This is a genomic window from Anaerobacillus sp. ABR4_321, assembly GCF_056158505.1.
In genome coordinates this window covers 1,263,913-1,379,255 of record NZ_JBSWTK010000001.1, presented here as the reverse complement: position 1 = coordinate 1,379,255, position 115,343 = coordinate 1,263,913, and the positions used below count along the sequence as shown (strand labels likewise).

Annotated in this window: 121 protein-coding genes, 1 tRNA gene, 1 other RNA gene, 1 pseudogene and 1 riboswitch (1 of these 125 running past the window's edge); of the genes and pseudogenes, 17 read left to right on the top strand and 107 right to left on the bottom strand. The window is 41.8% G+C overall.

What is annotated here, in order from left to right:
• Positions 1-65, bottom strand: the 5' portion of a protein-coding gene (locus tag ACXADT_RS07185; protein WP_474835827.1) for a mechanosensitive ion channel family protein. It extends 1,036 nt beyond the left edge of the window; the window shows 65 of its 1,101 coding nt (coding positions 1-65); it begins with the start codon at positions 63-65; its stop codon lies off the left edge, out of view.
• Between the two features lie 77 nt (positions 66-142).
• On the opposite strand from ACXADT_RS07185, the gene ACXADT_RS07180 reads away from it, so the two are divergent.
• Both ACXADT_RS07180 and ACXADT_RS07175 read left to right on the top strand, forming a co-directional pair.
• Positions 143-1,033, top strand: a complete 891-nt coding sequence (locus tag ACXADT_RS07180; protein WP_474833945.1) for a DUF4349 domain-containing protein — start codon at positions 143-145, stop codon at positions 1,031-1,033.
• A gap of 46 nt (positions 1,034-1,079) precedes the next feature.
• Positions 1,080-1,727 carry a class F sortase gene (locus ACXADT_RS07175; protein WP_474833943.1) on the top strand — a complete coding sequence of 216 codons (648 nt, stop codon included), beginning with the start codon at positions 1,080-1,082 and terminating at the stop codon, positions 1,725-1,727.
• A 349-nt stretch (positions 1,728-2,076) separates the two neighbouring features.
• On the opposite strand, the gene ACXADT_RS07170 is transcribed toward ACXADT_RS07175, so the two are convergent.
• Both ACXADT_RS07170 and ACXADT_RS07165 read right to left on the bottom strand, forming a co-directional pair.
• Positions 2,077-3,486: an alanine/glycine:cation symporter family protein gene (locus ACXADT_RS07170; RefSeq protein ID WP_474833941.1), complete on the bottom strand. Its 1,410-nt coding sequence runs from the start codon at positions 3,484-3,486 to the stop codon at positions 2,077-2,079.
• A gap of 164 nt (positions 3,487-3,650) precedes the next feature.
• Positions 3,651-4,289, bottom strand: coding sequence for an SDR family oxidoreductase (locus ACXADT_RS07165; RefSeq protein WP_474833939.1), 639 nt, complete (start codon positions 4,287-4,289; stop codon positions 3,651-3,653).
• Between the two features lie 179 nt (positions 4,290-4,468).
• Between ACXADT_RS07165 and ACXADT_RS07160 the strand changes: the two genes are divergently transcribed.
• Positions 4,469-5,833 (top strand): alanine/glycine:cation symporter family protein, encoded by a 1,365-nt coding sequence (locus ACXADT_RS07160; protein WP_474833937.1) that lies wholly within the window; start codon positions 4,469-4,471, stop codon positions 5,831-5,833.
• 53 nt (positions 5,834-5,886) lie between these two features.
• Here ACXADT_RS07160 and ACXADT_RS07155 read toward each other — a convergent pair whose 3' ends face one another.
• From ACXADT_RS07155 to ACXADT_RS07110, 10 genes are all read right to left on the bottom strand, one after another.
• On the bottom strand, positions 5,887-6,522 hold the full coding sequence (locus ACXADT_RS07155) for a nitroreductase family protein (RefSeq protein WP_270179991.1): 636 nt from the start codon (positions 6,520-6,522) through the stop codon (positions 5,887-5,889).
• Between the two features lie 89 nt (positions 6,523-6,611).
• A complete protein-coding gene (locus tag ACXADT_RS07150; RefSeq protein ID WP_474833935.1) occupies positions 6,612-7,106 on the bottom strand; it encodes a Crp/Fnr family transcriptional regulator in 495 nt (164 codons plus the stop codon).
• 65 nt (positions 7,107-7,171) lie between these two features.
• On the bottom strand, positions 7,172-7,588 hold the full coding sequence (locus tag ACXADT_RS07145; protein WP_270179993.1) for an RrF2 family transcriptional regulator: 417 nt from the start codon (positions 7,586-7,588) through the stop codon (positions 7,172-7,174).
• Positions 7,589-7,657: 69 nt separating this feature from the next.
• Entirely contained in the window at positions 7,658-8,008 is a 351-nt protein-coding gene (locus ACXADT_RS07140; protein WP_270179994.1) for an IDEAL domain-containing protein, read from the bottom strand.
• Positions 8,009-8,102: 94 nt separating this feature from the next.
• Positions 8,103-9,089 carry an LLM class flavin-dependent oxidoreductase gene (locus tag ACXADT_RS07135; protein ID WP_474833933.1) on the bottom strand — a complete coding sequence of 329 codons (987 nt, stop codon included), beginning with the start codon at positions 9,087-9,089 and terminating at the stop codon, positions 8,103-8,105.
• 147 nt (positions 9,090-9,236) lie between these two features.
• Positions 9,237-10,004, bottom strand: coding sequence for a DeoR/GlpR family DNA-binding transcription regulator (locus ACXADT_RS07130; RefSeq protein WP_474833931.1), 768 nt, complete (start codon positions 10,002-10,004; stop codon positions 9,237-9,239).
• A 146-nt stretch (positions 10,005-10,150) separates the two neighbouring features.
• Positions 10,151-10,237 carry a YjcZ family sporulation protein gene (locus tag ACXADT_RS07125; protein WP_224880103.1) on the bottom strand — a complete coding sequence of 29 codons (87 nt, stop codon included), beginning with the start codon at positions 10,235-10,237 and terminating at the stop codon, positions 10,151-10,153.
• A gap of 37 nt (positions 10,238-10,274) precedes the next feature.
• Positions 10,275-10,451, bottom strand: a complete 177-nt coding sequence (locus ACXADT_RS07120; RefSeq protein WP_318246488.1) for a YjcZ family sporulation protein — start codon at positions 10,449-10,451, stop codon at positions 10,275-10,277.
• A gap of 296 nt (positions 10,452-10,747) precedes the next feature.
• Positions 10,748-11,371 (bottom strand): flavodoxin family protein, encoded by a 624-nt coding sequence (locus tag ACXADT_RS07115; RefSeq protein WP_474834668.1) that lies wholly within the window; start codon positions 11,369-11,371, stop codon positions 10,748-10,750.
• A 107-nt stretch (positions 11,372-11,478) separates the two neighbouring features.
• A complete protein-coding gene (locus tag ACXADT_RS07110) occupies positions 11,479-11,781 on the bottom strand; it encodes an EthD family reductase (RefSeq protein ID WP_270179997.1) in 303 nt (100 codons plus the stop codon).
• Between the two features lie 210 nt (positions 11,782-11,991).
• Between ACXADT_RS07110 and ACXADT_RS07105 the strand changes: the two genes are divergently transcribed.
• Entirely contained in the window at positions 11,992-13,281 is a 1,290-nt protein-coding gene (locus tag ACXADT_RS07105; protein ID WP_270179998.1) for a hemolysin family protein, read from the top strand.
• Positions 13,282-13,312: 31 nt separating this feature from the next.
• Here the strand turns inward: ACXADT_RS07105 and ACXADT_RS07100 are convergent, their stop codons facing one another.
• The 11 genes from ACXADT_RS07100 to ACXADT_RS07050 all read right to left on the bottom strand — a co-directional run bounded on the left by ACXADT_RS07100 (position 13,313) and on the right by ACXADT_RS07050 (position 20,471).
• The gene (locus ACXADT_RS07100) at positions 13,313-14,092 is read right to left on the bottom strand and encodes a sulfite exporter TauE/SafE family protein (RefSeq protein WP_474833929.1); all 780 of its coding nucleotides are present in this window, start codon (positions 14,090-14,092) and stop codon (positions 13,313-13,315) included.
• Positions 14,093-14,146: 54 nt separating this feature from the next.
• Positions 14,147-14,374, bottom strand: a complete 228-nt coding sequence (locus ACXADT_RS07095; RefSeq protein ID WP_270180000.1) for a sulfurtransferase TusA family protein — start codon at positions 14,372-14,374, stop codon at positions 14,147-14,149.
• Positions 14,375-14,390: 16 nt separating this feature from the next.
• The gene (locus ACXADT_RS07090) at positions 14,391-15,512 is read right to left on the bottom strand and encodes an MBL fold metallo-hydrolase (protein ID WP_474833927.1); all 1,122 of its coding nucleotides are present in this window, start codon (positions 15,510-15,512) and stop codon (positions 14,391-14,393) included.
• Positions 15,513-15,551: 39 nt separating this feature from the next.
• A complete protein-coding gene (locus ACXADT_RS07085; protein ID WP_474833924.1) occupies positions 15,552-16,115 on the bottom strand; it encodes a sulfurtransferase TusA family protein in 564 nt (187 codons plus the stop codon).
• A 23-nt stretch (positions 16,116-16,138) separates the two neighbouring features.
• A complete protein-coding gene (locus ACXADT_RS07080) occupies positions 16,139-16,447 on the bottom strand; it encodes a rhodanese-like domain-containing protein (RefSeq protein WP_474833922.1) in 309 nt (102 codons plus the stop codon).
• Positions 16,448-16,461: 14 nt separating this feature from the next.
• The gene (locus tag ACXADT_RS07075) at positions 16,462-16,815 is read right to left on the bottom strand and encodes a rhodanese-like domain-containing protein (RefSeq protein ID WP_270180003.1); all 354 of its coding nucleotides are present in this window, start codon (positions 16,813-16,815) and stop codon (positions 16,462-16,464) included.
• Between the two features lie 13 nt (positions 16,816-16,828).
• The gene (locus ACXADT_RS07070; protein WP_474833920.1) at positions 16,829-17,308 is read right to left on the bottom strand and encodes a DsrE/DsrF/DrsH-like family protein; all 480 of its coding nucleotides are present in this window, start codon (positions 17,306-17,308) and stop codon (positions 16,829-16,831) included.
• Positions 17,309-17,358: 50 nt separating this feature from the next.
• Positions 17,359-17,598, bottom strand: a complete 240-nt coding sequence (locus ACXADT_RS07065; RefSeq protein WP_474834666.1) for a metal-sensitive transcriptional regulator — start codon at positions 17,596-17,598, stop codon at positions 17,359-17,361.
• 165 nt (positions 17,599-17,763) lie between these two features.
• Positions 17,764-18,132 carry a YidH family protein gene (locus ACXADT_RS07060; RefSeq protein WP_270180006.1) on the bottom strand — a complete coding sequence of 123 codons (369 nt, stop codon included), beginning with the start codon at positions 18,130-18,132 and terminating at the stop codon, positions 17,764-17,766.
• A gap of 132 nt (positions 18,133-18,264) precedes the next feature.
• The gene (gene msrB / locus ACXADT_RS07055) at positions 18,265-19,371 is read right to left on the bottom strand and encodes a peptide-methionine (R)-S-oxide reductase MsrB (protein WP_474833917.1); all 1,107 of its coding nucleotides are present in this window, start codon (positions 19,369-19,371) and stop codon (positions 18,265-18,267) included.
• A 122-nt stretch (positions 19,372-19,493) separates the two neighbouring features.
• Positions 19,494-20,471 carry an acyltransferase family protein gene (locus ACXADT_RS07050; protein WP_270180008.1) on the bottom strand — a complete coding sequence of 326 codons (978 nt, stop codon included), beginning with the start codon at positions 20,469-20,471 and terminating at the stop codon, positions 19,494-19,496.
• A gap of 355 nt (positions 20,472-20,826) precedes the next feature.
• Here ACXADT_RS07050 and ACXADT_RS07045 point away from each other — a divergent pair, with 355 nt between their 5' ends.
• A complete protein-coding gene (locus ACXADT_RS07045) occupies positions 20,827-22,272 on the top strand; it encodes a carbon starvation CstA family protein (RefSeq protein WP_270180009.1) in 1,446 nt (481 codons plus the stop codon).
• Between the two features lie 48 nt (positions 22,273-22,320).
• Here ACXADT_RS07045 and ACXADT_RS07040 read toward each other — a convergent pair whose 3' ends face one another.
• Together ACXADT_RS07040 and hpaB are read right to left on the bottom strand one after the other, a co-directional pair.
• Positions 22,321-23,643 carry a short-chain fatty acid transporter gene (locus tag ACXADT_RS07040; protein WP_270180010.1) on the bottom strand — a complete coding sequence of 441 codons (1,323 nt, stop codon included), beginning with the start codon at positions 23,641-23,643 and terminating at the stop codon, positions 22,321-22,323.
• A gap of 157 nt (positions 23,644-23,800) precedes the next feature.
• Positions 23,801-25,234, bottom strand: a complete 1,434-nt coding sequence (gene hpaB / locus ACXADT_RS07035) for a 4-hydroxyphenylacetate 3-monooxygenase, oxygenase component (RefSeq protein ID WP_474833915.1) — start codon at positions 25,232-25,234, stop codon at positions 23,801-23,803.
• A gap of 180 nt (positions 25,235-25,414) precedes the next feature.
• Here hpaB and ACXADT_RS07030 point away from each other — a divergent pair, with 180 nt between their 5' ends.
• The gene (locus ACXADT_RS07030; RefSeq protein ID WP_474833913.1) at positions 25,415-26,152 is read left to right on the top strand and encodes a SurA N-terminal domain-containing protein; all 738 of its coding nucleotides are present in this window, start codon (positions 25,415-25,417) and stop codon (positions 26,150-26,152) included.
• Positions 26,153-26,445: 293 nt separating this feature from the next.
• Here ACXADT_RS07030 and ACXADT_RS07025 read toward each other — a convergent pair whose 3' ends face one another.
• Together ACXADT_RS07025 and ACXADT_RS07020 are read right to left on the bottom strand one after the other, a co-directional pair.
• Positions 26,446-28,188, bottom strand: coding sequence for an IS1182 family transposase (locus ACXADT_RS07025; RefSeq protein WP_474833911.1), 1,743 nt, complete (start codon positions 28,186-28,188; stop codon positions 26,446-26,448).
• A gap of 186 nt (positions 28,189-28,374) precedes the next feature.
• Positions 28,375-30,408 carry a catalase gene (locus ACXADT_RS07020; RefSeq protein WP_474810598.1) on the bottom strand — a complete coding sequence of 678 codons (2,034 nt, stop codon included), beginning with the start codon at positions 30,406-30,408 and terminating at the stop codon, positions 28,375-28,377.
• A gap of 213 nt (positions 30,409-30,621) precedes the next feature.
• Here ACXADT_RS07020 and ACXADT_RS07015 point away from each other — a divergent pair, with 213 nt between their 5' ends.
• Positions 30,622-31,041, top strand: coding sequence for a VOC family protein (locus ACXADT_RS07015; RefSeq protein ID WP_270180014.1), 420 nt, complete (start codon positions 30,622-30,624; stop codon positions 31,039-31,041).
• 212 nt (positions 31,042-31,253) lie between these two features.
• Here the strand turns inward: ACXADT_RS07015 and ACXADT_RS07010 are convergent, their stop codons facing one another.
• A complete protein-coding gene (locus ACXADT_RS07010; RefSeq protein WP_474833909.1) occupies positions 31,254-32,249 on the bottom strand; it encodes a nuclease-related domain-containing protein in 996 nt (331 codons plus the stop codon).
• Between the two features lie 106 nt (positions 32,250-32,355).
• Positions 32,356-34,050, bottom strand: coding sequence for a dihydroxy-acid dehydratase (gene ilvD / locus ACXADT_RS07005; RefSeq protein WP_474833907.1), 1,695 nt, complete (start codon positions 34,048-34,050; stop codon positions 32,356-32,358).
• A 251-nt stretch (positions 34,051-34,301) separates the two neighbouring features.
• On the opposite strand from ilvD, the gene ACXADT_RS07000 reads away from it, so the two are divergent.
• Entirely contained in the window at positions 34,302-35,111 is an 810-nt protein-coding gene (locus tag ACXADT_RS07000; protein WP_474833905.1) for a helix-turn-helix domain-containing protein, read from the top strand.
• Positions 35,108-35,551 carry an SRPBCC family protein gene (locus ACXADT_RS06995; RefSeq protein WP_270180018.1) on the top strand — a complete coding sequence of 148 codons (444 nt, stop codon included), beginning with the start codon at positions 35,108-35,110 and terminating at the stop codon, positions 35,549-35,551. Before ACXADT_RS07000 ends, ACXADT_RS06995 begins: the two co-directional genes overlap by 4 nt.
• Before the next feature lie 21 nt (positions 35,552-35,572).
• Here ACXADT_RS06995 and ACXADT_RS06990 read toward each other — a convergent pair whose 3' ends face one another.
• Positions 35,573-35,731 carry a DUF1540 domain-containing protein gene (locus ACXADT_RS06990; RefSeq protein ID WP_270180019.1) on the bottom strand — a complete coding sequence of 53 codons (159 nt, stop codon included), beginning with the start codon at positions 35,729-35,731 and terminating at the stop codon, positions 35,573-35,575.
• Between the two features lie 160 nt (positions 35,732-35,891).
• Here ACXADT_RS06990 and ACXADT_RS06985 point away from each other — a divergent pair, with 160 nt between their 5' ends.
• A complete protein-coding gene (locus ACXADT_RS06985; RefSeq protein ID WP_474833903.1) occupies positions 35,892-37,091 on the top strand; it encodes an MFS transporter in 1,200 nt (399 codons plus the stop codon).
• Positions 37,092-37,166: 75 nt separating this feature from the next.
• Positions 37,167-37,703: a DUF6944 family repetitive protein gene (locus tag ACXADT_RS06980; RefSeq protein WP_442865110.1), complete on the top strand. Its 537-nt coding sequence runs from the start codon at positions 37,167-37,169 to the stop codon at positions 37,701-37,703.
• A 39-nt stretch (positions 37,704-37,742) separates the two neighbouring features.
• Here the strand turns inward: ACXADT_RS06980 and ACXADT_RS06975 are convergent, their stop codons facing one another.
• The 17 genes from ACXADT_RS06975 to rpoN all read right to left on the bottom strand — a co-directional run bounded on the left by ACXADT_RS06975 (position 37,743) and on the right by rpoN (position 54,527).
• Positions 37,743-38,294, bottom strand: a complete 552-nt coding sequence (locus ACXADT_RS06975) for a DJ-1/PfpI family protein (protein ID WP_270180022.1) — start codon at positions 38,292-38,294, stop codon at positions 37,743-37,745.
• Between the two features lie 296 nt (positions 38,295-38,590).
• Complete coding sequence (locus ACXADT_RS06970) at positions 38,591-39,289, bottom strand: SDR family oxidoreductase (RefSeq protein WP_474833901.1); 699 nt, start codon at positions 39,287-39,289, stop codon at positions 38,591-38,593.
• A gap of 156 nt (positions 39,290-39,445) precedes the next feature.
• Positions 39,446-39,841, bottom strand: coding sequence for a DUF1761 domain-containing protein (locus ACXADT_RS06965; protein ID WP_474833899.1), 396 nt, complete (start codon positions 39,839-39,841; stop codon positions 39,446-39,448).
• A gap of 15 nt (positions 39,842-39,856) precedes the next feature.
• Entirely contained in the window at positions 39,857-40,801 is a 945-nt protein-coding gene (locus tag ACXADT_RS06960) for a helix-turn-helix domain-containing protein (protein ID WP_474833897.1), read from the bottom strand.
• A gap of 213 nt (positions 40,802-41,014) precedes the next feature.
• Positions 41,015-41,373, bottom strand: a transfer-messenger RNA (tmRNA) gene (gene ssrA / locus ACXADT_RS06955).
• 97 nt (positions 41,374-41,470) lie between these two features.
• Positions 41,471-41,938, bottom strand: a complete 468-nt coding sequence (gene smpB, locus ACXADT_RS06950; RefSeq protein ID WP_270180042.1) for an SsrA-binding protein SmpB — start codon at positions 41,936-41,938, stop codon at positions 41,471-41,473.
• Positions 41,939-42,022: 84 nt separating this feature from the next.
• On the bottom strand, positions 42,023-44,338 hold the full coding sequence (gene rnr / locus ACXADT_RS06945; RefSeq protein ID WP_474833895.1) for a ribonuclease R: 2,316 nt from the start codon (positions 44,336-44,338) through the stop codon (positions 42,023-42,025).
• A 33-nt stretch (positions 44,339-44,371) separates the two neighbouring features.
• Positions 44,372-45,121: an alpha/beta hydrolase gene (locus tag ACXADT_RS06940; RefSeq protein ID WP_474814728.1), complete on the bottom strand. Its 750-nt coding sequence runs from the start codon at positions 45,119-45,121 to the stop codon at positions 44,372-44,374.
• A 212-nt stretch (positions 45,122-45,333) separates the two neighbouring features.
• Positions 45,334-45,564 carry a preprotein translocase subunit SecG gene (secG, locus tag ACXADT_RS06935; protein ID WP_270180044.1) on the bottom strand — a complete coding sequence of 77 codons (231 nt, stop codon included), beginning with the start codon at positions 45,562-45,564 and terminating at the stop codon, positions 45,334-45,336.
• 145 nt (positions 45,565-45,709) lie between these two features.
• Positions 45,710-46,999, bottom strand: coding sequence for a phosphopyruvate hydratase (gene eno, locus ACXADT_RS06930; protein ID WP_270180045.1), 1,290 nt, complete (start codon positions 46,997-46,999; stop codon positions 45,710-45,712).
• A 24-nt stretch (positions 47,000-47,023) separates the two neighbouring features.
• Positions 47,024-48,556 (bottom strand): 2,3-bisphosphoglycerate-independent phosphoglycerate mutase, encoded by a 1,533-nt coding sequence (gene gpmI, locus ACXADT_RS06925; protein ID WP_474833893.1) that lies wholly within the window; start codon positions 48,554-48,556, stop codon positions 47,024-47,026.
• On the bottom strand, positions 48,549-49,310 hold the full coding sequence (gene tpiA / locus ACXADT_RS06920) for a triose-phosphate isomerase (RefSeq protein ID WP_270180047.1): 762 nt from the start codon (positions 49,308-49,310) through the stop codon (positions 48,549-48,551). Before tpiA ends, gpmI begins: the two co-directional genes overlap by 8 nt.
• A gap of 33 nt (positions 49,311-49,343) precedes the next feature.
• Positions 49,344-50,528, bottom strand: coding sequence for a phosphoglycerate kinase (locus ACXADT_RS06915; protein WP_270180048.1), 1,185 nt, complete (start codon positions 50,526-50,528; stop codon positions 49,344-49,346).
• Positions 50,529-50,677: 149 nt separating this feature from the next.
• Positions 50,678-51,685, bottom strand: a complete 1,008-nt coding sequence (gap, locus tag ACXADT_RS06910) for a type I glyceraldehyde-3-phosphate dehydrogenase (protein ID WP_474810558.1) — start codon at positions 51,683-51,685, stop codon at positions 50,678-50,680.
• A 56-nt stretch (positions 51,686-51,741) separates the two neighbouring features.
• A complete protein-coding gene (locus tag ACXADT_RS06905; protein WP_270180050.1) occupies positions 51,742-52,770 on the bottom strand; it encodes a sugar-binding transcriptional regulator in 1,029 nt (342 codons plus the stop codon).
• A gap of 154 nt (positions 52,771-52,924) precedes the next feature.
• Positions 52,925-53,161 carry a glutaredoxin family protein gene (locus tag ACXADT_RS06900; protein WP_270180051.1) on the bottom strand — a complete coding sequence of 79 codons (237 nt, stop codon included), beginning with the start codon at positions 53,159-53,161 and terminating at the stop codon, positions 52,925-52,927.
• A gap of 76 nt (positions 53,162-53,237) precedes the next feature.
• Positions 53,238-54,527 (bottom strand): RNA polymerase factor sigma-54, encoded by a 1,290-nt coding sequence (gene rpoN / locus ACXADT_RS06895; protein WP_474833890.1) that lies wholly within the window; start codon positions 54,525-54,527, stop codon positions 53,238-53,240.
• A gap of 181 nt (positions 54,528-54,708) precedes the next feature.
• Between rpoN and ACXADT_RS06890 the strand changes: the two genes are divergently transcribed.
• Complete coding sequence (locus ACXADT_RS06890; protein ID WP_270180053.1) at positions 54,709-54,996, top strand: hypothetical protein; 288 nt, start codon at positions 54,709-54,711, stop codon at positions 54,994-54,996.
• Positions 54,997-55,022: 26 nt separating this feature from the next.
• Here the strand turns inward: ACXADT_RS06890 and ACXADT_RS06885 are convergent, their stop codons facing one another.
• Positions 55,023-55,334 (bottom strand): atypical membrane-integrating protein (Mistic protein), encoded by a 312-nt coding sequence (locus tag ACXADT_RS06885; RefSeq protein WP_270180627.1) that lies wholly within the window; start codon positions 55,332-55,334, stop codon positions 55,023-55,025.
• Between the two features lie 68 nt (positions 55,335-55,402).
• Between ACXADT_RS06885 and ACXADT_RS06880 the strand changes: the two genes are divergently transcribed.
• The 3 genes from ACXADT_RS06880 (at position 55,403) to clpP (ending at position 56,756) form a co-directional block, all read left to right on the top strand.
• Positions 55,403-55,481: transfer RNA gene (locus ACXADT_RS06880), tRNA-Arg, on the top strand.
• Between the two features lie 137 nt (positions 55,482-55,618).
• Positions 55,619-56,005, top strand: coding sequence for a YhjD family protein (locus tag ACXADT_RS06875; RefSeq protein ID WP_270180054.1), 387 nt, complete (start codon positions 55,619-55,621; stop codon positions 56,003-56,005).
• A gap of 166 nt (positions 56,006-56,171) precedes the next feature.
• Positions 56,172-56,756 (top strand): ATP-dependent Clp endopeptidase proteolytic subunit ClpP, encoded by a 585-nt coding sequence (gene clpP / locus ACXADT_RS06870; protein ID WP_270180055.1) that lies wholly within the window; start codon positions 56,172-56,174, stop codon positions 56,754-56,756.
• Positions 56,757-56,792: 36 nt separating this feature from the next.
• On the opposite strand, the gene ACXADT_RS06865 is transcribed toward clpP, so the two are convergent.
• The 16 genes from ACXADT_RS06865 to ACXADT_RS06790 form a co-directional block, all read right to left on the bottom strand.
• Entirely contained in the window at positions 56,793-57,050 is a 258-nt protein-coding gene (locus ACXADT_RS06865) for an HPr family phosphocarrier protein (protein WP_270180056.1), read from the bottom strand.
• 204 nt (positions 57,051-57,254) lie between these two features.
• Positions 57,255-58,196 carry a DNA-binding protein WhiA gene (gene whiA, locus ACXADT_RS06860; RefSeq protein ID WP_270180057.1) on the bottom strand — a complete coding sequence of 314 codons (942 nt, stop codon included), beginning with the start codon at positions 58,194-58,196 and terminating at the stop codon, positions 57,255-57,257.
• Between the two features lie 45 nt (positions 58,197-58,241).
• Positions 58,242-59,207: a gluconeogenesis factor YvcK family protein gene (locus ACXADT_RS06855; protein WP_270180058.1), complete on the bottom strand. Its 966-nt coding sequence runs from the start codon at positions 59,205-59,207 to the stop codon at positions 58,242-58,244.
• 1 nt (position 59,208) lies between these two features.
• The gene (gene rapZ, locus ACXADT_RS06850) at positions 59,209-60,099 is read right to left on the bottom strand and encodes an RNase adapter RapZ (RefSeq protein WP_270180059.1); all 891 of its coding nucleotides are present in this window, start codon (positions 60,097-60,099) and stop codon (positions 59,209-59,211) included.
• Positions 60,100-60,150: 51 nt separating this feature from the next.
• Positions 60,151-60,624 (bottom strand): 8-oxo-dGTP diphosphatase, encoded by a 474-nt coding sequence (locus tag ACXADT_RS06845; protein WP_270180060.1) that lies wholly within the window; start codon positions 60,622-60,624, stop codon positions 60,151-60,153.
• 265 nt (positions 60,625-60,889) lie between these two features.
• Entirely contained in the window at positions 60,890-61,840 is a 951-nt protein-coding gene (gene trxB, locus ACXADT_RS06840) for a thioredoxin-disulfide reductase (protein WP_474833888.1), read from the bottom strand.
• Positions 61,841-61,946: 106 nt separating this feature from the next.
• Entirely contained in the window at positions 61,947-63,536 is a 1,590-nt protein-coding gene (locus ACXADT_RS06835) for a tetratricopeptide repeat protein (protein WP_474833886.1), read from the bottom strand.
• A gap of 184 nt (positions 63,537-63,720) precedes the next feature.
• Positions 63,721-63,858 (bottom strand): hypothetical protein, encoded by a 138-nt coding sequence (locus tag ACXADT_RS06830; RefSeq protein ID WP_270180063.1) that lies wholly within the window; start codon positions 63,856-63,858, stop codon positions 63,721-63,723.
• A gap of 61 nt (positions 63,859-63,919) precedes the next feature.
• Entirely contained in the window at positions 63,920-64,546 is a 627-nt protein-coding gene (gene hisIE, locus ACXADT_RS06825; protein ID WP_474810547.1) for a bifunctional phosphoribosyl-AMP cyclohydrolase/phosphoribosyl-ATP diphosphatase HisIE, read from the bottom strand.
• A complete protein-coding gene (gene hisF, locus ACXADT_RS06820; RefSeq protein WP_270180065.1) occupies positions 64,543-65,301 on the bottom strand; it encodes an imidazole glycerol phosphate synthase subunit HisF in 759 nt (252 codons plus the stop codon). Before hisF ends, hisIE begins: the two co-directional genes overlap by 4 nt.
• Before the next feature lie 2 nt (positions 65,302-65,303).
• Positions 65,304-66,023: a 1-(5-phosphoribosyl)-5-[(5-phosphoribosylamino)methylideneamino]imidazole-4-carboxamide isomerase gene (gene hisA / locus ACXADT_RS06815; RefSeq protein WP_474834664.1), complete on the bottom strand. Its 720-nt coding sequence runs from the start codon at positions 66,021-66,023 to the stop codon at positions 65,304-65,306.
• Position 66,024: 1 nt separating this feature from the next.
• Positions 66,025-66,660, bottom strand: a complete 636-nt coding sequence (gene hisH, locus ACXADT_RS06810) for an imidazole glycerol phosphate synthase subunit HisH (RefSeq protein ID WP_474833884.1) — start codon at positions 66,658-66,660, stop codon at positions 66,025-66,027.
• Positions 66,660-67,253 (bottom strand): imidazoleglycerol-phosphate dehydratase HisB, encoded by a 594-nt coding sequence (hisB, locus tag ACXADT_RS06805; RefSeq protein WP_474833882.1) that lies wholly within the window; start codon positions 67,251-67,253, stop codon positions 66,660-66,662. Before hisB ends, hisH begins: the two co-directional genes overlap by 1 nt.
• The gene (gene hisD, locus ACXADT_RS06800; protein ID WP_474833880.1) at positions 67,253-68,524 is read right to left on the bottom strand and encodes a histidinol dehydrogenase; all 1,272 of its coding nucleotides are present in this window, start codon (positions 68,522-68,524) and stop codon (positions 67,253-67,255) included. Before hisD ends, hisB begins: the two co-directional genes overlap by 1 nt.
• On the bottom strand, positions 68,511-69,152 hold the full coding sequence (gene hisG, locus ACXADT_RS06795; protein WP_270180069.1) for an ATP phosphoribosyltransferase: 642 nt from the start codon (positions 69,150-69,152) through the stop codon (positions 68,511-68,513). The genes hisD and hisG overlap by 14 nt, the downstream gene beginning before the upstream one ends.
• On the bottom strand, positions 69,152-70,333 hold the full coding sequence (locus tag ACXADT_RS06790; RefSeq protein WP_474810541.1) for an ATP phosphoribosyltransferase regulatory subunit: 1,182 nt from the start codon (positions 70,331-70,333) through the stop codon (positions 69,152-69,154). The genes hisG and ACXADT_RS06790 overlap by 1 nt, the downstream gene beginning before the upstream one ends.
• A gap of 325 nt (positions 70,334-70,658) precedes the next feature.
• Here ACXADT_RS06790 and map point away from each other — a divergent pair, with 325 nt between their 5' ends.
• Positions 70,659-71,414, top strand: coding sequence for a type I methionyl aminopeptidase (gene map / locus ACXADT_RS06785; protein WP_270180071.1), 756 nt, complete (start codon positions 70,659-70,661; stop codon positions 71,412-71,414).
• 50 nt (positions 71,415-71,464) lie between these two features.
• On the opposite strand, the gene ACXADT_RS06780 is transcribed toward map, so the two are convergent.
• The 27 genes from ACXADT_RS06780 to uvrB form a co-directional block, all read right to left on the bottom strand.
• On the bottom strand, positions 71,465-72,166 hold the full coding sequence (locus tag ACXADT_RS06780; protein ID WP_474833878.1) for an ATP-binding protein: 702 nt from the start codon (positions 72,164-72,166) through the stop codon (positions 71,465-71,467).
• A complete protein-coding gene (locus ACXADT_RS06775) occupies positions 72,163-72,648 on the bottom strand; it encodes an ECF transporter S component (protein WP_474833876.1) in 486 nt (161 codons plus the stop codon). Before ACXADT_RS06775 ends, ACXADT_RS06780 begins: the two co-directional genes overlap by 4 nt.
• Positions 72,645-73,232 carry a cob(I)yrinic acid a,c-diamide adenosyltransferase gene (locus ACXADT_RS06770; RefSeq protein ID WP_474810535.1) on the bottom strand — a complete coding sequence of 196 codons (588 nt, stop codon included), beginning with the start codon at positions 73,230-73,232 and terminating at the stop codon, positions 72,645-72,647. Before ACXADT_RS06770 ends, ACXADT_RS06775 begins: the two co-directional genes overlap by 4 nt.
• Positions 73,233-73,244: 12 nt before the next feature.
• Entirely contained in the window at positions 73,245-73,670 is a 426-nt protein-coding gene (locus tag ACXADT_RS06765; RefSeq protein WP_474833873.1) for a bifunctional adenosylcobinamide kinase/adenosylcobinamide-phosphate guanylyltransferase, read from the bottom strand.
• A complete protein-coding gene (locus tag ACXADT_RS06760) occupies positions 73,622-74,227 on the bottom strand; it encodes a histidine phosphatase family protein (protein ID WP_474833871.1) in 606 nt (201 codons plus the stop codon). Before ACXADT_RS06760 ends, ACXADT_RS06765 begins: the two co-directional genes overlap by 49 nt.
• Entirely contained in the window at positions 74,185-74,976 is a 792-nt protein-coding gene (gene cobS, locus ACXADT_RS06755) for an adenosylcobinamide-GDP ribazoletransferase (RefSeq protein ID WP_474810531.1), read from the bottom strand. Before cobS ends, ACXADT_RS06760 begins: the two co-directional genes overlap by 43 nt.
• The gene (locus ACXADT_RS06750) at positions 74,973-76,460 is read right to left on the bottom strand and encodes a cobyric acid synthase (RefSeq protein WP_474833870.1); all 1,488 of its coding nucleotides are present in this window, start codon (positions 76,458-76,460) and stop codon (positions 74,973-74,975) included. The genes cobS and ACXADT_RS06750 overlap by 4 nt, the downstream gene beginning before the upstream one ends.
• Positions 76,457-77,005: a bifunctional adenosylcobinamide kinase/adenosylcobinamide-phosphate guanylyltransferase gene (locus ACXADT_RS06745; protein WP_474833868.1), complete on the bottom strand. Its 549-nt coding sequence runs from the start codon at positions 77,003-77,005 to the stop codon at positions 76,457-76,459. Before ACXADT_RS06745 ends, ACXADT_RS06750 begins: the two co-directional genes overlap by 4 nt.
• The gene (gene cobD / locus ACXADT_RS06740; protein ID WP_474833866.1) at positions 76,993-78,063 is read right to left on the bottom strand and encodes a threonine-phosphate decarboxylase CobD; all 1,071 of its coding nucleotides are present in this window, start codon (positions 78,061-78,063) and stop codon (positions 76,993-76,995) included. The genes ACXADT_RS06745 and cobD overlap by 13 nt, the downstream gene beginning before the upstream one ends.
• Positions 78,038-79,003 (bottom strand): adenosylcobinamide-phosphate synthase CbiB, encoded by a 966-nt coding sequence (cbiB, locus tag ACXADT_RS06735; RefSeq protein ID WP_474833863.1) that lies wholly within the window; start codon positions 79,001-79,003, stop codon positions 78,038-78,040. The genes cobD and cbiB overlap by 26 nt, the downstream gene beginning before the upstream one ends.
• Positions 79,000-80,469 carry an adenosylcobinamide amidohydrolase gene (locus ACXADT_RS06730; protein WP_474833861.1) on the bottom strand — a complete coding sequence of 490 codons (1,470 nt, stop codon included), beginning with the start codon at positions 80,467-80,469 and terminating at the stop codon, positions 79,000-79,002. The genes cbiB and ACXADT_RS06730 overlap by 4 nt, the downstream gene beginning before the upstream one ends.
• Positions 80,470-80,471: 2 nt before the next feature.
• Positions 80,472-81,509, bottom strand: a complete 1,038-nt coding sequence (locus tag ACXADT_RS06725) for a FecCD family ABC transporter permease (protein ID WP_474834662.1) — start codon at positions 81,507-81,509, stop codon at positions 80,472-80,474.
• The gene (locus ACXADT_RS06720) at positions 81,493-82,464 is read right to left on the bottom strand and encodes an ABC transporter substrate-binding protein (protein WP_474833859.1); all 972 of its coding nucleotides are present in this window, start codon (positions 82,462-82,464) and stop codon (positions 81,493-81,495) included. The genes ACXADT_RS06725 and ACXADT_RS06720 overlap by 17 nt, the downstream gene beginning before the upstream one ends.
• Before the next feature lie 137 nt (positions 82,465-82,601).
• Positions 82,602-82,783: riboswitch (cobalamin riboswitch) on the bottom strand.
• Between the two features lie 89 nt (positions 82,784-82,872).
• Positions 82,873-83,379 carry an acyltransferase gene (locus ACXADT_RS06715; RefSeq protein WP_270180085.1) on the bottom strand — a complete coding sequence of 169 codons (507 nt, stop codon included), beginning with the start codon at positions 83,377-83,379 and terminating at the stop codon, positions 82,873-82,875.
• The gene (gene ppaX / locus ACXADT_RS06710; protein ID WP_474810525.1) at positions 83,376-84,020 is read right to left on the bottom strand and encodes a pyrophosphatase PpaX; all 645 of its coding nucleotides are present in this window, start codon (positions 84,018-84,020) and stop codon (positions 83,376-83,378) included. The genes ACXADT_RS06715 and ppaX overlap by 4 nt, the downstream gene beginning before the upstream one ends.
• Positions 84,010-84,957: a nucleoside recognition domain-containing protein gene (locus ACXADT_RS06705; protein ID WP_474810524.1), complete on the bottom strand. Its 948-nt coding sequence runs from the start codon at positions 84,955-84,957 to the stop codon at positions 84,010-84,012. The genes ppaX and ACXADT_RS06705 overlap by 11 nt, the downstream gene beginning before the upstream one ends.
• 13 nt (positions 84,958-84,970) lie before the next feature.
• Positions 84,971-85,783 carry a prolipoprotein diacylglyceryl transferase gene (gene lgt / locus ACXADT_RS06700; RefSeq protein ID WP_270180088.1) on the bottom strand — a complete coding sequence of 271 codons (813 nt, stop codon included), beginning with the start codon at positions 85,781-85,783 and terminating at the stop codon, positions 84,971-84,973.
• A gap of 29 nt (positions 85,784-85,812) precedes the next feature.
• The gene (gene hprK, locus ACXADT_RS06695; RefSeq protein ID WP_270180089.1) at positions 85,813-86,751 is read right to left on the bottom strand and encodes an HPr(Ser) kinase/phosphatase; all 939 of its coding nucleotides are present in this window, start codon (positions 86,749-86,751) and stop codon (positions 85,813-85,815) included.
• A gap of 275 nt (positions 86,752-87,026) precedes the next feature.
• Positions 87,027-88,667, bottom strand: coding sequence for a glycerol-3-phosphate dehydrogenase/oxidase (locus tag ACXADT_RS06690; protein WP_474814722.1), 1,641 nt, complete (start codon positions 88,665-88,667; stop codon positions 87,027-87,029).
• Between the two features lie 332 nt (positions 88,668-88,999).
• Positions 89,000-90,502 (bottom strand): glycerol kinase GlpK, encoded by a 1,503-nt coding sequence (gene glpK / locus ACXADT_RS06685; RefSeq protein ID WP_474833857.1) that lies wholly within the window; start codon positions 90,500-90,502, stop codon positions 89,000-89,002.
• A gap of 40 nt (positions 90,503-90,542) precedes the next feature.
• Positions 90,543-91,370, bottom strand: coding sequence for an MIP/aquaporin family protein (locus ACXADT_RS06680; protein WP_270180091.1), 828 nt, complete (start codon positions 91,368-91,370; stop codon positions 90,543-90,545).
• Between the two features lie 210 nt (positions 91,371-91,580).
• The gene (locus tag ACXADT_RS06675; protein WP_474810519.1) at positions 91,581-92,150 is read right to left on the bottom strand and encodes a glycerol-3-phosphate responsive antiterminator; all 570 of its coding nucleotides are present in this window, start codon (positions 92,148-92,150) and stop codon (positions 91,581-91,583) included.
• A 73-nt stretch (positions 92,151-92,223) separates the two neighbouring features.
• Positions 92,224-92,580 carry a phage holin family protein gene (locus ACXADT_RS06670; RefSeq protein WP_474810518.1) on the bottom strand — a complete coding sequence of 119 codons (357 nt, stop codon included), beginning with the start codon at positions 92,578-92,580 and terminating at the stop codon, positions 92,224-92,226.
• A 37-nt stretch (positions 92,581-92,617) separates the two neighbouring features.
• Entirely contained in the window at positions 92,618-93,670 is a 1,053-nt protein-coding gene (locus tag ACXADT_RS06665) for a DUF4097 family beta strand repeat-containing protein (protein WP_474833854.1), read from the bottom strand.
• A 50-nt stretch (positions 93,671-93,720) separates the two neighbouring features.
• Positions 93,721-94,014 (bottom strand): magnetosome magnetite crystal formation protein family, encoded by a 294-nt coding sequence (locus ACXADT_RS06660; RefSeq protein ID WP_270180095.1) that lies wholly within the window; start codon positions 94,012-94,014, stop codon positions 93,721-93,723.
• Between the two features lie 110 nt (positions 94,015-94,124).
• Positions 94,125-96,992, bottom strand: a complete 2,868-nt coding sequence (uvrA, locus tag ACXADT_RS06655; RefSeq protein ID WP_270180096.1) for an excinuclease ABC subunit UvrA — start codon at positions 96,990-96,992, stop codon at positions 94,125-94,127.
• A gap of 7 nt (positions 96,993-96,999) precedes the next feature.
• Entirely contained in the window at positions 97,000-98,976 is a 1,977-nt protein-coding gene (uvrB, locus tag ACXADT_RS06650) for an excinuclease ABC subunit UvrB (protein WP_474833852.1), read from the bottom strand.
• Positions 98,977-99,145: 169 nt separating this feature from the next.
• On the opposite strand from uvrB, the gene ACXADT_RS06645 reads away from it, so the two are divergent.
• Positions 99,146-100,009, top strand: a complete 864-nt coding sequence (locus ACXADT_RS06645; protein WP_474833850.1) for a sulfite exporter TauE/SafE family protein — start codon at positions 99,146-99,148, stop codon at positions 100,007-100,009.
• A 3-nt stretch (positions 100,010-100,012) separates the two neighbouring features.
• Here ACXADT_RS06645 and ACXADT_RS06640 read toward each other — a convergent pair whose 3' ends face one another.
• The 15 genes and pseudogenes from ACXADT_RS06640 to ACXADT_RS06570 all read right to left on the bottom strand — a co-directional run bounded on the left by ACXADT_RS06640 (position 100,013) and on the right by ACXADT_RS06570 (position 115,242).
• A complete protein-coding gene (locus tag ACXADT_RS06640; RefSeq protein ID WP_270180099.1) occupies positions 100,013-100,243 on the bottom strand; it encodes a DUF2198 family protein in 231 nt (76 codons plus the stop codon).
• Positions 100,244-100,391: 148 nt separating this feature from the next.
• Positions 100,392-101,594 (bottom strand): PDZ domain-containing protein, encoded by a 1,203-nt coding sequence (locus ACXADT_RS06635; protein ID WP_474833848.1) that lies wholly within the window; start codon positions 101,592-101,594, stop codon positions 100,392-100,394.
• A gap of 98 nt (positions 101,595-101,692) precedes the next feature.
• On the bottom strand, positions 101,693-103,135 hold the full coding sequence (locus ACXADT_RS06630; protein ID WP_474814720.1) for a S41 family peptidase: 1,443 nt from the start codon (positions 103,133-103,135) through the stop codon (positions 101,693-101,695).
• A gap of 153 nt (positions 103,136-103,288) precedes the next feature.
• The gene (locus ACXADT_RS06625; protein WP_270180101.1) at positions 103,289-104,608 is read right to left on the bottom strand and encodes a murein hydrolase activator EnvC family protein; all 1,320 of its coding nucleotides are present in this window, start codon (positions 104,606-104,608) and stop codon (positions 103,289-103,291) included.
• A 51-nt stretch (positions 104,609-104,659) separates the two neighbouring features.
• On the bottom strand, positions 104,660-105,553 hold the full coding sequence (gene ftsX / locus ACXADT_RS06620; RefSeq protein WP_474833845.1) for a permease-like cell division protein FtsX: 894 nt from the start codon (positions 105,551-105,553) through the stop codon (positions 104,660-104,662).
• Complete coding sequence (gene ftsE, locus ACXADT_RS06615; protein ID WP_474833843.1) at positions 105,543-106,229, bottom strand: cell division ATP-binding protein FtsE; 687 nt, start codon at positions 106,227-106,229, stop codon at positions 105,543-105,545. Before ftsE ends, ftsX begins: the two co-directional genes overlap by 11 nt.
• 711 nt (positions 106,230-106,940) lie before the next feature.
• The gene (locus tag ACXADT_RS06610; RefSeq protein ID WP_474810508.1) at positions 106,941-107,312 is read right to left on the bottom strand and encodes a c-type cytochrome; all 372 of its coding nucleotides are present in this window, start codon (positions 107,310-107,312) and stop codon (positions 106,941-106,943) included.
• Between the two features lie 52 nt (positions 107,313-107,364).
• A complete protein-coding gene (locus ACXADT_RS06605; protein WP_270180105.1) occupies positions 107,365-108,234 on the bottom strand; it encodes a YitT family protein in 870 nt (289 codons plus the stop codon).
• Positions 108,235-108,446: 212 nt separating this feature from the next.
• Positions 108,447-109,551, bottom strand: a protein-coding gene (gene prfB / locus ACXADT_RS06600; RefSeq protein ID WP_474833841.1) for a peptide chain release factor 2 whose coding sequence is annotated in 2 segments (ribosomal slippage) — positions 108,447-109,478 and positions 109,480-109,551 — 1,104 coding nt in all. Because the reading frame shifts where the segments join, the coding sequence is not laid out codon by codon here.
• Between the two features lie 73 nt (positions 109,552-109,624).
• Complete coding sequence (secA, locus tag ACXADT_RS06595; protein WP_474833839.1) at positions 109,625-112,138, bottom strand: preprotein translocase subunit SecA; 2,514 nt, start codon at positions 112,136-112,138, stop codon at positions 109,625-109,627.
• Positions 112,139-112,303: 165 nt separating this feature from the next.
• Positions 112,304-112,864, bottom strand: coding sequence for a ribosome hibernation-promoting factor, HPF/YfiA family (gene hpf, locus ACXADT_RS06590; protein ID WP_270180631.1), 561 nt, complete (start codon positions 112,862-112,864; stop codon positions 112,304-112,306).
• 212 nt (positions 112,865-113,076) lie between these two features.
• Positions 113,077-113,277, bottom strand: a complete 201-nt coding sequence (gene cspD / locus ACXADT_RS06585; protein ID WP_136947176.1) for a cold-shock protein CspD — start codon at positions 113,275-113,277, stop codon at positions 113,077-113,079.
• A 142-nt stretch (positions 113,278-113,419) separates the two neighbouring features.
• Entirely contained in the window at positions 113,420-113,938 is a 519-nt protein-coding gene (locus ACXADT_RS06580) for a ComF family protein (protein WP_474834688.1), read from the bottom strand.
• 48 nt (positions 113,939-113,986) lie between these two features.
• A pseudogene (locus ACXADT_RS06575) lies at positions 113,987-114,079 on the bottom strand (amidophosphoribosyltransferase); the annotation flags it as partial.
• Positions 114,080-114,099: 20 nt separating this feature from the next.
• Complete coding sequence (locus ACXADT_RS06570) at positions 114,100-115,242, bottom strand: ATP-dependent helicase ComFA (protein WP_474833837.1); 1,143 nt, start codon at positions 115,240-115,242, stop codon at positions 114,100-114,102.
• Positions 115,243-115,343: the final 101 nt, after the last annotated feature.

Here is a 115,343-nt window from a genome sequence, read left to right as displayed (position 1 = left end):
AACGTGTCTTTAGCAATTGAACTTTCAAAGAATGGAGATAAAAAAGTAAAAACCTCCTTTAGCAAGAATTGTGAATGGTCACATGTAACCTAATCCGTTATCAACACGTTATGTTGTATATAGTGATCTAGGGGGTTTAGGAATGAAAAAGTACTTACTATTTAGCTTTGTTATAGCAATCCTTATACTTACTGCCTGCAGCTCTAATCAACAGTCAGAAAGTGGTGACAGTGGAGAGCCACTCTCAGAAGAGATGGATAGAAGTGCAGGCGAAACAAAAGAAAGCGCTTCTGAATCCAGCTCTTCGAACGAAACGATGAAGATGCCAGAACTTCAAACAGATCGAAAAGTTATCTTTAACGCTAATTTATCTTTAACTGTAGAGGATCTTTCTGATGCCACAGGCCAATTGAAAGAGCTACTCGAAGCAAACGGTGGGTATATTGTAGAATCAAGAACGTTCTCTGAAGAAGAGATCAACTACGGTTCGATGACAGTCAGGGTCCCTCAAGATAACTTTTACCCTTTTCTTGATGAAGCTGAAACAATTGGTAAAGGTACACCAGAAAAATCGGTTACTGGAACTGATGTTACAGAAGAGTTTGTAGACTTAGAAGCAAGGCTGAAAGCAAAAGAAGATGTGAGAGATAGGCTCCAATCATTTTTAGAAAAAGCTGAAAAAACGGAGGATCTGTTAGCTATATCAAACGATTTGTCTCGAGTTCAAGAAGAAATCGAGCAGTTAAAAGGGCGTATGAACTATTTAAACAATCAAAGTGACTATTCGACCGTTACTATTTCATTAGAAGAAAAGAAAATTAAAGTCCCTACTTTTGGAGAAGGTGATAAGAGTACGATCGCCGAAGCAAAACAGTTGTTTATGAAAACAGCAAATGGTATTCTATCCTTCTTCTCGAAGACGGTTGTTGTGCTCATTGGATTATCTCCTGTGCTCGTGCCACTTGCAGCTTTAACCCTACTTTTCTTCATAAGCAATCGTAGAAGAAAAAAAAGTGATCCAAATATCCATTAATATCGTTAGCTTATTAAATCTACAATTGAGCAAACGAGGTGATACGATGAAAATAGTCATGTCTCTAGTTACTGCAGCCATCATCTTTCTTCTGATTGCTGGATATACCAATAACTATTCATCAACAGCTGAAACGGGTTCTGAACCAGTTAAGAAAGTAGAAATTGAAAATGGTGACGTAGCGTATGACAACGTAAAACAATCGATCGATGAAAATGCAAATAGAATTCCAGAGTCGAGTGAAGAAGGTATAATCCCTGTATCTGTCGAGATCCCTTCTATTGAAGTTAAATCAAAAGTTGAGAATGTAGGTGTTTTGGAAAACGGACAGATGGGTGTTCCATCCAACCACGTAAATGTCGGATGGTTTGAACCTGGCTTCAAGCCTGGCACGACCGGAAATTCCGTCATAGCAGGACATGTAGATAGCAAATCTGGACCATCTGTTTTCTATCACCTTGAAGATCTATCAGAAGGTGATGAAGTATACGTTACCGATAAGGATGGAGAAACACTTACGTTCGTTGTAACAGGGAAAGAAAGGTACCCATTTCAGAATGCACCTATTGAAAAAATCTTTGGACCAAGTAATGATGCAAATCTGAACCTCATCACGTGCACTGGTAACTTCAGTCAGTCTCATGGAACACACGAAGAACGCCTCGTCGTGTTCACTAAGCTCAAAGCAGAATAGTAATAAAACAGAAAAAAGACGCTTCTCCTATTCTATAGGACGAAGCGTCTTCAGAGTGTAGAGAAAGTCTCGAAAGTAGCCGATCATTTCCATTCTAATTAATGTTGATGGATAGTGAACTATCTGCCTGTTAAACCATTGGACGGAAAGGTCGTTTTGGATAAATTCTCATCAAGTAGGAGAGACAATCGCGGACTCCTGCGGTCGTACGGGCTTGGACGTTCGTCCGCGGAAAGCATGCGATTGTCATCGACTACGGCATCGGGAGCACCGAATAATGAAATAGGTTGATCGACAAACTGAAGACGCTTCTCCTATTCTATAGGTCGAAGCGTCTTTCATTATGCGATCAACTAGCTTTCTTGATTTCTACCTCATTTAAATACCGATTGAAATAATCATCTGTTTCAGATTTAATCACTTTAAACAATAGTAGTAAGGCGATTAAGTTTGGAATCATCATAAGTGCATTCGCCATATCAGCAAATGCCCAAACAGTAGTCAGATTAGCCACTGTTCCTATAAAACATGCGGAGATATAGACAAATCCATAGTACGTAGTAAATTTTGTACCTGCAAGGTATTCGAAACATTTATATCCATACACATACCAACCAATAATCGTTGAGAACCCGAAAAAGATGACTGAGAAGGTTACAATGTACTCTCCTATAATACCTAGACTCGATCCGAAGGCAGCTGTAGTCAATGCACCTGCTTCTAGATCCGCATTATGGACGACACCTGAGAGTTCTCCACCTGTTGGATCCCAAAATCCAGTAATGAGTAATACTAACGCCGTCATCGTACAAACGATGATCGTTACGATAAAAGTACCTGTCATAGCCACAAGCGCCTGTCGCACGGGGTGCTCAGCCTTTGCATTACCAGCGATAAGAGCCGCTGTACCTAAACCAGCCTCATTTGAGAAAATTCCTTTTGAAACTCCGGATTTAACAGCTTCCATTACGATTACGCCTGAAAAACCTCCCACTGCTGAAATTGGGGAGAATGCGTAGGTGAAGATTAACTTCATCGCAGGTAGGATAGCTTCAACATTCAAAACGATAATGATTAATGCTCCAACTATGTAGAGAACAGCCATTATCGGAACAAAGAATCCTGCTACGGAGCTGATACGTTTTACACCTCCGAAAATAATCAGAGAGGTAAGTCCTGCAACGATTACTCCAGTTACCCATCCATCGATATTAAAGCTTTCATCAACTACACTCGCAATCGTATTCGATTGAACACTGTTTCCAATTCCTAAAGAAGCGATCGCACCGAATAATGCAAATGATATCGCAAGCCACTTCCATTTTGCTCCAAGACCTTGTTCAACATAGTACATCGGTCCACCGGCATACTCACCTTTATCATTTTTCACACGATATTTCATCGCAAGAAGGGCTTCACCGTATTTGGTCGCCATGCCAACCAGTCCTACAACCCACATCCAAAAAACAGCACCAGGACCTCCGATTGTAATCGCAGTAGCTACACCGGCTATATTTCCATTACCGATGGTAGCAGCCAAAGATGTCATAAGTGCTTTGTAGTTACTAACATCTCCCTCAGCAGAGCTGTCTTCCGATTTTTCTTTCGTGAAAGCAAGCTTAAATGCATAACCTAGCTTTCTAAACTGAAGTCCTCTAAGGATAAGTGTCAGGAAAACACCAGTTCCGAACAATAGGATTAAGCTTGGTGCTCCCCATAAAAATCCATTTACTATTTTAAGCAGTTCTAAGATGTCCATTTCCTCTACTCCTCCAACGTGTTAACGCTTTCAACTGACGACCTTTATACATTACCATCAGAATTTATTTTTCGTCAATTATTAAAACAAACTAGTCCGATTAAATCATTCGTTTATCCCATAAAAAAAGAGACCCTCAACAGGTCTCTCACTAGAAATTCCTTTTACAATTGTCCTAGAGCGTCGCTTATCGTAAGATCACCATCTAAGATTTCAAACGTTCTATTAAATGTATTTTCATTCTCTACGATTTCAGCTAATACGGAAGCCACATCTTCTCGTGGAATCTGTCCTGATTTATCTTCGAGCGTTTCTGCTGCGCGAATTTGCCCAGTAGCAGGATCATTCGAAAGTCTTCCTGGTCGAAGGATCGTGTAGGTTAAGTTTGTGGCTTTTAAATACTCATCTGCACGCTTTTTTGCATACAAGTAAGGCTTCATATTATCTGGCCCTTGCTCTGGATAATCAGCACCTACTGAGCTTAAGAGCACGAAGCGTTTTATCCCTTGACGACTTGCTTCATCGATCGATTTGATCGCCCCTTCTTGATCGATAAGAATCGTTTTATCTGCGCCAGTGTGTGGACCTGAACCAGCTACAAAGATGACTGCTTCACATCCGTACATCGCATGGGAAAAATCTTTTTCTAGATCACCTAGTACAGTTTTTCCACCCGCATCTTCAATGGCTTTCACTTGGTCAGTATCTCGAACCATCCCTACTGGATCGTATCCTTTTTCTGCAAGGCTTTTTATTACATGTGTGCCTACCTGTCCGTTTGCACCGATTACGAGTACTTTCACAACTATCTTCCTCCTTTATATCCATTCACCTCTGTTATTTTCCTCATAAGTAATACAAATAAACACATGAAAGCGCTACAACTAATTGCGAATGTTTTTTTTGAACTAAAATGAGTCGATTTATGTAATTAAAAAGGTTTTTATGGTAAATTGTTAGAATATTTAGTATTGAACTACATATGAAAGGGGATATTATTTTGGAAGCAGTATTAAATAACATTAGCGGATTCGTGTGGGGATGGCCTCTCTTGATCCTCTTAGTAGGAACAGGAATATATCTCACCATTCGTCTAGGATTCTTGCAGTTTACGATGCTACCTTATGCATTGAAGCAAGCCTTTACTAAGAAACAAGATAAATCCTCTGAAGGGGACATCTCTCACTTTCAGGCCCTGATGACAGCACTTGCTGCTACGATCGGTACGGGAAATATCGCTGGGGTAGCAACAGCGGTTTTCGTAGGGGGACCAGGAGCTGTTCTTTGGATGTGGATCAGTGCTTTATTCGGAATGGCTACGAAATATGCTGAGGCTATTCTGGCAGTAAAGTACCGATCCGTAGATTCGAACGGAGAGATGTCAGGGGGTCCGATGTACTATTTAGATAAAGGACTCAACATGAGATGGCTTGGAATGATCTTTGCATTTTTCGGAGCATTTGCAGCGTTCGGAATAGGAAACATGGTTCAATCGAACTCTGTTGCTGACGCCGTAGAAACGTTTGGAATCGCTCCATGGATTACAGGTCTTATTTTAATGGTTCTAACTGGTCTCGTTATTCTTGGTGGGATTAAGAGCATTGGACGGGTTACAGCGTTTTTCGTTCCGGTTATGGCACTTTTCTATGTGATCGGCGGCTTAATCGTTCTCCTTATGAACATCGATCTCATTCCAGCTGCCGTATCGTTAATTTTCTCTGACGCTTTCACTGGTGAAGCTGTAGCAGGGGGAGCTATTGGTGCTGTAATACGTTATGGTGTAGCTCGTGGAGTCTTCTCGAATGAAGCTGGTCTAGGCTCCGCTCCAATCGCTGCAGCTGCTGCTAAAACAGACTACCCTGGTCGCCAGGCACTCGTATCCATGACCCAAGTATTCATCGATACGATCGTTGTTTGTTCCATTACAGGGATCGCTCTCGTAATGGGTGACCTCTATATGGGCGATCTTAACGGTGCTGCACTTACAACGGCTACTTTCGAGAAGTTCCTAGGAGTACCTGGTGCGTTGATTGTAACGGTCGGTTTGATTCTTTTTGCATACTCAACAGTATTGGGATGGTCTTATTACGGGGAAAAGTGCTTCTCTTATCTGTTTGGGGAACGTTCGATCAAATATTACCGTTTCGTTTTTGTTCTAGCTGTATTTGTTGGAACAACACTTAAGCTTAATGTCGTATGGCTGCTCGCTGATATCTTTAACGGCTTGATGGCTTTACCAAACTTGATCGGACTATTAGGTCTTTCTGGAGTCGTCGTTGCTGAAACAAAACGCTTCCTTGAAAAAGTAAAAGAAGAAAAACGGGAAGCTCAATCTCAAAGCATGTGATTATTCACAAAAAAGCGGCACCCAGTTGGGTGCCGCTTTTTTAATCGGTTCTATTAAAAGCTATCTTTAATCACTACGCGCTCTACTGGGAAACGAGCAGATGCATGTGCTTCAGCCGCTGCTTTACCGATTGAGATCAGCATAACAGGGACATATCTGGATGGGATATTGAATTCGTCGATAAGAGCTTGTGGATTAAAGCCGCCCATCGGAATCGTATCGTATCCCTTTGCTTTCGCTGCAAGCATAAGCTGCATAGCAGCTAGGGAACTATTTTTTACTGCCTCACTGTATGCAAAGCCTTCTCTTTCATATGCTCCATTGATTTGAGAAACCAGTGTTTCCTTGACTGCATTATCCATAAAACCATTCTCTACAGCTTGACCGTAGATTTCTTCTGCATGAAGATTTGCTTCTGTATCTCCAAGAATTACGATGGTTGCAGAGCTATCTACAACTTGTTGCTGATTAAAAGCGATCGGAAGAAGTTTTTCTTTTTTCTCATTATCTTCAATCACGAGAAACTTCCAGTGTTGAAGGTTCCAAGATGATGGCGCTTCAATCGTCGCATTTAGAATTTCATTCATATCTTCATCAGGGATCTTAACCCCTTTTTCATACTTTCTTACGGAATGACGCTCTTTCATAACTTCAAGAGCATCTAGCTTTTGTTCAACTTGTGTTGTCATCTGTTCTCTCCCTTTCCTATCCATTTATCTCTAAGTTTCTTATCTATTATAATGTAACATATTTTATTACAGTTATAAAACATCATTGTTTAGCAGTTGTGGCAGTATCTACCTTTTTTAGTCGGAGCTTTGTTCAGCAAGGATTTTGTATTCTTTTTCAACACTGCAAAAATCGACTTTGGTAGTTGATCTGGAAAATCAAGCTTTAACTTTAATTTTGAAAGCTCTGTCGTAAGCTTAATTGCAAGCTCTGGATATGCTAGGTACAAAGAGCGATAAGATGCTTGATCGAGTTGAATGAGCTCAACATCAGTTATAGCTTTGGCATAAAGGTTTTGATGCACAAAGATCGATCTGTTCCCAAGTACATCATTCGGACCAAGAACTGCAAGTGGCGTTTTTTCGTCTTGCTGATAAATCGCTACGTTTCCTTGGCGAATGATATAGACATCACGATTCGTATGTTTAGGTCGAATTAAGAACCTTCCTTCATTCCGCTTCAACTTTCTCCCGGATCGCTCTAACTTATTCCAATCCTTTGTTTCAAACTTCGATTCACTTTTGTTCAATGCCAAACTTACCATGTTCGCTCACCCCCGAATAATTAGAATTTATTTTGTTACAGTTATCCCAAAAACAAAAACAATCATTATAATTGTTTTTGCTTCAGGCTTTGTATAATATCACGAATGGTGTATTTCTTCAAAAATGATGTTAAGTGGTCCTCAGCATCGGTGAAGATGTCACCAAGGACTTCTGATAAATTCGCTCCCACAAGACAATACTGATTTGCGTCGGTACACTTAGGTTTCAATGAACCGATCGACGTTAACGCGTAGATCTTATCAAGCGTAACATCTTCGACTTTGCATGCTAATGTAAAGCCGCCACCAGCACCTTCTTTAGAGACGATGTATCCGTTTTTCTTTAATAAACTAAGAATTTTTCTCATACGTACAGGATGGACGGATGCACTGCCAGCAAGGTAGTCACTTGTTGACATTTGTCCAGGCTTAATCGCTAATAAAGCCAGACTATGCACTGCAAGAGTAAAATCACTATTCAATTTTAGCGCCCCCTAACACTTTCTTCAATTCCATCCTATCGTACTCCTTTTGTACCTTGCAAGAAAATTTTAACAGGCAACCGCTTCTTTTGACTTATTTCGTACAGCGTTGAGCTGCGCCGAAAGTTCTAAAAACCATTTCTTATCTTTTGTAATAAGAGCTAGATCGATAAGGTTTAAAAGATACGTTTCGTCATGCTCAAAATCCTGCTTTTCCAACAATGAAACCCTATTTTGAAATGTCTCGATAACCTTTCCGACTGTCTCTGGGTTATCACATTCATGCACATATATTTTGATCGTTCCTAGATAATCATTTACTGAATCTACAAATCCTTTCACTAACTCATCATGAACTGATTTGCCTTTCACCCATTCACCTTTAGTAAATTGAGATTGTTGATGAAGTTGGTTCATCATTATTCTCCCTCCTTATGGAAGATTATCGTGTTCCAACTGCGTCATCGCATAATGTAATAATAAATATTACAGTTAGATTTGTCAAGAGCTTCGATCAAAGACCGAACTCTTCTGCAAGTAAACGATACGATTTCAGTCTCGCGTTAAAATCATACGTTATCGTATTTACGATGACCTCATTGGTTTGATACATGTTACCTAACTCTTCGATTTGCTGTCTTACTTGCTTAGGGTCGCCAACGATTATACGATTTCTGTTTTCCCTGATTCTTGCTTTATCAAACACAGAGTATGGATATTGCAGCGCTTCGTCCGGTGATGGGAAGCCAGTACCTGATTTTCCTTGTTCGATTAATAATATAGCAAGATCAAGACTAGAAGCTAAATACTCTGCTTCTTCCTCTGTTTCGCCGCATACAACAAAAACGGCTACGTTTGTCTTTGGTGTGTCGTTATACTCTGATGGTGAAAAACGCTCCATGTATTTATCGACTACGATACTTCCACCATTCCCGTTAATAAAATGAGCAAACGAAAATGCTAATCCTTTATTCGCAGCGATTCTTGCGCTACCACCGCTTGATCCTAGTAACCAAATATCAGGTTTCGTATCTCCTAGTGGTGTCGCATGAACATGATAAGAAGAAGCACGCCCATTTAAGTAATTCGTAAGCTCATCGATTTGTTCAGGATACCGGTCGATATCTCTACGGTTGCCGTCTGCTAATGCTCTTGTAACGTTCGGCATACCGCCTGGTGCACGACCTAAACCTAGGTCGATACGACCGGGGTTTAAAGATTCAAGCATCCTAAAATTCTCCGCCACTTTATACGAACTATAATGGGGCAACAACACCCCTCCAGATCCAATCTTCATATGACTCGTGTTCGCTGCGAGGTGAGCGATCAACACTTCGGGACTAGAGCCCGCAAGACTTTTTGTACTATGGTGCTCAGATACCCAAAATCGATGGTAACCAAGCTTCTCAGTTTCTTTCGCAAGTTCCGTAGTTTCTTTTAAAGCTTCGACCGCTGTTTTATTTTTTGAGACTGGGGATTGATCCAAAACGCTTAATTTCATATATAACGATCTCCTCGATTTGTAAAATAAATTATTACAGTTAAATCATAACAGGTGTTTGTATTCTCTCCAATAAATCTGCTTGAAAAACAAACGGACCGTCACGCCCGTTAGGTTACGCCGGTCCAGTTTATTTATAAAGCCTAGCTAGGATGTGCTTTCAGCAATTACTATTTCAACACCATGATTCTCGAGCATTTGCTGATACATACGTTCTGGCATCTTATCAGTAATGATCACATCGATATCTTCAAGCTTCGCAAATGTAAAAAACTCTGATTGTCCAAACTTCGTCGAATCAGCAAGAACGACGACATGTTTCGCTTGATCAATCATCTTCCGCTTCACCATGCCATCCTCTTCATGAGCAATGGTCAGGCCTTGCTCTGTGATCCCAACCACACCTATAAATGCTACATCTGCATTATATGACGCTAGCTTTTCAACAACACTCGATCCATAAAGAAAGAAGTGCTCCTTTTCAAGCTTCCCACCTAGAAGGTGAATGTCGAGGTTTTCTCCTCTAGAGAGGATGTCAGCTTGATGAATCGAATTTGTAAGGATAACAGCTCGCTTTTCAATCAAGTATTCAGCACAAGCTTGTACAGTAGTTGAAGCATCTAGAATAACGATATCGCCAGGTTTTATGGTTACTGCTGCCTTTTTCCCTATAAGATGTTTTTCATTGGTCACTAGAGAAAGTCGATCTTGATAGGATTTTATTTCGTGACGTAATTGGGGCAATACTGCTCCACCCCTCGTACGCGTTACGGCACCCTCTTCTTCCAATCGAACAAGATCTCTCCTTGCAGTATCTCTAGAAATTTGAAATAGCTCACAGATCTGTTCGACTGAAATCCTTTCGTTCTTCTTAAGATATTCAAGAATCGATAGCATGCGCTCTTCTTGAAACATCGGCAACCCCCACTTCCATTCACTACCATTATAAGTCTATGTAATGATTAAATCAATATTTTTAAGTAATACAGGAAAATAATTAAGTAATTATAAGTAAATTCAGTAGTAGAAAAAGCACCCCATTATAGGGTGCCTTCATTATATTAGTAAGCCCAAACTGCTCCTACGATAATCAATAGAATGAACAAAACAACGATTAGCGCGAAACCTTGACCACATCCATAGCTCATAAAAAAACCTCCCTTCTAATCGAGATATAAGAAAGGTTTAGTAGCCGTAACCGCCGTAACCGCCATAACCACCTTTTCCATAGCAGCATGGTCCTGTATTAGCTCCTCCTACTGCCGCTGCACCAACAATAATTAGAAGGATAAACAATACTACGATCAATGCGAACCCTTTACCGTATCCAGCAGGGCGCACGTTTTCTTTTCCACCGCTCATTTGAAAACCCCCTTTCCTCGAAGGTTACTAATACTATATGTGCAAATTGAATGTAAGGGATGGGCATCTAACCATATTTAGCAAGATTTATATACCTTCACGTGCTCAGAACACATCCGCTACAAAAAGCAAAATGATAACTAGGAGAATAAATAGGATTAGAAAGATAATCAGTTCATCCATAAAAGTTCCCCCCATACATTTTGTATAAATAGAATATGAAGATTTGAATTGAAGAGTGAGACCTTTCTTTCACCATGAAAAAAAGCCCTCAGCGTATGAGGACTTTTTAATACTTATTCCATTGTGTTTCCTTCGGCAGGAATTGGATGTTTTTGAAACATGTTTGCAAAGTGAATGAGGTTATGAGCCATCGTTTTGGCATGACCGACAGAGAAATCGTTCTTATGCCCATTCGCTTCAATATATGAAGCACCTGGTCCTGCTTCACCGACCCAGTACGTATCAACATTAGGAGGAACGGTAAATCCTATATGTGAAAATGCATATAAGATGGATCTTGCCGCGTTTTTTGCCCCATCTTCATTACCAGTGATGACGACACCCCCAACTTTGTTGTAATAGACCGATTGCCCCTTCTCATTCGTTATTCCACTTCCGCCATACAATCGTTCGATAACAAGAGTAGCTACACTGCTTTTCTCACCTAGCCAGAGTGGCGTTCCGATTATTACGATGTCTGCCGCTTTCACTTTTTCAAAAATGATGGGCCACTCGTCGCCTTCTCCTTCATCTTCTGAAATTCCGTACGAAATGTTATAATCAGCAGCCCTTATTGTCTCTGACTCCACCCCTTCTTCATGAAAGATCGACTCTGCTTCTTTATAGAGCGCATCCGTGTTTGAAGGTTCATTACTATTCTTTAGTGAGCAATTAAGAAAAAGTGCCTTCAATTCGATAACTCCTCTCTTAAATCAATTGAATTTTATAGTCCACCATTCCCTTCTAATAAGAGAACATAAACAAAAAACACACCCTGAGGAAACCAGGATGTGCCTTTAGGCTCTTATTCTGTGATGAGCACTAATGGTGGCTCAGACAAAAACTCCATCATATTTTCAGCGTCTTCCGTAACTTTTGCCCATTCAGGAGATTGCAACGCTTCACTTATTCGTTGCTTCGATTCAAACTCAATCGTAGCAGCAAGGTAATAAGACTCTTCTGTATTCAATGCTGCCGTCACATAATTTAAATCGGCCTTCTGGATGTAAGGAACTTGCTGAACAAGCTTAATATGCTCTTGTTCATAGTATTGTCTGAATTTCGCTTCATCAGTAGGTTTCTTATAGATCACGATTACTTTAGCCATTTCGCTTTCTCTCCTTTACTTTGGTTATGCTTCATCATACATCACTATGAAGAATGAAGGCTAACAAAAGCCATCACTGATAAATAACATATTTCTGAAGAAACTATAGAGTAACTTGGTGTTTAAACATCACATTAATAAGGAAAATTATAATAAATGATGTAACCCATTGTATAGGAGGTGAACCCTTACACGTTAGTAAGGGCTCTATTGGAAATCATAAAAATTATTGTCGTTATTATTTTGATCTTGTTGACAGCTTTCTTTGTTGCATCTGAGTTCGCTATTGTAAAAGTACGCAAAACCAAAATCGACTCTTTAGCACTAGAAGGAAATAAAAAAGCGAAATCCGTTCAAAAAGTATTAGGAAATCTTGATGGTTACCTTTCTGCATGTCAGCTAGGAATCACGATTACAGCCCTTGCATTAGGTTGGCTAGGGGAATCAACTGTTGAGCATCTCCTGCACCCTGTTTTTGAACTGATCGAACTTCCTCCAGCAATGGTTGGTACCATTTCGGTCGTGATCGCATTCATTATCATCACATTCCTCCACGTCGTCCTTGGAGAATTAGCACCAAAAACGTTCGCCATTCAAAAAGCTGAGAAGGTTAGTTTACTAACGGCTAGACCTCTCATTTGGTTTTACTGGATCATGTATCCATTCATCTGGACATTGAACGGATCTGCTCGATGGATCGTTCGAGCTCTTGGGTTACCCCCTGCCAATGAACATGAACAAGCCCATTCGGAAGAAGAACTTCGCATCATCTTGTCAGAGAGCTACAAGAGTGGCGAAATTAATCAATCAGAGATGGAGTTTGTCAATAACATCTTTGAATTTGATGAACGATTAGCAAAAGAAATCATGATACCGAGAACCGAAATGACTTGCTTATTCCTTGATAACACAACAGAAGAGAACCTTTCGATCATGAAAAGTGGAAAGTATACCCGCTACCCTATTGCGGATGGCGATAAAGATAAGATTGTAGGGGTCGTCAATATAAAAGAAGTACTTACTCAATACAAGTGGGGAGAGGACCTTTCATTAGAAGATTACATTCATCCGATTCATCATGTGATCGAGTCAACTCCTATTAAAAAGCTACTTGCAAAGATGCAAAAAACACATAGTCACATCGCGATTGTGGTGGATGAGTACGGAGGTACAGCTGGTCTCGTTACAGTAGAAGATATCCTTGAAGAAATCGTTGGGGAAATCCAAGATGAATTTGATTCTGATGAAAAACCACCGATTCGTAAAGAAGAAAACGGTCGTATTATCGTTGATGGTAAAGCCCTTATCAGTGATATAAATGAGTATCTCGGCTTAACGATTGAAGATGACGAAGTGGACACGATCGGAGGATGGGTGCTTACACATGACATGGAACCCGTTCAAGGAACAACGTTAACCTTCGAGGATTATGAGTTTAAAGTATTGGAAATCGATGGCCATCAAGTAAAAGAAGTTGAGATTAGAGCAAAACAATCCTAGAAAAAACAGCTGACACGAGTCAGCTGTTTTTTTACATTAGAAGATCCACCCATATTTTGATCGACGTTCCGAGAATTAGAGCTGCAAGCAGCCATTGAAGGATCTTAGTGTTCACTTTTTTTCCAGCGTTTGCACCAAGAGGCGCTGCAATTAGACTAGCGATGATCATGATCGCCGCTGGCAACAACAGAACCTGTCCTGTCGCTAGCTTTCCTACAGTTGATCCGATTGAAGAAATAAACGTGATTGCAAGTGAAGATGCAATCGTCATCCTTGTTGGGATTTTAAGAACAACAAGCATGATCGGAACTAATAGAAATGCACCGGCTGCTCCTACGATACCTGCACCGATCCCAACGATAAACGCCAGGCCTGCAGATAACCATCTGTTAAACTTCACTTGATCTAGTGGAATATCATCGATGCCTTTTTTAGGAATAAACATCATGACCGCTGCAATCGCTGCTAATAAGCCATAGACAACGTTGATGCCTTGTTCTGACATTAAGTTAGATCCATAACCACCGATAAAGCTTCCGATCAGTATACTTACTCCCATATATAGAATGAGCTGTTTATTGAGGTATCCACCTTTACGGTATGCAATCACACCTCCGATGGTAGCGAAGAACACCTGAACAGCACTGATTCCTGAAACTTCATGAGCACTAAATGCTGTAAAACCGAGAAGTGCTGGAATGTACAGGAGCATCGGATATTTGATGATCGATCCACCGATCCCAACCATACCTGATATATATGAGCCTACAAATCCAATTAAAAATATTGTAATAATAAAACCAAAATCCATATGCACTCACCTCACAATAAAGAAGGGGCACTGAACAGTACCCCATATCTTAACTTACGCCTTTTTAATCCAGAAAGAGAATACGCCGTCTTCTTCTTCTGACTTAAGAAGTTCATGTCCTCCAGATTTTGCCCATGCAGTCAAGTCACTTTTTGCACCTTTATCTGTTGCTTGAATCTCAAGAATCTCTCCTGATTCGATTTCCTTCATTGCTTTCTTTGTTTTAACGATTGGCATTGGACAAGCTAGTCCTTTTGCGTCTAATGTTTTTTGTGCATTCATGTTAATAACCTCCTAATTATTTTACCGCACAGCGGTTTGGTCCAATTTCCATTTCTCTTTGCGCTTCTTCATCAGGGCTGATTTTACCCATATTTGTTTCGCGAATTTCTTGATAAGCATTTGGCTGAGGAGGAAGGTTTTCAGTTACCATCGTGCGGAAATCTTCCTCTTTTTCTACGTTTAACCCGTCATTCACACGATAAAGTTCATCGAGTTGCGCTGACACTTCACCATTTTCACCAAGTTCTTCAATCTTTGAAAAGTGTGCTGGCAACACCGTTAATTCGCCTGCCATGTCTTTATATCGGTTATACAGCGTCTCTCTTAAATCGCCAACCCAATCCTCTGCTTTACCAGCAAGGTCAGGACGTCCGATCGAATGAACAAACAAGATATCTCCTGTTAGTAGAAACTGATCTTGAACGATGAAGGACGTGCTTCCAATCGTATGACCTGGCGAATAGAGTGGCTCGAGCTTTACTTCTCCAATTGTAAATACATCTCCCTCTTTTAGAGGCGTGTATTCAAACGTCACTTCTCCTGCATCTTCTTCAGGAAGATAGTAGGACGCGTTCATTTGATCAGCTAATTCTCTACCTCCAGAAATATGATCCGCGTGAAGATGAGTATCAAACGTAGCTTTAATCTTCAGGCCTTTCTTTTCTGCAAAAGATGTGTAGTTCTCGATCATACGGTTCGCATCAACCACTGCAGCTTCCCCATTTGATTCGATCATATAAGAAAGGCAACCTTTACCGAGTCTCACAAATTGATAGAGTGCTCCTCCTGGAAGATCCCCTACTTTTACAGGTTCAAGGTATTCACTCCAAGCCTTCATTCCACCAGGTAGGTAAGAAACGTTTTGAACACCTGCTTCTACTAATTCTTCTCCTACAAAGATAGAAGACCCCTCTTTTGCACAAACAACCAAGATGTCTTTATCTTTAGGAAGACCTTCAAGAATCTCCTCTACTCCATCGATCAAGTCAAAGTAAGGGACGTTCATACTTTTTACAGACTCACCTTCAATTTTCCAGTCTGCGTATGCATCCTCATTTCGTACATCAAGAATAAAGAGATCGTTTTTATTAATAATTCTAGATGCTACTTCACTTGCATGCATCTTTTTTAAACTCATCTTTTATACCCCCAACCGTATTTTTGTTAGTAAAAAAAATTATACTTTTGACGTTGTTTCGCCATTCCAACCTGACATACCAGGCATCACATTAATCGCCTCAAAACCACTGTTAGCTAGTTTTTGAGCAGCTAGATCGCTTCTTGACCCGGTACGGCAGATAACGAGTACTTTCTTATCACGATTAAGTTCATTCATCTTATCTTCTATTTCTCCAAGTGGCATAGAAATCGCATTAGGAATATGACTAAACGCATATTCAGCTGGTTCACGAACATCTAAGAGGGTGTAACCATCCTCAGAAAGTAATTCAGTCAACTCCTCATTTGAGATAACGTGAGGATGCTTTTGTTCTGGAACCGTTTCATGATCAGAAGCTTTGCGTAAATAGTGGATCAACACATCATCTTCTTCTACAGTTCCCAGATAATGATGCCCTACTTTCTCAGCCCATGCTTTGATATCAGCTTTTGAGCCTTTGTCTGTTGCCTGGATTTCGAGAACAACTCCAGGGTCTAGATCTTTCATCATTTTTTTCGTTTTGACAATCGGCATAGGACAAGCAAGCCCTTTAGCATCTAATACGTGATCTGTTTGAATCATAACGATACCTCCTGAATGTTTGGTTATTCTGTTGCACCGGTCCACTCCGACATTCCGCCTGTCATGTTCAAGACGTTATAGCCGTTGGACTTTAATACCATCGATGCCATACTACTTCTTCCACCAGATTGACAAACGATGATATGCTCTGTTTCTTTGTCGAGTTCGCTCATTCTAGACTGAATGTCATTCACAGGAATGTTGTAAGCCCCAGGAATTTTACCTGTTGCAACCTCTCCCGGACCACGAACATCAACGATGCTCAACTTTTTGCCTTTCGCTAACATCTCGTTCAATTCGTCTGGCGTAATATCTTTCACATATCCTGACATATGACCTTCCTCCTTTATCTCCACGCGTTTAACCCACCGCGAACATTATAAAGATCGGTAAACCCTTGCTTCTTTAACACCTTACATGCACGGGCACTTCTCATTCCACTCTGACAAAGCACGACAGTTTCCTTTTTTGGATCAAGCTCTTTGCCTCGCTTACTAAGCTGATCGAGCGGCATATTCTTAAATTCCTTCACTTTGTTCCCTTTGTATTCCATCGGCGTTCTTACATCGATGAACTGTACATCACGATTTCCAAACTTCGATTTTGCTTGTTCGGAACTAATGGTATGAACGCCTTTTCCACTTCTTTTCAAAAGGATTGAACCTATTAACACAATCGCTATAACAATTAGGAATTCCATCTTACCCCTCCAATTAAATAAACAGGTTTACGTTACCGTCTTCTGCATCACCAAGGTAAGCTGCTACGCCAGCATACTCGATCTTATCTAAGAGCTCTTCTTTTTGTAGACCAAGTAGATCCATCGTCATCGTACAAGCAACAAGCTCAACGTCTTGTTCTTGAGCCATCTCAATCAATTGTGGCAATTCCATCGCATTGTGCTTCTTGATGACATTCTTAATCATCTTCTGCCCCATACCTGCGTAATTCATCTTTGAAATACCCATCTTATCTGCACCACGAGGCATCATTTTACCGAACATTTTTTCAAGAAAACCTTTATCCGTTTTAACATGCTCATCTTTTCGAAGGGCGTTCAGACCCCAGAACGTATGGAAGATCGTTACTTTATGATCATAAGCAGCTGCACCATTTGCAATAATATAAGCTGCCATCGCTTTATCGTAATCACCACTAAAAAGGACAATATTTGTTGATTTTGTTTCACTCATCTTTATTTCCTCCTCTATACCAACAGGGGTATATTTGTTTTTAAAATTTTTTATCTACTTTTAACTAACAGTTGAACTGCTTCTTTCACTGTATCTTCTGTTGAATTTCCTTGTTCAAGCTGCTCTAGAAGGCACTGCTCTAAGTTCGATCCAACGATGAGACCTATGGAACGATCGATTCCTGACCTCGTTGCAGAAAGTTGTGTAACAATCTCTTCACAGCTCTTTCCCTCTTCCATCATTCGAACGACGCCTCTTAACTGGCCTTCAACTCGTTTGATTCGGTTCATCACTTTTTTATCGTAATTCACTTGCTCACCTCCACATTATATACCCTTATGGGTATTTATGCAACCAAAAAAATTTATATCAATAAGTGCGATGTTTCAACAATTAATACCTATAGGGGTATTATAACGTACTGAATTTAAATGTCAATAGGCTATGATCTATAGCTACGACAACCAGTTTATTTGAATAACAAAATATACGATAATAAGCGCGATAATCATCAGTACGATAACGATCAAAAAGAGTACGATCCATGTTGAAGAAGGAACCTCAAAGCTCATAATCTTCTTTCGCGTTCTAAAAAACTGTACTGCCCCGCCCGCCATGGTTAATAACCCAAACAGCAATGAGGTGAAACTGATGAATACAATAATTTTGTCATCCGCACGCTCACCTACAGATCTTGTAAAGTGAAGGCTCGCTGCTAGAAAGCCGATTCCTATGATTGCAATCGACGTTCTGATCCAAGCCAAAAACGTACGTTCATTCGCAAGCAGCTGCTGAACTCTACCATCTGCTTTTTTCTCTCCCAATCGTCTCACCCTCCTACCCTTCGATCTTATACCCCCTCCCGTAAAATTTCAAGGGGGGTATTGCCTCAACCTACAGTTTACACAAGGTAATCAATAAATATAAAAAAGGCAGCATCACATGCTACCTTCGCTTTATTGAAAAAGAGTTAAGAATTCCCCGTAGCCTTTCTCTTTCAATTCTTCTTTAGGTATAAAATCGAGCGCTGCAGAGTTCATACAATACCTTAAACCAGTTGGCTCTGGACCGTCTTCAAAAACATGACCTAAATGTGAGTCGGCGTTCTTACTCCTAATTTCTGTTCGGACCATAAAGAGGCTTTTATCTTCTTTTTCTACAATATTTTCTTCAACTAGTGGTTTAGTAAAACTAGGCCACCCCGTTCCTGACTTATACTTGTCAGTAGAACTGAACAATGGCTCTCCAGACACAATATCCACATAAATACCTTCTTCTGTATTATCCCAGTATTCATTATCAAAAGCTTTCTCAGTACCATCCTCTTGAGTCACTTCATATTGAAGTGGTGTAAGCATTTCCTTCAATTCTTCATCCGTATAAGAAACACCTTGATTTGGCAGCTCTATTTCTCGATCTTCCCCCCAGGCTTCATCCAAAAACTGATCGCGCCCGGAATTCTTCCTATATATATTGTATCGAAACTCATTTTCTTTGTAGTAGTCTTGATGGTATTTCTCAGCTACATAAAAGGTAGGAGCTTCCTTTACAAAGGTTACGATCGGTTCATCAAATCGGCCAGAATTTGCAATCTCTTCTTTGGACTTCTCCGCTAATTTTCGCTGTTGTTCATTATGATAAAAAATGCCTGATACATACTGATCTCCTCTGTCTACAAATTGACCTCCTTCATCAGTTGGATCAATTTGTCGCCAGAAAACATCTAATAACGTTTCATATGATACGATATCAGGATTATAATGCACCTGAACGGCTTCAACATGACTTGTGTTTCCTGAAGAAACATCTTCGTATGATGGGTTCTTTGTATCGCCCCCAATATAACCTGATATCGCTTCATCAACACCATCCAGCTTTTCAAAAGGTGGTTCCATACACCAGAAGCATCCTCCAGCAAAGGTCGCTACTTCTAAGTTTTCATCTACAGCTTTAACGGGCTCACTTCCATAAGACCGATTGAATAAAACATCATACAGTTTTGGGCCTGCAAATATCAGAACGGTTAACAAACCAAGCAACACGATGATTTTAGATTTCTTCATTCACAGTTCCTCCCTCTGCTAAGGTCCAACAGCTCTCCACTTATTATAAGTGTAACTCATCTTAGTTAGAAAAGAGAGATTTTTGCTTTGAACATTAAAGAAGGAACGCCTTTATAGCGTTCCTATCGTTTACTAAAGTTCAATTTTTCAGGGGATGGCAGCCAACGATCAAAGGCAAGAAGCTTTGAGAAGAATGGGAGACTTAGTATCATCGCGATGGTAAGTGTAAAGATTGCGATGAATGGAATACCCCATAAGGTAGAGATAACCTCTGCAGACTGCTGCTCAAGAAACCATTTTATGATGAATCCGTGGAAAAGATAAATCGCAAATGTTCGTGATCCTATCGGTGTGATGACGATTGGCGTCTTTGGAATGATGGAGAAGAACATAAACATCACGAATGCCGTTCCTACGTAATACCCTAAACGCACAAGCAGCCCTAAGTTCGATTCATAGACATATGTTCCATATAAGAGGTCTGTTAATCCTTCAATTCTATAAAGATAGAAAAGGAGAAACAATCCACCAAGGACTACAGGAGCTATCCACTTCATATACGGTAAACGGATCGGCTTTTCACTCCGCCCCATGACGACACCTAAAACAAAAAATGGCAAGAAGACAAACAGACGATCTAGAGAAAGAAACCTTTCTATATCGAAATAACCGACGATAAGTCCTGCAGTAATACTAAAAGTAAGCAATAAGCTTGTTTTGCTTTTTAAAATAATAGGTGCAAGAAGTTTGTACGCTGCAATACATAACAAGAACCACATCGCCCACCTCGGAGTAAGAAACTCAATCTGGAAAGGCTTCTCATAAAGATTCGTGTAATAAATTGCATAGACGACTTGAAACAAAATATATGGGAGAAGAAAGGTAGTGAAGATCTTCCAATAATATTTTGTTCCAGATGCTTTTCGTGTAAAGTAACCAGTTAAAAAGATAAAGGCTGGCATATGGAAAATAAAGATAACGTGGTAAAAACTATATAGTAATCGCGAGTCAGCGATAAATGGTGTGACCAAATGGCCTCCCACAACTAGTAATATCAAAATTGCTTTGCTGTTATCAAAATATGCAATACGCTGTGACACGATTGATGACCCTCCTCAGACGATAAAAACGATGTTGTATTAGTAAATTCCAATAATGTTCACCATCATAATACCCGTTTCTCGTTCATTTTTACCCCATTTCACTATTAGTTATTCGAATTGTAATATTCGTATTTTAGCGGTCATTTTTGAAAAGGATTTGTTTACATATTCAGGGAGGTTTAGAAGGTGTCTAAGGTCCCGTTTTCCCCATATTTCGGGGGCATCTGAGCGCTTCTGCAGTTCTATAGTTATAACTATTTTATTTTTTCTGAATAATCTATTGTATTTTGTCAATTTGATAAGTACAATGAGTGTTATATTTTCAAACATGCAAGAAGAGGAGGCGAGTAACATGATCACTTTTGTCGGTGCAGTTGCATTATTGGTTCTTGGTTATATTGTTTATTCTAAGGTGGTTGAGCGAATTTTCGGCATTGATGATCATCGCGAAACTCCTGCTTATACACAGAAAGATGGCATGGACTATATGCCGATGAGTTGGTGGAAAGGTAGTTTGATCCAACTATTGAACATAGCTGGTCTTGGTCCTATTTTTGGAGCGGTGCTCGGAGCACTTTATGGTCCAGTTGCTTTCATTTGGATTGTAATCGGCTGTATCTTTGCTGGAGCTGTTCATGATTATTTTTCTGGGATGATGTCACTAAGACACAATGGAGAGCAATACCCTTCTTTAGTAGGAAGGTATTTAGGAAGAGGCGCACAAGGCGCGATCAACATCATTTCGATCGTTCTTATGGTGTTAGTAGCTGCTGCATTTACAGCTGGTCCCGCTCAGTTGATGGCACAGGTTACACCGTTAAGCTTTTTAGCCAGTCTTCTGATCATCTTTGCATATTTTGTTATTGCTGCAGTACTTCCAGTAAACAAAATCATTGGAAAGATCTATCCAATCTTTGGTGTTATTTTAATCGTAATGGCTGTCTCGATCGGAATCGGACTGTTTTTCATGGATCATGCCGTTCCAAATTTAACACTATCGAATTTACACCCTGATAATTTACCATTATGGCCACTTCTTATGATCACTGTATCCTGCGGAGCAATTTCAGGATTTCATTCTACGCAAAGTCCGATCATCGCGAGGACAATGAAAAAAGAAAGTGAAGGAAGAAAAGTATTTTACGGAGCTATGATCGCAGAAGGTATCATCGCATTGATTTGGGCTGCTGCCGGGATGACTTTCTTTGGCGGCACTGGTGGCTTACAAGAAACACTTGCTGCAGGAGGTCCATCAGGAGTCGTAAACGAAATCAGCTCTTCTCTTCTAGGAACGGTTGGGGGCATCTTGGCCATCCTTGGAGTCATCGTACTACCGATTACTACTGGTGATACGTCACTACGTTCCTCTAGAATGATGCTTGCAGATCTTTTTACGAAGAAGGAGAACAAAGGTAAACCTTCTGGAAGTGCAAAAACGCTATTGCTCACAGGTATCGTTGCGTTGCCTACCTTCATGCTTACGCAAATGGACTACACGTTTTTATGGAGGTACGTTGGATTTACAAACCAGCTTGTTGCGACAGTGATGCTTTGGGCTGGTGCCATGTATCTCGTTAAAAACAAGAAGTTCCACTGGATCTGTAGTCTACCTGCACTCTTCATGACGATGACGGTGGCGACTTATTTATTCTTAGCCCCAGAAGGATTTGAGCTTCCTTACACTGTTTCTATGATTCTTGGTGGCGTCATCACTTTGATCGTGGGACTATGGTTCGGATATCAAGTCTGGAAAGAGCGTAAAAAGCCAAACTTCAGTGTTGAACAAGTCGCATCATAACATAAAAAAGCTGCTCCCCTTTCTAATGAAGGGAAGCAGCTTTTTGTTTTATAAGAATACAAGTCCAGCTGAAATCACTACGCCACTTACAACTAAGACGATGACACAAAAGCCCATGATGTCTTTTGCTTTTAAACCAGCGATTGCAAGTGCTGGTAGCGCCCAGAAAGGTTGGATAAGGTTTGTCCAGGCATCTCCCCAAGCGACAGCCATGGCTGCCTTTGGAATAGAGACACCAAGCTCTTTCGCTGCATCTAGTACGATCGGTGCCTGCACTGCCCATTGCCCTCCACCAGAGGGAACGAAAAAGTTTACAATTCCTGCACTTAGAAATGTAAAGAAAGGGAACGTCCACTCATTCGATATGGAAACAAACCCTTGCGACATTTGAGCAGCTAGGCCAGAAGCTACCATCATTCCCATGATCCCCGCATAAAAAGGGAACTGAATGATGATGCCACTTGCGCCTTTAACGGCATCTGTAACTGCTTCTAGAAAACGCTTAGGAGTGCCGTGGAATAAGATTCCTAAAAAAAGAAATCCAAAGTTTACAATGTTTAAATTAAGCTGGAAACCATTCGTTATAAAATAATAGAAGAGATAAGATAATCCGACTAACCCCATGATCATGGATAGTACTTTACTGTTCTCGATACGGTCTGCTGGAGTTAGCTCTCCTTCTGCCGTAGCAGCTTGTAGATCCTCTGTCTCAAGTAAGGAACGATCAACGAATACACGCTCTTCTTCTCTAGGTGACATGAAATAATTAATAACCGGAAGACAAAGAAACAATGCCCCCACAATAAGAAGATTAAATAGGGAAAAGATCGTTTCTCCAGTTGAAATCAACCCGATCTGATCTACTGAAAAATGATCAGGTGTCGCAATGGTGAGTGGAATCGATCCTGCTAGTCCACCATGCCAGACGATAAAACCACTATAAGCACTCGCGATTAGTAAACGATAATCTACTTTATCAACTTTCTTAGCAAGTTCCTTTGCATAAAGCGCACCGATCACGAGACCAAATCCCCAGTTAATCCAGCTTGCCATCAGTGAAATTATAGTGACATATACGATTGCTTGTCCGGGTGATTTAGCTAATCCCGCTAGCCACCCTAACCCTCTTTTGAAAATCGGGCTACTTGCAAGAACATAACCAGTCACGAGGACAAGGACCATCTGCATGGAAAATGAAAGTAAATTCCAAAACCCTTCTCCCCAGAATTGAACCATTTGGACTGGTGAACTTCCTGTAAAAATCAAACCAAGACCGAACACAACTAATGTTAACAAAATAACGAATAAGAACGGGTCGGGTAAGTACCTTTGCATCACCCGATTTGATACGGATATTGCTGCTTTTAACATGACTTCAACTCCTCCTACAATCCTTCTCACCCTAACCTCATTCGACATTTTTCTAGGTGACTCCTTCCAATTCATGAAAACGATTACAAACAAAACCTAAATAAGAGGGGAGCTTCTTTTAACCATAAGAAAAACTGTCGAGAAATCTCGACAGCCATTATTTTTTACTATTTAAAAAGTCTTGCACCATATCATGGTACGCCTGCTTAGGATAACTGTTGTAAAAAGAAGTAGAGAGTCTGATCGGATCTCCAAAGAAAAAACGTTCAAACTGCGTTTGCCTTGATCCAAACGCACTCATCCCGATATCCCATGCTATTCTAAACAGCTTCACGCGTTCCTTCGCATCGATATTAGCTCCTTGAAGATATTGACCTAAATCACCTTTGATCTTAGACTCAAAGTCATCTTCAGTTGGTAACGAAATCATGCTGCTCGCACCAAGCAATTGTGTAATTTCGATCAACCTTGGATATGTTTTTGCAAAGTAGTTGTTCGCTGTACGAAGTGGCTTACTGTCTGGCACGCGCGTTCCATAGCGGTTTATTTCACTATTTACTTCTGAAGATAGAAGTAACGCCCTCATGATCTCTAGAGAGACGATGATCTCCGTCATTTTGAGCTTCACGTGTTCAAATTCACTAATCTGAATGGCATCGCACATCGCCTCACACAAACCGAGCAGAAACTCTAATTTCACAACCTGTCTACAAACAGCCTGATATTGAAGAAAAGCATACATACCGGTTTCGGCATCCAAATCACTTAAAACCTGAAAATCTTTATAGAGTATCACACGATTCCAAGGGACCAACACATTGTCAAACACTACAAGTGAATCTCCCTCTTCAAATCTTGCTGCTAGCGGATGGTCAAACGACGATTCACGATATCGGTAGGACTCCCTGCATAAGAACCGAAGTCCTTTCGTATTGGAAGGAATCATGAACCCAAAGATGAATGACTCATCTAAGGTCTGTCCGCTTGGCAGAACGAGAAGCTCATCGGTCAATCCTCCTTGCGTTGCTAGAAGTTTAGCACCATGTATAACAATCCCATCTTTATTTTCTTCAATTACTTTAGCCGCAGTAATCGTAGCATCATCTAAATAGTGTGAGATAGAACGGTTCACCTGAGGATTGATGAAGGTATGTGTGATCGATAGATCCTTCGATTTCGCTAGCTCATAGAGCGCCTTCATGTTTTCTCCCAATGGTCGTTCACCTTTTGATAGATGAGGAGATGCTGCTGCCAATGCCATAACTAATGTATTCATATAATCCGGCGGACGACCAACCAGACCACCATTTAATCTAGCCCAGCTCTGAGTAGCTTTTCTTCTATTTATTAAATCCTCTACAGTTTGAGGTTGATGATACGAGAAGCCATACTTTTCCCCATCATGTGTTGTGTAACTAAACAATTCCTGTTGTTCCGAACAACACTGATAATCATAAAGTTCGGCTTTACTGGCAATGATACCTTTGAAAGGTGCTGATTCAGATAATTTATCCTCACATCTTTTCCCTTCGATCCATACCTCATTCTGGAGGGCATCGATTCTATCGACGAACTGTTTCCCATTAATCAAAAATGCTCCCCCTTTCTAGTACTAGTTTATGCAAATTATGGTGGACATGTGGCAAGGTAGTTACCCATGTTTCTATATAGTAATAGAATTGTGGAATTTGTCCCATAGTTTACTCATGGGGTTTTCAAAGTGGAAAATTTGTGGAACAATGGGAACAGCCTTTTGAAAGGAGCATGTGACTTGAAAAAACTAACTTATTTAATGATAACTGGACTTTTACTTGTTGCGCTTGCAGCTTGTGGAGGAAATGAAGAGAGCAAGGGTAATAGCGAAAACAATACAGAACAAAAATCAGCTGAAGGAAAAGAGGGCTCTGAACAATCACAACCCGAAGTTGATAAAGTAGAAGAAGATAAAGTGATTGCAACTGTAAATGGTGAAGAAATTAAAGGTGAAGACTTCAACGCACTCTACACCCAAAACCAAATGCAGTATCACCAAATGGGCCAAGAGGTTTCTGAAGAACAGCTAACGAAGCTTAAAAAGCAAGTAGCTGAAAGTATGGTAGGCCAAGAATTAATCCTTCAAGCCGCAAACGACAAAGGCTATGAAGCATCAGAAAAGCAAGTAGAAGAAGAACTTGCAAGCTTGAAAGAACAGTATGGCGATGAAAAGAAATTTGAAGCAGCCCTTAAAGAGAGCGGCATGACATTAGATGAACTTAAGAAAGAAATCGCGAAAAATGTTCAATACTCTGCATACGTAGATAAAGAAATTAAAGTCGAAGAAGTAACAGAAGAAGAAATGAAGCAATATTATGAGCAAGCAAAAGAACAAGGTAACTCAGAAGAAATGCCGAAGTACGAAGAAGTAAAAGATCAGATTAAAGAAGGTCTTGAAGGCGAGAAAAAGCAAAAGAAACAGCAAGAGCATATCGAGAAGCTTAAAGAAGACGCTGATATTAAAATCAACGTGTAAAACCTGAAGCCGCCGAGGAATGATCCTCGGCGGTTTTTTCATTGAAGGGAACTAAAGTTCTGCAATTAGGTTATCTATTCAAGGGTCGGTGATAATACAATATGTGGAAACCTATGATACACTTAGATTAGCAAAGTTTAATCTCTAACATTTCTTTTTTTCCACGAACGGAAGGATTAGGGGAGTATGACTGGGAAATTCTTAAATAAGGGAAGAATTTTATGCTTTGGCTTATGTTAATAGTAATATTTCTCCCTTTTATAGCAAGACGAATAGAAAAGCATTTTCAACGATTAATAAAAGAAAAAAATGAAATGAAAGATATCTTCAATGATTGATCGAAAATGAATTAAAAAAGAGGCTGGGACATAACTAGCCTGAAATAACGAAAAAAAGGTTCCGTTCATCGTTTTGTGATGAACGGAACCTTTTTTGGTTGATTCTTTCCAAAAATATTGGGTTACTCTGCACTCATGGCGGTGTACCTTTCTTAAGTTTACCGCCATGAGCGCAAATCCTATTTCATTTTTGACATTCTCTTTCCCTCTTAGGGACATCCTATTGAAACCCAAAATAGCCTTCAGATAGCCAAAAACTGGTTCCACATCAACTTTTCGTTGACCGTAGAGTTCCCCTGTTTTTTCGTCCGAAAGCAGCTCTTTTACCTTATTCTTTTGTTGTTCCCACTTAGTATTGTAATAGATTCTCCGATTCGTGCCTTCTTTGGTCTTTGTACATTGTTGACGCAAGGGACAACCGGTACAATCTTCGCATACATAAACGTTAAATTCTCGTTTGAAGCCACTCCGGTCAGTGCGATGAGAGACGTAACGGAACGGCAACGCTTTTCCATTTGGGCATATGAATAAATCTTCTTCTTCATTGTAGTCCCAGTTGGATACGCGAAACGTATCTTTCCTAACGCTCTTCTTTTTCTCTTTGCGATAGGTATTGTACGTGATGAGAGGGATTCGCTTCCGATTTTCAAGGACATCGATGTAGTTTTCTTCGCTTCCATAACCGGCATCCGCAACGATATACGTTGGAAGTTCAAAGAAATCATTCTCCACGCGATCTAGAAAGGGACGAAATGTGCGCGTGTCCGTTGGGTTCGGGAAGATATCGTAAGCGAGCGTATATTGCCCCTCCGTCGCAACCTGGAGATTGTAACCGGCTTTGAGTTGCCCATTTCTCATGTAATCATCTTTCATGCGCATGAACGTGGCATCGTGATCGGTCTTTGAATAACTGTTCCGTTCTTTGAAGATGGTCATATCGTTTTCATATTTTGTTTTGCGCAATACGAAATCCTTCATTTGTTTAAGGAATTGCTTTGGTCCTTTTCGCTCTGAACGAAGCTTTTTTCGTTCGGTTATATCGGCACTGGATTCAATCTTTTCGTTATATTCTTCGACTTTTTCTTCTAGCTTTTCTTCTATTTTAGAAAGTTCTTTGATGGAAAGTTGTTCTGGATTTTCTCGTTCGATTTCGGGAATGACTTCGTTTTCGATCAACTCATCGTACATCGCATTCGACTTTTTGATCAGACTCTCGCTGTACCTTTCAACAGCCTTGCGCCACACAAATGTAAACTTATTGGCATTCGCTTCGATTTTTGTACCATCAATAAAGATCGCTTCATGATCAATAAGGTCTTTTTGAACGAGCTGACAACGAAACTGCACGAAACACTGACGAAGAAGTTCTTTGACTTCGGGGTGGACACGAAACCGATTGATTGTGCGGTAACTGGGTTCATACCCTTGCGCCAACCACATCATCCGAACACTATCTTTGAGGAGGCCTTCGATCTTTCTTCCTGAAAAAGCCGATTGCGTGTACGCACACAAAATGACTTTCATCATCATGCGAGGATGATAAGCTGGACATCCTGTATCACGCAAGAATCCAGTAAAAGCTTCATCTGGAATCTGTTCGACCAACTCATGGACGGAATAGGCGATATCATTTTCTTGTAATTTCATTTCTAAATCCAGGGGCAAAATCACTTGATTCATGTTATAATCTTTAAACATAAGGGCACCTCCGATGGTTATTGTGTGGTAACTCTAATTTTATCAGAGGCTGTCCTTATATTAATGTTAAATTAAGATGAAAAAATAGAAAGAGTGGCCCCTCGGACAATTTTATTGTCCGAGGGGCCACTCTTATTTTAATTTACTGGGTTTTGTCCCAGCCTCTTTTTAAGTTGGAATAAAACCTTAAACAAGTTCTCGGTCCCAGTGACGGTGTTTTGCAACAGCATTCGCAAATTCCTTTGCAAAGTCTTCTGGATTATCACCCACGACGACTCCCGCACTGCCTCTCATGTTATTATTTTCTAACCATTTCGCACCTTCATGTGTTCCACCGATCGGTTTGAAATGAGAAAATGCTTCATTAATAAAGTAGTTTGCTTTTTGATAAAAGGCTTTGTTTTCGTTATCCCCGCCTACTGCATAAATCGCATCGAAGAGCACGGATTCACTCGTTAAGAATGTATGATCGATTTCAGCCTCAGCACCATCGTTCCCTTTCTTCACGCCGAGTTTATCACTGATGAGCTCTGGCATAATGCCTTGTTCCTTCAACTCATCAAGAACAGCGATCAGTTCTTTACCATTAAAGCCATCGTCGACGATCACACCGACTTTGCGAGTATCAGGCTCAAACTTTGTATTGATCTGACTGAGAGCAGGAGAAGCTTTCGTTACATCTGATCCACCTTCTCTAGGTGCTTCAGCTCCAATGTTTTGTGCAACTGATGTAGCAAGATCAAGATTCACATTCCCTAGCATGTTCACCACTTGCTGCTGAACGGACTTACTTTCAACTTTACCTAGCTCAAAGCTAAATGCATTCATAATGTGCTCTTTCTCAACATCACTCATACTGTTCCAGAACAACGTAGCTTGAGAGAAGTGATCTTTAAAGCTCTCACTTCGAGCTCGAATCTTATGACCCTCTACTTTTTCTTGGTAATGTACATACCCGCCTTCTTCTTCTGTTGCCGGCTCCGGTTGATTACCAGCAAGAGAGTTCTTGTGGTAGCTAACCTGACCTTTATTTATCGTTTGACGCATGAACCCATCTCTCTGATTATTATGGAATGGGCAAACCGGCTTATTAATCGGCAGTTCATGATGGTTTGCACTTCCAAATCTGTTGATCTGTGTATCAGTGTAAGAGAACAAACGTCCTTGTAATAGCGGGTCGTTTGAGAAGTCGATTCCCTTCACGACGTTCCCCGGATGGTAGGCAACCTGTTCATTTTCTGCAAAAACATTCTCTACGTTACGGTTTAGCACCATCTTTCCAACAATTTTGACAGGGACATCTTCTTCAGGCCAAAGCTTCGTTGGATCGAGCACATCAAAATCAAACTTGAACTCATCTTCTTCTTTGATGATCTGTAGGCCTAGCTCCCATTCAGGATAGTCTCCATTATTGATAGCTTCTAGTAAGTCAGCACGATGGAAATCAGCATTTTTACCAGAAAGCTTTTGTGCTTCATCCCAAACAAGAGAGTGAACGCCTAGCTTTGGCTTCCAATGGAACTTAACGAAGTTTGCTTCTCCTTTTGCATTCACAAGACGGAATGTATGAACGCCGAATCCTTCCATCATACGAAAGCTTCTTGGAATCGCACGATCAGACATCGCCCACATCGCCATGTGTGCTGATTCCTGATTATTTGCGATGAAATCCCAGAATGTATCATGCGCTGATGCTGCTTGTGGGATTCCAGTATGAGGTTCTGGTTTTACAGCATGCACCAAGTCTGGAAACTTAATCGCATCTTGAATGAAGAAAACCGGAATGTTGTTTCCTACTAAATCGAAATTCCCTTCATCTGTATAAAAACGTGTCGCAAATCCCCTCACGTCACGTACCGTTTCAGAAGAACCTTTAGAGCCAGCAACGGTAGAAAAACGAACAAATACAGGTGTTTTCCTAGATGGATCTTTTAAAAATTCAGCATCTGTTAACTCTTCTAACGATTCGTATACTTGAAATTCACCGTGAGCTGAAAACCCTCGCGCATGAACAGCTCGTTCAGGAATACGCTCATGGTCGAAGTGTGTCATTTTTTCTCTAAAATGAAAATCCTCCATCAATGTTGGTCCACGCTCACCAGCTTTAAGTGAGAATTCATCTTCAGATACCTTTTGCCCTTGATTCGTGGTCATCTTACCTTCGTCTGTCGTGCTATATTTTTCTAATTGTTCTTTTTTCTTGTTATGCTCGTCACTCATTCTTAGTTCTCCTCCTCTAACGAAATATGTAAAAAATCGTCTACATGGTGAATCCCCTCTCTCTCCCAAAATAAAACATTTTTTTAGAAAAATGATCTCCACCTTAAAATTGATAAAAGATTAGGAACATACGTTCTAGACTAGGGTATTGAAATGAGCTATACTATAATGGTGATGACAGCATTCTACTAACTAAAAAGGAGCGTGTATTTAATGAAGCAACAAGCAGTTCCATACTTTACATTTGAAGGCACAGCGAAAGAAGCATTGAACTATTATAAGGAAGTTTTCGGTGGTGAAATTACAGATCTCCAAACTTTCGGAGATGCAGACTTCGAAACCCCTCCAGGCATGGACGACCGTGTTATGCATGCCCGCTTTAGAAGCGATGGCCTTTACTTCATGGTCTCTGATACGTTCGACAACCAGAATGTAGCTGTAGGAAATAACATTTCTTTAGCACTAGAGCTCGATTCTGAAGAAGAAATCAACGAGATCTATGGACGATTGAAAGAAAGAGGAACTGTCAAAATGGAGCTTCAAGACACGTTTTGGGGAGCAATCTTCGGAAAAGTTAAGGATGCATACGGAATTACGTGGGATTTGAACTTTGAAAAGGCGAAAGCAAAGTAATAATTGAGTGAATGAAAGCCTGTCACGGAGAGTGACGGGTTTTTTTACGGGGTTTTTGTGTGGGATGTGGCTGGAGCGGGGGTGCAAGCGGGTTTTGAAAAGCTAAAAAGAGCCGTTATCCGCGATATTCCGAATATATCCGCGAAAATTTGATTATATCCGCGATTTTGAGGATATATCCGCGAAATCACCTTAGATATCCGCGAAAAAAGTTATTTATCCGCGAAACTCTGAACCTTCACTTTTTCTAGCTGGTATCTACGGCCTTTATTAGTACCAGAATAATTTAGATTAAGCCCTCTTAACAACCTCGTAGCTGCATCACTAGACTCCATCTTCAAAAACCTTCTTACCTCTTGATTCGTAACCCATTCATCCACCAACAAAGCATAATCCCTCAGCGCTTCCAGATGAGCATCCCTCGAAACCTCTCCACAATTCATACAACACCACCTCCCATGGAGTCTCTTCATCGGTAAATAGCCACATCGAGGACAGTGAACGCCATCTAAAAGATCAGACCGGGTAAGAGAGAACCTCTTTAAAACATTGATTTCAAGTGGGGTGTGGTGCTTTACGAGCAGGCGTCCTAATCTTTTCAACTCCTTTATCGATAGCATTTCATTCTGATACTTCCTATCAAACTCTTTTATTTTTGTAGGAAGGTAATCACTTTTAATCACTTGAGTAGCTATTCTTTTTACTTCGTTCGTTGCTTTAACAACTGTGCTTTTATTACTTATAACGACGAGGGTTTCAATAGGTAGACCGGAAATTCGATGCTGCCTCATAAACGTTAGTAATTGTATCTGCTGTCGCCTAACCTGGGTTAAGGGATCCGGGAATGCTTCTTCCACCTCACCATTCCTTGACGTTCTAATAAGTTGGTTAAAAACTGGATCAAATAACAAAGTGCCAGAAATATTTTTAACTTCTATCACTAGTAAGTAATACTGAGTTACCACCAATGAGTCGATTTGGAAATAAAATGAGCCGTTAGCGATGCGAATATCATGATAAACGGTATGGTCTTTGCTATTCAGAAAACTAAGCGGAAAATCTAGCGAACGTTCTCCTTGAAAACCAGCTTTATGAATCGCTACTTGTTCTCTGACTTCTTCTATTATTGGCAGGTGTGCAGGGAGACGTTTCATAAGAGCAGTTAGTTTGAGGAGATAATGCGGGGTGTTTCGATTTTTGGCTATCACGTTTTCTTCAGTCCTTTCATCTATTCACCTAACTAACATTCTCCTCAACTCCCTCCACTCCTCCTCAATAAAAAAGACCCCCCTCCAAAAGAGGGAAGCCTTCGTGCTATTCAATATCCAAATCCGTTACTGCGCCTTTGGCAGAGGAAGATACTAATCTTGCATATTTTCCTAGAATACCAGTTTTGTAACGTAATTCTGGTCTGACCCATTCCGCTTTACGTCTTTCAAGTTCGAGATCTGTTACGTTGAAATTGATTTCTTGCGTATCGCTGTCGATCGTAATTGTGTCGCCTTCTTTTAGCAATCCGATCGGGCCGCCAACGAACGCTTCAGGAGAAACGTGGCCGATCACGAATCCGTGAGAACCACCAGAGAATCGACCGTCAGTTAGCAGCGCGACTTTTCCGCCGAGACCTCTACCGACGATCATCGCTGTGATCGAAAGCATCTCAGGCATTCCAGGTCCGCCCTTTGGTCCAACGTTTCGAATAACGAGAACATCGCCTTCTTTGATCTCGTTGTTTTCAATCGCGGTTGTTGCTTCTGCCTCACTGTCGTAAACACGTGCTGGGCCTTCGAAACGACTGATTTTCTGGCCAGACATTTTGGCAACGGCACCTTCAGGGGCTAGGTTACCTCGAAGTACGACAAGTGGACCGTTCGGCTTAATCGGATCGTTGAGGGGCTTGATGACGACTTGTCCTTCCGTTAGAGACTCCACTTCAGCTAAATTTTCAGCGACCGTTTTACCCGTAACAGTGAGACAATCTCCGTGGAGAAGACCATGTTCATGAAGCAACTTCATGACTGCTGGGACCCCGCCGATTTCATATAGATCTTGCATGACATATTTACCGCTCGGTTTCATATCAGCAATGTGGGGAACGCGCTCACGTACAGTTTCAAAATCATCGAGAGTAAGGTCAACACCAGCTGAATGCGCCATTGCAGTTAGATGAAGAAACGCATTTGTCGATCCTCCAAGTGCCATGACAACGGTAATCGCATTTTCAAAAGCTTTCTTTGTCATGATGTCGCGTGGGTAAATATCCTTTTCTAACAGATTCACGACTAATTCCCCTGCTTGGCGACATTCTGATTCTTTGTAGTCGTTAACGGCAGGTGTTGAAGAAGAACCTGGGATACTCATGCCGAGCGCTTCAACAGCAGATGCCATCGTATTCGCCGTGTACATTCCTCCACATGCCCCTGCTCCTGGGCAGGCATTGCATTCTACTTTGTGTAGTTCTTCTTCATTAATATTTCCTTCTTGATATTGGCCGACTGCTTCGAACGAAGAAACGATGTCGATGTCGTTTCCGTTCAGCTTTCCGGGCTGAATCGTACCGCCATATACATAAACGGAAGGGATGTTCATTCTTCCGATCGCCATCATACATCCCGGGGTCGTTTTATCACATCCGCCAATCGCTACGATACCATCTAAGCGTTCAGCATTTGTAACCGTCTCGATTGAATCAGCGATAATTTCACGGCTAGGAAGAGAATAAAACATGCCTTCATGTCCCATCGCAATCCCATCTGATACCGTGATCGTATTGAAGATCATAGGGGCTCCACCATTATCTCTAGCCCCGCCTTTCGCTTCCCTAGCAAGCTTATCGATATGTACGTTACACGGCGTTACTTCGCTCCATGTACTTGCTACGCCGATCATAGGCTTTTTAAAATCCTCATCTGTAAATCCAACCGCTCGAAGCATAGAGCGATTTGGAACCCTGTTGACACCCTCACTGATCACTTTACTTCGGATGCGTAAATCTTTTTTTTCTGTCATTCATCTCACCCTTTCTCCTTGCGTGAAAATTAATAATTTTGTTTATTCAAAATTTATATTCTTTGATAATACTAGTTTTCAGCTCCTTCTGCAAACCATTATCAGAATTTTTACGAAACATTTCATAGTAAGCGTTTTCTAACCAATTATTACCTGAAGAAATGTCTTTTGATTAAACGCATAACATGTTACTATTAAGTCACATAATAAATGTTACCTTTAAGTCACATGATAAGTTGGGGTGATAAAATTTGACCAATGATGAGGAGTTAACCGCGACCTTTAAAGCACTAACTCATCCTACAAGGAGAGAAATTCTCGACCTATTGAAAGACGGCCCAAAAACGACCGGGTATTTAGATGAGCAGTTTGAAGACATTAGTCGTTATGCGGTCATGAAACACCTATCTCAACTAGAAGAAGCGAATTTGGTCCTTGTACGGCGAGAAGGGCGTTCGAGGATGAATTACTTGAACGCAGTTCCGATTCAACAAATGTATAACCGCTGGATGGACAAGTATCAGGCAATGAACGCTTCTTCCCTATTATCATTAAAATCTACTCTTGAAAGGGGTACAAACAAAATGGAAACTCAAGGATATAAGCACGACACATTTCAAATCGAGCAAGAAATTCGTATTCAAGCACCGATCGACCAAGTGTTTAAATCGCTAACAGAAGATATCAATTCTTGGTGGGCATATCGACTTTGCGGGGAAGGATCGACCCTCTCTTTTGAGCCAGAGGTTGGCGGTCGTTTTATAGAAGTCGGCGCATCGGGTGAGGCAGGCGCGTTATGGGGAACGATTACGTTCATCAACGCACCGTATGAGATTCGATTAAATGGCTTATTGGGCATGCAAGGAGCAGTTAATAGTGCATATAGCTATAAGCTTCGTGAAGAAGATGGAGAAACCGTCATTGCGTTATCTCATCATGCTTCAGGCTTACTTGATCCTGAATGGCACTCTGCCCATGATGGAGGCTGGAAGGAACTACTCGGTACGTTCTTAAAACAGTATGTAGAAGAAGGTATGACATATCGTGAGCTTCAAAAATGATGGTGATTAAAACTGAACGAGTCATCAACCGTGATCCGTCTGTCGTATTCGACTATATCTCGAACTTCGAAAATAACCCTGTCTGGCAAGGCGGAATGATTGAAGCAGCTTTCACTTCTGAAGGCCCACTTCAGGAAGGGTCAACTTACGACCAAACCGCAACGTTTCTAGGCAAACGAATCATCACCTCATTCGTTGTCACTCGTTTTGAACCGAATACGTGTATTCAAATAGAAAGTGTAACGAGCACGTTTCCGATCAAAGTAACGAGGTCTGTTGAAGCGGCTGAAGAGGGGTGTCTAGTAAGGGCAGTTGTTGAAGGTAATCCTGGCGGGCTTTTCAAGCTCGCAACTCCTCTGTTAAAAAAGATGGTGCACCGTTCAGTTGATCAAGATTATCAAAACTTAAAAAACATTCTAGAAAAGCCGGTTCTCGAGTAGAACCGGCTTTGTTTTGGTGTCTTATAGAACACCAGGTTCAAACGTTTTACAATCGGTTTCCTCACTGTTGCTCGCTTTCTTCCCCTTGTGACTCACAACATAGATTTCGTCCGCCTCGCATTTTCTACCATCACGGTTATGAACACAGTTTGCAACCTCACATAGTACATCTAATGCCATGTTTCTCACCTCCTTATGGTTAAGATGAGCATAAAGTATTTTTTTCATGCAGGTGGCACCGTTTATCCTCGCTATCTTCACAATAGACAAATATAACCTGATTTTTTTACGGCGTTACATGATATGATGGTAGAAATATTATGAGATTGAGGGAACAGCTATGTGGAGAAATAAAAATGTATGGATTCTCTTAATGGGGGAATTTGTTGCCGGGCTTGGACTATGGCTTGGTATCATCGGTAACCTTGAATTTATGCAAGAAAAAGTACCATCAGATTTTATGAAAGCCGTCATTCTAGCAGCGGGACTGTTAGCTGGTGTTGCGATCGGTCCACTTGCCGGACGAATAACGGACCAAGTTAAAAAGAAAACCGTCATGCTTATGGCTGGATTTGTACGTTCATTGAGCGTTGTTTTTATGTTGATCGCGATCCAGACCGGATCTGTTCTCTGGATGGTTGTTTTCTTAGTAATGGTTCAACTGGCAGCAGCTTTTTATTTTCCTGCACTTCAGGCAGCCATTCCTCTTATCGTGAAAGAAAAAGATTTACTTCAGATGAACGGAGTCCATATGAACGTCTCTACATTATCACGGATTCTAGGAACAGCAGTTGCAGGGATCTTTCTTGCGATCATGTCTCTCAGTATGATGTACGCAATGTCGTTAGTCGCTTATTTACTGTTGTTCGTTTTAACCTTTTTCATAAAAATTGATGAAAACAAAGAAACGGGAGCTGCTATTTCTAAAGGTCAGAGCGGGTTTAAAGACTTGTTCCCTATCGTGAAAGAGCTACCGATCGTCATGATGACGCTTATCATGACGATGGTTCCATTGTTATTCATCGGGGGATTTAACCTGTTGGTCATCAACATAAGTGAACTACAAGACAATACATTGATTAAAAGCTGGATCTACACAGCTGAAGGCATCGCATTTATGATTGGAGCATTCACTGTAAAACGCTTCGCTCATAACTTATCTCCGTACACCATTTTGTTTGTATTTTCATTTATTATCGGATTGTCACAGCTCTTGTTATTCTTTGCATGGGTTCCTGTACTTTCTGTAGTTGCATTTGCAATCTTTGGATTTTCAGTCGGATGCTTTTTTCCAACTGCTGCGACGATCTTCCAAACAAGAGTACCAAAAGAATACCACGGAAGGTTCTTTTCGTTCCGAAACATGCTCGACCGAATCATCTTCCAAGTTGTGCTCTTGTTAACAGGTCTTATGTTAGATTTGATCGGCTTGCAGTTGATGTGCGTTATGTTCGGTATCCTATCAATCACAATTACCGTTACCTTTTTCACAAAATATAAAGCTGGTCAAAAAGCCAATTTAACAATCAAAGTAAGCTAACTACTCAACTTTCGAACCAAACAGAGGGAAATTGTATACACTATGTTAGGACTACTATAGAGTAGGCGATTTTCAATGGACAATCAAACAAAGGCTGTATTAGGTTCCTGGATTCAAGCGATAGGAACCATTTTGGCTGCAACTGGAAGTACACCATTTAAATCATTGAGTGACGAGCTAAAGAATGCCCTTAACCTGATTGGAAACGTCATGCAAGGTACAGGCAATGCTTTGATTGCAGATACCGTTGAAACCTTTAATCTGAATAAAGTAGGAAACCAGATTCAAGCGGTTGGTAATTCAACAGTTGTCGCTGGCATCCTCATAGACAGTAATTCACGCATCAGTCAGATCCTCAATATTGATGGAAACTGGCTCCAGGCGCTTGGAGGAAGTGCATCGCTTGGGGATGCTTTCGAACAAACGCCTTCAGAGGAACAACTTTATAATATCTATGGGAACTTACTTCAGGTCATCGGTAACTCACTCCAAGCTGTATCAGGAGCCCAAGAACTTAAAGGCAAAGAAGCACAGAATCTCAATGTAGTGGGTAGTTGGATCCAAGCAGTTGGATCTGTCATTTCAGCCATCGGCCAAACTAAATATCCGTAAATAAAAAAATCCCTGGTGGAAGCACCAGGGGTTTTAGCATTATCGCAGTAGCGTTAAGAATTCCTTCATAAATTGTGGCAAGTCAGGCCATGCTTGTCCTGACACAAGATTACGATGCGTGTGGACCTGTTCTTCGCTATATGTAGCGCCACAAGCTGTAACGTCTGGTTTACATGCTGGGTAAGCTGTATACTCTCTTCCTTCCATCACATCAGACACGACACTCAGCACTTGTGCTGCGTGGCATATCGCTCCTACAGGCTTATTTTCTTCAAAAAAGTGACGTAGAATATTCGGCACATGCTCATCAAGTCGGATATACTCTGGTGCACGTCCACCTGGAATGATCAATCCATCAAAATCAGAAGGATCGATTTCTTTAAATGAAGTATGCGCTTCGATTCCATATGCAGGCTTTTCTACATACGTCTCCATCTCTCCAGTGAAATCGTGACAAACCGTCTGCAATTTCTTCGCTGATGGGGCAGCAATCGTCACTTCTAACCCTTCCTCTAGACAACGATAATACGGATAGAAAACTTCAAGCGCTTCGACAGCATCGCCAGTGATCATCAACACTTTTTTGCTCATTGAAAAGCACCTCCACCTTAGTTATTACGTCAATTCCATACCCTTATTTTGAAATGAACTAACTCAAATAACGTTTTATTTAAAACCGTTTTTACATTATATAAGGAAATAGTGAGTGCATATATCGAAACATCCCGAAATTGGGATTAGCAAAAGCGTTCACGGCGAGGAAAAATTCAGCAAGAAAGCGGCTCCGTTCAATCAGACAATCAAAAAATGAAGCATCTACTTAAAATAGTAAGATCCCCTCCTGCATCAGAGGGGATCTGTTTTAATTCATACCTTTATATCTCAACCTACCAATCAATCTCTTTACGATCTCTATAGAACTTCCCTGTCGTTTTCACATCTCCAAGAGAAAGCCATACCGCAGTATCCGCCCCATCGGTCACAGATCTCATTGCACCTTCTCCGCCCATAGCTGTTTTAACCCAGCCTGGACACATAGCATTGACTTTGATCCCTTTATCTCGAAGCGCATCGGCTAATTGAATCGTAACGATGTTCAATGCGGCTTTAGATAATGAGTAAGCAGGATGTGACTCTCCAATGCTGTTACCAGAACCAAGACCGCTCGATACATTGATAACTCGGCCGTCTTCACTATTCTTAAGTAAAGAAATCAATGCCTGCGTTAAATATAATGGACCGTACGTATTCGTCTCCATCGTTTTTGAAAGAGTTTCACGGTCAAGTTCCAATACAGTAAAATCTTGATCGATGAAGATTCCTGCATTGTTAATGAGAATATCGAGTTTATGAAAATCTTTGTAAACTTCGCTATACAGATGCTTTATACTACTATCACTCGTTATGTCTAGTTCATAAAAATGAACGTCGAGGCCCTCGTCTTTTAAATCCTTCATCGCTTTTACGCCTTTATCTTTATCTCTTGCAGTCATGAGAACTGTGACGCCTTGCTTCCCTAACTGCCGTGCGATTTCAAAACCTATCCCTCTATTTGAACCAGTTACAAGTGCAGTTTTCGTACCCAATTGCCTCAACTCCTCATGTCCTAAGTAGGTATCTCATATCCTTTCCACAAATCGCTTCGAAAAAAACGTGTTGGACGACGGAAATATATTTTTTACAATTCTATCAATAAGTATAGCCCGAGAATCTAAACGAAAAAACCACCTTTAGTGGTGGTTTTAGTTCGTAAACATTCCATGTAACGCGCCAAGTAAAGTAAAGACAACAAGGTGATCGCCTATCGCAATATAGAAAGCTCTTCTACTCATCAATCCAAACCTGTGGTTCTTCAAATATACAAATGTGATGATCGTACCAATTAAGAGCCCTATCCCTAACCCCGATAATATTCCAGTCGTTCCGCTTATCGAAACAAATAACGCTACGATGAATGAAGAGACGAATGCCGTTATCACCGCAATGACATATTTCAATGGACCTGCTGAAGCTTGTTGTAAAAATTGTTCATTTCCACTTTTCTTTTTATCGGATAATAACACTGAATAATAAATGCCTCCATAAATCATATAAAGTAGTCCACCTGCAATAATACCGATAATACTGATCGACAACACTCTAATTCCCCCTATTCATTTAGGCTCAATCGCTAAACCGATTGCCTTTATTTTACAGTTAACACGTAAAGACCCTTTCTCCTGTTCTAATTGAACAAGCTCAATCGGGTTACTAAGATACCGATATCCACTCTTAGGTAACCAGATGCTATATAATTCTGAATAACACTCGATGATTTTACTTCTCTCTTGATAATCGAGGAGTTCATCGAATTCATACAACACATGATTTCCACCATTAAACTCTCCAACCACTTCATCACTCGTAGTCATATGCTCTGATTCCTCTAGCCCTATACAGCACTCATAGAGGCTTTTTTCTGGAGGTGTAATGTATGGGTTGTTCTTAGGTACTCCAAACATTAACAGTTCAACAGCGGAATAACCTCTAGCATTAGTCCAGTGATAGAGTTCCGCCCACACATCTTGAACTCCCTCCGTATAAGGACCTTTGCTATAGCGTTTAACAGTTACATAGCTGGATAAGGAAACAGTCTTTACATTGGATAGATCTAAATAACTAAATTCATTATAAGTGCTTGGTTCAAAGTTCTCTTTCATATTATTGTTATAAAGTTTAGATTTCTTGCTATCTTGGTACTCTCTAGCAAAACGATCCAAGTATGCTCCTTCTCGCCACTTTTTTGGATTGGTATGAAAATAATCGTTAAATGAATAGGTGAAATAGGACAATGAGGAAAAACCACATTGATGAGCAATCGTTGTAATCGACATCGTAGGCTCGTAAATTAGAAAATGAGCAGCTTTTTCTAATCGGAGTCTTTTAATATAACTTGCTGGTGATTCCCCAATTATCTTCGTAAACAATCGCTGAAAGTAATATGGAGAATAGGTAGAGATCTCAGCAAGGGTATGTAATGGTAATGATTCTGTTAAATTTGCTTCAATGTATTCTAGTACTTTACTTACATGCTTCGTTTGTTCTGCATCTGTATTCACGATAAAACTCCTTTACGTTCAGCCTATAGATAGTATCGGCTAATCAGACATGTTGTCATAAGTTTATCACGATAAAAAAACGGACTCGAGGTTGTTGAGTCCGTTTTGGTGCTAAAAGAAGCGAATATAATTAGAGCTGTGGTCGTTTGATTGAATGTAATGTGAATAGTTTTGTACTAAAAAAAGACATAAAAAAACCACCAACATATGTATTGGTGGAGACGGTGGGAGTCGAACCCACGTCCAGAAATATCGGCACTTAAGCTTCTACGAGTGTAGTCGTTATATTAGCGTTTCACTACAATTCTGCCTAACGACAGGCTTCCTTGCAGCTAGTCTGATTGATCTCTTCCAACTTTCCTCAGACGGTGGATCGTTGGCGTATCCCACTTAAGTTGAGTCCCTTACCCTACCACATGGGCGATGGAGGGAGGAACCGCAAAGCAGTTTATGCTGCTAGTGCGAAGTTGTTGTTTTCTTTGCCAATTATAGGCGTGGCGTTTTTAACGTAGCTCGCCAACTCGACTCGCGACTTAAGCTCGACCTATCCCTGTCGAATCCGTAACGTCCCCATGTGAATGAGAACCGAAAACGGGAAGCGCTTATCGCTTATTAACTTGTTTCGGTACTTTTTAGTATAACATATGAGCGTTTGTAATCAACTGGAAATTATATCTTCTGACGCTCTTTCAGAGCTTTGTCGATCTCACGCTTCATTGTTTTTTGTTTTAAATCTTGACGCTTATCATACTTTTTCTTACCTTTTGCAAGACCTATTAGAACTTTGGCATATCCGTTCTTTATATAGAGCTTTAAAGGAATAAGCGTATAGCCTTGCTCTTTCGTAAGTCCGATCAGTTTGTCGATTTCTTTACGCTTCATCAGTAGCTTACGAGTACGTGTAGGATCATGGTTATATCTGTTCCCTTGCTCATACTCATTGATGTGCATATTGATCAAGTAAACTTCGCCCTTACGAATGATCGCATGAGAATCCTTTAGGTTCACGCGTCGTGCTCGGATGGATTTAATTTCAGTTCCTTGTAAAACAAGCCCTGCTTCGTACGTTTCTTCAACTGAATAATCATGTCTTGCTTTCTTATTTTGAGCAATAAGATTTCCATCACCTTTTGGCATGACCGTTCCCCCTCTCAAGCGTCAAAAACCAGTATAACAAGATGGTCAGAATAAGTCAAGATGACTCATTCCGACCAGCTGTAGTTATCGTTTACCTGGCTTACGTTTTTTCTTTTTGGATTTCTTGGTGCCTTGACTGTTTTTCGGCGGTGTGAACTTCCGCTTCTTAGCACCAGCATCCGTCGTTTTGTTGGACTTACCACGTTTCTTACGCTTACCACCCTGGATCACCTTCGGACTTTCTTTACGGCGACGCTGCTTCGGTGGCTTCATGCCGACGATTTCAAAATCAATCGCGCGTTCATCAACATTAACGTTTTGGACACGAATCGAAATCTCGTCACCGATTCGATAAACATTCCCTGTCCGTTCACCGATCATGGCGTACGCGCCTTCGTCATAGTGGTAATAGTCGTCGGTTAAGTAACTCACATGGACGAGGCCTTCGATCGTGTTAGGAAGTTCAACAAACAGGCCGAAGTTCGTAACGCCACTGATCACACCTTCAAACTCTTCCCCAACTTTATCTTCCATAAACTGCGCTTTCTTCAGATCATCCGTTTCACGCTCGGCATCGACAGCTCTTCTTTCCATTGCTGAAGCATGCTGGGCAATTTCTCCAAGGGCAGCTTGCCACTTCTCACGTGTTTGGTTGTCTACCTTCTTCTCAAATAGATACGTACGGATCAAACGGTGTACGATCAAGTCAGGATAACGACGGATTGGAGAGGTAAAGTGAGTATAGAAATCAGTCGAAAGACCAAAGTGCCCCAGGCTTTCAGGGAAGTACTTGGCCTGTTGCATCGAACGAAGCATGATCTTACTAATGACTGCTTCTTCTGGCTCACCTCTTACTTCCTCTAATAATTCTTGAAGTGCACGAGGGTGTACGGTATTCGCATTACCTCGAATCGCATACCCGAAGTTTGTAATGAACTCAAAGAACGTATCTAGCTTTTCAGAGTCGGGATCTTCGTGAATACGATACATAAACGGAACATCCATCCAGTGGAAATGCTGCGCGACCGTTTCGTTAGCTACGAGCATGAATTCTTCGATAAGACGCTCAGCTACAGATCGTTCTCTCAAAACGATGTCTTGTGGGCTGCCTTCATCATCCACAAGAACCTTTGCTTCAGCGAAGTCAAAGTCGATCGCGCCTCGCTCGAAGCGGTTTTTGCGCAGGATTTCAGCAAGTTCACCCATACCATCAAAGAACGGTACGAGCGATTTATATCGTTCGATTACCTCATCATCTTCACGATTTAATATTTTCCGCACATCCGTGTATGTCATGCGTTCAGTCGTTTTGATCACACTTGGGAAGATTTCATGATGAACGACTTCACCACCAGGGGTGATTTCCATCTCACAAGAAATCGTTAAGCGGTCGACCTGTGGATTCAAACTACAGATTCCATTTGATAAACGGTGCGGAATCATGGGAATGACGCGATCCACGAGGTAAACGCTCGTCCCTCTTTCTAACGCTTCTTGATCGATCGGTGAGTTTTCTTTTACGTAATAGGTGACATCTGCGATGTGAACGCCAAGCTTGTAATTACCATTCGATAATTTTTCAACGTTAACAGCATCGTCAAGGTCCTTTGCATCTGCACCATCGATCGTTACAATCGTTTCGTTTCGAAGATCTCGTCGACCTTCAATTTCTTTCTCATCGATCTGATCGGGCGTGTTTGTCGCTTGTTCCATAGCAGCATCAGGAAATTCTCCCGGAAGCTCATGTTTGTGGATGATAGAAAGAATATCAACACCAGGATCATTTTTATGACCGAGGATTTCCGTTATCTTTCCTTCCGCACTCATTCTTCCTTCAGGATATTTTGTAATCTCTACTACTACCTTGTGACCATCAACGGCTCCAGCAGTCGAGCCTTTTGGAATAAAAATATCATGCGGGATTCGTTTGTCATCCGCTATCACAAAACCAAAGTGCTTACTATCAGAATATGTTCCGACGGTTCGCTTCACACCACGCTCGATGATTCTAATTACGGTTCCTTCAGGACGAGAGCCTGAGGATTTAGAATGCAAACGCACGATAACACGGTCACCGTTCATCGCTCCGTTCAAATCGCCTTGATTAATGTAAACATCCTTCTCATCCGTTTCGCCTTCAGCGAGTAGAAACGCAAATCCTTTCGCATGAACCTGAAGTTTACCACGAACGAGGTTCATCTTCTCTGGTAAACCATATCGATTCGTGCGGGTCCTCACAATCAAACCATCGTCTTCCATCATATTTAACGTTTGAACGAAATCTTTGAATTCACTCGAATCTTGAATACCGAACACTTCTTCAAGTTCTTTAACCGTTAATGGTTTATATGCCTCGTCTTTCATGTAGCTCAATATTTTTTGTACATGTTCTTCTGCCATATCGTTTCACCTTCCTTCAAACAAATTAACGTATTATTCTTTCCAGTCGAGTCCGTTAAGAAATTCAAGGACATCCTTATGAAGGACTTCTTTTTCTTTTCCTAACGTGATGACATGTGTTGAATTCTCATACCATTTTAAGCTTTTCTCATCAGATTCGATATTGTCATGGATGACATTCGCACTATCCGTATTGATCATTTCATCGTGTCTCGCTTGGACGACAAAAGCGGGTGCATAGATCATATCGATGTTATCTCTTACATCGTAGATCAAATCTCGTAATTCACCTAGTGTATTCATCGGTGTTTCTTTGAACGCTTCCATTTCCTCTTCAATCTGTTCAGGAGATTTACGCTCGTATTTCTTATATTCTCTCGCATATGCGAGTACGCCCTCATACATCGTTTCTTCGTCTTTCATATCCATCGGGGCACACATGGGTACGATTCCCTTTACAGGAACAGTATAGCCGAGCTTTAGGGAAAATACGCCTCCGAGAGATAATCCCACTACTGCAATTTCGTCATGGCCCATTTCCTTGAGCTTGTTATATCCTTCTTGAACATCTTTCCACCAATCAGACGGACCTGTATGTACTAGTTCTTCAGGCGGCACGCCGTGTCCTTTGTATTGCGGGGCATGACAAGTGTAGCCCTGCTCCTGTAAATACCTGCCCATCATTCGGACGTCGGCTGAATTTCCTGTAAAACCATGAAGCATCAATACCGCCCTATTACCTCCTTCGAATGTAAAAGGTTTTGGTGCAACAACTTTCATGATGTGTTTCCTCCTTCGAAAGCTCTACCTCTCTCATGTAGCTTTTCCTTTGATTAGTTTGATTATAAATTCTATCTGTATTTTACCTTTTCCATCAGGGAGGCTAAAGGAAAGTGCTCCTTTTAATTTTCCTACCCTGAATGCTTATGTAAAAAACCATTGAGTTTTTAAAAATAAAAAAGCAGCAAGTGGTTCATCACTTGCTGCCTCCTGCGTTACACGAGGTACGCAACTAAAATAGAAAGAACAAAGAATAATACGGCGAGTACGACCGTCACTTTATTTAATACGGCTTCAAAACCGCGAGCTTTTTGCTTTCCGAATAACTGTTCAGCGCCACCAGTAATTGCTCCTGATAAACCTGCGCTTTTACTTGATTGAAGCAATACGACAGTGATTAGTAAGATCGATACGATGATTAACGCAATAGATGCTGCTAGATGCATGATTCCACCTCCCGGACATTAACCTTCCAATACTATAAATTTACCACAAAAATTTCAATAAAAGCAATAAATTTCGGAAACCCTCGTTACTTTCAGCCTAACACAAAAACCCCCTCATGATTAACATGAGGGGGAGTGAATGACCTTACTTGTTAGCAAGATTATAGAAGCTTGTCTTACCACCGTAAACTGCAAGGTGCTCAAGCTCATCTTCGATACGAAGAAGTTGGTTGTACTTCGCAACGCGATCCGTACGAGACGGTGCGCCTGTTTTAATTTGTCCAGCGTTTGTTGCAACTGCGATATCAGCGATTGTTGTATCTTCTGTTTCACCAGAACGGTGAGAGATAACAGCTGTATAACCAGCACGCTTCGCCATTTCGATTGCTTCGAACGTTTCAGTAAGTGTACCGATTTGGTTCACTTTGATTAGAATTGAGTTACCAACGCTACGCTCGATACCTTCAGAAAGTTTGTTTGTGTTTGTAACGAATAGATCGTCACCAACAAGCTGTACTTTCTCACCAAGTGCTTGAGTCAGCTTCTCCCAGCCTTCCCAATCGTTTTCGTCTAGACCGTCTTCGATCGAGATGATTGGGTATTTTTCACAAAGCTGGCTGTAGAATTCAATCATTTCGTCAGATGTTTTTACAACACCTTCTCCAGCAAGATTGTATTTACCGTCTTTGTAGATTTCAGAAGATGCTACATCAAGAGCTAGCATAACTTCTTCGCCAGGCTTGTAGCCTGCTTTTTCAATTGCTTCGATGATCGTTTGGATCGCTTCTTCGTTTGAACCAAGGTTAGGAGCGAATCCACCTTCGTCACCTACAGAAGTGTTAAGACCTTTTTCTTTAAGAACACCTTTTAAGCTGTGGAAGATCTCTGCACCAGTACGTAGTGCTTCTTTGAAAGAAGGTGCGCCAACAGGCATAACCATGAATTCTTGGATGTCTACGTTGTTATCAGCATGTTCACCACCGTTTAGGATGTTCATCATCGGTGTTGGAAGAGTTTTCGCGTTGAATCCACCAAGGTAAACATATAGTGGAAGCTCAAGCTCTTCAGCAGCTGCACGAGCTACAGCCATAGAAACGCCTAGGATCGCATTAGCGCCTAGTTTCGCTTTGTTGTCAGTACCGTCCATATCGATCATCATGTTGTCGATACCAAGCTGGTCGTAAACGCTCATGCCTACTAGCTCAGGAGCGATTGTTTCGTTAATGTTTGCTACTGCTTTTTCTACACCTTTACCAAGGTAACGGCCTTTGTCGCCATCACGAAGCTCAACTGCTTCGTATTCGCCAGTGGATGCACCTGAAGGTACCATTGCGCGTGCTTTTACGCCCGCATCTGTAAATACTTCTACTTCAACTGTTGGATTGCCACGAGAGTCTAGGACTTCGCGTGCATAAACGTCAGTAATGATTGGCATAATGTCATCTCCTTTTAATGTGAATTACTTAATTAACGATTTTCCTGTCATTTCTTTAGGTTGGTTTCCACCTAGTAATTCAAGAAGGGTTGGTGATAAGTCCGCAAGAATACCATCTGTACGAAGCTCTACTCCTTCTTTCGTAACGATTACAGGTACGGGACTCGTTGTATGTGCTGTCATCGCATCACCATCGAGTGTAGTCACTTCATCCGAGTTCCCGTGGTCAGCGGTAATGATTGCATTTCCGCCTTTTTCTTTAATCTTGTCAACGATCTTACCAAGACATTCGTCAACAGCTTCAATGGCTTTGACTGTAGGTTCGAGCATTCCGGAATGCCCTACCATGTCAGGGTTAGCAAAATTCAAGATGATCGCATCATGTTTATCCGCATCGAGTTCTTTTAGTAACGCGTCCGTCACTTCATAAGCACTCATTTCCGGCTTCAAATCATAGGTTGCAACCTTAGGAGAATCAATTAAAATACGCTCTTCCCCTGGGAATTCCTCTTCACGTCCACCGCTAAAGAAGAACGTTACGTGAGGATATTTTTCAGTTTCTGCGATACGAAGCTGAGTATAGTCCTGCTGAGATAGCGCCTCACCAAGCGTATTATCTAAGTTAACTGGTTTGAAAGCTACGTCTCCACCCACAGTTTCACTGAAGTGTGTCAAAGATACAAAGTAAATGTCTTTAGGACGGTTTTCTCCACGGTCAAAGCCACGGAAATCTTCGTTCGTAAAGACTTGTGAAATCTGAATTGCTCGGTCGGGACGGAAGTTAAAGAAGATGACTGCATCCTCGCTATCTACCGTCGCAATTGGAGAGCCGTCTTCTTCAGTTAGCACTGAAGGAAGAACGAACTCATCGTAGATTTCATTCTTGTAGTTATCATCGATCACTTCAAATGGATCTTTGTAAGATGGACCTTCACCATAAGCAATCGCCTGGTAAGATTTCTCTACTCGGTCCCATCGCTTATCACGATCCATCGAATAGTAACGGCCCGAAATCGTTGCAAGGCGCCCTACTCCGAGGTCGTCCATCTTATCTTGAAGCTGTTTGATGTAGGTCTTCGCTGATTTCTGACCAACATCTCTACCATCTAGAAAGCCATGAACATAAACATTCTTTACACCTTTCTTCGCTGCAAGCTCAAGTAGAGCGAAAAGGTGCTTGATGTGACTATGAATTCCACCATCTGATAGAAGGCCGAACAAGTGTAGGCTTGTTCCCTTTTCGATAGCGTGATCCATCGCTTCAATAAATGTTTGGTTTTCATAGAAGTCGCCTTCTTTAATAGCAAGGTTCACTCTCGTTAAACTTTGATATACGATACGGCCGGCACCGATATTCAAGTGTCCAACTTCAGAGTTACCCATTTGTCCATCTGGAAGACCAACGGCCTCTCCAGACGCTTCAAGAGTTGCGTGTGGGAACTGATTCCAATAGCGATCAAAATTAGGCTTATTCGCCTGTGCTACTGCATTTCCTTTCTCTTCATCTCTTAGGCCAAAGCCATCGAGAATGATAAGAGCATTTGGCTTTTTAGGCATTCTGACCAGCCTCCAAAAGCTGTAGGAAAGACTTCGCATCAAGACTAGCGCCACCAACAAGAGCACCATCGATATCAGACTGACTCATAAGCTCTTCAATATTAGCAGGTTTTACACTGCCACCGTACTGAATTCGAACAGCGTTTGCTGTCTCTTCAGTCGTTTCTTCTTTAAGAACGTTACGAATAAATGCACAAACATCATTCGCCTGCTCGCTTGTTGCTGTTTTACCAGTTCCGATTGCCCAGATTGGTTCATAAGCAATAACAGATTGAGCAACTTGTTCGTTCGTTAAGCCAGCGATTGCTTTTTGAACTTGAACCTTCACAACGTCTTCCGTTACATTGCTTTCACGCTGTTCTAACGTTTCACCAACGCAAATGATCGGAGTCATATTGTGTTTGAACGCAGCATGGACTTTTTGATTTACGATTTCGTCCGTTTCACCAAACAGTTCACGACGCTCAGAGTGACCAAGGATGACATATTCTACGCCAAGATCGTTAAGTGCTACAGGGCTAATTTCCCCTGTGAACGCTCCGTTTTCTTCAAAGTGCATGTTTTGTGCACCAGTCATTAGCGCATTGTCTTTAAGCTCATCCGTTAGATAATCAAGGAAAAGAGCTGGAGCACAGACGACTGAATCCACGCGGTCGGCACTTGGAATTAGTCCTTTTACTTCATCTACGAAGTTCTTCGTTTCAGTAAGTGTTTTGTTCATCTTCCAGTTCCCTGCGATGATTGGTTTACGCATGTTCACTCACCATCCTTTTGGTAGTAATGTAATTTATTTATCGTTGAGTGCAACCACTCCTGGAAGGTCTTTACCCTCCATGAACTCAAGTGATGCACCGCCGCCAGTAGAAATGTGGCTCATACGATCAGCATAGCCAAACTTCTCAACAGCCGCTGCGGAGTCTCCGCCCCCGATAACTGAGTAAGTATCGTTTGCTTCAGCAAGTGCTTCAGCTACTGCCTTCGTACCATTCGCATACACATCTAGTTCGAAAACTCCCATTGGACCATTCCAAATAACGAGTTTGGAATCTTGGATAACGCTTTTGTACGTTTCTCTTGTTTTTGGTCCGATATCAAGAGCTTCCCAATCAGATGGAATTTCCTCGATGCTTACTGCTTTTGTGTTCGCATCGTTAGAAAAATCATCGCCAATGATAACGTCTTCTGGCATATAGAAATTAACGCCTTTTTCTTTCGCTTTATCCATGAAGGATTTCGCAAGCTCGATCTTATCTTCTTCAAGAAGTGATTTACCGATCTCGTGGCCGAGTGCTTTTACAAATGTATAAGCAAGACCACCACCGATGATCAAGTTGTCCACTTTATCGAGCAAGTGATCGATCACACCGATCTTATCTTTCACCTTCGCACCACCTACGATTGCAGTAAATGGACGAGAAGGCTCTGTTAACGCACTACCTAGTACTTCAAGCTCTTTTTCCATTAAGAAACCAGCTACAGCAGGAATGTGATGTGCGATCCCTTCAGTTGAAGCATGAGCACGGTGAGCTGCTCCGAATGCGTCGTTCACGAAAAGATCTGCCATTTTGGCAAATTCTTTCGCAAGATCAGCATCGTTCTTCTCTTCACCAGCTTCAAAACGTACGTTTTCGATCAATAGAAGGTCACCTTCTTCAAGATCACTGATCGCACGGTTTACTTCATCACCATAGACTGCATCTGTTTTTGTGACAGTCTTGCCAATAAGGTCACTCAAACGATCAGCTACAGGATCAAGACGAAGTTCATCGACAACTTCACCTTTTGGACGCCCAAGATGACTTGCTAAAATCACCTTTGCACCTTGCTCAGATAGATACTGAATCGTAGGAAGGGCTGCTTTGATACGCGTTTCATCTGTGACTGTTCCATTTTCCATAGGTACGTTGAAGTCAACGCGGCAAAATACCGTTTTTCCTTGCAACGCTACGTCACGAATCGATTTTTTGTTCATAGTGGGATTCCTCCTTTGCACGTCTTAATGAAGATAAATGTCTCACATAAAAAGTGACGTACTACACATTTATCCTAAAATAGAGCTAAAAAAACCAATGGAAAAGGAGGAAGGCTCCTGACTTCCTCCCCCATCATTCACAATTCTTATTATAGCCCTTTTGATGCGATGTAGTCGACTAGATCTACTACGCGGTTAGAATAACCCCACTCGTTGTCGTACCAAGAAACAACTTTAACCATGTTTCCGTCGATGTTCATTGTAGAGATTGCATCAACGATTGAAGAATGAGGGTTACCGTTGTAATCTTTTGATACTAGTGGCTCTTCGCTGTAACCAAGGTATCCTTTAAGGTCGCCTTCAGCAGCTTCTCTTAGAGCAGCGTTTACGTCATCAACTGTAACGTCTGCATCAAGCTCAGCTACTAAGTCTACTATAGATACGTTAGGAGTTGGTACACGCATAGCCATACCGTTCAACTTACCATCAAGCTCAGGAAGTACTAGAGATACAGCCTTCGCAGCACCAGTAGAAGTTGGGATGATGTTCTCAGCTGCTGCACGAGCACGACGATAATCTTTATGTGGAAGATCAAGAATTTGTTGATCGTTCGTGTAAGAGTGAACTGTTGTCATAAGACCACGCTTAATACCGAACTTGTCGTTCAATACTTTAGCAACTGGTGCTAGACAGTTAGTCGTACAAGATGCGTTTGAAAGTACGTGATGGTTTTCAGCATCGTACTTGTCTTCGTTTACACCAAGAACAACTGTGATGTCTTCGTTCTTAGCTGGAGCAGAGATGACAACTTTTTTAGCGCCTGCTTCAAGGTGCTTAGCAGCGTCTTCACGGTTTGTGAAGCGACCAGTAGATTCAACAACTACGTCTACTCCAAGGTCTCCCCAACCAAGTTGTGCAGGGTCACGTTCAGAAAGAACTTTGATTTCAGAACCGTTAACTACTAGGTTCTCACCATTAACTTCAACTTCAACGTTAAGTTCGCCATGAATTGTATCGTATTTTAAAAGGTGTGCAAGCATGTTTGCATCAGTAAGATCGTTTACTGCAACCACTTCTACGCCAGGGTTGTTAAGTGCTGCACGGAATACGTTACGACCAATACGTCCAAAACCGTTAATACCTACTTTTGTTGCCATTGTATAATTCCTCCTTGAATGTTCCTCGTTTCCCGAGGTATCTTATGTTTTATTTATTAAAGGGAATTTCCCTCTAGTAACGCTTTTGCTGCCCCCTCATCAGTGACGAGGATGCTTTGTATTCCAGTCTTCAGATAGGCTTCGATTGCTTTTGCTTTTGAGTGACCGCCTGCGACTGCAATAACAAGTTCGCTTCTTTCTAGATCTTCTAGCTGTAATCCAATGGTTTTCACTTTGTGTACAACATCTCCGGATTGGTTGAAATAGTATCCAAACGCTTCCGCAACAGCATGGTTTTCTTTGATTTTCTCTAAAACTTGACCTGTTGATTTACGTCGCACAGCCATTGTTTTAGCATCTCCAATCCCGTGAACCACAATACTGGCAGATTTGATAATTTCAAGGATTTCCTTGACGCCAGGTTCTTCGATTAATGATTGGTATGCCTCTTCACTAAGCTGATCTGGAACATGAAGCAAACGATAATCTGTATGAGCTTTACGTGCCATCTTCGCGCAGATCGTGTTAGCCTGGTTTTCAACTTGTTCACCAAGACCACCACGAGCCGGTACGAATAATGTTCCATCCATGTCAAGAGAAGGAACCATCATATCAGCTACACTCGCGAGCGTGGTGCCGCCCGTCACAGCTACGACTTTACTTTCAAGCTGAAACCTTTTCAAGCGTCCCACTGCGGCTCTGCCCATTTCTTTCTTTACCCAGGGGGTAACATCGCTGTCACCGGGTACAATAAGTACTTCTGGAATACCAAGTTTATCTTTCAACCGTTCTTCCAGATTATCAAGACCAGAAACTTCATTCATAACAGGTTCGAGCTCCATCAATAGCTGCTCACCTTCCTCAGTAAGCTGCATCCCTTGAATGGACATATCCAGCAAACCCTGGTCTTTAAGGAAAGTCACTTCACTTCTGAGAACTCTTTCTGTTATATCCAGACTGTTCGCAAGGCTTCTGCGACCAATTGGTTGCGTGAGCCTCAGTTGCCTGAGAACACGATACCGTTTGTTCATAACCTCTAATAAGTCTGGTAGTAGTTTTTGTTGAAGTGCGAGTAATGAGCGCATTGTTCGTCTCCCCTGCAGGTTCTTTTTTTATTCTCGAGACGTATTATGTCCCGGTTAGACATTTTCAGTCCCACCCGAATCAAAAAAAGAACGTCTTACAAATTTCATTGTAGCAGTTGCCAACTACATGGGCAACTATGATATACTTAAAAATTTAAAGTAAGCGTTTTCTTACGTTTTTTCTAGAGATTCGGCCATAATCAACGATTTCTCCATCCACTTCAACCACCGGAATCATCACCATAAACTTCTCCAGCAGAGCTTCATCTTGATAGATATCAACTGATTCTATCTTAAAATCAATTTCGGTTTGAAGATCCTCAAGGATATAATACGCTTCGTCACAAAGAGGACACGTCTCTTTCGTGTATAACATAACCGTTTTACTCATCCTTTAAACCCCTTTCCTATACCATTCTAACCTTATAAGAACATTATTCGCAAAAAAACAGCTGCTTCCGCAGCTGTTATACAAAACGCTTCCTTCTCGATGAACCGGGTATCCCCAATTCTTCACGATATTTGGCAATCGTTCGTCTCGATACTTGTATTCCTTTTTGTATATGAAGAGCCTCTACGATCTTTTGATCCGAAAGCGGCTTCTTTTTATCTTCCTCTTCTACAAACTCTTTAATGAAGATCTTTACACTAGATGAAGAGGTTCCTGTCTCTGTTTCACCAGAAAGTCGAGAAGTAAATAGATCCTTCAACGCATATAGGCCTTGAGGCGTCTGCACATATTTATTCTTTATAGCTCGACTTACCGTTGACTCATGCACGCCCGCTTCATTTGCTACTTCCTTAAGCGTAATTGGTCTTAGCTCACTAAGTCCCGTTTGAAGAAAAGAGGTCTGCTGCCCGATAAAGACGGTCATGATCGATCTTAGAGTATGCTTGCGTTGTTCGATACTCTTCATCAGCCAGTTTACTTGCTGATACTTCCCTTTAATATAGTGACCGACTTCCCCCTTTTCAAACGACTGATAAGCCGTACTTACCTTCATCGAAGGAAGTTCATCATCTAATAGTTTGATCGTGTATGTTCCTTCGTTCTCTTTAATGATTATGTCAGGGGCTACATAATAAGGCTTTTCGTTATACCATTTTGAGCCCGGTCTCGGATCAAGAGCAGCTATGACATCTGATGCGAGCTGGATATCCTGAAGTTTCACATGATACTCTTTTGAAAGCTCTCGAAATTTCTTTTCTGCTAGCGCTTTCAAATTTTCGTTTACTAATTTGCGAGCAAGGGTGTGTACCTCTGAAGTTGAATGTAACTGTAAACTTAAACACTCTGCTAGATTTCGTCCACCTATTCCTGGTTCAAGTGATTGTAATACACGTACCGCTTCTTCATACTCTTGATTTGTCAGCTGAAATTGCAAGATCACTTCATGATCACGTATACGTAAATAGCCAGCTTCATCTATATTGTCTATCAAGTAATGAATCACTTTCGCTTGGTGAGGGCATAAGTTCAAACACCGCACTTGTTCGTGAAGCTCTTCATTCAAACTCTTGCCTCGTTCAGCAACATAGTCTAAGGAGTCGGCACGCTCTCCTCGGCCAGCGGCTTTCGCACGAATACCCGTATCCCATGATGGTGTATGAAGTTCGATAAGAGGATTCTCAAGTGCTTCTTCTTTTATATAATCCAACAGCTCTAAAGTCGAATATTGAAGAATGGATATTGCCTGACGCAATTGAGTTGTCATTACGAGTTGCGTTGTCTGCTTCTGTATTAATCCTAGTTCCATCGCAATCCCTCCACCTTTATCATACTATATTGATTCAACATATGGTAAGAGGAAAGTGAAAATGACCAGAATTTTCAATCATTTAATACGCCTCGATTTCACAAAAATGAGCAATGCGCCCACTCACTCCCCATCATTCGACATACAGTATAGTACAGAGAGAAAAAAGGAGGCAAAAACCATGGATTTGACTGTATATGGTATTGCTTTGCTTCCAGTCATCATTGGAATCGTCCAACTCTTCAAGATATTTGGTTTTCCGGCTAGATTTCTACCGTTGCTTTCTATTGGTGTAGGAATCGTCATGAGCTATATTTATATTGATCCGGATATCAAAAAAGCTTTTTTGATTGGACTTTGGCTAGGATTATGCGCTTCTGGTATGCATTCAGGCTTAAAGCATACGATGAATGGGGCAAGCAAGAAACCAAGTGACCGAGAAGATGACAAGCCAGGTAAGAAGCAATAATCTAACTTTTTAAGAGTGGACAAGGTTCACTCTTTTTCTTTGTCTTGATGCTCTTCTCCAAGATCCAACCAGCTCAGCATCTCTTTAACAACGTTATTTAGCTTTTTGTTCACGATTTGATCTCCGTACACTTTTTTTGCTTTTTCAATCGTTTCTACTACTTGTGGTTCAAATTGAATGAGCGGCATATCTTCTTCTGATTCATTGTACAATTCCACAACGTTCTCAAGTCCCTCTGTGATGCGATCGATCGCATCACTCAACGACTTACTTTCTCCGCTATTTACTTTCAAAGAAATCCCTACCTTCAGCACAGTTATAGCTCTAGTGTTTGTCACTTTCAACCAAAAAATCACCTTGCAAAAAAAAACCTTGTCACGTATAATTATCCTTGCCCTTAACGTATGCGCCCGTAGCTCAGTAGGATAGAGCGGTGGTTTCCGGTACCACGTCTGTCGGGGGTTCGAATCCCTCCGGGCGCGCCAACTACATAATTACAACCCCTTTTCATTCCGAAAAGGGGTTTTTTGCGTCTTCCCCTTTATAGAATGGGGTTCTTGACGTCTCATTCGTCTCATAGTATTGTAAAACCAAACATACGTTCTTACAGGCGGTGAAGATCATGTTCCGACTAAGTAAAGAGGAAGCAAGTGCTGTTCGGGATTATTTATTGCTTCCTTATGTTAAAAAGGTACTGGAGCTCGATGCTGCATGGATTCATCGTTCTAAGATGAAGCTTCCACGCCCTTATTTGGAACTGATCAATCAAGCTTTCACTCTCGCTTCCACAGATTTAAAAGAAGCAAAATCAGTCCTTCATAAGCAACACATCAAAACTTCAGTTCAGGATACAAAGGAAGATATCGTCATCTATACTGTCTATTGTCGTGGATACAACCAAACGTATCGGTACACGTCAGTCCAAATTAGAAACCTTGTTGAAAGAAGAATTGCGGGTTACTTTTTAAGCGATCACCGATTTAAAAAAAGACAGATTCGTTCTGTTTAAAACGGTTGTCAGCGGGGAAAATGGAGATATGTAGAACCATCGATGTGCTGGCGAAAAAATTAATAGTCAAAAAGAACAGCACTTTATTTGACCTATATTGACCTTTTCGGTATGATGAACCTACAGCAACTACATATTTGAATGAATAAAAGGGAGGAATTTTATTATGGTATTAATTCCAACGGTTATCGAACAAACAAACCGCGGTGAAAGAGCATATGACATCTACTCTCGTCTTCTTAAGGACCGCATTATCATGCTTGGAACTGCAATCGACGACAACGTATCGAACGCAGTTGTAGCTCAGCTTCTTTTCCTAGCTGCAGAAGATCCAGATAAAGATATCTCTCTTTATATCAATAGTCCAGGTGGATCAATCACAGCTGGAATGGCAATCTACGATACAATGCAGTTCATTAAACCTAAAGTATCTACAATCTGTATCGGAATGGCTGCTTCAATGGGAGCGTTCCTACTAGCGGCTGGTGAGCCTGGTAAACGTTATGCACTTCCAAATAGTGAAGTCATGATTCACCAACCACTCGGTGGTACACAAGGTCAGGCTTCTGATATCGAAATTCATGCGAAGCGTATCATTCAAATGCGCGAAAAGCTCAACAAAATTCTTGCAGAGCGTACTGGTCAGCCTCTCGATACGATCGAACGCGATACGGATCGTGACCGTTTCATGGAAGCTCTTGAAGCAAAAGAATATGGTTTGATCGACGAAGTTATGGAGAAAAAAGCATAAATAAAAAAAGGTTGCCGTGATGGCAACCTTTTTTATTTAGTCTTCTTTATGAATGAAGTCGACCAGAGATGAAACAGCATCTTCTTCGTCGTTTCCATCTACTGTTAAGACAACAGAAGAACCAGAGCCCACCGCAAGGCTCATTATTCCCATAATACTCTTCGCATTTACCTTTTTACCGTCTTTTTCAAGAAAAATATCTGAATTAAATCGATTTGCCTCTTGAACAAAGAGTGCTGCAGGTCTTGCTTGTAATCCTGTATCTAACGTTACGACAACTTCTTTTTGAACCACTTTTCCATTCCTCCTTTATTTATAAGAAAGCGCTATCTTTATTGATGAAAAAAATAAGTATATGTGTTTGTTATTGATTTGCTACGTACTTACCAACAGCATTCCATTTATTAAGACTTCTAAACGTCCCAACGCTATGTTCTCAAGGCTTAGAATAGTAGAAAATCAAGCCCGCACTACTCGCGCAGGCTGTAATTTTTCTGCTTATGTTATTGGCTTTCCTGCACGGAGCTTTTCAGCTAACTGATCGATCTTTCGAAGTCTGTGATTGATCCCTGACTTACTGATCGCACCTCCAGTCAACATCTCTCCAAGTTCCTTAAGGGTAACATCCTGATGCTTCACTCGAAGTTCAGCAATTTCTCTCAATTTATCAGGTAGGATATCTAATCCAACTTCATTTTGTATAAAACGAATGTTTTCAACCTGTCGGAATGCAGCACCAACTGTTTTATTTAGATTAGCTGTTTCACAATTTACGATCCGATTAACAGAGTTTCTCATATCTTTCATGATGCGAACATCCTCAAAATAAAGCAATGCCTTATGGGCTCCTACTACACTTAAAAACTCTGTAATTTTCTCGCCCTCTTTGATATAAACGATGTATCCTTTTTTACGCTCGAGCATCTTTGCATTAAGATCAAACTGATTCATAAGCTTACACAATGAATCCGTATGCTCCTCATACATCGAGAATATTTCTAAGTGATAAGAAGTTTCAGGGTGATTGATCGATCCTCCTGCGAGAAAGGCTCCTTTCAAGTATGCTCGTTTGCAACAAGCCTTTTTCGTAAAATCACTAGAAATGTTTCTTGTAAACATGAACGCATTGTCCATAATACCTAAATCCTCAAGGAGATCTCTAGCACTCGAGGAAACACGAACAATGTAGACATTATTTTTTTTAAGACGCATCTTTTTACGTACGAGTAATTCGACATCGTAATTATAAAGACGTTTGATAAGCGTATAGATCCTTCTCGCGATCGCAGCATGTTCAGTAGGTATATCAAGGATCAGTTGTCTGTTCCCAAATGATATGGACCCATTCATTCGAATGAGTGCTGCGAGCTCTGATCTAGAGCAGCACGCTTTACTTTCGAGCTGTGTTAATTCTTTCTTTGTATCGGCAGCAAATGACATCGCTATCCCCCCTTTACCATGCAGGGGCCCATTGACCCATCACCATCACTTTTTATCTTCTAATAATGACAGTAGAATCGAAGATATCTTGATGGCATCGTGGCGTACATATTTCTCATCATATTGAATAATTTTATCACTGATTACTTCAAAACCAAAGCTCTTCAACCTATTTTCGTCATATTGCACAACCTCTGCCTGTTCTTTTGCATAGCGTTTTGCATAATAAGTTGGGATGACCTGTTTGTTAACAATGATCGTTTCAATAAGCTTGTAATCAATATGATCAATGAGTGCCTGCACATGGTCACTTGCAGTATAATTTTCTGTTTCACCTTGCTGAGTCATGACGTTACACACATACACTTTCCTAGCATTGGAGTGACTGATTTCATCCGCAATGCCGGGTACAAGTAGGTTTGGTAGTATGCTTGTATAAAGACTCCCAGGACCAAGGACGATTAAGTCAGCGTTTCGAATCGCTTCCAAAGAATCTGGTAAAGCTTTTATCCCAGGAGGCGAGAGAAATACTTTCTTAATCGTTTTATTCGTTTTAGGAATTTGAGACTCACCTTTTACGAACGTTCCATCTCGCATTTCAGCATGAAGAACGACACTTTGATTCGAAGCTGGAAGGACTTTACCTCGTACATTCAGTACGCGACACATCTCCCGAACTCCTTGGACAAAATCTCCTGTAATATCCGTCATAGCGGCTAACATGAGGTTTCCTAGTGAATGACCGGATAATCCGTTACCATTTTTGAATCGATGTTGCATCAAGCCTTCTAATAAAGGCTCGACTTCAGCTAGTGCAGTGATGACGTTTCGTACATCACCCGGTGGAGGGATATCAAATTCATCACGTAAGCGACCTGAGCTTCCACCATCATCAGCTACTGTTACGATAGCCGTAATATCGACCGGGAATGTCTTAAGTCCACGAAGCAATACCGAAAGGCCGGTCCCTCCACCGATTACGACGACCTTCGGAAGTTTTGTGTCTGTCATATTATTTGCTACCCTTTCCTTTTTCAATATCCCTGTGCGTGATGTTCGTTCGATACTCACTTTCAAAATGATGGCCGATGTGTTCAGCGAAAGCAACAGATCGATGCTTTCCGCCTGTACACCCTATGCCGATAACGAGCTGACTTTTTCCTTCCCTTTTGTATTGCGGAAGCATGTACGCCAGCATATCGATCAATTTATTTAAGAATGTCTGCGTTTCTTTCCACTTAAATACATAGTTCGATACTTCTTCATCTACTCCTGTTTTAGGACGCAAGTGCTCAACATAATGTGGGTTAGGCAAGAACCGAATATCGAAAACAAGGTCAGCGTCGATCGGAATACCATATTTAAATCCAAATGACATGACGTTCACTCCAAAGTTTTCTTTTTCGTTAGAGGAGAACCGGTCCATAATTTTTTCTCTTAGCTGAACAGGCTTGATATCGCTCGTATCGATGATTTGCTGAGAACGTCCTTTCAGCTCCTCGAGCATTTCACGCTCTACTTTTATGCCTTCGAGTGGTAGCCCTTCCGGCGCAAGGGGGTGAGATCGTCTCGTTTCTTTATATCGTCGAACGAGCGCTGAGTCACTAGAATCAAGGTACAGAATTTCAGCATCTAATTGCTCATTGGTTCTTAGTAAATCAACTGCTTCTAAAAGATGCTCAAAGAAATCTCCACCTCTTAAGTCCATGACTAGAGCAACTTTATCTAACTTACCTTCGGAGTTTTCGATCATCTCAACAAACTTCGGCAGCAGTGCAGGTGGTAAATTGTCGATGCAGAAATACCCCATATCTTCAAAACACTGCATCGCTACGGTTTTACCAGCACCACTCATTCCAGTAATAATGACCATATGAATACGCTTATCGATTAGTTCGGCCATTTTCCCCACTCCATTTCTCAATTCTCTAATTATGATATGACGATCAACGTATTAAGATGGATCTAGTCGGTATGATAGTAACTTAAAGTCAGGTGTATACGTAAATGTTCCATATATAATGCCGTGTCCCTTCATCATATAATCAAGAATATGATAGTCTCCAGGAGCCATCGGCAGTTCACTCACTTCGTCTGCATCTACCCACGCTACTTTTCCTTCCTCTGACTGCTCAACGGGTTCTCCGTCATACTTTGTTGAGAGGAATGTAAACATCATCCATTCAGATTTAATCACGTCATTTTCTTTAATAATAAAGGTAAAGATTCCTTTTAACTTCGGGTCTTTTAAATAAACACCAGTTTCTTCTCGAAACTCCCTAATGACCGAATCTCGGATCGATTCTTCTGATTCCATCTTTCCACCAGGTGCAACCCACCAACCTCGTCTTGGTTTTTGTAGGAGTAGAACTCGATTATTAGGTTCGTCGAATAAGATACAGTTTGTTACGCGTTGCACAATTACCACCTCAATTCGGCATCTTCTATTTTGGATTAGGCTTTTATATTTAAACGTTCAATAATCTAAATTTCTAATCATAGTATACTATGATTGTTTAGCATGAACAATGTAAGTGGATTATAGCCAAAAAAAAGAGCACGGGCTCAATAAATGCCCGTGCAAATGTAAAATATTTTAAAAGGGGGTCAAATCTATTTATATTGTACCCCATCATTGTTTCATAGCTGTTACAGCAGAATTAAAAGCATGTCACAGGTACCTTTTGCCGAACTTACACGAGTGATTTTTTCTTAGCGTCTTCGAGCGTTTCAATGTAATGCTGAACAGATTGTGCAGCGATACTGCCATCACCTGTTGCCGTTACAATTTGGCGAAGCATCTTATCACGGATATCTCCAGCTGCGAAGATTCCTGGTACTTCAGTAGCCATCTCTTCGTCAGTCACGATATACCCTTCGTCATTCGTGATGTTCAAGTCTTTAACTGCCTGATTCAATGGAAGCATACCGATGTAAATAAAGACACCATCTGCTTCAAAGTCTCTTTCTTCTCCTGTTTCTGTATTCACAAGGACGGTCTTGCTTACTTTACCGTTTTCTCCTGCAATTTCTTTCACAGTGTGGTTCCAAATGAACTCGATCTTTTCATTATCAAACGCACGCTGTTGGAGAATTTTTTGGGCACGTAGCTGGTCACGACGGTGAACGATCGTTACTTTTGAAGCGAAGCGGGTTAAATACACGCCTTCTTCAACAGCAGAATCGCCTCCACCTACAACAACTAGTTCTTTGTTTTTAAAGAATGCTCCGTCACATACAGCGCAGTAAGAAACGCCACGACCGCTATACTCTGCTTCACCCGGAACACCAAGTTTCTTGTATTCTGCACCGCTCGTTACGATTACAGCCTTCGCATGAAACTCTTGATTTCCTGAAACTACTGTTTTGTATTCTTTATCATCACGGATTTCTTTTACATCACCGTATTGATACTGCGCGCCAAACTTCTTAGCGTGTTCAAACATTTTAGTAGAAAGGTCTGGTCCGAGGATATGATCGAATCCAGGATAGTTCTCAACTTCCTCAGTATTCGCCATCTGGCCACCCGGAATTCCGCGCTCAATCATAAGAACGTCAAGGTTTGCGCGAGAAGTATATACTGCTGCAGTCATTCCTGCCGGTCCAGCACCAACAATAATCACGTCATATATTTTTTCACTCATGTGTTTCACTTCCCTCACGTTGTAATCTATTTATATTAATTATTAAGAAATAATGTTTCTTATCTAGTATAATAACTGATGATAAAAGGAAAGTCTAGCAGGTTGCTTACCCATCTCTTTTTGCTAGTAGATTCGTAAGTTTCTTTCGATATGCATGTACAGTCGAGCTAGAGATATCGAAGGTTTTTGCTACTTCAATCTGTGATACGTCCATCGCATTTAGCTTCTTCCACATGTATAGCATCGCCGCTGCAACGCCCTTTGAATTCTGAAAGGAGCTATTGTCACGTTGTAGCTTAACATAACAAGGTAACCATACGGTAGAAATGAGCTCGTGCAGTTCCGTATCAGTTAAATACGATTGCTCTAACTCCGCAATCACACGCATTCCAGCGGTTACATACGGAGAGAAGTCACTATAGTTCGTTATCGTGACTACCTCATCATCAACAATCCTTACTTCTTCTCCTGAAAGAGTCAAAGCTATATAAGCAGATAGCTCTTTAATAAGAAGTGGTTCATCCTTACTTTTACAGTACGAATGAAGAATTGAAGCTCCAGCAGGATCTCTTTTCGTGTAAAGAAGCATCAGATGTGTCATTTTTCCATAATAATCATGTTTCTTAACTTTTTCTTCCGTATCGCGCGGCGTGTGCGATCGATAGTTGATTCGATCAGTCGTTAACGTTCCGGCATCTAACGCTTCGATATGAGAAGTTGCGATCTCATTCATTGGATCTAACTGCTTGATTCGCTCCCAATATCGTTTTGCGACTTCCGGACGATCAAGGTGAAAAGCAGATACTGCTAACCAATGATAGAAAGGCACTTTCCATTCTGGACGCGTCACTTCCACTTTTCTTAACCAATAGAAAGCTAACTCGTGTTCATCAAGAAAACCTAGCGTACTTCCTAGCTTGTACCTATGATCAACATGAATTGGATAGACGTTCTTCAGCCTCTCAACCATCACATCACGCTTCACGTGTTGTCCAAGAAAATCGTAAAACAAAGCAAGGTTACATACTGCATTTAAATTTCCTTCGTTCTTAGTCAATACGAGATCGAGAACCTTTATCGCTTCTTCATACTGCTCATTATAAAAATAAGCTAGTGCCAGATTATTATAAGCTGGCCAAAATTCAGTATAAACACTAGTCATATTTTCTAAAAGCTCGATCGCTTCAGGAAATCTTCCTGATTCAATCGCACCTCTAGCTTCCTCATGTTCCTGAATCAAACTTTCTTCACTTGACTCAAGGACAGTTTCTTCTTGTTCAAACGAGATGAGTTCGACTAGTTCTTCGGCATCTTCAAGAAACTCACCCTCAGGTTCGTGCACCAGGTAAGTTTTCGCATGCGTTTCTGCTTGTTGAAACAAACCCATATGGGCGTAATTGTTTGCTAGAAAGAAATAGCATTCATATAAGTCAGGATCAAGATCATCAAGAACAAACGTAAGCCAATTATTCGATGCTTCATATTCGCCTAATTCTGCAAGGACCGCTGCCAATTGACATATATAATCGACCTCTCCGGGTTCAAGCTTTACAGCTCTTTCAAGATGCTGTCTTGCTTTATCAAGGTTCCGCTGTTGATAGGCTCTCATCGCCTTATTAAAAAAATAATCTCCGTTCTGGATGAACGGAATCAAACGGCCTTTTAGTTCCGAAGAAGCATGAAGTTCTTTCCTCATGTTTTCCCCCATTACTTTCTAAAAGTAGTTCTATACCAGTCATGTCCGTTCAAAAGTATAACATACATCTGTTTCCAATCGTGTAGGAAAAATCTATGAAAGAGTGAAGAGATTTGGTTGAAATGAGCAGGAAAAAAAGGCTGCCGAGATAATTCGACAGCCTCGTAAACGTTCATAGTGTGGGTTACTTCCACATGTTCTCTTTTCTCTCCATCATCTTCTGTGCGATAAAGCCCACTCCCATGCCTAATAGAACACCCGGTCCAGGATGTCCAATGAACAGCCCGATTGCAAGTCCGATAAATAAAAAGCCTACGAACATAACCGATCTCTCCTCTTCATAATCGCCTTTCTTTTACATACGATTCACGATCGAAAAGGTTTCACGAACTGTGTCGTTTTTCGAGAACGTTCAATACCTCATCTAGTGGGCAGTCTTGTTCACGTAGTAAGACCATTAAATGAAAGAGAAGGTCGGCAGATTCCCACGTCAACTCTTCTTTGTCTCTATTTTTGGCTGCGATGATCACTTCTGAAGCTTCTTCCCCGACTTTCTTCAGAATTTTATCGACACCTTCCTCAAAGAGGTAAGTGGTATACGCTCCTTCAGGCCGTTCTGCATCGCGCTTAGCTATGATGTTTTCAAGTGTATTTAAAATCTCAAAACGAGACTCGACTGGCTTAGTTTCTTCCGCTAAGAGTGAATCGGAAAAGCAAGAGTAATCTCCTTTATGGCAAGCAGGACCAGCCGGCTTAACGAGAACTAGCATAGCGTCTTGATCACAATCGTAGCGAAGATCAACAACTTCCTGGGTATTGCCAGAAGTCTCCCCTTTATGCCACAGTTCATCACGAGAGCGGCTATAAAACCACGTTTCTTTCGTATCGATGGTTTTCTTTAGCGATTCTTCATTCATATAGGCGAGGGTGAGCACTTCTTTACTCATTGCGTCCTGTACGATTGCTGGAACAAGTCCTTTTTCATCAAAATTGATCGTTTCTACATTCATCGAATCGCCACCCCGTTTTCTTTAAGAAGTTTTTTTACTTGAGACACGGATGTTTCTTTGTAATGAAAGATCGAAGCGGCAAGTGCTGCATCTGCTTTCGCTTCACGAAACACTTCTAAAAAGTCATCTGAGGAGCCTGCCCCACCAGAAGCGATGATTGGAATCGTAACAGCTTTACCGATTGCATTCGTAAGTGGTAAATCAAATCCTTCCTTACTACCATCCGCATTCATGCTTGTAAGTAGGATTTCTCCTGCCCCCATCTCCTCGGCTTTCTTTGCCCATTCGATCGCATCCCATTCTGTTTGAGTGCGACCACCGTGCGTATATACACGCCATGTGTTTAAATCTGGCTCCCACTTTGCATCGATTGCCACGACCATACACTGTGTTCCGAAATAATCAGCACCTTCACTAATTAGTTCAGGCCGCAATACCGCAGCTGTGTTCATCGATACTTTGTCGGCACCTGCACGAAGAACACGTTTCATATCTTCTAGCTTATTGATTCCTCCACCTACAGTAAATGGGATGGCAAGCTCCGCTGCGACTTGTCGCACTACGTCTACCATCGTTTCTCTTCCTTCGTGAGAAGCAGATATATCTAAGAAGACAAGTTCATCTGCTCCCTCTTGATCATACACCCTAGCAAGCTCTACGGGATCACCCGCATCACGAAGGCCGACAAACTGTACACCCTTAACAACTCGACCATCTTTTACATCAAGGCATGGAATGATCCGTTTCGTTAACATGTTTAAACCTCCAGAGCTTGTTTTAACGTGAATTTTTCCGTATAGAGAGCTTTTCCTACAATCGCACCGCTTATCGACTCACTTCTGCTTCGTAGGCTCGTTAAATCATCAAGTTTACTAACACCACCAGATGCGATGACTTCTTTTCCAGTAGCTTCTCCAAGTTCAGCAATCGCCTCTACGTTAGGTCCTGAAAGCGTACCGTCCTTAGATATATCTGTAAATATGAAAACTTCTGCGCCGTGGTCAGCAAGTTTCTTACCAAGATCCACTGCTTTGATCTCAGATGTTTTTAGCCATCCTTCAACCGCTACATAGCCGTCACGTGCATCGATTCCAATCGCGATCTTCTCTTTATAACGTGAGAGCATCTTCTTTACAAATTCAGGATGTGAGATCGCACTGCTTCCGAGAATAATTCTGTCCACGCCATTTTCAAGATAATGTGCAACGTCTTCCTCCGTACGGATTCCTCCCCCAACTTGAACGTTAACACCAAGCTCTTGAGCCACTTTTAATACATGATGATCGTTTACACGTTTCCCTTCTTTCGCACCGTCCAGGTCCACCATGTGAATCCATTTTGATCCGTCATCTGCGAATTTTTTCGCCATGTCATAGGGTGAGTCTCCATAAACCGTTTCCTGATTATAATCTCCCTGTAGAAGTCGAACACATTTCCCACCACGTATATCGATTGCTGGATAGATCGTAAAGGCCATTCTATACGTCATTCCTTTCCACGTATTCTGCAAAGTTTTTAAGAATCGTTAATCCTGCATGACTGCTTTTCTCAGGATGAAATTGTGTACCGAACACGTTTCCTTTCCCAACTACAGCTGGAACCTCTTCGCTGTAATCAGAAGTTGCGATAAGCACATCACGGTCTTTCGTATCAACATAGTAAGAATGCACAAAGTATACGTGCTCATCAGATACGCCTTGAAGAAGGAAAGAATCAGGCTGTAGTCTCGTCAATTCGTTCCAGCCCATGTGTGGAATTTTATACTCCTGACCAGCTTCATCTTTGTATGGGAACTTTTTCACTTTACCAGGTAAAAATGAAAAGCCGCTCGTCTTTCCATTTTCTTCACTTCCTTCAAAAAGAAGCTGCATGCCAAGGCAAATACCAAGCAATGGTTTCCCTGCTTCCACTTCTTTTTCGATGAATGACTTTAAACCCGTCTCAACTAAGATGGCCATCGCATCTCGAAAAGACCCCACCCCTGGAAGTAGTAATCCGCTAGCCTTCGCTAACTCTTCTTCCTTCTCAGAGACAAAGTAATCAAAACCAAGTCGTTCGAGCGCTTTACTTACACTATATAAATTTCCCATTCCATAGTCGATAATGCCGATCATCACAGCATCCCCTTTGTCGAAGGAACACCTTTCACACGTGGATCTAATAAGGTAGCTTCATCCAACGCACGGCCTAACGCTTTAAAGATCGCCTCGATGATGTGGTGGGTGTTATGTCCGTAATGTACGATGACATGAAGATTCATGCGCGCTTCAAGAGCAAGCTTCCAGAGGAATTCATGCACTAATTCAGTGTCGAATCTACCGACGCGATCTGCAGGTAATTCAACTCGATATTCAAGGTGAGGTCGATTGCTTAAATCGACGACAACTTGCGCAAGAGCATCATCCATCGGTACGAATGCATTTCCATACCTTCTGATTCCTTCTTTTGATCCTAACGCCTGGCGAATCGTCTCACCAAGACAGATTCCAATATCCTCTGTCGTGTGATGATCATCGATCTCCGTATCTCCGTTTGCCGTTAGAGAGAGATCAAACTTCCCGTGTTTCGTGAATAAATCCAGCATATGTGTTAAAAAAGGAACTCCTGTCTCTAACTGTGAATTTCCCTCTCCATCTACAGCAAATGTTAGATTAATAGAGGTTTCAGAAGTTTCTCTTGAAATTGAATAAGTTCTCTCATCAGTCATTACATGTCCTCCAATCGAAGTTCGATCGCTCTTGCGTGAGCATCCAATCCTTCCAACTTAGCAAGTGTTGCAATACTATTTCCGTTTTCCTGTAACGCCTCTTTACTATAAGAAATCACACTTGATTTCTTTATAAAATCGTCTACCGAAAGCGGACTCGAAAAACGGGCCGTTCCATTCGTCGGTAAAACGTGGTTAGGACCTGCAAAATAATCACCAACAGGTTCTGAACTATAAGGTCCTAAAAAGATGGCTCCCGCATGCCGAATCTTCCCTAGCAATGCCATCGGATTCGTTACGAGTACTTCAAGGTGCTCAGGTGCTAGTTCGTTTACAGCCTCTACTCCCTGTTCAATGTTTTCTACAACGTAGATGACCCCATAATCTTCGATAGACTTCGAAGCAATTTCCGCTCGAGGAAGCTGTTCGAGCTGTCTTTTCACTTCTTTTTCAACAGATTCAGCAAGGGACATCGAATCCGTTACGAGTACTGCACTCGCTCGTTCATCGTGCTCAGCTTGAGACAGCAGATCAGCTGCAACGTATGAAGCCTTTGCACTGTCGTCAGCTAGAACAACAATTTCACTCGGTCCTGCAATCATGTCGATATCAACAAGCCCAAACACTTCGCGCTTTGCAAGTGCTACGTATATATTTCCTGGACCAACAATCTTATCAACGGGTTGAACCTTTTCAGTTCCATAAGCAAGTGCTGCGACCGCTTGTGCGCCACCCACTTTGAAGATTTCTGATACACCCACTTCATTCGCTGCTACCAATACACCTGCTGGAACTTTCCCTTCAGCATCTGGAGGAGTAACCATCGCAATGCGCTTCACGCCTGCAGCAGATGCAGGTATCACGTTCATTAATACGGATGACGGATAGGCAGCTTTTCCCCCAGGTACATAAACGCCAACAGAATCTAACGGCGTCACTTTTTGGCCTAACATCGTTCCATCTTCTGAAGTTGTAAACCATGATTGACGTCTTTGCTGTTCGTGAAACGTCCTTATATTCGCAGCCGCTTCTCTGATCACCGATACGACCTCATCTGATACATTTTTGTAAGCTTCATGAATTTCATCGGCAGAAACACGGTAATCGTTGAGGTCTGCTCCATCAAACGTCTTTGTAAACGTTGAAACAGCTTCATCACCGTTTCTTTTCACCTGATCAAGAATCGACAAAACAGCTTGTCGCTGCTCTTCCGTCCCTTCTTCTATTGAACGTTTTATCGAAATGCCCTGATTCATGTTAACGATTCTCATAGTCATCTACTCCTTCAACAACAGCTGCCAAACGTTCTACCATATCATCGATCACACGATCTTTTGTACGATAACTGACTGGGTTCACAATAAAGCGAGAGGTGATCGACTCGATAAATGCCGTTTCCATCAAGCCGTTCTCTTTTAACGTTCGCCCTGTTGAAACAATGTCGACGATGCGATCAGCCAATCCTATTAGAGGCGCAAGCTCAATCGATCCGTTTAGCTTTATGATTTCTACTTGTTCGCCTTGCTGTCTAAAATAATTGGATGCGACATTTGGATATTTTGTAGCGATTTTAGGTGCTACACCTGCAACTGGCTTGTCCGTTATTCCCGCAACAGCAAGGTAACAGTCACTGATTTTAAGGTCCAACACTTCATAAACGTTCCGTTCTTCTTCGAGCATCACGTCTTTACCAGCGATTCCAACGTCAGCTACACCATGTTCTACGTAAGTCGGCACGTCCATTGGTTTTGCAAGGATAAAGCGGAGATTTTCCTCTTCTATTTCTAGAATCAATTTTCTAGAGTCGTCAAATTCCGGAGGCAACTTATATCCTGCTCTACGAAGCAAGCCAACTGCTTCTTCGAAGATCCGTCCTTTTGGCATCGCCATCGTAAGCATTACATCGTCCCCTTTCCGTTCTTACCGATTAAATAAACTACGTCGTCAAACCTTTCGGAGAACGCATCTAGATCTGCTACCCCGCTTAATTCCTGCATGACGACTCTCTCTCCATTAGCTCGTCTATCCGTTACTTGCTCAATGGCTTCTTGCTTTCGTTCAGGGCTAAAAATAATAGCAGATGGAAGCGTTTCTTCTCGATTTGGATTCAATGCTTCCGCAAGATGATCTAGTCTTATTCCAAATCCAGTTGCTTGAGCTGGACGATTGAAACGGCTTAGCAATTCATCATAGCGGCCTCCGTTACTAAGAGGTACACCAAGGTTATTTGCATATCCTTCGAAAACAACGCCTGTATAGTAGCTCATATGGCTAACGAGCGTGAAATCGAATTTAACGCGATGAGCTACACCGTATGCTTCTAGTGTATCTAAAAGGGTCCGTAGGTCACGAAGCACGTTTTCCCCTTTTTCAGTTGGAAGGAGCTCAAATGCATCTCCAAGTTTCGATCCATCTCCTCTTAATGTTAAGAGATCCATCAAACGCTTTTGATCGATGCTTGAGAGCGCCATTTCCCTTACATGCTGACGGTACCCGACATAATTCTTCTCATATAAAAAGCGTCTTAACGTAGCTGCGCGCTCTTCGTTTCCTACGATCGACAAGAATAGTTCCTGAATAAATCCTACGTGACCGATGGCGATTTGGTATTCTTCAAGACCTGCTTTATTCAACACCTCTGCCATCAGAGCGATGACCTCTGCATCAGCACTCGCTGTGCCATCACCGATCAGTTCTACCCCGATCTGTTCAAATTCAGCAGGCTTTCCTCCTTCATCTTCCTGAGCCCGGAAGACATTAGAATCATATGCGAGCCTTAGTGGAAACGGCTCATGTTTTAAACTAGATGCAGCGACCCTTGCGATCGGCGCCGTCATATCTGGTCGTAACACAAGCGTTTTGCCACGTTGATCAAGAAGCTTGAATAATTGCTGATCGAGAATAGCTGAGGCATCTCCAACGGTTTCATAATACTCAAGCGTTGGAGTATTCATAAAACGATATCCCCATGTTTCTGTAACCCCTTGAATCTTTTGCCTAATGTTTGTTTTAAGATCATATAATACCGGCAGCGTATCACGCATACCGAGTGGCTTTTCAAAAACAAATGGTACTGTCATCAATTGCACCCCGCTTATTATACTTTAGTTCGCTAACATACTAACAAGATGAAGTTATCTGTAGTTTACATCTCTGACATACTAACGTCAACATATATGAAAATAATTCCCTATAACGATTTCCTCTAATCCGAACTTTACACCGATGAATCTATTCAACCTCCTTTTTTGAATAAAAGGTATAGGTGCAATTGGATAATATAAAGGAAAGTAGGTGTATTTCGTTTGGTTTAGGCGAAAATCCTGCAATGTGCGGTCTTTTTTGTTACAGTAACGGAGGGCGACACATATCGTAGTAAGAATACCGCAGAAAGTAGGCGAAAACATGATACAACGGAAAACGAAACGAGAAATTCAGCTCATGAAAGAAGCCGGTGAACTTCTTGCGGCCTGTCATAAAGAGCTTCGAGCACTGATCAAGCCAGGTGTGACAACCTTACAACTTGATTCTTTCGTAGAAGACTTTCTGGAGGAGCACGGAGCGACACCGGAACAAAAAGGGTATCAAGATTACCCATTTGCTACATGCGCATCAGTGAATGATGTGATCTGTCACGGCTTCCCGAACACTAAAAAACTTGAAGAAGGTGACATCGTTACGATCGACATGGTCGTTAATCTAAACGGCGCTTTAGCTGACTCAGCTTGGTCGTATGCGGTTGGGGAAATTTCTGAAGAAAAACAAAAGCTGCTTGATACAACGAAAAAGTCTCTCTATGTAGGAATCGAGCAGGCAGTCATCGGAAATCGTATCGGTGACATCGGGCATGCCATTCAACAGTATGCTGAAGGTGAAGGGTTCGGGGTCGTCCGTGACTTTACAGGACATGGAATCGGACCGACACTTCACGAAGAACCGATGATTCCTCATTTCGGTCAGCCTGGAACTGGAATGCGTCTAAAAGAAGGCATGGTCATCACGATTGAACCGATGCTCAATACAGGCGTACCTTACAGTCAGATCGATGAAGATGGATGGACTGCGCGTACCTTAGATGGCTCTCTTTCTGCTCAATACGAGCATACCATTGCGATTACATCAGAAGGACCGGTTATTTTAACAATGCAAGAAGATGAGTAACGAACAAGAGGGACGTACGTCGTACGTCCCTCTTGTTTATGTTCATCCAATCACTTTACATCCATAGTGTTAAAATGCTCTTCAGCCTTTAAGCGTATCACTTCATGAAGAGATTCCTCATATGCAACGATAAAACACGTCGAGGGACCAGCCGACTTTTGCATATCTACTCCCATTCGAACTTTATCTTCTTGTATATCATAGCCTAGTAACTGTCGAAGCTCATATAGAATACCTTTGGAGCCTACAGGTATGACGCCGACTACTTTTTCCTGCTTACAGATCCATTGAAACAATGGAAGCGGTGCGATCTTCTCTTTATGATGCATCACTTCTTCTCCAACAAGTGGTTCTCCGATTACAGCAAATCTTAATCCAGGAACGATTAGAGGTGACGTGTGCGACTGTTTCTTGCCGAGTACAGCGATTCCAACCGCAGACTGCACGAGTGAGATATTTGTTTCAGAGCTACCTGTTATCGTCAGATCAACACCTAGCTCAAACATTCCTTTTTCTACTCCATGAACTAATTCATCCCATTCCTCATCACCGCAGAAGTTATTAACGATAACAGAAATAGGTGTAGCACCTAATGAAAGACACTCCATCACGGCAACTCTAAACGCATAGTATGCGACCGTATCGTAAGGAACTTGAACAACATCTTGGTCCTTACTTCCGATTCCGCCGCTATTATCGTTTGTGATGACGAGAAACTGGTCTTCAAACGGAATGACAATGCCATCTCTCATGGGTGTACTACCCCTTTTTTCTCAAAGATCGCCCCCAGCCTCGGTATAAGAACGATTGCTAAAACGAGGTTAAATAGAGAACCAATAAGGAGAGCAGGAATAAGTGCAACGTAAAAACCGCTACCTAGTATAAAGAGGAAAGGCAATGGGGCAACGACCGCATTGCCAAGTATAAAAAGTACCATTGCCCACGTCTTGTTCGTTGAACGATACAACTTACCAAATAAATAAACGAGAGCTGCCATTTCAAAAGCGATCAAGAGGTGAAGAGGTCCAAGCGGCAATCCAACGATTAAAGCCGATAAAAGATGACCGAAGCTTGCGATGATCGCGCCACTTCGGCTTCCGATCAACACGGATGCAATCAAAGCTGGAAACACATCGAACGCAACACTACCAACGATCGCTGGTACCTTGATCAATGCGCCAACTACAGACAGGGCAATGAAACTAGCAAGGATGCTCGCCTGCTTTCCGTTCATTCACCCTTACGCTTTCCGCCGCGGAACACCTTCGCACTCCTTGCGTACTCTACATCCTTCACACCTAGACGGTAATTGATGACTCGTGCTAGTGCGAAAAAGTAATCTGATAAACGGTTCAAATACTTCATCGGCACCGGGGAGAGCTCCGCTTCTTTCATTAACGTAACAACGTGACGCTCAGCTCTACGTGTGATTGTACGCGCGATGTGAATCGTCGATGACGGTTTACTACCACCAGGCAAGATGAATCTCTCTAGCGCCGGTGCTTCGTCGATAAACTCGTCGATTCGTCCTTCGAGGTATGTAATGGAAGACGTTTCTAGTTTAAACTCACGCTTTTTGGAAACGTTAGCCAAGTCACCACCACAGTCAAAGAGTTCATGCTGAATTTTCTCAAGGTCCTCTAATAGATCGATGAAATTATTCGGCATCAGCTCATTCAGTTCAACAATCGCTTGACCTACAAAGCCGTTGATTTCATCTACTGTTCCGTAAGCTTCCACTCTCACATCATCCTTGTCGACTCTTCCTCCAATGATACTTGTCTTTCCTTCATCCCCAGTTCTTGTATAAATCTTCATCGTGATTCCTCCTTATTTTAACTGCTGATTCAGTCCATACCAGATTACATCTACACGTTCTGCTAGACTTACGAGGTCCTGATAAGCCCATCCGACGACATCCCGCCACATCCGCTTCTCTTTTTCGAGAGGTACGATCCCTTTCATGATATCCGTTCCGATAACAATGATTGTTCGCTCATCTCTTCCGCTTTCCCAAGCGCTCCAAGCTTCCATGTATGAGCGCACGGCTCTTCTGGTTTCATTCAAACTTTTTTGATCCGAAACAAACGTCTTGATCCATTCTTCCAATCCTTCAAGAACGACTACATCTTTTTTGAACGATTTCTCGTCCCAGGAAGTCCCATCATATGCAGAGTACCACTCTAAAGGTACACCATAATAGTCTCTCACCCACTTGGATTTTCCGTTGAATGCACCACCTGTAACGACGTGCATCGCTCTCCCCTCCTCAGATCATTTATTTTCCATACGAGCTTTACGCCTGTCCCATGTGGGATCGTCCAATCCCAGAATGAACGCTGTGCAGGTGCATACTTCGATAGTAAATAACGGATTACCCCACCATGCGTAACGAGTGCAGCTCTCCTATTCGTGCTCATCCGATTTACGACTGAATCGAACCCTTCATCGATTCGATCGGTAAACATTTTGAAGCTTTCTCCTCCAGGTGGTGCAACAGAAGGATCTTCCAACCAGGTCCGATACCGTTCATCTGCTTCAAGCTCCGCGTACGTTTTTCCCTCCCAACTCCCAAAATGCAGTTCTCGAAAGTTCATCATCTCGATCGCATCTTTCATTGGAAAAAGACGTTTTACCGATTGCGTACACCGGTCCAAATCGCTAGTGAAAACGAGGTCAACGTTCTCATCGCCTATCTGTGTAAACGTTGCTTTTTCACTCAGCTGAGCATTCGTCCAACCGATATAAGCACCTCGTCGATTTTCTTCTGTTACCCCGTGACGAAGTAGTACGATAACCACACTGTCATCCAAAGGAGCACCTCCGTTCCTTCAACACTCGCGCCGAGTACGTCTCCAGTGATCCCACCAAACCAGCGTACTATTTTTCTTTTCATAAACCACGCCAAAACGACCGTTACACCGATCATCGTCAAGATGAGGAAGACCGCTTCTTCTACGATTAGAAAAACTACCATCACATAAATACCGGTGAATAAGAGGTAAATCCACCTAGAAGATGGTTGAACTGCTTTTTGAAAAAAGGTAGCGAGGCCCTCTTCTTTTGAAGGTTGTATGGTTATGAGAAAGATCCCCATCACACTTTTACTTAGAAAAGGTATCGTTGCGATGAGTAAGTATGTTACTAGGTTTATTTCCTGAATCGTTTCATAGATAAAGAGAAATTTAGACCCGAGTAATACGATAACGGATAATACCCCAAAAGCACCCGTACGTGGATCACTCATGATCTGAAGTCGCTTTTCGAGTTGTTGATACGAGAAGAACGCATCGCTTGCATCCATCCAGCCGTCGAGATGGATACCACCTGATAAGACGATCATGAACAACCAAAGCATAAAGCTGATCGCGAGGTTTGAGAATGGCGTCCAAACGACCAGCGCATATAAAAACCCTGACGTGAGAGCACCTTGCATCAACCCGATTAGCGGGAAGGTTTGAACCGCACGTTTCACCTGAACATTCCCCATCGATAGCTCTCGGTGTACGGGTATGGTTGTGAAAAATTGAAGGTTAATCAGAATGCCTTGTAACCAACTCATTGAGGACCGCCCTCAAACATTATCTCTTTAATAAGGTCCCAGTTGAGATGAGGCTTCCATTCATTGGCGAGATCGTCATACGTTTCGTCCTTCCGTCGAGATCGATTCGCTTCCAAAGCAAGCCCCTTTTTCTGACGAAGACGATTGAGCCACTCTGTTCTCCATTGGTCATTATGAAAAAGATGGTGCATATATGTTCCGATAACCCTTCCATCTTGCCCGTAATACCCTTCAGACCGCCCGTCTTCTAACTGTAAAAAAGGGTGTTCATACGAGTTAGTGAAGGTCGTATTCCCAAGATGAATCTCATACCCTGAGATCAACGTATCAAGTTTAGTAGAAGGGTGAAGCTTGCCGTCCATTCGAACCGTAGTTTTTTCTCGATTAAATGAGGTAATAGCAGAAATGATTCCAAGCCCAGTTGCAGAAAGTCCTGGCTCCCCCGTGTCTGAACCATATTCATCGATTAGTGAATCGGTCAACATCTGAAACCCACCGCAAATGCCGATGATACTCCCTCCACGAGACATGACGTTACGAATCTCATGATCAAATCCTCTGTCTTTCAGCCAGTTCAAATCATGGATTGTGCTTTTCGTCCCTGGAAGAATCACAGCATCTGCCTCACCGATCTCAGCTGGATGCTGAACCCATCGAACTGTCACATCTTCATCCTGAAAAGGTTCAACGTCCGTGTAGTTTGAAAGGTATGGGAGCTGAATCACGGCAAGATCGATCGATCCTTTTTTGCTTATGAAACGATCGTTTAACGATAGTGAATCTTCTCCTTCTACTCGGTGTTCAACATAGGGAAGAACGCCAACGACGGGAATTTGAGTGTGCTCTTCAATCCATCTGATACCATCTTCGAAAAGCTCAGGGTCACCGCGGAACTTATTGATGAGTATCCCTTTTACACGCTTTTTTTCAGAAGGCTCAAGGAGTGCGAGTGTACCGACCACGCTTGCAAAGACGCCTCCTCGATCAATATCTGCGACAAGCAGCACAGGGACGTCGGCCATTTCTGCAACTTTCATATTTACAAGTTCACGGTCTTTTAAATTCACCTCGACTGGACTACCAGCACCTTCCATTACAATGACATCGTAATTCTCCTCCAGGTGCCGAAGTGCAAGATCAATACTCTCGAGACCCATCTCATAGAACGCGTCTCTGTAATCTTTTCCAGAAAATGTGCTGAACGACGTGCCGAATCGAATCACTTCTGCATGTTGATCTGATCTTGGTTTCAGCAAAATTGGGTTCATCCACACACTCGCTTCTGTTCTTGCAGCTTCAGCCTGGATCCCCTGTGCCCGTCCAATTTCCTTCCCATCGATCGTTACATAAGAATTGTTTGACATATTTTGAGATTTAAAAGGGGTAACGGAGAAGCCTTCATTCGCTAGAAGATGGCACATAGCTGTTACGATCAGACTCTTTCCAACGTCAGACGCCGTACCCTGAATCATAATGCCGTTCACTCGATCACCTCCCCTTTCATCAAAATTGGAATGCTTGCTTCTACGAGATATGCTTCTCGAGCTTGCCCGACAACCCACTGATGAAGACTGCCGAGAAGCTTTCCATACGTTTTCACGAGGGGAGTGTCGAAAGGTTCAAAGCTGACTTCATTACTTACGATAATAAGGACGTCACAGTTTTCAGCTACCATGGATAGGTCACATTTGATACGGTCGATCAGCGCTTCGTACGATTCGATCTGCTTAAAAAGTTCGTTTGATAGTAACGTGGTTAAACAATCAAGAAGCACGATTCCTCCTTGGCCTATACGCTTAGCGGCACTACCAACGTTCACTGGGCATTCGACCGTTGTCCAAGACGCAGCTTTGCTTCGATCATACCGATGTTGGGCAATTCGCTCTTTCATCTCGTCGTCTACCGGCTCTCCACATGCAATGTAATAAAGGGAGTTAGTTTCTCTTTTAACATAAGAGGTTGCTAGCTTTTCAGCAAAGCTGCTTTTTCCACTTCGAACGCCACCACTAATGAAGATTATGTCCGCCATCGCTTAAGCACCTCCATCAACCGCTGGTTCTCGTTCGGTGTACGGATTGCGAACCTGAGCCATCTCCCATCAAGACCTGCAAAGTTATACGTATGCCTTGGAACGATTTCGTTATGTAATAAATAATGAAGCAGCTCGGATTGGTCGTTCTTCTCAGGATCTCGTAATAAATAAAAATTCACGCTCGATCTGGAGTATTGAAAGGAATGGTCATCAAAAAAGCGCTGAAGGTTTTCTCTCTCTTGCTGAATGAGGTGACGCGTCTTCTTAACGTGATCATATTGATTCAGACAGATTTCACCCGCTAGGAGCGCAAGTGCATTCACACTCCAATGAGGCTGGCTTTTTTTAACTGCATTGATCACACCCTCATTTGCGACCATATATCCGATCCGTAGTCCAGGTATCGCATACATTTTCGTTAGCGAACGAAGAACGATTAGTTTTTGATAGGTATGGGTGTATGGAATGATCGAACGTTCATCTGAGAGAAAATCCATAAACGCTTCATCCATGACCAAATAGCAATTATGCCTTTCAGTTTCATCTAGAAGCATCTTGATATCCGTTTCAGAATAAGCCAAGCCTGTAGGGTTATTCGGTGAACAGAGAAAGAGAGCGTCAACTTGTTTCATTTTATTAATAAGTGAAGCAGTATCTAATTCCCAATCGCCTTCCTCTAAGGAGTGGTTAAGAACTTCACACCCGTTACTTCTGCAAGCATTCTCGTATTCTGAGAAAGTAGGCTGAACGATGCACACGCGTTTACCTGCTAGAAAACGGCCAACGAGTGAAATCAGTTCAGCTCCCCCGTTTCCGATAAGGACGTTTGCTTCGTCTACGTTCCATTCGTTCGCTAACTTTTTCGTTAACGACAAAGCTTTTGGATCAGGATACGTGGTGATCGCTTCGAATGAATCATTCCACCGTTCTTTCAGTTCTAGAGGTGGCCCAATAGGATTAAGATTTGCACTAAAATCACTATAGCGGTCTGGTTTTGTTAGATTAAGAGATTTGTATAAATAATGAGGATTAGAACCATGGGAAGGTAGCGTCAAAAATGAGTCCTCCAATCCATAAAATGATGAGAAACAACAGTGATGTGCGATGCATAATGGAAATCGATTGAGGAATATGTAATGAATCGAGCGGAACGATCGGGTCACCCATCCTAGCACGATTCGAAACCTGACCACGATATGAATTACTTCCACCCAATTGAACGCCAAGAAGAGCTGCAGTTGCAGCTTCTCCCCAACCACTGTTTGGACTAGGGTGCTTTTTAGCATCCCTGAAAAGAATGGTCCACGTACCCTTCATCGTCTGCTGCTTCGGCTTTGTTGATAAAAGCATGCAAAAGGCAGTCATTCTACTAGGAAGCCAATTCACTACGTCATCCAATTTTGCTGATGCCCATCCAAAGTCATAATACTTATCATCTTGGTAACCCACCATCGAATCACACGTATTGATCACGCGATAAGCCACAGCACCTGCAGCACCTCCGAAAAGCGCCCAGAAAAGAGGTGCTGTGACGCCATCACTCGTGTTTTCTGCGACAGTTTCAACTGCTCCCCTTGCAATCTCGCTTTCTCCCAGTTGGTCAGTGTCCCGCCCAACAATGTAAGATAGCATTCTCCTCGCTTCCATCTTCTCACCTTTTTGAAGAGGTTCGAATACTTCAAGCGCTGCTGTCCGAAGACTTTTTTGTGATATCGTTGTTGCGATGAGAAGCGCTTCAAGAGCTATTCCTAATAAGGGAGAAAGGGAATAAGCAAGAAGCACGCAAGCCACCGTTATGCCAACCACAACCATCAGTATCGTGAGTATCATCACAACCCCTTTTAGCTTCCGATACGATCCATTGTTCAAACGATGATCAAGAATTGCAATGGTTGAACCAATCCACCGAACAGGATGTGGCAACCTTGGCGGGTCACCTAATATGAGATCTAAACAAAAGGCAATGCTGAGCGCAATCAAGTGGTTTAGGATCATTCCGACACCCTTTTACGATACTTATTGAGTGCTTCTGATGTACACATGTAAATTCCCTGACTGATGAGTTTTCCTAAAACCGTAATTGTACCTGCATACGGAAGGTGTTTCCCTCGCTGTGTCGCCGCGATCAGAATGCTATCTGTCGAGGTACCTGTCGCGAACGATCCGGTTATAGCGTCCTTCACATGATGATCATGCATGACTTTTACTTTTGCCTCGGTTGCTGTCATGATACTTTGTATAAACGCTTCATCAGTAAGCGCCCCATTTACAAACACCCACGTATTGATCGTGCCAGGCATTGGTTCATACACGTGCTCAACACTTCGCGATGCATCTACAGCATTACCCACTCCAGCTGTAACGACAACAAATACAGAAACACCGTCATCCTCAATGAGTCGATAAGACACATCTTCAAGACAAACAGCTGTCATCATCCCAACGGTTTCGACAGGATCGATCTGATGGTTTTTAAGGTACGCTTCCATTTCTTCACGATGGTTCGAGCAATTGTAGCTCTTCTCAACGTGGCGATTAACAAACGTGTTGTACCAGCCTGTTCCAGAGCCAACGACACCTGAAGACATCGTCCGAAGTGGGAACGGAGCCTTGAGCTGAATCATTTCTTCATTAGACATTAAAAAACGTTCATCGATGACAAGTTCATCGAGGTCTTCGCCCTGTTTCTCTGGTAATAGTAGCATTTGAGGTTTTGGTACAGTGGGGTGCGGGTGCTTTTCAATATTCGTTCGATATACAGACTGAATACGCGCTTCATCCAGTACCTCGTTCGGCTTGTGGTGCATATTCACCTTGCCATCTTCAAGTAGTAAAAGACGGTCACAATACAACCCAGCAAGGTTCAAGTCGTGAAAAATTGAAATGACCGTAAGCCCTTGTTCCCTCGTCCACTTTTTTAACAAATCGAGAAGCTCTTTCTGATAAGAAAGGTCAAGATGATTCGTCGGCTCATCAAGCAACAGGATTTCCGGCTCCTGTGCGAGTGCTTGAGCTAGGAAGACGCGCTGACGTTCACCACCTGATAGTTCATTCACGTAGTTGTCTTGAAAGGCTTTGATTCCAGTCTGCTCCATTGTCTTCTGGACAACGGCCTCATCATGTTCGCTCCACATCTGAAACCATCCAGTCTGGTGGGCATACCGGCCGAGTGAGACGGTTTCTTTCACCGTATATGGGAAAGCATGTTCAGCATGCTGTGGAAGCACAGCGAGAACTTTTGCTAGTTGCTTTGCGGAGTACTTTGAGATCGCCTTATCTTTTAAAAGCACCTCTCCTTTATCTGCTTTTAAAATACCGCTGATCACTTTGAATATCGTTGTTTTCCCGCTACCGTTCGGACCTACAATTCCAAGCAGTTCTCCTCTTTTTACATCGAATGAGAGATCCTGAAGCACTTCATGACCTGGATATCCTCCTGTTACGTGATTCACCGTTAACATACTTACCCTCTTCTTTCTTTGCGTCTTCGAATTAAGATGATTGCGAATACTGGCGCTCCGATCAATGACGTTATGACTCCAATCGGTAGTTCCGTAGGTGAGATAATGATTCTTGAAATAAGATCCGTTACTATTAGAAAAGCAGCCCCAAGCAGAATCGATAATGGTAGAAGGTGTCTATGATCTGGCCCCCATAATAGTCTCGTAAGATGAGGAATCACAAGACCGACGAAACCGATCGTACCGGAAACAGCTACAGCGCCTCCAGTTAGTATCGAGCCTCCTATTAATATCCACAGCTTCCTCTTAGCTACGTTGACCCCTATATGCTGTGCACGTTCTTCACCAAAAGACATCGCGTTCAGTTCCTTGCTACTAACTAGCAAAATACACGCTCCGAACACGAAGAACGGTAAGATAATCACGATATATTCCCACCCTCGCATCGAAACACTTCCAAGAAGCCAACCGATGATTTGGCGAAGCTCTTCTCCTGTTAAAGCAATCATTAAAGATAGCAACGACCCAAGGAAAGAGCTGAACACGATCCCCGTCAGAATAATGGTCTCAACACGCATCGAACGTTCGATTTGTCGCGCAAAGAAAAGGACGAGGAAAATGGTAACGATCGAAGCAGCAATACTCATAATTGGCAGTGTGAACATGCCGATCAACGGCAGTGACAAGTTAAAAAAGAGGACGAGCACTGCACCGACAGATGCACCTGATGAGACACCGAGTACGTAAGGATCTGCCAATGGATTACGAAGAAGACCCTGAAAGGCAGCTCCTGCAACCGCTAGTGATGCACCGACAAGTCCTGCTAAGATGACACGAGGCAGCCGGATGTCCAACACGATTGTCGTGAACATAGGGTCCGTTTCACCCATTGACGGTAGAATCAGTACCTCAGCCCACATCAATTTTAGGATTGTTTCGATCGGAACTGAGACAGTCCCGACCGAGATACCAAGCAGCATCGCGCCAACTAGCAGTCCACTAGCTATAACGTAAGGGATTGCTTTATTCAGTAAAAACATCCGGGTAAACCGCTTTAGCAATTTCCTCTACTCCTTCAACAAGACGCGGACCAGAGCGTGTAACAAGGTCAGAGTGAACATCGACAACTCGTTCTTCTTTCACTGCGGTGACATCTTTCCAGCCATCACGGCTCAGCACTTGTTCCACTGGCTTTTCCGTATAGTAGCCGTATGTGGTGATGATCACATCTGGATTTGCTTGAATAATTGCTTCTTGATCGATCTGATTCCAGCCTTCTTGGTCATGCGTAACGTTCGTAGCATTTATAAGTGAGAGCATGTCGTCCATGAACGTATTCTTACCAGGAGAATAAATTTCTGGTGCAGGAGAAACTTCAACAAAGACGCTCTTCGTTTCTTCGATTGACTCAGCTTTTGACTTGATTTCTTCTATTTTCGATTTCATATCGGCAATCAACTCTTCAGCTGCCTCCGTTTCGCCTGTTGCTTGTCCAATCATTTCCATCGATGTGTAAACTTCATCAAAACTTTTTGCATCGTTAACGACTAGAACAGCAATTCCCGCATCGCGGAGCTGCTGTAGACCAGCTTCTGAGTTATGAGCACTAGAGCCGTGAGCGAGGACAAGGTCAGGATCTAATGAGATAATCTTTTCAACATTAAATTCCATCCCACCGATCTTCTCAATATCTGCAGTCTCTTCTGGGTAGTTCGCAAAATCTGAAACACCCACTACTTCACTACCTGCACCTAGTGCAAAGAGGATTTCTGCGTTACTTGGAATTAAGGAAACGATTTTCTCTGGATCTTCTTCTAGCGTTACATCCTTATCGAGCGCATCTGTGATGGTAACTGGGAAAGCGCTATCTTCTGTATTCTGATTCTCTTCTGTACTTACGTTAGTATTGTTCTCAGATGAATTATCTGATCCGCAACCGGCCATGATTCCTGTAACGAGTAGTAATAATACGAGCAATGAATAAAGCTTCTTCATGTGTAGTTCTCCTCCTAAAATGTATGATGAAACAAAAAAAATCCCCACGCACGAGCATGGAGATGGCCGAATGAAAGTAAGAATGATACACAAGATGACACTTACCTTCCTTCGCACATCCCTATCCTCGTAGGTTGTTCGTGCTTTTGAATCAGGCAGGTCTCCTGGCTTATGGTTATCGCTTACTGCTCCTTCCCATTCGATATGAACAGTGGATTTCACAGCTTACGACCATTTACAGTGGCGGGACCGCGCTGGATTTACACCAGCTTCCCTATTAAGTCTTCATCGTGAAGACACCTGAATCAGTACATATGTAATTGCAAGTTTTATTATACACGATAGTCTTTAGGGGTGAAAGACATCTGTAACATCTTCCTAATCGACCCCACTTCGACGTACTTTGTATTATAAGCCTTTTGCTTCTCTTTCTTCTTTTGTATAAATGATCCTCATTGGATTTCCACCTACAAAAGCTCCTTCAGGAACGTCCTTGTGCACGAGTGTTCCTGCAGAGACAATCGCTCCAGAGCCGATTGTGATGCCTGGCAACAACGTACTGTTCGCACCGATCATCACGCGATCACCGATCACAACATCACCAAGACGATATTCGTCGATCAAATACTCGTGAGCAAGTATCGTCGTATTGTACCCGATAATGGAATTCCTTCCGACTTTAATCCTCTCAGGAAACATGATATCCACCATGACCATCAGCGCAAAAGCCGTTTCTCCTCCGATCTTCATTCCTAGAAAAGTCCTGTATAACCAATTCTTCATCGGGATGAAGGGCGTATACCGTGCTATTTGTATCACAGCGAAGTTTTTTACAACTTTCCAGAATGGGACCGTTTTATAAATTTGCCATAGGGCGTTGCTTCCTTCGACAGGGTAACGCTCGGTATTTCTCACTTGCCTACTCCAGCGATTGAAAGAAGCTCTGACATATGATCAAGCATATGATCTGGATTATAAGAAGATAAAAACTCTCGCCCTTTTATCGTCCATGATACACCGACAGTCTTTACACCGGCATTCTGCCCAGCAAGAATATCATATTGGCTATCGCCTACCATGATCGCATTTTCAGGACTAGAACCGAGCATTTTCATCGCAGTATTCAGTTGTTCTGGATGAGGTTTTGGATTTTCTACTTCTTCGACTGTAATGACTACAGGGAAAAATTGATCCAGCTTTGTCAGCTTCAATCCCATCTCCACTGTGTTCCGCATCTTAGACGTCACGATCGCAAGCTTGTATCCATTTTCGGACAACGTCTTGACCGTTTCAAATACACCATCGAACTCCGTTACGAGTTGATCGTGATTTTCGATATTATGATTTCGGTAAAACTGTACCATCTCTTCCGCTCGTTCTCTATCATGCTTCTCAAACGTGTGATAGAGCGGTTCTCCAATGAAGTTCACAAGTTCTTCATCGGAATACAGTCCTGGGTAGTAATGCTCGAACGTATGCTTGAACGATGCCATGATCAAATCGTTCGTATTGATTAATGTTCCATCTAAATCAAATAAAATCGTATCAATGTTCATAAAAAGGTTCCTTTCTGTGTGAAACACGTGTATCCTTACGCTTCCAAATAATCGAAATCACTACCGTTAACAGGACGGCAGTAATCAGCCTCACCAATAAGAGCCAGATAACTGGTATTCCTAGTGGTATAAAGATCAGCGTATCTTCAATAACAGCATGACACGCTACTAGAAAAATAAACGCGAGGTAAAGATCCTTTTTCTTCACACCATCTTCTTTTGCAGCCTGAATCATAACTCCCGCTCCATAAGCTAGACCGAAAACAAGCCCTGCTGCTAGCGTAGTCGACGTATTTTCTCTCATACCAAGGCTCCTAGTGATAGGTGCCATCCACTTCGAGAACACGTTGAGCCATTCGCGATCTTTCATAACTTGAATAAATATCATCAACGGAATCACGATGAGGGCGAGCTGAAGAACACCGATCGAAGCTTTTTCAAGACCTTGAAGTAAAATCAGCCCCCACCCGTTTACTTCTTCACTAGATTGAGGAACTAAGCCATAGACTGCTTGTTCATTCCCGCCTTGCCAAACAAGGTTTATAATGAATCCTGATACAACCGCAAGACCGATCCGCACACATAAAATAACCCACAGCTTGACACCGACCTTAGCAGCAACGCCTGATTCAATTAATAAATTGTGAGAAAAAGAAAGCATGACGGCAAGGATAAACACTTCTTTGACAGAAAGATCAAGGGTCAAAATTGCTCCGATTCCTGCATAAAGGTTCAAGAAGTTCCCGATTACGAGCGGAATGGCTGCTTCGCCTGATAAACCAAGCCATTTCATAGCAGGTTCGATTAAACTGATCACCCATTCCAGGACGGGTGTATACCTTAAGATCGTAACAAGAAGAGTGATTGGGAATATAATTTTTCCAAGCTCCCATGTTGTTTGGAGGCCCGTCTTTAATCCACGTTTCAGCGTTCCCATACTCACCCTCCTCTTATGATTTATCGTTGTACGGTTTAGGGTTCTTCTTCATTCTTCTGTAAACAATTGTGATAATCGCACCGATAATGAGCACGACTGAAATAACCTGAGCCATTCTGAGCGACTCCGTAAGCATAAGACTATCCGTTCTAAGCCCTTCGATAAAGAAACGTCCGATGGAATACCAGATTACATAGGAGAGGAAGACTTCTCCTCGTTTAACGTTCGTTCTTTGTAGAAGGATTAAAATAACAAAGCCTACTAAATTCCATAGCGACTCGTATAGAAAGGTAGGGTGATAATACGTACCTTCGATGAACATCTGATTTACAATGAAATCAGGAAGCATTAAGTTCTCAAGAAACTCTCTCGTCACCTCTCCACCGTGAGCTTCCTGGTTCATGAAGTTTCCCCATCGACCGATCGCCTGTCCAAGGATAATACTTGGAGCTGCGATATCAGTAATTTTCCAGAAAGATAACCCGCGCTTTTGAGTAAAAACGAGAGCAGTAATAACGGAACCGATCAATGCACCGTGTATCGCGATTCCGCCTTCCCAAATCGCAAAGATATCTCCCAGATTGTCCTTATAGTAACCCCACTGAAAGATAACATAATAAATTCTGGCCGAAATAATAGCGATCGGTACGGCCCATAGTATTAAATCGACAAATGTTTCTTTCGGCAGCCCTTGACGCTGTGTTTCTCTAACCGCAAGTACAAGCCCAAGATAAGCTCCTAGCGCTATGATGATACCGTACCAATAGATTGAAATCGGTCCTAGCTGAACCGCAATTCGATCTAGAGGTTCTATTGTTGCTAACATGTCCGTTTCCCCTTTCTATGTTAAACCTGTTAGATGCTATCGTGATCGTCTCCATCTTCGATTTCTTTTGTTAAACGCTCGGAGAACTGTTTCGCTGCGTTCATCCCCATGTTCTTCAAACGGAAGTTCATCGCAGCAACCTCAATGATGATCGCTAAATTTCGTCCTGGACGCACTGGTACAACGAGGCGCGGAACATTGGAATCGATGATCTGCATATATTCCTCTTCTAGACCAAGACGGTCATATACTTTTTTAGAGTCCCAAAGCTCAAGGTTTATTACTAATGAGATCTTCTTGTAATTTCGAATCGCACCTGCTCCAAACAATGTCATGACATTTATAATGCCGAGACCCCTTATTTCAAGAAGGTGTTGGATCAACTCTGGCGCACTACCAACAAGCGTGTTTTCAGCTTCCTGACGAATTTCAACCGAATCGTCGGCAACTAATCGATGGCCGCGCTTTACTAGCTCTAGAGCAGTCTCACTCTTACCAACCCCACTCGAACCTGTAATCAGAACGCCCACACCATAAATATCGACTAGAACGCCGTGAATAGCAGTGTTAGGGGCAAGCTGACTTTCAAGATAGTTTGTCAATCTACTACTCAGACGGGTAGTCGTCATACTCGTGCGTAAGATCGGTACATCTTTTTCCTTGGAAGATTGAATCAGTTCATCTGGCACGATCATGTCTCTTGAGATGACGATACCCGGCGTTTCATCAGTGCACAGCTTTTCCATTCGCTCCTGTTTTTGCTCCTCTGGTAAACCGTTGAAGAATGAAAGCTCAGTCTTACCTAATAGCTGCAATCTTTCAGCAGGATAATATGTAAAAAAACCAGCCATCTCAAGACCTGGACGTGATATATCACTTGTGATGATCGGGCGATGAATTCCTTCAGCACCACTTACAAGTTCAAGGCTGAATTTCTCCATTACATCTTTCATGCGGACTTTTACCATTCATAAACCTCCTAAATCGAACCTAATGGTTACATTTTTCGCTATTTTCTATTGTACCATTTCACATTTGAAAGAACAGAATGATGAACTACAATTTCTTGAAAAGGAAAAAGCTTGTCACACTTTTTTTTAGTTAGAGAAGCTTCAAACGTTACAGTCGTATTCAAGTTCTTATTTTGAACTAACCTTTGTAAATATATCAACGTCTGATCGTACCTAAACAAAAAAAGCCGTCGAGAAAGTCTCGACAGCTCTACAGGTGGCCTAACTGATCATTATGCATCTACAGGTACTTCAGCATCTACCGGTACCACTGCATCATGGAGTTGTTTATCTAGCTCTTGTAAATGAGCTTCTTTCATTTCGTTCGACCAGTTTAGACGTTTTGCCATGTACTCGATAACAGGCTCTTTCCAAGTTTTCACCCAGTCGATATCAAAGTATAAGGCGCTTGTTCTTCGATTAAAGTAATCGAGCGGTGTAGCGACCATTTCTTCTTCGATTCCATAGATGAGTGTTGCGAACACTTCAAGACTAAGTCCATGGAAGTTTGCTTCAGTCCCGATCGTTTCGATGATTTGATAAATTCGCTCGATATTAGATCCGTATCTTTGAACGAGTCGATCAGCTTCATCAACAGAGAGGCCAAGCGTTGTACCACGGCGCACCTGTTTTGTAGCATATTCTTTGAACCCTTTGCTTCCGCCAACGTCTCCACCAGAGAGAACCATATTCTTAGTCGTTGAGCTAGGGAACTTTTTATACTTTTCATCTTTAAACTCATCCGCAACGTAATCAACAACTTTTTCAGCCATTTTCCGATAGCCGGTTAGTTTTCCTCCCGCAATCGTAATCAAGCCAGACTCTGAATGGAAAATTTCATCTTTACGAGAAATTTCGGAAGGATCTTTTCCTTCTTCATGGATCAGTGGACGAACGCCAGACCAGCTGGATTCCACATCATCACGATCAAGCTTAATTCCTGGGAACATATAATTCGCTGCATCGATGATGTAATCTCGGTCTTCAACCGTCATCTGTGGATGAACTGGATTCTTTGTATACTCTGTATCGGTTGTTCCGATATAAGTTTTTCCGGCTCTAGGGATCGCGAACATCATACGCCCGTCATCAAACGGTGTATCGAAGTAGACAGCTTGTTGAAGCGGGAATTTACTTTGATCGAATACGAGATGAACTCCTTTGGTCATGAAGAGGTGTTTCCCTTTTTTAGACTGGTCGAGTTCGCGAATTTCATCTACCCATGGACCAGCAGCATTGACAATTTTCTTCGCTCTAATTTCTCGCGTTTCTCCTGAAAGAACGTCCATCGCTCTGACGCCAACAACCTTTCCATCTTCATACAATAGCTGCTCGGCTTTTACGTAGTTAACCGCTTTTCCTCCACGATGAACAGCTTCTTTCATCACTTCAAGTGTAAGGCGAGCATCATCTGTACGGTATTCAACGTAATAACCTCCACCCTTAAGGTCGTTCTTACGAAGTAATGGCTCTTTCGACATCGTTTCTTTCTTAGAAAGCATATTTCTACGTTCTTTCTTCTTTACACCCGCAAGGCGATCATAAAGGGCAAGACCAGCACTTGTTGAGAACTTCCCAAACGTACCACCTTTAAAGATCGGTAGAAGCATCCACTCAGGAATTGAAACATGTGGAGCATTTTCATAAACGATCGCTCGTTCTTTTCCAACTTCAGCTACAAGTCCTACTTCAAAGTTCTTTAAGTATCGAAGTCCTCCGTGAACAAGTTTAGTGGAACGACTAGATGTACCAGCAGCATAATCCTGCATCTCAATAACTGCAGCGTTCATTCCTCTCGATGCAGCATCGAGTAAAATTCCTGACCCTGTTATTCCCCCACCGATTACAAGAAGATCTAACTCTTCAGATACCATCTGATCTAAAATCACACTACGTTGCAAACCTGAAAATGGTTTTACCAAAACGATCACTCCTTTTAAATATATCTACTTCAATCATTCAATTTTGAATAGGCTCTTATTACCATACCCTCCAAGCTACGGAATAAAGCATGGTAAAACTTATAAACTGTAACAGTCGGTTTTTTCTTTAACCTTTTAATCCGTTAAAACAACAAAAAGACCACAACTCCTCAAGACATAGTCCTCCTATGCTTGAGTGTTGTGGTCTTCTCCTTATCTCCGACCGCTTTTATTAACTTAGTTATAGTGTAGCACACTCTCGTAAGAGTTGCTATTATTAACCATTATTTAAATGCCATCGTGGCTTTAACGGCTTTTTTCCAGCCTTCATATAGTTCTTCTTTTTGTGCTTCTTCCATCTCTGGATCAAAAGAACGATCAAGCATCCACTGCTCTTGAATTTCTTCACGACTTTCCCAATATCCTGTTGCTAGCCCAGCTAGGTACGCCGCCCCTAATGCTGTTGTTTCATTAACAGTTGGTCGCTCAACTTGAACACCGATCATATCGCTTTGGAATTGCATTAAGAAATCATTCTTTACAACCCCTCCATCAACTCGAAGCGTTTTTAAGTTGATACCTGAATCAGCTATCATGGCATCAAGAACATCTCTTGTCTGATAGGCAAGTGACTCGAGCGTTGCACGAACAAAGTGCTCCTTGCTCGTTCCACGTGTTAGTCCAAATACCGCTCCTTTTACATCACTATCCCAGTAAGGGGTTCCAAGACCTACGAACGCTGGAACCATGTAAACTCCTTCAGTCGATTCTACCCGTTTCGCATACCTTTCACTTTCCGGTGCCGTGCTGAACATGCGTAGGCCATCTCTTAGCCACTGTATCGCAGAACCAGCTACGAAAATACTTCCTTCTAGCGCATATTCAACTTTACCATCTACGCCCCAAGCAATCGTCGTTAAAAGACCATTGTCAGACTTCACGGCTTTTTCTCCAGTATTCATCAACATAAAACAACCGGTGCCGTACGTATTCTTTGCCATTCCTTTTTCAAAGCATGCTTGACCAAACAATGCCGCTTGCTGATCCCCAGCGACACCTGCGATCGGTACATTTTGGCCGAAGAAATGATAGTCGACGGTTTCCGCATAAACTTCGGATGAAGGGCGCACTTCAGGAAGCATCGATTTTGGAACTGATAGCATCTCTAGAAGTTCATCATCCCATTTAAGGTCATGAATGTTATACATTAATGTTCTAGATGCGTTCGTGTAATCTGTAACATGCGCGCTGCCGCCGGATAACTTCCAAATGAGCCACGTATCGATCGTACCAAACAACAAGTCTCCATTCTCTGCTTTTTCACGAGCACCATCAACATTATCAAGGATCCACTTTACTTTCGTGCCAGAGAAATAAGCATCGATCAGTAGTCCTGTTTTATCTCTCACCATCTCACTATAACCCTGTTCTTTCAATTCACTTACGATGCCTGCTGTTTGACGAGATTGCCAAACGATCGCATGATAAACAGGTTTACCAGTATTCTTGTCCCAAACGACCGTGGTTTCTCGCTGATTTGTTATTCCGATCGCTTCAATATCCTTTGCTGCGATATCAGAAGTAGACGATAGCACTTGTGCCATAACGGATAAAATCGAGCTCCAAATTTCTTGAGCGTCATGCTCCACCCAGCCAGATTTAGGGAAATGTTGCTTGAATTCTTTTTGTGCTACGTTTACAATTTCACCTTTCTTGTTAAATAAGATTGCTCTTGAGCTAGTTGTTCCTTGATCAAGTGATAAAATATACTTTTCTTTTTCAGCCATTACGAATTCCTCCCTTATATACTATACATTTCTACAACGGTTAATTTTTAACCTTTTCACCTGTTTGAATACTGTCTTTCACTTTGTCACCAGCATGATAAAGTCCAAACATAAACACTGTGACGAATAGAGTTGAAAACCAAAATTCTAAACTATAATTTGCTTCAGTGACTGCTTTAAAAAAGATAGCGCCATATATCCCCCCAAAGATTGGGCCAGCTACTGGAATCCAAGCGTATCTCCAATTGGAGTCTCCTTTTCCTGGTATGGGCAAGAAGAAATGAGCGATACGGGGACCTAAATCACGGGCTGGGTTAATGGCATAACCTGTCGTTCCGCCAAGAGAAAGCCCGATCGCCACGATCAAAAAGCCAACAATAAATGGGTTAAGACCTTCTGTAAATTCATTCGATCCAATTGCAAGAAGACCGATAAGAAGCATTGCGGTACCAATAAACTCACTCAGAAAGTTACTAAACGTATGTGGTATGGCTGGATCAGTGGAGAATACTGCCAATTTAAGCGCTTTATCATCTTCTTTACGAAAATGCGGAAGAAAATGAAAGTATACGATACACGCTCCTAGAAAAGCACCGATCATTTGTGCCGTTATGTATCCAGGCACCTGACTCCATGGAAAGTCTCCAATCGCTGCTAGTCCTAACGTTACTGCAGGGTTGATATGTGCTCCACTAACCTGCCCTGATGCATAGACTGCCATAGCTACCGCAAGTCCCCATCCGAGAGCGACTACGATCCAGCCACCACCTTGAGCCTTCGAATCTCGAAGGTTTACGTTTGCTACAACCCCACCTCCAAAAATGATCAAAATCATCGTACCTAATATTTCTCCAACAAATGCGTTCATCTTTGACACCTACCATTTCTATCGATATATGGCATGTTGAAAATTAGCTCTACTCTCAACTATACCCTGTTTGTGCCATTTCAAAAGTACTATAAAAAAAAACCACGACAAATCTCCCCATACATTTGATGGGAATTTTGCGTGGTTCTCCATGTCTCCGGCACATCTTATTAACTTACTGTTTATTAAAACAAACTTATGTAAGCGATGTCAAATCCTTTTTTTGGTATCGTAGTGTTTCCATAGCTCGCTCTTTGATGTTGTCACAGCGGTAGCTCCGCCTTTCAAGGCTAGTTCCACATCATCAACCGAGCGGATAAACCCTCCAGCAAAAATTGGGACATCGATTTCTTCACGTAATTCTTCAAAGACTTGTGGAATTATACCTGGAAGAATTTCAACACAGTCTGGTTGAGTATGCTTAATAATGCTTAAATTTTTCTCAAGGGCCATGGAATCGAGCATAAATAATCGTTGAACAGCAATTATTCCGCGCCTTTTCGCAACAGATAATACATTCGATCTCGTTGATATCAATCCAGCTGGCTTCACTTCTTGACAGAGAAACTCTGCACCGTGTTCATCATTTTTTAAACCTTGTACAAGATCGGCGTGCAAAAGAATTTCTTTTCCTGCCCGTTTTCCTTCTTTCACAATGGCTTTTAATTGCCCAATATGGGAATCAAGCAGAACGATATATGTATAAGAACTTGCTAACAGTGTTTCAAAATCCCGCATTTTTCTTACTGCAGGCAAAATCGTTTGGTTATGAAATGACATAAGGAACCCTCCTTTTCATACTATCTTACCAGATAAAATGAAAAACACACGCCTTAAAAAGACGTGTGTTCCCTTACTTCTTAATCGGTTCGATAACGAGCTTATCGATCAATACATTTAACAAACCTATGATTATTGAAGCGAGCATGGCCATCCCAAAGCCTTCGATGACGAATGAGCTTCCCATAAATGCAGCTGTGATTTTTAACGTCACAGCATTGATAACGATTAAAAACAACCCTAGAGTGACGATCGTGACGGGTAGTGTCAGAAGAATCAACACTGGTTTGATAAACACGTTTATCAACGACAATAATAGACTTGCTACAATTGCAGCGCCAACGCCTTCAAGATAGAAGGCATCAAAGTACCCTGCAACAACCATCAATACGATGCTGTTAACGATTAAACTGATCAACCATTGTCGCACGACCTATCCCTCCATCTTCATCACGAGTGCCCGTCTTTTATTCGTTAGTAGAATACGCCACTGTAATGGAACCAGCTGTAGATGTTGCGGCGATTCTATAAGTGTTTTCTGAATCAACTTCAGTCTTAAATTTCTTCATTCTATGAGATATTTCTTGTTTTTCCCTTAAGACACTCATATTATCTAAATCAGCCGTAATTGTCCCGATTGTAGATTTCAAGTCGCCATTGAGGTTCATCCCTTTTGGAACATTTACTTGGATCGTTCCATTTACAGTTTTTAACTGCGCACTGCCACTTACGACTTCCTTAAGAGCATAGCGAATCGCCCCATTTATAGACTGTGCTTCTACCTCTTTATACGTTCCATCAATTGTGATCGGACCGTTCCCTGTTTCAAGTTCGCACACATCGCCGTTCGTATTTTCTACTGAAATCGATCCGTTCCCAGATTCAGCTTCCAAATCTTTTACTTCTGAAGCTTTGATTCCTACCTTACCGTTAGCTGTTTTTAGCTTGGCTTTCGCTGATCGAATCGTTTCTCCACTAACATCACCGTTAAACGTGGTGATCCATACTCTTTCGTATTCTTTAGCAGGTACATAGATGACTACGTTTAATTTAACGTCAGCTCTTTCTGATTTGAATGTCATTTTTCCGTTATTTACAGAAAAATAAGTATCTCTGAGCAACTTTTCTTTTGCACCTTCTGTAGTTGAGACACGGTAGATATTTGCTTTGCAATCAATTTTCACATCATCTTGATCCCACGTTTGGAAAGCCACTTCTCCATTTCTGACATGAATATCGATCGCGTCGAACGATACTTCTTGTTCAGAAAAAACGTGCTCAACTTCTTCTGAAGAGCCGAAATTAAAGTCAAGGTCCATGTCCTTTACTTTTTGAATCAGTGATTCAACAAATTGACCAACACGATATCCTGATTGAGGACGTTCTTGCTGAGGTTCAGCCGCTCTTTCTTCTTTCTTCGTTTCGGTACTGCCAAGAGCACTCAATAGTTTCGCGCCCTCTTCTGCAGTAATTTTTCCCTCTTCAATCATTGTCAGTATCATTTTGCGTTCTTCGTTCATTCAAAACATCTCCTTGTTATTTATTAAAGTGGTCTAGCACTTATACCTGATTACCAGCGGAGAACTTGAATTCCTTTTACAATATTCCAGATAAACACAATGACATTAAGTAGTCCAAATACGATGAAGCCAAGAAAAACAACGACTCCTATATCCAATCCAAATATTGCGATAAACACAATGATCACACTTGCAAATGGTAGTAAGTGAGAAAGAACTGCTCGTTTAGCGTGATACGTCACTTCTTCATCTTTCATGACGAAAAAAACGATGATTGGAAATAAGAAAGGAGCGAAAAACACACTAAAATAACATAGCGACGACATTACTTTTTCCACAGACATACATGTTTCTCCTTTCAAAACTATCTACCTATTTATACGAATAAACAAATAGAAGGTTTCATAAAATTAACGCTAAAAAAAGACAGCCTCGTCGGCTGCCTTTTTAACCCTTATACAGACTGCGTTTGTTCAAGTTTTATCTTCATACGTTCTTTATCCCGCTTAAGGATCGGAGCAAGGTAGCGACCAGTATAAGAACGCTCTTCTTTCACGATCTTTTCAGGAGTTCCTGTTGAGATAATCTCACCACCGCCATCTCCACCTTCTGGTCCAAGATCGACTAAGTAGTCAGCGGTTTTAATCACATCTAGATTATGTTCGATAATCAATACAGAATCACCGTTATCGACAAGCCTTTGCAGTACTTGAAGCAAACGAGCGATATCATCAACATGAAGACCTGTTGTAGGTTCATCTAAAATATATAATGTTTTTCCAGTAGAGCGTTTATAAAGCTGTGACGCAAGCTTCACACGCTGTGCTTCTCCTCCTGAAACGGTTGTCGCCGGCTGACCTAGTTTAATGTAACTCAAGCCAACGTCATAGAGAGTTTGCAGCTTGCGGTTGATCTTAGGGATGTTTTTGAAGAAATCTAGTCCTTCTTCAACAGTCATCTCCAATATATCTGAGATGTTCTTTCCTTTATACTCGATTTCAAGCGTTTCACGATTGTATCGTCTTCCTTCGCATACTTCACAAGGAACATATACATCAGGTAAAAAGTGCATCTCGATTTTAATGATTCCGTCTCCTCGACAAGCCTCACAGCGCCCACCTTTTACGTTGAAGCTGAAGCGTCCTTTCTTATAACCACGGACTTTTGCTTCGTTTGTTTGTGCGAACACATCACGAATATCATCAAACACACCTGTGTAAGTTGCTGGATTAGACCTAGGTGTTCGACCGATCGGAGACTGATCGATATCGATGACTTTATCAATATACTCTAAGCCTTTAATCTTCTTATGCTCGCCAGGCTTATCCTTTGCTTTATGAAGCTTTTGAGCTAAAGATTTATATAGAATGTCATTGATAAGAGTACTTTTACCTGACCCAGAAACACCTGTTACACACGTAAATAAACCGATAGGGATCTTTGCATTCGTATTTTTTAAGTTGTTTTCTTTTGCGCCAACAATTTCTATATAGCGTCCGTCCGTCTTTCTTCGCTCAGATGGGACTGGAATAAACTTTTTACCAGATAGGTATTCTCCTGTCAGTGATTGTTCATCGTCCATAATCTCTGCAGGAGTACCTTGTGATGTGATATACCCACCGTGCGCTCCTGCTCCAGGACCGATGTCGATAATATGATCAGCTGCGAGCATCGTATCCTCATCATGTTCTACAACGATCAACGTGTTTCCTAAGTCCCTCATATTTTCTAGCGTGGAAATAAGACGGTCGTTATCTCTTTGGTGCAAGCCGATCGAAGGCTCATCTAGAATATAGAGAACACCCATCAACCTCGATCCTACTTGTGTAGCGAGTCTTATCCTTTGAGCCTCACCACCAGATAATGTGCCTGCAGACCGATTTAAGGTCAGGTAATCCAACCCTACGTTCACAAGAAATCCTAGACGATCTTGAATTTCTCGTAAAATCATTTTACCGATCGTAGCCTCTTTAGCCGTGAGTTCAAGTTGGTCGAAAAAGACAGAAGCATCTTTAATCGCAAACTCCGTCGTTTCCCCGATATGTTTTCCATTGATCAATACGGAACGTGCTTCTTTCTTCAAGCGATACCCTTTACACGTAGGGCATGGTTTTTGGGCCATATACGCTTCCATTTGCTCGCGAATGTAATCAGAGCTCGTTTCACGATAACGTCGTTCAACGTTAGGGATGACGCCTTCAAAGTTAATGTTGTTCTCCCTTACTTGCCCAAAATCGTTCTCATACCTAAAATAAACTTTCTCGTTTCCACTGCCGTAAAGGACCTTATCCAATTGATGTCTCGGAAGCTTCTCGACAGGGGTATCCATATCGATGCCATAATGATTACATACACTTTCAAGAAGCTGCGGATAATAGTTTGAGCTAACTGGTTCCCATGGAGCTAATGCGTGTTCTCTAAGAGATAGTCCCCAATTCGGAATCACAAGATCAAGGTCCACCTCTAGCTTTAGACCGATTCCATCACAAGATGGGCACGCTCCAAACGGGCTGTTAAAAGAAAACATCCTTGGCTCTAGCTCACCAATTGAAAACCCGCAGTATGGGCAAGAGTGATGCTGGTTAAAGAGAAGCTCCCCTTCTCCTATCACATCGACGATCACCTGTCCTCCACCTAGCTGCAGGGCCGTCTCTAGTGAATCTGCAAGTCTTGATTGGATACCATCTTTTACGACGATACGGTCGATCACAACTTCGATGGAATGCTTCTTGTTCTTTTCTAGTGAAATCTCGTCAGCAACCTCCATCATTTCTCCGTCGACTCGTACACGGACGTACCCTTGCTTCTTAATATCTTCTAAAATCTTCACGTGCTCCCCTTTACGCCCTGAGACGACTGGAGCAAGAATTTGTAGCTTCGTCCGCTCTTCATATTCAAGTATTCGATCGACCATCTGTTCAATTGTTTGAGAGGTGATTTCCACTCCATGACGTGGACACACTGGTCTTCCAATCCTCGCAAACAACAGCCTCAAATAATCGTAGATTTCTGTTACGGTCCCTACAGTTGAACGAGGGTTTCGGCTCGTCGTTTTCTGATCGATCGAGATTGCGGGTGATAAACCTTCGATCGCATCTACATCGGGTTTATCCATCTGCCCAAGAAACTGTCTCGCATAGGCAGAAAGTGATTCAACGTATCGTCTTTGTCCTTCTGCATAAATCGTATCAAAAGCGAGTGATGATTTTCCTGACCCAGATAAACCAGTTAGAACGACCAGCTTATCTCTAGGAATAGACACATCGACATTTTTCAAATTATGGGCTCGTGCCCCTTTGACGACGATTTCTTCATTTGCCATTTCTTCGTCATCCTTCCGCTTTAAGCTCTAATAGTAGATCGCGAAGCTCAGCAGCACGTTCAAAATTAAGCTCACGCGCAGCTTCCTTCATCTCTTTCTCAACATTTTCAATCATCTTCGTACGTTCTTTTTTGTTCAACTTACCTGGCTTAGGTGCAGTGTATTCCTCACCTTCCTCAGCAGCCACTGTTGCGCGAATCAAGTCACGTACTTCTTTCTTGATCGTCGTAGGTGTAATGTTATGTTTCTCGTTATATGCTTGCTGCGTTTCACGACGCCTCTTCGTCTCATTTATTGCAATATCCATCGATTTCGTTATTTTATCTGCATACATGATGACTTGACCGCTGGAGTTACGAGCAGCCCGTCCAATCGTCTGAATCAATGATCTTTCAGATCTCAAGAATCCTTCTTTGTCCGCATCAAGAATTGTAACGAGAGATACTTCTGGGATGTCCAAACCTTCTCTCAACAAGTTAATGCCGACCAATACATCGAAAACACCGAGACGTAAATCACGAATGATCTCAATACGCTCTAATGTCTTGATTTCGGAATGAAGATACCGTACTTTTATGCCCATCTCAACCAAATAGTCAGTTAAGTCTTCTGACATCTTTTTCGTCAGCGTCGTAACGAGCACCCTTTCATTTTTTGCAGCTCGTTTATTTATTTCATCGAGCAAATCATCAATCTGACCTTCGATCGGTCTGATTTCGATCGTTGGATCAAGCAACCCTGTTGGACGAATGATCTGTTCGACTACTTTTGTAGAGTGCTCTTCTTCATATGGACCAGGTGTTGCTGATACATACACGAATTGATGCGCTTTTTCTTCGAATTCTTCGAACCTTAACGGTCGGTTGTCCTTCGCTGATGGAAGCCTGAATCCGTGATCGACTAGAACTCCTTTTCTCGCCTGGTCACCGTTATACATTCCCCTGACCTGTGGCAAGGTAACATGTGATTCATCTACCATGATCAGAAAATCATCAGGGAAGTAGTCTAGTAAGGTATATGGTGTAGCGCCAGCATCACGAAGCGTTAAATGCCGCGAGTAATTTTCAATCCCAGAACAGAAGCCCATTTCCGCCATCATTTCGATGTCATACTTTGTTCGTTGCTCTAGTCGCTGCGCTTCAAGAAGCTTTCCTTCTTCATTCATCTTCTTCAGCTGTTCTTCAAGTTCTGCTTCGATCCGCTTGATCGCAATCTTCATTTTTTCTTCACGTGTTACGAAGTGGGAAGCAGGAAAGATAGCGATATGTTCTCGTTGACCAAGTATTTCGCCAGTCAACGCATTCACTTCCGTAATGCGATCGATCTCATCACCAAAAAATTCAACTCTTAAGCAGTTTTCATCCCTTGATGCTGGAAAGATCTCAACAACATCACCACGAACTCGGAACGTACCGCGCGTAAAGTTAATGTCGTTACGAGCATATTGAATGTCTACGAGATCACGTAGAAGCCCATCCCTGTCTTTTTCCATTCCAGCCCTTAGAGAGACGACTAAGCTCTTGTATTCCTCCGGATTACCTAGACCGTATATACAGGATACACTTGCCACAATAATCACATCGTTACGTTCAAACAAACTCGAAGTCGCAGAATGTCGTAGCTTATCGATTTCATCATTGATGCTTGCGTCTTTTTCAATAAACGTGTCCGATTGAGGAATATAAGCTTCAGGCTGATAGTAATCGTAATAACTCACGAAGTACTCAACAGCATTATTAGGAAAGTACTCTTTGAACTCACTGTATAATTGCCCCGCCAACGTCTTATTGTGAGCAATAATAAGCGTTGGCTTATTAACCTCTTTAATAACGTTTGACATCGTGAATGTTTTTCCAGTACCTGTCGCTCCAAGTAAGGTCTGATAACGATCATTATTATGCACGCCTTCAACGAGCTTTTTTATTGCTTCAGGTTGGTCTCCTTGAGGCTCATATTTTGAAACCAATTCAAACTGTCTTTCCACCTTAGTCGCCTCCGTTCCTTTTCTTCATAAAATTTATTATAGCATAAAAGATGGCTTTTTCTTCAAATAAAACGAACTGGTATTCCCCTTTTTTCTATTAGCGCTTCCGATAACGCGCAATCTAAGGTATGCTGAGTGATAGCAAACTGCATGAAAGGGAGTACTGACATTGATCGTTTTTCTCGCAATTCCACTAGGACTAGCAATCGGAGCAATTTCAGGTTTCTTCGGCGTAGGAGGCGGCTTTTTATTAACGCCAATCCTCCTACTACTGGGTTATGAGCCTTCAACTGCTATTACGATCAGCTTATTATATAGCATGAGCACATCTGTTTCAGGAGCTCTTAAACATTACCAACAAAACCATATTCTTTGGAAGACTGTCCTCTTATTATCGATTAGTGGAATGCTAAGCACTCAGATCGCCAAACCACTCGTCCTTTACTTAGAGTCAGTAGGATACGATGAACTTGTCATCTCGCTCCTGTATGTAGGGTTGCTCAGTTATTTTGCATTGTCTATGCTCACTGAGAAAACAACCCGCAAAAAAGCGCAGGGGTATTCCATTTCCCCTGTTCGAACAATTTTAATCGGACTCACCGGTGGGTTTATCTCATCTGTTCTTGGAGTGGGTGGTGGATTCGTGATGGTTCCTTTATTAATAAATGTTCTTTATCTATCCCCACGCCTAGCAATTGGAACGTCTCTTGCAAGCATATTCATTATCGTATCAACAGGGTTCTTTTCATACATAGGAAGTGTGACGATTCCGTTCTCGCTAGCTTTACTATTAGTGGTCGGTGCATTAGTTGGATCCCGTATCGGTGCAAGTATCACTGAACTTGTTTCCAACGACGTGATTCGAAAATTGCTAGGAACGTTGTATATCTTCACATTGATCAGCGTCATTTTGGAACTTTTCCAATTACCCGTAGCGGGGTTAATTGTTCTTTCTATCTATATAACACCCCTGATCATTTACTTTATCTATCAGTATAGAACGAAAAACAAGCGTCTATTCTCTTCGGAATAGACGCTATTTTATCTTTTTCTTATTTTGTTTTTGTATTTTCGAAGAAAAGTAAAATCCGATTAAAGCAGATAGTATCGTTAAAATAATTAAATGAATCGGGTGATCAAACCCTCCAAAGATTGCCCACATGAAAAGCAGTGCTAATCCAAGACTAACATATTTATTATACGTAACGCGTGTAAACACAACTGCCACAACCGCTGGAATAAGTAAAGCTGCTAATATTTCCTGCATGAGTTGGTTCCCCTCTCTAAAGCATAACTCTTTCTCCATCTTACAACACATTCGTTAGAGAATGCTATGACAGGATGAAATTCTTATACAATCTTATACGATTCACACTCAGAAAAAGGTTGTCGAGGTAAACCTCAACAACCTTATTTTAGCTTTCTCTGGCATATTCGATTGAATCATCCAAACGCTGTTCTTTTACGAACAACAAACCTAACTCATGGTGCTGATCGTTGTAAAGCGCTCTTTGTTCAAATCGAATTTCTCCATTAAAGTCCAAAACCTGAAGCTTACAAAAAGCTGCATTTTGTTGGAGAGCAGTATAAAAATCTGTTCCATTACCTACGGACATGCCGTTCACTTTTGAAATGACTTCCCCTACTTGCAGATTCATTGAATCGGCAGGTGATTCAGGAAGGATTCCTAAAATAACGAGTCCCTCATTCCGCTCATTAAAATATGCAGGTTTATTCATACCTCTATGAAGAAGTAAAATAGCTGCTCTGGCAACTACGATGATTGGGAACACCGAAAGAGCAAGCCAATCAGCACTTATAGTATAGCTTATTACACCTAGAACTGTAGCAAAAGCACCGAGTATGACGACATGAACGCCATTTCGTTTAATTTCTGGTGCAGGCAAAGTATGATGGATTAATTTTCGGAACCCGATCGGCAATGGGAGGATTAGAAAAGAGTACGTCTGATCTCCGAATTGCAACAGGGGCCACCAAGTAGTCGCTTCAATCGTTCCTGAAGGAAGAAAGAGAAAGAGTGGCAACAGCCAAAGTCTTTGTACTTCATGGGCACCAACGAGTTTACCACGCTTACTACGCACCAACCTAGGAGATGTTTGCTTCTTAGCATTCTGATTGATTAAAACTCCTTCGATGATAAGCAATACGCCTGCTAAAATTGCGAGTGCGATTAATGAAACGGAATCAAACCCAGTTTGCCAGGAGTTCAACCATTCACTTCCTAGATCAACAGGTTCATAAAAAAGAACTGCTGCAACTGGAAGGATAAATACAAATGCTGGAGATAAGAAACGCATTTGTCCTGTAATTAGGATTAAAATAGCACTGATACTTAAAGCGACGACGATGCCCATCGGCACGACTAATCCTAACAATAAGTTTAAACCGAATATTGAAACCCCAGCGATAATCCCTGGAACGATTGCAAACTTCACATCGTCAAGAACGTCATGCACTCGCGTATGAAAATCCCTTCGATCGCGTTTCACTCGTGAGATTCCGATCATAAAAGCTGCCACCAAGCTAATATACGTAAGTGGGTTGATCAAAAAAGATATGATGCCTTTTACTATGGAAAGACCTATCGTTTCCGCCATGATTTACTCCTCCATCTTTCTATTCCTGTCAAAAGAAAATTCCGCAGGATATCCTGCGGAATAGCTTCGACAAAACTAGCTCGTTTCCTTTTCTTAATTTACTTTGCTAGTAGTTCCACAGCCGTTTCTAACTGAATATCGTTTTCTGGATTTCGAATAGACTCTACGATTTTTTCTTGTAGTTTTTGAGCTGTTTCTTCATTGATCTTACCCGAAACGGTTAAATCGTTTGAACGTTGAAATGCTTTAACAGCTGTAGTCGTCTTATCACTAAAGTAACCATCTGTTCTACCAGGTTCAAACCCTAACCCTTTTAGCATAACTTGAGCTGATTCAACCTGCTTATTATTTTGATCATACTGAAGCGTTTTTTCGGTATTTAATGGATTCACATAAAAGTAGGAAGGTTGATCAGCCTTTAATGTTGGCTTGATGCCTTCTTTATGAATCCAGTTTCCATCAGGAGTCAACCACTTAAACATCGTTAGTTTGATATTACTGCCATCACCAAGATCAACTGTTGTTTGGACAGTTCCCTTGCCAAACGTTTTTTCACCAACTAGTTCATAGCCTCCTGCTTCCTTCAACGCACCTGCCAAAATTTCAGCGGCAGAGGCACTTCCTCTATCGATGAGACCAACGATCGGATAGTCCTTCTTTTCTTTAAGAGAAGAGACGGAGCGCTGCTTCTCACCTTTTCGATCTTCTATTTGTACAAAGGGCTTATCGTCTGGAATAATTTCTTGAGCGATGTCTGACACGCTATTCAACAAACCTCCAGGGTTGTTTCTCACATCGATAACAAGACCATCGATCCCTTGATCTTCTAGCTTCTTCAGTTCTTTTGAGAAACTTTCAGATGTGTTCTCAGAGAATGACGTAATCTGCAACACTCCGATTGTTTTATTATTCTTTTGTATCGTCTCCGAGTAAACAGTTTCGATCGGAATCTCATCACGTGTCACATCGACTTCTAATATTTCAGAGACACCAGGACGCTGGATACCCAGTTTTACGACCGTACCTTTTTCACCACGAATCTTTAATACGGCATCATAAAGGTCAAGACCCTCAGTACTTTCACCGTCGATCGTCATGATTTTATCATTCGGACGAAGTCCGGCATCTTCTGCAGGGGAATCTTTATAAGGTGAGACGATCGTTACCCTGCCATCTTGCATATTCACTTCTGCACCAATACCTTCAAACGAAGAACCTAACGATTGGTTAAACTGCTCAGCAGTTTCTGGATCCATATAAACGGAATAAGGGTCTTCAAGGGTATCAAGCATTCCTTTTATTGCACCATCAAGCAAATTCTTTTGGTCAACATCACTTACATAGCGATCATTTATGAGTTCGTAAGCTTTATTGATTTTCGTGAGTTCCTCAGAATCAATGTCATTTTCAGAGCCGTTCGCTACAGATCGCTCGATTCCTCCCTCAGAACCATCTTGAAAGAACGACATGACGGCGTATGTACCTCCAGCTCCCACAAGTAGGGCAATGACGACAAGTAGGCCGACAACCTTCCCTTTTATATTCAATCTACTCACCTCTTCTAGTTTGAAAGAAAAGGCATCACACCTTAGCGATGCGATGCCTTTTCATCTTATTGTACTATATGACCGGCTTGTTTTCATTATGTTTCCAACTATAGGAGTCAACACTTGTAAAACAGAGCCTTTATTATTTTAAGGTAGGTAGTTTAAAGGATTAACGGCATTCGACTTACTTTGGTTCCAAGATCCTTTGTGAACTTCAAAGTGTAGATGCTGTCCTTTTGAAGCTCCCGTGTTCCCCATCGTTCCAAGGTAAGTACCTGCGCTTACTGATTGCCCAGTGGAAACGCCAAGGTCTCTCATGTGCGCATAAACTGTTGTGAACATTTGACCATTGATGCTATGCGTTAGGAAAACAACGTTTCCGTAGCTGTCTGAATAGTACGAACGTAGTACAGTTCCATCTGCTGCTGCGTAAACTGGGTTTTTACCGCCTTGTGCGATATCAATCCCTGCGTGGAATGAACCCCAGCGTTGTCCGATTCCAGAAGTAACTCGTCCTGCAGTTGGCCATCTGAAGCTTGAGCTGCTTGAAACAGCAGGAGCAGGTTCGCTTGATGCTGTAGATTCGTTCGAACTGCTAGAGTTATTGCTTGTAGCTGCCTTCTTTGCCGCTGCCTTTTCAGCTGCCGCTTTCTTTGCTGCTGCTTCACGAGCTGCAGCTGCTTTTCTTGCCGCTTCTTCAGCACGCTTAATTTCTTGTTGAACTGCTTTTTCTTGGGCTTTTAGAATTTCAGCAGTTTCATTAAGGTCCAACATGTGGTCATGAAGCTCACCCTCTTCATGTTCAAGGGACGCCATCAACTTATCTTTTTCAGCTTTTTGAGCGCTGAGTTCTTTTTTAAGAGACTCTAGCTCAGCTTTCTTCTCTTCAAGGGAAGCGAGCTTCTTCTCGACTTCTGCTTTCTTCTCTTCTACCGCTAGTTTGTCTGCTTTGTGCTCTTCAAGAATCTTCTTATCTTGTTCAGCAATCGTGTTTAGAGCTAGAACACGTTCCACAAAGTCACCAAAGCTAGACGCACCGAGAAGTACTTCCATATAATCTACAGAACCTCCGTTGTTCTGTTGCATGGAACGAACGCGGTCTTTTAGTAGCTTATCGCGTTCTGCGATACGCTTTTCGAGAGCCTTGATTTCTTCTTTAAGCTGTTCTACTTCAGACATCGTCTCTTCGATTTCTTTTTCTTTCGTAGTGATCTTGTTATCTGTTTCCGCTACAGCTTGATCGATACGACGAATTTCTGCTTGTACTTGTTCTTGTTCTTTCTTAACTTCTTCAAGCTTAGATTCCTTTTCTTTAAGGTCATCTGCATTTTGTGACTGCTTATCTTTTACATCATCAAGTTTCTCGTCAAGTGAATTCGCTTGTATAGGTGCTGGTGAGACTGTAGTCGATAATGTGCTTAACCCGAGTGTAATCGTTAATGCCGTGGCCATTACTTTAAACTTCAATCTTTCTTCCTCCCCCAAAAATAGACAATCTATTTATCTTTTAATTTGTTGTTAGACTTTCAAAAACTTTCGCATGGACGTAAGACTTCCCCAGACTCCGATGATGACGCCAAGAACAACTAATAGAGCTGCAAGCTGGTATACAAACGGTGTTACTGGTAATAGGTCGATAAAGAAAGTAGGGTATCTCGTGCTGATTAGATCTGTTAAGAAGTAATAGCCATAAATCAATACGCCTATTGGAATCAAAGCTCCAAATATACCGATCAGGACGCCCTCGATAAGGAACGGCCAGCGAATAAACCAGTTTGTCGCGCCTACTAATTTCATAATCTCGATCTCGGTTCTTCTGGCAACAATTGTTAGTTTAATTGTGTTTGAAATGAGGAACATAGCAGTGAATAGAAGGCCTATTACAAGGCCAAGCCCTACATTTCGTGAAATCTCTAACACTTTAAACAATCTATTAACGGTCTCTTGACCGAACTCAACATTTTCCACGTACTCGAATTGCTTGATTTGATCAGCAACGCGATTGATGTCTTGAGGATCGCTTGTCTTGACGACAAACTCATCACTCAATGGATTTTCGTCTTTTAGTGATTCAAAAACTTCACCTTGGTCACCAAGGTTATCGATCAAGTTATCTAGACCTTCTTCTTTTGACTGAAACGCAACAGATTCAACTTCAGAGATGTTCTCAATCTTTGCTTTTAGTTCGTCTTGCTGTTCTTTCTCCGCTGTAAGATCAATAAATGTTCTGATCTCAACATCTTCTTCTAACTGATCTCCAAATGCATTTAAGTTTAACACTAATGTTAGGAAAACCCCTACTAATAGGAGCGTTACTGTAACTGCTGAGATGGATGCAAAGCTCATCCATCCATTTCGACCGATGTTCTTAAACGCTTCTTTACTGTGTCTTCCAAACGTTTTAATCTTCATACCCGTACTCACCTCTTGCTTCATCACGGGAGATCAAACCGTCTTCAATTGCAATAACACGCTTCCTAAAGGAATTTACAATATCCTTATTATGAGTTGCCATTAATACAGTTGTACCGCGATTGTTAATTTCATCAAGTAAATTCATAATTTCCCATGCTGTCTCCGGGTCCAGATTACCAGTTGGTTCATCTGTTAACAAGATCACGGGATTATTTACGATCGCTCTTGCTATTGAAACCCTCTGCTGTTCTCCACCTGAAAGCTCATCTGGTAGAAATCTTGCTTTGTTTTTCAAGTTCACTAGACTTAAAACATCCATTACACGTTTACGAATGACTGTTTTATTTTCTTCGATGACTTCAAGAGCAAAAGCGACGTTTTCATAGACAGTCAGCTTAGGAAGAAGTTTGAAATCCTGAAAGACCACGCCAATGTCACGACGCAGTTTAGGGATATTCTTATTCTTCATCTTGCCAACATCTTTGCCATTAATGGTAATCTTTCCACTCGTCGGCTTTTCTTCCCGATACATCATTCTCATAAATGTTGATTTACCGGCTCCACTTGGGCCAACTATGTAAACAAATTCACCTTTGTTGATTTTAACATCTATACCATTAATCGCTTTTATTCCGTTTTTGTATGTTTTCCATACATCGTTCATTTCGATCACGTTTTACCACTTCCTACTTGCTAAAGTCATGATGCAATCTATTAGGATCTAGGTGTTTAATTTTAGCTTGATTCGTTTTATCTCTTACATCTGAAGATATTATAACAAACAAATTCGCTATTTTAAGACAAATTTTTATTACATTTCTGTTTCAATAGCTTCTTGTTTTGACATGTTTTGCAATAGTGGTTTAATAATGTCCTATAAACCTTGTCAAATTGGGATTTATATTATAGTTCATTTTTGTCGAAATACGATTATCTATACGTGAATTAAAAAAGCAAATGCATAACGAATGTGCTCTATTTGTTGAAAAAAGCATTAAGAACTATCTGCTAATTGGAATAGTAGTGCTTTCCGCTCCAGGATGCTCGCTTTCCGTGGGGCTGGCGGTGAGCTTCCTCGTCGCGCGCTCCTGCGGGCTCTCACCAGTCCCTCATGTCCCACAGGAGTCGAGCATCCTTCCGCTCCAATCCGCGTTATAATAAGGTTTTATTGAGAGAGTAAATCAACTCAATAAGATATAAAAAAATTGCAGGCATAGTTGATAAAAGTCATATTTGATTTGAACGGACTATAGAAGAAGTGAATACACTCAAAAGGCGTTTGAGGCTCACACGTTGTTCACAAGAAAGCAAGAGGTATTAAAACTCCTACATTAATGGGAGCAAAACAACAAACAGAGCACATGCATTTGCATGTGCTCTTCGTTTATTTCATATTCGCTAACCAACTCGCAAGATTCTCTGCTTCTTCTCCCTCGACAAGGTTCGCTGGCATTTGGCCTTTACCATTTTGCACGATGTTTAAGATTGTATCTTTAGAAAGGCGTTCACCGACATTCGTTAAGGCAGGTCCTACATCACCTTTTAAGTTCTCACCATGACATTGAAGACATTGTTGCTCGTAGGTTGCTTCAGCAGCTTCAACATCGTAGTCTTGTGCTGAATCTCCTGATTCTTCTTCAGTCGTTTCATCAGAAGAACCTTCATTCATCGCACCCTCATCTCCATTATTTCCACCACAAGCTGTAAGAGCCATTGCGAGCACGAGTCCAAATAAAACTGTTAGCCACCTTTTCAACATTACCACCCCTGTAATCAAGTTAAGAAATGCTACTTTTACTATAACCTGCTTACTCTCTTTTAAAACCTTCACCAAGCACTTCAGTTGCATTGGAGACGATCACAAATGCAGAGGGGTCGATGCTCTTTACAAGCTGTTTTAACTTTGTCACTTCATTTTGAGTTACGACAACCATCAGGATCGGACGCTTGTCGTTGGTATAACCACCCTGGCCAGAAATTCTTGTTACACCACGGTCAATGACGGAAAAAATCCCTTCTCGAAGTTCTTCTTCTTTTTCAGAAATAATAAGAGCCATCTTGGAATATCCGAATCCTAATTGAACAACATCGATTGTTTTTCCAGTGAGGTACATGGCGATCAATGCATAAAGTGCAGCTTCAAGACTAAACACAAATGCTGAAGCCGCAACGATTAAGCCATCGATAATAAATACACAAGTACCTAAAGATAGCCCTGAGAACTTATTCACGATTTGTGCAGCAAGGTCAGTTCCTCCCGTCGAAGCCTTGCCACGGAACACGATCCCAAGGCCAAGACCTACTCCAAGTCCTCCAAACAGAGCTCCAAGTAAAGGATCTGTTGTAGCGGGCTCTACATTTTCAGTCAACTTTACAACAAAAGGAAGAAACAGAGTACCTGCTAGTGTCTTTGGTCCATACTTTTTCCCGAGAAAGATGAGTCCACTGATAAACAATGGGATATTGAACGCCCATTGGACATACGCTGGTTTCCAATCGAACACACCTTTTGTAATCGTACTTATACCACTTACGCCACCAGACGCTATACTATTTGGTAGTAGGAATAGATTAAAGGCGATCGCCACGATAGCGGATCCTACCAGTACACTTATGTATTCAAGAATGAGTCGTGAAAAAGAATCTCTCGCTGTGAATTTCGTTACTGTTGCAATCATGGTTTATTCCACTCACTTGTTCATTAAATTTCAATCATATTTTTGCTATTTTTCAGGCAAAATCCTTCAGTAGTATATCACCGTACTAGTAGGGTGTAAACCGCACCATAGCAGCGCGTTATCATGCTGAAGTGTCGTCGATTTGTTGTAGGATGCCCACTACAAAAAAAATAATCCCCTGCATGTGCAGAGGATGTTTTTAAGAGATTGTATTAATCATTTAAACGGGAGCGAAGGTAAGCATCGATGAATGGGTCTAGATCTCCATCCATCACTCCCTGGGTGTTACCCATTTCAACATTCGTACGGTGATCTTTCACCATATTATATGGATGGAAAACGTAAGAACGAATTTGACTTCCCCATCCGATTTCTTTCTGTTCGCCGCGGATTTCATCTAATTCGGCTTCTTGCTCTTCTAACTTTCGCTGATAGAGCTTTGCTTTCAACATCTTCATCGCTTGATCACGGTTTTTGATTTGAGACCTTTCAGACTGACAGCTCACGACTACGTTTGTCGGAAGGTGCGTGATACGAACCGCTGAGTCAGTTGTATTAACGTGCTGTCCACCAGCACCGCTAGCTCTATACGTGTCAATTTTTAAATCTTCTGTTCGGATGTCGATTTCAATTTCATCATTGAACTCTGGCATAACTTCGCAAGAAACGAACGACGTATGACGACGACCACTCGAGTCGAAAGGCGAAATGCGTACAAGGCGATGAACACCTTTTTCAGCTTTAAGATAACCGTACGCATTATAGCCTTTGAAGTTCAGCGTCACGCTCTTTACTCCAGCCTCGTCACCAGGCAGATAATCGAGGGTTTCAACTTTGAACCCTTTCTTTTCTCCATACCTTGTGTACATACGAAGAAGCATCGAAGCCCAGTCTTGAGACTCAGTCCCGCCAGCCCCTGGGTGGAGTTCTAAGATCGCGTTATTCTTATCATGCTCGCCACTTAGTAATAAGGTGCGTTCAAAGTCATTAAGGGATTTCTTTAAGTCTTTAATCTCAACCTCTAAATCCTCGAAAAGCTCCTGATCGTTCTCTTCCTTAACTAGTTCGTAGGATACTTCAAGGTTCTCATAGCTTTCTTCAAGAGCATCAAACTCGTGTACCATTTCTTTCAACGCATTAGACTCATTGATGACTTTTTGCGCTGTATTCTGATCGTCCCAGAAACTAGGAACGGTCATTTCTAATTCAAGTTCATTGATACGGGCTCTTTTGTTCTCTAAGTCAAAGAGACCCCCTAAAGTCATTTAATCTTGTTTCTATCGTGTTCAATTCACTGCGAATTTCATGCATTTCCATAATCGTACACCTCAACTAAATTATTTACATAGAACGGGCAGGTACTCGAAAAGAGCACCTGCCCGGCATTACATTACTGAACTTTGCCGTGACATTGTTTATATTTCTTGCCACTTCCACATGGACAAGGATCGTTTCTTCCTATGTCCTGCTTTTTCTTAACAGGCTTTGGTTTTGATGACCCTTCTTCTTTCGGATTCACCGCTTGACCTTCTGCTACTTTCTCACGCTTAAGGTTGTTTTCAATTTGTGCCTTCATGATATAAGTAGCAACTTCTTCTTCGATTTCAGCGATCATATCTTCGAACATCTCGTACCCTTCAAACTGGTACTCACGAAGAGGATCGTTTTGACCATATGCTCTAAGGTGGATTCCCTGACGCAGCTGATCCATTGCATCGATATGGTCCATCCATTTACGATCGACGCTTCTTAGCAGAATTACTTTTTCGAACTCTCGCATACGCTCTGGTTCGAACTCTGCTTCTTTCTGATCATAGTTAAGTTTCATTTTCTCAACTAATAGTTCTACGATTTCTTCTTTATCTAAGCCTTTAATGTCTTTAACCGTTACCTGACCTTCCTCAAGGAAAATACCACGAGCATGGTCGAGTATCGCTTGGTGATCCCACTCTTCCTGAATATCCTCGTCACCAGTATGAGCGTCCACAATTCGTTTGATGACTGAGTCCAGCATTTTTTCTACGATATTTCGCAAGTTTTCAGATTCCAACACTTCGTCACGCTGAGCATAAATAATTTCCCGCTGCTGTCTCATGACATCATCGTATTGAAGGAGCTGTTTACGTGCGTCGTAGTTATTACCTTCAACTCGTTTTTGAGCAGACTCAACGGCTCTAGATACAAGCTTAGATTCAATCGGCTGATCTTCTTCCATTCCAAGTCTGTTCATCATGTTCATCATATTATCTGAACCAAATCGACGCATCAGTTCGTCTTCCATAGAAATATAAAACCTTGACTCACCAGGATCACCTTGACGACCAGAACGTCCTCGTAGCTGGTTATCGATACGTCTACTTTCATGACGTTCTGTTCCTAGTATGAAGAGACCCCCTGCTTCTCTTACACCTTCACCGAGCTTAATGTCAGTACCACGGCCCGCCATGTTCGTTGCGATGGTTACCGCCCCTGGCTGACCAGCTGATTCAATGATTTCTGCTTCACGAGCATGGTTTTTCGCATTAAGGATATTGTGAGGGATACCTCGTTTCTTGAGAACCTGAGAAATCAATTCAGATGTTTCAACAGCAACTGTACCGACTAAGACCGGCTGTCCCTTTTTATGTCGTTCTTCAATTTCTTTTGAAAGCGCCTGGAACTTTCCGTTCATTGATTTATACACAAGGTCAGGGTAATCAACACGAGCGATCGGCTTATTCGTCGGAATTGCGATAACGTTCATGTTATAGATATTACGAAACTCTTCTTCTTCCGTCTTCGCTGTACCGGTCATACCAGAAAGCTTTTCATACATTCTGAAGTAGTTCTGGAATGTAATGGTTGCTAGCGTCATACTCTCACGCTGAATAACCAAACCTTCTTTTGCTTCTATTGCTTGGTGCAGACCGTCACTATACCGACGTCCAGCCATCAAGCGCCCTGTGAAGGAGTCAACGATGACGACTTCCTCATCCTGAACAACGTAATCGGTATCTCGCTGCATGATAAAGTTAGCTTTCATCGCCTGATTAATATGATGATTAAGCTGCACATGCTTATAATCAAACAAGTTTTCAATCGAGAAGAATTTTTCAGCTTTTGACATTCCATCTTCAGTTAACTGAACGTTCTTCGTCTTGATGTCGATCGTATAATCGGTTTCTTCATTTAATACACGCACGAACTGATTTGCTTTAATATAGAGCGTCGCAGATTTCTCAGCGTTACCAGAAATGATTAGTGGCGTCCTGGCCTCATCGATCAAGACAGAGTCAACTTCATCGATGATTGCATAATGCAGTGGCTTTTGGACTTTTTCTTCCTTATATAGCACCATGTTATCTCTTAAATAATCAAAGCCGAACTCATTGTTTGTTCCATAAGTTATGTCAGCTGCATACGCTTCAGCTTTTTCATCTTTAGATAAACCACTGATATTAAGACCCACCGTTAATCCAAGGAATTGATAGAGCTCGCCCATTTCCTCTGCGTCACGCCTTGCCAAGTATTCGTTAACTGTGATGACATGAACACCTTTACCTGTTATTGCATTTAAATAAACTGGCATAGTCGCACTTAGCGTTTTACCTTCACCAGTTTTCATCTCTGAGATATTACCTTCATGCAAAGAAGCGGCACCCATAATCTGTACAGGGAACGGTCTCATTCCAAGTACACGTTCAGAAGCTTCACGTACTGTGGCAAAAGCTTCAGGCAGTAACTTATCGAGCTTTTCACCTTTCTCAATTCGTTCTTTATACTCAGTTGTCTTACTTTGTAATTCTTCATCGGATAAGCTTTTCATCGCTTCCGAGTAGGATTCAACTTGATCAGCAATCTTTTGTAAACGTCCAACTTGACGCTCGTTGCCGTTTGGAATAATTTTACGTAATAAACCTTTCATAGAAACGCTCCTCTTTTATTGTCAGTAGAGTGCTATCGATTCAGTTAATTCTTTTAGTTCTATGTATACATTTTAACAATTCCTTGACGGGGGCACAAGAAAGTTCAAGCCCCTCCCATCATAAAGGGACAGAGGGTTTGCCCTCTGTCCCTTTGATTATTTATATTAGTCTTGTTCGATCAAACCATATTTTCCGTCTTTTCTGCGATAGACAACGCTTGTATTTCCAGTGATCGCACTTGAGAATACGAAAAAGCTGTGTCCCAGCATATCCATTTGAAGGATTGCTTCTTCAACGTCCATCGGTTTGAATGTGAATCGTTTTGTTTTAACGACTTGAAGTTCATCTTCTTCGGGTTCTGCTTCAGCAACGCTTGTCATCGTAGGATTAAGTTCATCGCGGAACATATATTTTACGCTTCCTTCCTGACGGAATTTGCGATTAACTTTTGTTTTATGCTTCCGGATTTGTCTTTCGAGTTTTTCGACTACTAGATCAATAGCTGCATACATATCCTGATGTTCTTCTTCTGCTCTTAGTAATAGATTAGGCATCGGAATAGTTACTTCAATCATCTGTTGATCGTTGTAAACTTTCATATTTACATGAACATCAGAGTTAGGTGGAGTATCGAAATACCTTTCAAGTTTACTTACCTTCTTCTCAGTATAATCTCTCATTGCAGGTGTAACCTTAATGTTTTCACCACGGATGTTGAAATTCATCATGTGGCACTCCTCCTTCCATCTATGAGTATAGTATTCGTTATACCCGTTCACTTTCCCTTCATAAACTTTCAAAAAAATAAGGTTTTTTTACGATATATTAACAAGATGTTGTTTTTTTCGACATTTTTTTACATATCCTTCTTATATCTTCTTTCTCTTCCACAAAAATAAAAAGCCCTTAGAAAATAAGGGCTTCATTCATTAGCTGATTAAGATACTTTTTCTACATTAGCAGCCTGAGGACCGCGAGCACCTTCAACGATTTCGAACTCAACAGTCTGGCCTTCTTCTAGAGACTTAAACCCTTCACCACTGATCGCTGAAAAGTGAACGAAAACGTCGTCTCCATCTTCTCTCTCAATAAAACCGAATCCTTTTTCATTGTTAAACCATTTTACTTTTCCTTGCATGCTGTTCAACATTCCCTTCAGAAATCTTCATGGCATTAGCCATACCTTCACTATACGCTCGCTCTCCCCACCTGTCAAAGGGATGTTTTTGTTGATATGACACGAATGGAGGCGCTTTCCCCAAAACTTTTCGACAAGTGGTTTAACTCCTACAAAGAGTTAAAGAGTATACGGCTTTTGCCCCGCTTTTAACTAACGCATCAGCTGCTTGATAAGCAGTTGTACCAGTTGTATAAAGGTCGTCTAAAATAAGAAGGGTTTTGCCTTTTATCAGATCATCGTTAGATACACGAAACATTTTTACTGAGCGATGTATCCGTTCATGCCTTGTTTTCTTACTTTGTTTTTCTTCGTGGTGAATTCGTACAAGACAGTTACTTAGTCTGTTTGGCACTTTTTCTAACCATATATCACACTGATTGAATCCTCTGTCATAAAGCCTCTCGATACTCAGAGGAATTGGAATAACGAAATCGATACATTTATACGATTTCTTTATCGTTTTTGAAAACGTGCTATTAAACGCTCTGCCAACCTCCGCGTCCCCTCGATACTTATATAGTGTAAGAACCTGCTTCATAAAATCGTTGTATTCAAACAAGGAGCGATTATGAACCAAACCATTCAGAAAGTTTTTTTCAACCCACCTTTGGCAATCCAAACAAGTTTTCTCGAGAATATATTCTCGTTTCACCTTCGAAAGTGGCCGTCCGCACTTTAGACAAATTTCCCCGGAAATAGGAGCAAGTTTCGACTTACACTCATTACAAACATTCCACTCTTCTTCAAAAAAGGAGAACATCTCCCATGAAACACTGTTCATCACTTCTTCACACCATACACACCTTTTCCCTTGAGCCATCCTCTATTGTCAGCCTCCACATTCATACTTTTTATATGTCGAAAAGCTAGAAGCATGTCATTTGTTTTTCCATAATGAAATAGCGCAACTTCTCCCTCAGGATATTTTTCACTTCTTCCTGCTCTTCCTGCAATCTGTACGAGTGAACTCTCCGTAAAGATATCTGCTTCTGCACCTAGAACACCTATCGATACATTTTCAATCGTTACACCTCTTTCTAATATTGTTGTTGTAAGAAGCAGCCGGTAACTACGATTTCGAAACCGCATAACTTTTTCCACACGATCAGCATCTTCCGAATGAACAGTTTCACAATCGATCTGAACTTCTTCAAATAAGGAGTGAATACGTTCAGCTAATTTAATAGAAGGAACAAATAACATTACTGGTTTCTTCTCACGAAATTGCTGTTCGATCCACTTTAATAAGACAGGTGGAAGTTTTCCCTTCCGTATATGTTTCCTCCAATTTCCAACCCAAGTAAACTTCGGCGCAGGTAATGGGTATCCATGGTAACGCACAGGGATTCGCACATAAGGTAATGCGTTGTCTTTCACTTGTTTAAGGATTTTTCTCGAAGGGGTCGCTGTAAGATAAACTAACGCACCATTATCTTTCCTAGCCTTCTCAACGGCATATTGTAAAGAAGGATCGTATTCATATGGGAAAGCGTCAACTTCATCGATGATCATGACATCGAAACAGTCTTTGTAACGAATTAATTGATGAGTGGTGGAAATGATGAACGGGGACAACGGATCATCACTTCCTCCATACAATCCAGAAATGGCTATGGTTGGGAAAGCCTTTCGAAGTCGAGGAAGAAGTTCAAGTACTACATCCGTTCGTGGTGTAGCGATACAGATCGTTTTGTTTTCATAAATAGCTTGTTCGAGGCCTTTAAATAAAACTTCTGTTTTTCCACTACCACACACAGCCCAAACCAATAGTCTTTCGTTCTTTTGTATCGCAAGCTTTACTTGGTCAGAGGCTTTATTTTGCCCATGTGATAACTCGCCATTCCAGTCTAATAGAGTCGGAGGGTAAGTGAGGGATGAGGCAGGAGAGAAATATAATGGAGAGCAGGAGCTTACTCTTCCCATTTTGATACACTTTCTACAATATCTACAGTTACTACATTTACACCTTGCACAAGGATAAAATCCGAAAGCTTCACTATTTCCACACCTTAAGCATGTATGTT

Bases quoted from the DNA above. Each gene is read 5' to 3' on its own strand.
- ACXADT_RS07180 (WP_474833945.1), top strand. From the start codon at position 143: ATGAAAAAGTACTTACTATTTAGCTTTGTTATAGCAATCCTTATACTT.
- ACXADT_RS07175 (WP_474833943.1), top strand. From the start codon at position 1,080: ATGAAAATAGTCATGTCTCTAGTTACTGCAGCCATCATCTTTCTTCTG.
- ACXADT_RS07170 (WP_474833941.1), bottom strand. From the start codon at position 3,486: ATGGACATCTTAGAACTGCTTAAAATAGTAAATGGATTTTTATGGGGA.
- ACXADT_RS07160 (WP_474833937.1), top strand. From the start codon at position 4,469: ATGAAAGGGGATATTATTTTGGAAGCAGTATTAAATAACATTAGCGGA.
- ACXADT_RS07155 (WP_270179991.1), bottom strand. From the start codon at position 6,522: ATGACAACACAAGTTGAACAAAAGCTAGATGCTCTTGAAGTTATGAAA.
- ACXADT_RS07150 (WP_474833935.1), bottom strand. From the start codon at position 7,106: ATGGTAAGTTTGGCATTGAACAAAAGTGAATCGAAGTTTGAAACAAAG.
- ACXADT_RS07140 (WP_270179994.1), bottom strand. From the start codon at position 8,008: ATGATGAACCAACTTCATCAACAATCTCAATTTACTAAAGGTGAATGG.
- ACXADT_RS07135 (WP_474833933.1), bottom strand. From the start codon at position 9,089: ATGAAATTAAGCGTTTTGGATCAATCCCCAGTCTCAAAAAATAAAACA.
- ACXADT_RS07130 (WP_474833931.1), bottom strand. From the start codon at position 10,004: ATGTTTCAAGAAGAGCGCATGCTATCGATTCTTGAATATCTTAAGAAG.
- ACXADT_RS07125 (WP_224880103.1), bottom strand. From the start codon at position 10,237: ATGAGCTATGGATGTGGTCAAGGTTTCGCGCTAATCGTTGTTTTGTTC.
- ACXADT_RS07120 (WP_318246488.1), bottom strand. From the start codon at position 10,451: ATGAGCGGTGGAAAAGAAAACGTGCGCCCTGCTGGATACGGTAAAGGG.
- ACXADT_RS07110 (WP_270179997.1), bottom strand. From the start codon at position 11,781: ATGGCTAAAGTAATCGTGATCTATAAGAAACCTACTGATGAAGCGAAA.
- ACXADT_RS07100 (WP_474833929.1), bottom strand. From the start codon at position 14,092: ATGGATTTTGGTTTTATTATTACAATATTTTTAATTGGATTTGTAGGC.
- ACXADT_RS07095 (WP_270180000.1), bottom strand. From the start codon at position 14,374: ATGAATGCACAAAAAACATTAGACGCAAAAGGACTAGCTTGTCCAATG.
- ACXADT_RS07090 (WP_474833927.1), bottom strand. From the start codon at position 15,512: ATGAGTTTAAAAAAGATGCATGCAAGTGAAGTAGCATCTAGAATTATT.
- ACXADT_RS07085 (WP_474833924.1), bottom strand. From the start codon at position 16,115: ATGATTCAAACAGATCACGTATTAGATGCTAAAGGGCTTGCTTGTCCT.
- ACXADT_RS07080 (WP_474833922.1), bottom strand. From the start codon at position 16,447: ATGTCAGGATATGTGAAAGATATTACGCCAGACGAATTGAACGAGATG.
- ACXADT_RS07075 (WP_270180003.1), bottom strand. From the start codon at position 16,815: ATGGAATTCCTAATTGTTATAGCGATTGTGTTAATAGGTTCAATCCTT.
- ACXADT_RS07070 (WP_474833920.1), bottom strand. From the start codon at position 17,308: ATGAGTGAAACAAAATCAACAAATATTGTCCTTTTTAGTGGTGATTAC.
- ACXADT_RS07065 (WP_474834666.1), bottom strand. From the start codon at position 17,598: ATGAACCGAATCAAACGAGTTGAAGGCCAGTTAAGAGGCGTCGTTCGA.
- msrB (WP_474833917.1), bottom strand. From the start codon at position 19,371: ATGAAGAAATCTAAAATCATCGTGTTGCTTGGTTTGTTAACCGTTCTG.
- ACXADT_RS07045 (WP_270180009.1), top strand. From the start codon at position 20,827: ATGATCACTTTTGTCGGTGCAGTTGCATTATTGGTTCTTGGTTATATT.
- ACXADT_RS07040 (WP_270180010.1), bottom strand. From the start codon at position 23,643: ATGTTAAAAGCAGCAATATCCGTATCAAATCGGGTGATGCAAAGGTAC.
- ACXADT_RS07025 (WP_474833911.1), bottom strand. From the start codon at position 28,188: ATGTTTAAAGATTATAACATGAATCAAGTGATTTTGCCCCTGGATTTA.
- ACXADT_RS07020 (WP_474810598.1), bottom strand. From the start codon at position 30,408: ATGAGTGACGAGCATAACAAGAAAAAAGAACAATTAGAAAAATATAGC.
- ACXADT_RS07015 (WP_270180014.1), top strand. From the start codon at position 30,622: ATGAAGCAACAAGCAGTTCCATACTTTACATTTGAAGGCACAGCGAAA.
- ilvD (WP_474833907.1), bottom strand. From the start codon at position 34,050: ATGACAGAAAAAAAAGATTTACGCATCCGAAGTAAAGTGATCAGTGAG.
- ACXADT_RS06995 (WP_270180018.1), top strand. From the start codon at position 35,108: ATGATGGTGATTAAAACTGAACGAGTCATCAACCGTGATCCGTCTGTC.
- ACXADT_RS06990 (WP_270180019.1), bottom strand. From the start codon at position 35,731: ATGGCATTAGATGTACTATGTGAGGTTGCAAACTGTGTTCATAACCGT.
- ACXADT_RS06985 (WP_474833903.1), top strand. From the start codon at position 35,892: ATGTGGAGAAATAAAAATGTATGGATTCTCTTAATGGGGGAATTTGTT.
- ACXADT_RS06980 (WP_442865110.1), top strand. From the start codon at position 37,167: ATGGACAATCAAACAAAGGCTGTATTAGGTTCCTGGATTCAAGCGATA.
- ACXADT_RS06975 (WP_270180022.1), bottom strand. From the start codon at position 38,294: ATGAGCAAAAAAGTGTTGATGATCACTGGCGATGCTGTCGAAGCGCTT.
- smpB (WP_270180042.1), bottom strand. From the start codon at position 41,938: ATGCCAAAAGGTGATGGAAATCTTATTGCTCAAAATAAGAAAGCAAGA.
- rnr (WP_474833895.1), bottom strand. From the start codon at position 44,338: ATGGCAGAAGAACATGTACAAAAAATATTGAGCTACATGAAAGACGAG.
- secG (WP_270180044.1), bottom strand. From the start codon at position 45,564: ATGCATCTAGCAGCATCTATTGCGTTAATCATCGTATCGATCTTACTA.
- eno (WP_270180045.1), bottom strand. From the start codon at position 46,999: ATGCCAATCATTACTGACGTTTATGCACGCGAAGTCCTAGACTCTCGT.
- gpmI (WP_474833893.1), bottom strand. From the start codon at position 48,556: ATGCCTAAAAAGCCAAATGCTCTTATCATTCTCGATGGCTTTGGCCTA.
- tpiA (WP_270180047.1), bottom strand. From the start codon at position 49,310: ATGCGTAAACCAATCATCGCAGGGAACTGGAAGATGAACAAAACACTT.
- ACXADT_RS06915 (WP_270180048.1), bottom strand. From the start codon at position 50,528: ATGAACAAAAAATCGATTCGTGACGTAGCGTTGCAAGGAAAAACGGTA.
- gap (WP_474810558.1), bottom strand. From the start codon at position 51,685: ATGGCAACAAAAGTAGGTATTAACGGTTTTGGACGTATTGGTCGTAAC.
- ACXADT_RS06905 (WP_270180050.1), bottom strand. From the start codon at position 52,770: ATGCGCTCATTACTCGCACTTCAACAAAAACTACTACCAGACTTATTA.
- ACXADT_RS06900 (WP_270180051.1), bottom strand. From the start codon at position 53,161: ATGAGTAAAACGGTTATGTTATACACGAAAGAGACGTGTCCTCTTTGT.
- rpoN (WP_474833890.1), bottom strand. From the start codon at position 54,527: ATGGAACTAGGATTAATACAGAAGCAGACAACGCAACTCGTAATGACA.
- ACXADT_RS06890 (WP_270180053.1), top strand. From the start codon at position 54,709: ATGGATTTGACTGTATATGGTATTGCTTTGCTTCCAGTCATCATTGGA.
- ACXADT_RS06875 (WP_270180054.1), top strand. From the start codon at position 55,619: ATGTTCCGACTAAGTAAAGAGGAAGCAAGTGCTGTTCGGGATTATTTA.
- clpP (WP_270180055.1), top strand. From the start codon at position 56,172: ATGGTATTAATTCCAACGGTTATCGAACAAACAAACCGCGGTGAAAGA.
- whiA (WP_270180057.1), bottom strand. From the start codon at position 58,196: ATGTCATTTGCTGCCGATACAAAGAAAGAATTAACACAGCTCGAAAGT.
- ACXADT_RS06855 (WP_270180058.1), bottom strand. From the start codon at position 59,207: ATGACAGACACAAAACTTCCGAAGGTCGTCGTAATCGGTGGAGGGACC.
- rapZ (WP_270180059.1), bottom strand. From the start codon at position 60,099: ATGGCCGAACTAATCGATAAGCGTATTCATATGGTCATTATTACTGGA.
- trxB (WP_474833888.1), bottom strand. From the start codon at position 61,840: ATGAGTGAAAAAATATATGACGTGATTATTGTTGGTGCTGGACCGGCA.
- ACXADT_RS06835 (WP_474833886.1), bottom strand. From the start codon at position 63,536: ATGAGGAAAGAACTTCATGCTTCTTCGGAACTAAAAGGCCGTTTGATT.
- ACXADT_RS06830 (WP_270180063.1), bottom strand. From the start codon at position 63,858: ATGTTCGTAGGCTTTTTATTTATCGGACTTGCAATCGGGCTGTTCATT.
- hisIE (WP_474810547.1), bottom strand. From the start codon at position 64,546: ATGAATGTAGAAACGATCAATTTTGATGAAAAAGGACTTGTTCCAGCA.
- hisF (WP_270180065.1), bottom strand. From the start codon at position 65,301: ATGTTAACGAAACGGATCATTCCATGCCTTGATGTAAAAGATGGTCGA.
- hisA (WP_474834664.1), bottom strand. From the start codon at position 66,023: ATGGCCTTTACGATCTATCCAGCAATCGATATACGTGGTGGGAAATGT.
- hisH (WP_474833884.1), bottom strand. From the start codon at position 66,660: ATGATCGGCATTATCGACTATGGAATGGGAAATTTATATAGTGTAAGT.
- hisB (WP_474833882.1), bottom strand. From the start codon at position 67,253: ATGACTGATGAGAGAACTTATTCAATTTCAAGAGAAACTTCTGAAACC.
- hisD (WP_474833880.1), bottom strand. From the start codon at position 68,524: ATGAGAATCGTTAACATGAATCAGGGCATTTCGATAAAACGTTCAATA.
- hisG (WP_270180069.1), bottom strand. From the start codon at position 69,152: ATGCTTACGATGGCGATGCCAAAAGGACGGATCTTCGAAGAAGCAGTT.
- ACXADT_RS06790 (WP_474810541.1), bottom strand. From the start codon at position 70,333: ATGACAGTACCATTTGTTTTTGAAAAGCCACTCGGTATGCGTGATACG.
- map (WP_270180071.1), top strand. From the start codon at position 70,659: ATGATACAACGGAAAACGAAACGAGAAATTCAGCTCATGAAAGAAGCC.
- ACXADT_RS06780 (WP_474833878.1), bottom strand. From the start codon at position 72,166: ATGAGAGATGGCATTGTCATTCCGTTTGAAGACCAGTTTCTCGTCATC.
- ACXADT_RS06775 (WP_474833876.1), bottom strand. From the start codon at position 72,648: ATGAACGGAAAGCAGGCGAGCATCCTTGCTAGTTTCATTGCCCTGTCT.
- ACXADT_RS06770 (WP_474810535.1), bottom strand. From the start codon at position 73,232: ATGAAGATTTATACAAGAACTGGGGATGAAGGAAAGACAAGTATCATT.
- ACXADT_RS06765 (WP_474833873.1), bottom strand. From the start codon at position 73,670: ATGCACGTCGTTACAGGTGGTGCATTCAACGGAAAATCCAAGTGGGTG.
- cobS (WP_474810531.1), bottom strand. From the start codon at position 74,976: ATGAGTTGGTTACAAGGCATTCTGATTAACCTTCAATTTTTCACAACC.
- ACXADT_RS06745 (WP_474833868.1), bottom strand. From the start codon at position 77,005: ATGGCGGACATAATCTTCATTAGTGGTGGCGTTCGAAGTGGAAAAAGC.
- cbiB (WP_474833863.1), bottom strand. From the start codon at position 79,003: ATGATCCTAAACCACTTGATTGCGCTCAGCATTGCCTTTTGTTTAGAT.
- ACXADT_RS06730 (WP_474833861.1), bottom strand. From the start codon at position 80,469: ATGTTAACGGTGAATCACGTAACAGGAGGATATCCAGGTCATGAAGTG.
- ACXADT_RS06725 (WP_474834662.1), bottom strand. From the start codon at position 81,509: ATGTTTTTACTGAATAAAGCAATCCCTTACGTTATAGCTAGTGGACTG.
- ACXADT_RS06720 (WP_474833859.1), bottom strand. From the start codon at position 82,464: ATGAAGAAGCTTTATTCATTGCTCGTATTATTACTACTCGTTACAGGA.
- ppaX (WP_474810525.1), bottom strand. From the start codon at position 84,020: ATGAACATTGATACGATTTTATTTGATTTAGATGGAACATTAATCAAT.
- ACXADT_RS06705 (WP_474810524.1), bottom strand. From the start codon at position 84,957: ATGGGAACGCTGAAACGTGGATTAAAGACGGGCCTCCAAACAACATGG.
- lgt (WP_270180088.1), bottom strand. From the start codon at position 85,783: ATGTTAGCAACAATAGAACCTCTAGATCGAATTGCGGTTCAGCTAGGA.
- hprK (WP_270180089.1), bottom strand. From the start codon at position 86,751: ATGGTAAAAGTCCGCATGAAAGATGTAATGGAGAAATTCAGCCTTGAA.
- ACXADT_RS06690 (WP_474814722.1), bottom strand. From the start codon at position 88,667: ATGGTATCTGAAGAGTTAGATCTTCTTGTAATCGGTGGGGGAATAACA.
- glpK (WP_474833857.1), bottom strand. From the start codon at position 90,502: ATGGCTGAAAAAGAAAAGTATATTTTATCACTTGATCAAGGAACAACT.
- ACXADT_RS06680 (WP_270180091.1), bottom strand. From the start codon at position 91,370: ATGAACGCATTTGTTGGAGAAATATTAGGTACGATGATTTTGATCATT.
- ACXADT_RS06675 (WP_474810519.1), bottom strand. From the start codon at position 92,150: ATGTCATTTCATAACCAAACGATTTTGCCTGCAGTAAGAAAAATGCGG.
- ACXADT_RS06665 (WP_474833854.1), bottom strand. From the start codon at position 93,670: ATGAACGAAGAACGCAAAATGATACTGACAATGATTGAAGAGGGAAAA.
- ACXADT_RS06660 (WP_270180095.1), bottom strand. From the start codon at position 94,014: ATGTCTGTGGAAAAAGTAATGTCGTCGCTATGTTATTTTAGTGTGTTT.
- uvrA (WP_270180096.1), bottom strand. From the start codon at position 96,992: ATGGCAAATGAAGAAATCGTCGTCAAAGGGGCACGAGCCCATAATTTG.
- ACXADT_RS06640 (WP_270180099.1), bottom strand. From the start codon at position 100,243: ATGCAGGAAATATTAGCAGCTTTACTTATTCCAGCGGTTGTGGCAGTT.
- ACXADT_RS06635 (WP_474833848.1), bottom strand. From the start codon at position 101,594: ATGGCGGAAACGATAGGTCTTTCCATAGTAAAAGGCATCATATCTTTT.
- ftsX (WP_474833845.1), bottom strand. From the start codon at position 105,553: ATGAAGATTAAAACGTTTGGAAGACACAGTAAAGAAGCGTTTAAGAAC.
- ACXADT_RS06605 (WP_270180105.1), bottom strand. From the start codon at position 108,234: ATGATTGCAACAGTAACGAAATTCACAGCGAGAGATTCTTTTTCACGA.
- secA (WP_474833839.1), bottom strand. From the start codon at position 112,138: ATGAAAGGTTTATTACGTAAAATTATTCCAAACGGCAACGAGCGTCAA.
- hpf (WP_270180631.1), bottom strand. From the start codon at position 112,864: ATGAATTTCAACATCCGTGGTGAAAACATTAAGGTTACACCTGCAATG.
- cspD (WP_136947176.1), bottom strand. From the start codon at position 113,277: ATGCAAGGAAAAGTAAAATGGTTTAACAATGAAAAAGGATTCGGTTTT.
- ACXADT_RS06570 (WP_474833837.1), bottom strand. From the start codon at position 115,242: ATGGGAAGAGTAAGCTCCTGCTCTCCATTATATTTCTCTCCTGCCTCA.